This window comes from Bacillus sp. WC2507, assembly GCF_052656125.1.
On the sequence record NZ_JBQXPN010000001.1, the window covers coordinates 2,399,620 to 2,512,056 of the forward strand.

At 33.0% G+C, this 112,437-nt stretch carries 144 protein-coding genes, 10 pseudogenes and 2 riboswitches (1 of these 156 only partly in view); of the genes and pseudogenes, 131 read left to right on the forward strand and 23 right to left on the reverse strand.

Annotation, left to right across the window (positions count from 1 at the left end):
• Positions 1-321: 321 nt before the first annotated feature.
• The 3 genes from ybaK (at position 322) to ACUN28_RS12745 (ending at position 2,048) form a co-directional block, all read left to right on the forward strand.
• Positions 322-798, forward strand: coding sequence for a Cys-tRNA(Pro) deacylase (gene ybaK, locus ACUN28_RS12735; RefSeq protein WP_016087045.1), 477 nt, complete (start codon positions 322-324; stop codon positions 796-798).
• 594 nt (positions 799-1,392) lie between these two features.
• Positions 1,393-1,590 carry a hypothetical protein gene (locus ACUN28_RS12740; protein ID WP_002096482.1) on the forward strand — a complete coding sequence of 66 codons (198 nt, stop codon included), beginning with the start codon at positions 1,393-1,395 and terminating at the stop codon, positions 1,588-1,590.
• 155 nt (positions 1,591-1,745) lie between these two features.
• Positions 1,746-2,048, forward strand: a complete 303-nt coding sequence (locus ACUN28_RS12745) for a hypothetical protein (protein ID WP_016087046.1) — start codon at positions 1,746-1,748, stop codon at positions 2,046-2,048.
• A gap of 334 nt (positions 2,049-2,382) precedes the next feature.
• Here ACUN28_RS12745 and ACUN28_RS12750 read toward each other — a convergent pair.
• A pseudogene (locus tag ACUN28_RS12750) lies at positions 2,383-2,763 on the reverse strand (RidA family protein); the annotation flags it as partial.
• Between the two features lie 666 nt (positions 2,764-3,429).
• Between ACUN28_RS12750 and ACUN28_RS12755 the strand changes: the two are divergent.
• From ACUN28_RS12755 to ACUN28_RS12765, 3 genes and pseudogenes are all read left to right on the forward strand, one after another.
• Positions 3,430-3,680, forward strand: a pseudogene (locus ACUN28_RS12755) (Tn3 family transposase); the annotation flags it as partial.
• Between the two features lie 428 nt (positions 3,681-4,108).
• The gene (locus ACUN28_RS12760) at positions 4,109-4,387 is read left to right on the forward strand and encodes an AbrB/MazE/SpoVT family DNA-binding domain-containing protein (protein WP_016087048.1); all 279 of its coding nucleotides are present in this window, start codon (positions 4,109-4,111) and stop codon (positions 4,385-4,387) included.
• Positions 4,388-4,736: 349 nt separating this feature from the next.
• Positions 4,737-4,841, forward strand: a pseudogene (locus tag ACUN28_RS12765) (recombinase family protein); the annotation flags it as partial.
• A gap of 299 nt (positions 4,842-5,140) precedes the next feature.
• Here ACUN28_RS12765 and ACUN28_RS12770 read toward each other — a convergent pair.
• The gene (locus ACUN28_RS12770; protein ID WP_016087049.1) at positions 5,141-5,440 is read right to left on the reverse strand and encodes a hypothetical protein; all 300 of its coding nucleotides are present in this window, start codon (positions 5,438-5,440) and stop codon (positions 5,141-5,143) included.
• A 550-nt stretch (positions 5,441-5,990) separates the two neighbouring features.
• On the opposite strand from ACUN28_RS12770, the gene ACUN28_RS12775 reads away from it, so the two are divergent.
• The 5 genes from ACUN28_RS12775 (at position 5,991) to ACUN28_RS12795 (ending at position 9,265) form a co-directional block, all read left to right on the forward strand.
• Positions 5,991-6,899, forward strand: a complete 909-nt coding sequence (locus ACUN28_RS12775; RefSeq protein ID WP_016087050.1) for an acyl-ACP desaturase — start codon at positions 5,991-5,993, stop codon at positions 6,897-6,899.
• 216 nt (positions 6,900-7,115) lie between these two features.
• A complete protein-coding gene (locus ACUN28_RS12780; RefSeq protein ID WP_016087051.1) occupies positions 7,116-7,577 on the forward strand; it encodes a CarD family transcriptional regulator in 462 nt (153 codons plus the stop codon).
• Positions 7,578-8,125: 548 nt separating this feature from the next.
• On the forward strand, positions 8,126-8,272 hold the full coding sequence (locus tag ACUN28_RS12785) for a BC1881 family protein (protein WP_000738554.1): 147 nt from the start codon (positions 8,126-8,128) through the stop codon (positions 8,270-8,272).
• A 287-nt stretch (positions 8,273-8,559) separates the two neighbouring features.
• Positions 8,560-8,793 carry a hypothetical protein gene (locus ACUN28_RS12790; RefSeq protein ID WP_000340028.1) on the forward strand — a complete coding sequence of 78 codons (234 nt, stop codon included), beginning with the start codon at positions 8,560-8,562 and terminating at the stop codon, positions 8,791-8,793.
• Positions 8,794-9,031: 238 nt separating this feature from the next.
• Positions 9,032-9,265 carry a YuzF family protein gene (locus tag ACUN28_RS12795; protein ID WP_000122224.1) on the forward strand — a complete coding sequence of 78 codons (234 nt, stop codon included), beginning with the start codon at positions 9,032-9,034 and terminating at the stop codon, positions 9,263-9,265.
• A gap of 67 nt (positions 9,266-9,332) precedes the next feature.
• Here the strand turns inward: ACUN28_RS12795 and ACUN28_RS12800 are convergent, their stop codons facing one another.
• A complete protein-coding gene (locus tag ACUN28_RS12800) occupies positions 9,333-9,608 on the reverse strand; it encodes a hypothetical protein (RefSeq protein ID WP_001087721.1) in 276 nt (91 codons plus the stop codon).
• A gap of 719 nt (positions 9,609-10,327) precedes the next feature.
• Between ACUN28_RS12800 and ACUN28_RS12805 the strand changes: the two genes are divergently transcribed.
• Together ACUN28_RS12805 and ACUN28_RS12810 are read left to right on the forward strand one after the other, a co-directional pair.
• Positions 10,328-11,452: a helix-turn-helix domain-containing protein gene (locus tag ACUN28_RS12805; protein ID WP_016087052.1), complete on the forward strand. Its 1,125-nt coding sequence runs from the start codon at positions 10,328-10,330 to the stop codon at positions 11,450-11,452.
• A 15-nt stretch (positions 11,453-11,467) separates the two neighbouring features.
• The gene (locus tag ACUN28_RS12810) at positions 11,468-12,427 is read left to right on the forward strand and encodes an alpha/beta hydrolase family protein (protein ID WP_016087053.1); all 960 of its coding nucleotides are present in this window, start codon (positions 11,468-11,470) and stop codon (positions 12,425-12,427) included.
• Between the two features lie 200 nt (positions 12,428-12,627).
• Here ACUN28_RS12810 and ACUN28_RS12815 read toward each other — a convergent pair whose 3' ends face one another.
• The 3 genes from ACUN28_RS12815 to ACUN28_RS12825 all read right to left on the reverse strand — a co-directional run bounded on the left by ACUN28_RS12815 (position 12,628) and on the right by ACUN28_RS12825 (position 14,265).
• Positions 12,628-13,284, reverse strand: a complete 657-nt coding sequence (locus ACUN28_RS12815; protein ID WP_016087054.1) for a GAP family protein — start codon at positions 13,282-13,284, stop codon at positions 12,628-12,630.
• Between the two features lie 13 nt (positions 13,285-13,297).
• A complete protein-coding gene (locus ACUN28_RS12820; protein ID WP_016087055.1) occupies positions 13,298-14,056 on the reverse strand; it encodes a MerR family transcriptional regulator in 759 nt (252 codons plus the stop codon).
• Positions 14,057-14,121: 65 nt separating this feature from the next.
• On the reverse strand, positions 14,122-14,265 hold the full coding sequence (locus ACUN28_RS12825) for a hypothetical protein (RefSeq protein WP_016087056.1): 144 nt from the start codon (positions 14,263-14,265) through the stop codon (positions 14,122-14,124).
• 353 nt (positions 14,266-14,618) lie between these two features.
• Between ACUN28_RS12825 and ACUN28_RS12830 the strand changes: the two genes are divergently transcribed.
• The 6 genes and pseudogenes from ACUN28_RS12830 to ACUN28_RS12855 all read left to right on the forward strand — a co-directional run bounded on the left by ACUN28_RS12830 (position 14,619) and on the right by ACUN28_RS12855 (position 19,217).
• Positions 14,619-14,789, forward strand: a complete 171-nt coding sequence (locus ACUN28_RS12830; protein ID WP_016087057.1) for a DUF4083 family protein — start codon at positions 14,619-14,621, stop codon at positions 14,787-14,789.
• A 186-nt stretch (positions 14,790-14,975) separates the two neighbouring features.
• Positions 14,976-15,434 carry a DUF2262 domain-containing protein gene (locus tag ACUN28_RS12835; protein WP_016087058.1) on the forward strand — a complete coding sequence of 153 codons (459 nt, stop codon included), beginning with the start codon at positions 14,976-14,978 and terminating at the stop codon, positions 15,432-15,434.
• A gap of 332 nt (positions 15,435-15,766) precedes the next feature.
• Positions 15,767-15,997: pseudogene (locus ACUN28_RS12840) on the forward strand (hypothetical protein); the annotation flags it as partial.
• A gap of 216 nt (positions 15,998-16,213) precedes the next feature.
• Positions 16,214-16,317: riboswitch (purine riboswitch) on the forward strand.
• A 175-nt stretch (positions 16,318-16,492) separates the two neighbouring features.
• Positions 16,493-17,374, forward strand: coding sequence for a 5'-methylthioadenosine/S-adenosylhomocysteine nucleosidase (locus ACUN28_RS12845; RefSeq protein ID WP_016087060.1), 882 nt, complete (start codon positions 16,493-16,495; stop codon positions 17,372-17,374).
• Positions 17,375-17,586: 212 nt separating this feature from the next.
• Positions 17,587-17,943, forward strand: a complete 357-nt coding sequence (locus ACUN28_RS12850; protein WP_001229419.1) for a hypothetical protein — start codon at positions 17,587-17,589, stop codon at positions 17,941-17,943.
• A gap of 446 nt (positions 17,944-18,389) precedes the next feature.
• A complete protein-coding gene (locus tag ACUN28_RS12855) occupies positions 18,390-19,217 on the forward strand; it encodes an endonuclease I family protein (RefSeq protein WP_016087061.1) in 828 nt (275 codons plus the stop codon).
• 147 nt (positions 19,218-19,364) lie between these two features.
• On the opposite strand, the gene ACUN28_RS12860 is transcribed toward ACUN28_RS12855, so the two are convergent.
• Positions 19,365-20,795 (reverse strand): YfcC family protein, encoded by a 1,431-nt coding sequence (locus ACUN28_RS12860; RefSeq protein WP_016087062.1) that lies wholly within the window; start codon positions 20,793-20,795, stop codon positions 19,365-19,367.
• Between the two features lie 200 nt (positions 20,796-20,995).
• On the opposite strand from ACUN28_RS12860, the gene rraA reads away from it, so the two are divergent.
• The 7 genes from rraA (at position 20,996) to ACUN28_RS12895 (ending at position 28,518) form a co-directional block, all read left to right on the forward strand.
• Positions 20,996-21,475 carry a ribonuclease E activity regulator RraA gene (gene rraA / locus ACUN28_RS12865; protein ID WP_016087063.1) on the forward strand — a complete coding sequence of 160 codons (480 nt, stop codon included), beginning with the start codon at positions 20,996-20,998 and terminating at the stop codon, positions 21,473-21,475.
• A gap of 338 nt (positions 21,476-21,813) precedes the next feature.
• Positions 21,814-23,538: a DUF4430 domain-containing protein gene (locus ACUN28_RS12870; RefSeq protein WP_016087064.1), complete on the forward strand. Its 1,725-nt coding sequence runs from the start codon at positions 21,814-21,816 to the stop codon at positions 23,536-23,538.
• Positions 23,539-23,595: 57 nt separating this feature from the next.
• The gene (locus ACUN28_RS12875) at positions 23,596-24,402 is read left to right on the forward strand and encodes a DUF4430 domain-containing protein (protein WP_016087065.1); all 807 of its coding nucleotides are present in this window, start codon (positions 23,596-23,598) and stop codon (positions 24,400-24,402) included.
• 22 nt (positions 24,403-24,424) lie between these two features.
• Positions 24,425-25,303 carry an energy-coupling factor transporter transmembrane component T gene (locus ACUN28_RS12880; RefSeq protein WP_002108021.1) on the forward strand — a complete coding sequence of 293 codons (879 nt, stop codon included), beginning with the start codon at positions 24,425-24,427 and terminating at the stop codon, positions 25,301-25,303.
• Positions 25,276-26,937, forward strand: coding sequence for an ABC transporter ATP-binding protein (locus ACUN28_RS12885; RefSeq protein ID WP_016087066.1), 1,662 nt, complete (start codon positions 25,276-25,278; stop codon positions 26,935-26,937). The genes ACUN28_RS12880 and ACUN28_RS12885 overlap by 28 nt, the downstream gene beginning before the upstream one ends.
• A complete protein-coding gene (locus tag ACUN28_RS12890; protein WP_445423391.1) occupies positions 26,910-27,611 on the forward strand; it encodes an ECF transporter S component in 702 nt (233 codons plus the stop codon). The genes ACUN28_RS12885 and ACUN28_RS12890 overlap by 28 nt, the downstream gene beginning before the upstream one ends.
• Positions 27,612-27,795: 184 nt before the next feature.
• A complete protein-coding gene (locus tag ACUN28_RS12895; RefSeq protein WP_016087067.1) occupies positions 27,796-28,518 on the forward strand; it encodes a YwiC-like family protein in 723 nt (240 codons plus the stop codon).
• A gap of 32 nt (positions 28,519-28,550) precedes the next feature.
• On the opposite strand, the gene ACUN28_RS12900 is transcribed toward ACUN28_RS12895, so the two are convergent.
• Positions 28,551-28,742, reverse strand: coding sequence for a hypothetical protein (locus ACUN28_RS12900; RefSeq protein ID WP_000544998.1), 192 nt, complete (start codon positions 28,740-28,742; stop codon positions 28,551-28,553).
• A gap of 122 nt (positions 28,743-28,864) precedes the next feature.
• A riboswitch (SAM riboswitch) is annotated at positions 28,865-28,963 on the forward strand.
• 101 nt (positions 28,964-29,064) lie between these two features.
• Between ACUN28_RS12900 and ACUN28_RS12905 the strand changes: the two genes are divergently transcribed.
• The 4 genes from ACUN28_RS12905 to ACUN28_RS12920 all read left to right on the forward strand — a co-directional run bounded on the left by ACUN28_RS12905 (position 29,065) and on the right by ACUN28_RS12920 (position 30,913).
• Complete coding sequence (locus ACUN28_RS12905) at positions 29,065-29,322, forward strand: hypothetical protein (protein WP_000171478.1); 258 nt, start codon at positions 29,065-29,067, stop codon at positions 29,320-29,322.
• Between the two features lie 204 nt (positions 29,323-29,526).
• Entirely contained in the window at positions 29,527-29,964 is a 438-nt protein-coding gene (locus ACUN28_RS12910; RefSeq protein WP_116329297.1) for an SWIM zinc finger family protein, read from the forward strand.
• Positions 29,965-29,987: 23 nt separating this feature from the next.
• On the forward strand, positions 29,988-30,563 hold the full coding sequence (locus ACUN28_RS12915) for an NAD(P)H-dependent oxidoreductase (protein ID WP_016087070.1): 576 nt from the start codon (positions 29,988-29,990) through the stop codon (positions 30,561-30,563).
• Complete coding sequence (locus tag ACUN28_RS12920; RefSeq protein WP_016087071.1) at positions 30,560-30,913, forward strand: hypothetical protein; 354 nt, start codon at positions 30,560-30,562, stop codon at positions 30,911-30,913. Before ACUN28_RS12915 ends, ACUN28_RS12920 begins: the two co-directional genes overlap by 4 nt.
• 40 nt (positions 30,914-30,953) lie before the next feature.
• On the opposite strand, the gene ACUN28_RS12925 is transcribed toward ACUN28_RS12920, so the two are convergent.
• Positions 30,954-32,300, reverse strand: a complete 1,347-nt coding sequence (locus tag ACUN28_RS12925; RefSeq protein ID WP_016087072.1) for a short-chain fatty acid transporter — start codon at positions 32,298-32,300, stop codon at positions 30,954-30,956.
• A gap of 554 nt (positions 32,301-32,854) precedes the next feature.
• Between ACUN28_RS12925 and ACUN28_RS12930 the strand changes: the two genes are divergently transcribed.
• Positions 32,855-33,514 (forward strand): serine/threonine protein kinase, encoded by a 660-nt coding sequence (locus ACUN28_RS12930; protein WP_033660097.1) that lies wholly within the window; start codon positions 32,855-32,857, stop codon positions 33,512-33,514.
• Between the two features lie 175 nt (positions 33,515-33,689).
• On the opposite strand, the gene ACUN28_RS12935 is transcribed toward ACUN28_RS12930, so the two are convergent.
• The 3 genes from ACUN28_RS12935 to ACUN28_RS12945 all read right to left on the reverse strand — a co-directional run bounded on the left by ACUN28_RS12935 (position 33,690) and on the right by ACUN28_RS12945 (position 36,681).
• Positions 33,690-34,949 (reverse strand): serine hydrolase domain-containing protein, encoded by a 1,260-nt coding sequence (locus ACUN28_RS12935; protein ID WP_016087074.1) that lies wholly within the window; start codon positions 34,947-34,949, stop codon positions 33,690-33,692.
• 100 nt (positions 34,950-35,049) lie between these two features.
• Positions 35,050-36,249, reverse strand: a complete 1,200-nt coding sequence (locus tag ACUN28_RS12940; protein WP_016087075.1) for an MFS transporter — start codon at positions 36,247-36,249, stop codon at positions 35,050-35,052.
• A 15-nt stretch (positions 36,250-36,264) separates the two neighbouring features.
• On the reverse strand, positions 36,265-36,681 hold the full coding sequence (locus tag ACUN28_RS12945; protein ID WP_016087076.1) for a MarR family winged helix-turn-helix transcriptional regulator: 417 nt from the start codon (positions 36,679-36,681) through the stop codon (positions 36,265-36,267).
• A gap of 174 nt (positions 36,682-36,855) precedes the next feature.
• Here ACUN28_RS12945 and phaZ point away from each other — a divergent pair, with 174 nt between their 5' ends.
• The 4 genes from phaZ to ACUN28_RS12965 all read left to right on the forward strand — a co-directional run bounded on the left by phaZ (position 36,856) and on the right by ACUN28_RS12965 (position 39,567).
• A complete protein-coding gene (gene phaZ, locus ACUN28_RS12950) occupies positions 36,856-37,773 on the forward strand; it encodes an intracellular short-chain-length polyhydroxyalkanoate depolymerase (RefSeq protein WP_116329296.1) in 918 nt (305 codons plus the stop codon).
• A gap of 60 nt (positions 37,774-37,833) precedes the next feature.
• The gene (locus tag ACUN28_RS12955) at positions 37,834-38,067 is read left to right on the forward strand and encodes a hypothetical protein (protein WP_016087078.1); all 234 of its coding nucleotides are present in this window, start codon (positions 37,834-37,836) and stop codon (positions 38,065-38,067) included.
• A gap of 119 nt (positions 38,068-38,186) precedes the next feature.
• Positions 38,187-39,383, forward strand: coding sequence for an MFS transporter (locus ACUN28_RS12960; protein ID WP_016087079.1), 1,197 nt, complete (start codon positions 38,187-38,189; stop codon positions 39,381-39,383).
• Complete coding sequence (locus ACUN28_RS12965) at positions 39,367-39,567, forward strand: NETI motif-containing protein (RefSeq protein WP_000166302.1); 201 nt, start codon at positions 39,367-39,369, stop codon at positions 39,565-39,567. Before ACUN28_RS12960 ends, ACUN28_RS12965 begins: the two co-directional genes overlap by 17 nt.
• Positions 39,568-39,668: 101 nt before the next feature.
• Here ACUN28_RS12965 and ACUN28_RS12970 read toward each other — a convergent pair whose 3' ends face one another.
• Complete coding sequence (locus ACUN28_RS12970; RefSeq protein WP_016087080.1) at positions 39,669-40,079, reverse strand: DUF4279 domain-containing protein; 411 nt, start codon at positions 40,077-40,079, stop codon at positions 39,669-39,671.
• A gap of 364 nt (positions 40,080-40,443) precedes the next feature.
• On the opposite strand from ACUN28_RS12970, the gene ACUN28_RS12975 reads away from it, so the two are divergent.
• Positions 40,444-40,902 (forward strand): VOC family protein, encoded by a 459-nt coding sequence (locus ACUN28_RS12975; protein WP_016087081.1) that lies wholly within the window; start codon positions 40,444-40,446, stop codon positions 40,900-40,902.
• Positions 40,903-41,033: 131 nt separating this feature from the next.
• Here the strand turns inward: ACUN28_RS12975 and ACUN28_RS12980 are convergent, their stop codons facing one another.
• Positions 41,034-42,116: an S-layer homology domain-containing protein gene (locus ACUN28_RS12980; RefSeq protein WP_016087082.1), complete on the reverse strand. Its 1,083-nt coding sequence runs from the start codon at positions 42,114-42,116 to the stop codon at positions 41,034-41,036.
• Positions 42,117-42,482: 366 nt separating this feature from the next.
• Between ACUN28_RS12980 and ACUN28_RS12985 the strand changes: the two genes are divergently transcribed.
• From ACUN28_RS12985 to ACUN28_RS13305, 65 genes and pseudogenes are all read left to right on the forward strand, one after another.
• A complete protein-coding gene (locus ACUN28_RS12985; protein WP_016087083.1) occupies positions 42,483-42,905 on the forward strand; it encodes a hypothetical protein in 423 nt (140 codons plus the stop codon).
• A 26-nt stretch (positions 42,906-42,931) separates the two neighbouring features.
• The gene (locus ACUN28_RS12990; protein WP_016087084.1) at positions 42,932-43,237 is read left to right on the forward strand and encodes a WXG100 family type VII secretion target; all 306 of its coding nucleotides are present in this window, start codon (positions 42,932-42,934) and stop codon (positions 43,235-43,237) included.
• A 22-nt stretch (positions 43,238-43,259) separates the two neighbouring features.
• Positions 43,260-43,979, forward strand: coding sequence for a DUF5081 family protein (locus ACUN28_RS12995; protein WP_016087085.1), 720 nt, complete (start codon positions 43,260-43,262; stop codon positions 43,977-43,979).
• Positions 43,979-44,305: a hypothetical protein gene (locus ACUN28_RS13000; protein WP_016087086.1), complete on the forward strand. Its 327-nt coding sequence runs from the start codon at positions 43,979-43,981 to the stop codon at positions 44,303-44,305. The genes ACUN28_RS12995 and ACUN28_RS13000 overlap by 1 nt, the downstream gene beginning before the upstream one ends.
• A 32-nt stretch (positions 44,306-44,337) precedes the next feature.
• Positions 44,338-46,206 (forward strand): hypothetical protein, encoded by a 1,869-nt coding sequence (locus ACUN28_RS13005; RefSeq protein ID WP_016087087.1) that lies wholly within the window; start codon positions 44,338-44,340, stop codon positions 46,204-46,206.
• 17 nt (positions 46,207-46,223) lie between these two features.
• The gene (locus ACUN28_RS13010) at positions 46,224-47,198 is read left to right on the forward strand and encodes a hypothetical protein (protein WP_016087088.1); all 975 of its coding nucleotides are present in this window, start codon (positions 46,224-46,226) and stop codon (positions 47,196-47,198) included.
• Between the two features lie 16 nt (positions 47,199-47,214).
• Positions 47,215-47,670: a hypothetical protein gene (locus tag ACUN28_RS13015; RefSeq protein WP_001113307.1), complete on the forward strand. Its 456-nt coding sequence runs from the start codon at positions 47,215-47,217 to the stop codon at positions 47,668-47,670.
• A 634-nt stretch (positions 47,671-48,304) separates the two neighbouring features.
• Positions 48,305-49,030 carry an AHH domain-containing protein gene (locus ACUN28_RS13020; RefSeq protein WP_080117916.1) on the forward strand — a complete coding sequence of 242 codons (726 nt, stop codon included), beginning with the start codon at positions 48,305-48,307 and terminating at the stop codon, positions 49,028-49,030.
• Positions 49,030-49,515 carry a hypothetical protein gene (locus ACUN28_RS13025; RefSeq protein ID WP_016087090.1) on the forward strand — a complete coding sequence of 162 codons (486 nt, stop codon included), beginning with the start codon at positions 49,030-49,032 and terminating at the stop codon, positions 49,513-49,515. Before ACUN28_RS13020 ends, ACUN28_RS13025 begins: the two co-directional genes overlap by 1 nt.
• A 218-nt stretch (positions 49,516-49,733) precedes the next feature.
• Positions 49,734-49,956: pseudogene (locus ACUN28_RS13030) on the forward strand (DNA/RNA non-specific endonuclease); the annotation flags it as partial.
• A gap of 39 nt (positions 49,957-49,995) precedes the next feature.
• Positions 49,996-50,499, forward strand: a complete 504-nt coding sequence (locus ACUN28_RS13035; RefSeq protein ID WP_229195334.1) for a hypothetical protein — start codon at positions 49,996-49,998, stop codon at positions 50,497-50,499.
• Positions 50,500-50,515: 16 nt separating this feature from the next.
• Positions 50,516-51,028, forward strand: coding sequence for an Imm6 family immunity protein (locus ACUN28_RS13040; protein ID WP_016087092.1), 513 nt, complete (start codon positions 50,516-50,518; stop codon positions 51,026-51,028).
• 248 nt (positions 51,029-51,276) lie between these two features.
• Complete coding sequence (locus tag ACUN28_RS13045; RefSeq protein WP_016087093.1) at positions 51,277-51,666, forward strand: hypothetical protein; 390 nt, start codon at positions 51,277-51,279, stop codon at positions 51,664-51,666.
• 446 nt (positions 51,667-52,112) lie between these two features.
• Positions 52,113-52,583: pseudogene (locus tag ACUN28_RS13050) on the forward strand (Imm30 family immunity protein).
• Positions 52,584-52,605: 22 nt separating this feature from the next.
• Positions 52,606-53,340, forward strand: a complete 735-nt coding sequence (locus ACUN28_RS13055; protein ID WP_016087095.1) for a DUF4261 domain-containing protein — start codon at positions 52,606-52,608, stop codon at positions 53,338-53,340.
• 192 nt (positions 53,341-53,532) lie between these two features.
• Entirely contained in the window at positions 53,533-53,769 is a 237-nt protein-coding gene (locus tag ACUN28_RS13060; RefSeq protein WP_016087096.1) for a hypothetical protein, read from the forward strand.
• A gap of 306 nt (positions 53,770-54,075) precedes the next feature.
• On the forward strand, positions 54,076-54,456 hold the full coding sequence (locus ACUN28_RS13065) for a polymorphic toxin type 15 domain-containing protein (protein ID WP_016087097.1): 381 nt from the start codon (positions 54,076-54,078) through the stop codon (positions 54,454-54,456).
• A 64-nt stretch (positions 54,457-54,520) separates the two neighbouring features.
• A complete protein-coding gene (locus ACUN28_RS13070; RefSeq protein WP_016087098.1) occupies positions 54,521-55,075 on the forward strand; it encodes a T6SS immunity protein Tdi1 domain-containing protein in 555 nt (184 codons plus the stop codon).
• Positions 55,076-55,474: 399 nt separating this feature from the next.
• Entirely contained in the window at positions 55,475-56,254 is a 780-nt protein-coding gene (locus ACUN28_RS13075; protein WP_016087099.1) for a hypothetical protein, read from the forward strand.
• A 19-nt stretch (positions 56,255-56,273) separates the two neighbouring features.
• Positions 56,274-56,670: pseudogene (locus ACUN28_RS13080) on the forward strand (pentapeptide repeat-containing protein); the annotation flags it as partial.
• A gap of 54 nt (positions 56,671-56,724) precedes the next feature.
• On the forward strand, positions 56,725-57,381 hold the full coding sequence (locus ACUN28_RS13085) for a hypothetical protein (RefSeq protein WP_445423392.1): 657 nt from the start codon (positions 56,725-56,727) through the stop codon (positions 57,379-57,381).
• 63 nt (positions 57,382-57,444) lie between these two features.
• A pseudogene (locus ACUN28_RS13090) lies at positions 57,445-57,967 on the forward strand (DNA/RNA non-specific endonuclease); the annotation flags it as partial.
• A gap of 7 nt (positions 57,968-57,974) precedes the next feature.
• Positions 57,975-58,466: an immunity protein YezG family protein gene (locus ACUN28_RS13095; RefSeq protein WP_445423393.1), complete on the forward strand. Its 492-nt coding sequence runs from the start codon at positions 57,975-57,977 to the stop codon at positions 58,464-58,466.
• A 338-nt stretch (positions 58,467-58,804) separates the two neighbouring features.
• A complete protein-coding gene (locus tag ACUN28_RS13100; RefSeq protein ID WP_016087104.1) occupies positions 58,805-59,149 on the forward strand; it encodes a DUF2185 domain-containing protein in 345 nt (114 codons plus the stop codon).
• A gap of 730 nt (positions 59,150-59,879) precedes the next feature.
• Positions 59,880-60,371, forward strand: a complete 492-nt coding sequence (locus ACUN28_RS13105) for an SMI1/KNR4 family protein (protein ID WP_033660170.1) — start codon at positions 59,880-59,882, stop codon at positions 60,369-60,371.
• 268 nt (positions 60,372-60,639) lie between these two features.
• Complete coding sequence (locus ACUN28_RS13110) at positions 60,640-61,371, forward strand: PoNi-like cognate immunity protein (protein WP_016087106.1); 732 nt, start codon at positions 60,640-60,642, stop codon at positions 61,369-61,371.
• A 118-nt stretch (positions 61,372-61,489) separates the two neighbouring features.
• The gene (locus ACUN28_RS13115) at positions 61,490-61,702 is read left to right on the forward strand and encodes a polymorphic toxin type 15 domain-containing protein (RefSeq protein ID WP_223261053.1); all 213 of its coding nucleotides are present in this window, start codon (positions 61,490-61,492) and stop codon (positions 61,700-61,702) included.
• Between the two features lie 226 nt (positions 61,703-61,928).
• Entirely contained in the window at positions 61,929-62,471 is a 543-nt protein-coding gene (locus tag ACUN28_RS13120) for a T6SS immunity protein Tdi1 domain-containing protein (RefSeq protein WP_033660169.1), read from the forward strand.
• A gap of 334 nt (positions 62,472-62,805) precedes the next feature.
• Positions 62,806-63,225: a toxin-antitoxin system YwqK family antitoxin gene (locus ACUN28_RS13125; RefSeq protein ID WP_016087109.1), complete on the forward strand. Its 420-nt coding sequence runs from the start codon at positions 62,806-62,808 to the stop codon at positions 63,223-63,225.
• Positions 63,219-63,607 (forward strand): annotated as a pseudogene (locus ACUN28_RS13130) (hypothetical protein); the annotation flags it as partial. The gene ACUN28_RS13125 and the pseudogene ACUN28_RS13130, both read left to right, overlap by 7 nt.
• Positions 63,608-63,925: 318 nt before the next feature.
• On the forward strand, positions 63,926-64,930 hold the full coding sequence (locus tag ACUN28_RS13135) for a DUF7018 domain-containing (lipo)protein (RefSeq protein WP_016087111.1): 1,005 nt from the start codon (positions 63,926-63,928) through the stop codon (positions 64,928-64,930).
• 16 nt (positions 64,931-64,946) lie between these two features.
• Positions 64,947-65,090, forward strand: coding sequence for a hypothetical protein (locus ACUN28_RS13140; RefSeq protein ID WP_016087112.1), 144 nt, complete (start codon positions 64,947-64,949; stop codon positions 65,088-65,090).
• 474 nt (positions 65,091-65,564) lie between these two features.
• Positions 65,565-66,080 (forward strand): SecY-interacting protein Syd, encoded by a 516-nt coding sequence (locus tag ACUN28_RS13145; protein WP_016087113.1) that lies wholly within the window; start codon positions 65,565-65,567, stop codon positions 66,078-66,080.
• A 400-nt stretch (positions 66,081-66,480) separates the two neighbouring features.
• Complete coding sequence (locus ACUN28_RS13150; protein WP_016087114.1) at positions 66,481-66,951, forward strand: DUF6985 domain-containing protein; 471 nt, start codon at positions 66,481-66,483, stop codon at positions 66,949-66,951.
• A gap of 226 nt (positions 66,952-67,177) precedes the next feature.
• The gene (locus ACUN28_RS13155) at positions 67,178-67,327 is read left to right on the forward strand and encodes a hypothetical protein (RefSeq protein ID WP_002096454.1); all 150 of its coding nucleotides are present in this window, start codon (positions 67,178-67,180) and stop codon (positions 67,325-67,327) included.
• A gap of 157 nt (positions 67,328-67,484) precedes the next feature.
• Entirely contained in the window at positions 67,485-67,877 is a 393-nt protein-coding gene (locus ACUN28_RS13160) for an immunity 22 family protein (protein ID WP_000660887.1), read from the forward strand.
• Positions 67,878-68,162: 285 nt separating this feature from the next.
• Complete coding sequence (locus ACUN28_RS13165; protein ID WP_016087115.1) at positions 68,163-68,612, forward strand: hypothetical protein; 450 nt, start codon at positions 68,163-68,165, stop codon at positions 68,610-68,612.
• 125 nt (positions 68,613-68,737) lie between these two features.
• Positions 68,738-69,883: a suppressor of fused domain protein gene (locus ACUN28_RS13170; protein WP_016087116.1), complete on the forward strand. Its 1,146-nt coding sequence runs from the start codon at positions 68,738-68,740 to the stop codon at positions 69,881-69,883.
• Positions 69,884-70,072: 189 nt separating this feature from the next.
• On the forward strand, positions 70,073-70,180 hold the full coding sequence (locus tag ACUN28_RS13175) for a deaminase domain-containing protein (protein WP_223261054.1): 108 nt from the start codon (positions 70,073-70,075) through the stop codon (positions 70,178-70,180).
• Positions 70,181-70,195: 15 nt separating this feature from the next.
• Positions 70,196-70,552: an Imm3 family immunity protein gene (locus ACUN28_RS13180; RefSeq protein WP_016087117.1), complete on the forward strand. Its 357-nt coding sequence runs from the start codon at positions 70,196-70,198 to the stop codon at positions 70,550-70,552.
• 505 nt (positions 70,553-71,057) lie between these two features.
• On the forward strand, positions 71,058-71,216 hold the full coding sequence (locus ACUN28_RS13185; protein WP_016087118.1) for a hypothetical protein: 159 nt from the start codon (positions 71,058-71,060) through the stop codon (positions 71,214-71,216).
• Between the two features lie 151 nt (positions 71,217-71,367).
• Positions 71,368-71,784, forward strand: coding sequence for a tetratricopeptide repeat protein (locus ACUN28_RS13190; RefSeq protein ID WP_000422370.1), 417 nt, complete (start codon positions 71,368-71,370; stop codon positions 71,782-71,784).
• An 11-nt stretch (positions 71,785-71,795) separates the two neighbouring features.
• Positions 71,796-72,218: a hypothetical protein gene (locus ACUN28_RS13195; protein ID WP_016087119.1), complete on the forward strand. Its 423-nt coding sequence runs from the start codon at positions 71,796-71,798 to the stop codon at positions 72,216-72,218.
• Between the two features lie 307 nt (positions 72,219-72,525).
• Positions 72,526-72,981: an immunity protein YezG family protein gene (locus ACUN28_RS13200; protein ID WP_016087120.1), complete on the forward strand. Its 456-nt coding sequence runs from the start codon at positions 72,526-72,528 to the stop codon at positions 72,979-72,981.
• Between the two features lie 153 nt (positions 72,982-73,134).
• Entirely contained in the window at positions 73,135-73,623 is a 489-nt protein-coding gene (locus ACUN28_RS13205; RefSeq protein ID WP_445423394.1) for an SMI1/KNR4 family protein, read from the forward strand.
• A gap of 147 nt (positions 73,624-73,770) precedes the next feature.
• Positions 73,771-73,998 (forward strand): immunity protein Imm33 domain-containing protein, encoded by a 228-nt coding sequence (locus ACUN28_RS13210; protein ID WP_016087122.1) that lies wholly within the window; start codon positions 73,771-73,773, stop codon positions 73,996-73,998.
• 105 nt (positions 73,999-74,103) lie between these two features.
• Positions 74,104-74,499, forward strand: a complete 396-nt coding sequence (locus ACUN28_RS13215) for an immunity 22 family protein (protein WP_000445625.1) — start codon at positions 74,104-74,106, stop codon at positions 74,497-74,499.
• Positions 74,500-74,636: 137 nt separating this feature from the next.
• Positions 74,637-75,053, forward strand: a complete 417-nt coding sequence (locus ACUN28_RS13220; protein ID WP_016087123.1) for a hypothetical protein — start codon at positions 74,637-74,639, stop codon at positions 75,051-75,053.
• 307 nt (positions 75,054-75,360) lie between these two features.
• Positions 75,361-76,017: an SMI1/KNR4 family protein gene (locus tag ACUN28_RS13225; protein WP_000177836.1), complete on the forward strand. Its 657-nt coding sequence runs from the start codon at positions 75,361-75,363 to the stop codon at positions 76,015-76,017.
• 335 nt (positions 76,018-76,352) lie between these two features.
• Positions 76,353-76,856, forward strand: coding sequence for a hypothetical protein (locus ACUN28_RS13230; RefSeq protein WP_016087124.1), 504 nt, complete (start codon positions 76,353-76,355; stop codon positions 76,854-76,856).
• Positions 76,857-76,975: 119 nt separating this feature from the next.
• Positions 76,976-77,629: an SMI1/KNR4 family protein gene (locus ACUN28_RS13235; RefSeq protein WP_016087125.1), complete on the forward strand. Its 654-nt coding sequence runs from the start codon at positions 76,976-76,978 to the stop codon at positions 77,627-77,629.
• Between the two features lie 72 nt (positions 77,630-77,701).
• Positions 77,702-78,169, forward strand: coding sequence for a DUF2004 domain-containing protein (locus tag ACUN28_RS13240; protein WP_016087126.1), 468 nt, complete (start codon positions 77,702-77,704; stop codon positions 78,167-78,169).
• Between the two features lie 28 nt (positions 78,170-78,197).
• Positions 78,198-78,653, forward strand: coding sequence for an immunity protein YezG family protein (locus tag ACUN28_RS13245; protein WP_016087127.1), 456 nt, complete (start codon positions 78,198-78,200; stop codon positions 78,651-78,653).
• A 56-nt stretch (positions 78,654-78,709) separates the two neighbouring features.
• Complete coding sequence (locus tag ACUN28_RS13250) at positions 78,710-79,234, forward strand: hypothetical protein (RefSeq protein WP_016087128.1); 525 nt, start codon at positions 78,710-78,712, stop codon at positions 79,232-79,234.
• Positions 79,235-79,321: 87 nt separating this feature from the next.
• The gene (locus ACUN28_RS13255; RefSeq protein ID WP_016087129.1) at positions 79,322-79,789 is read left to right on the forward strand and encodes an Imm30 family immunity protein; all 468 of its coding nucleotides are present in this window, start codon (positions 79,322-79,324) and stop codon (positions 79,787-79,789) included.
• A 12-nt stretch (positions 79,790-79,801) separates the two neighbouring features.
• Positions 79,802-80,341 (forward strand): T6SS immunity protein Tdi1 domain-containing protein, encoded by a 540-nt coding sequence (locus tag ACUN28_RS13260; RefSeq protein ID WP_000411576.1) that lies wholly within the window; start codon positions 79,802-79,804, stop codon positions 80,339-80,341.
• Positions 80,342-80,426: 85 nt separating this feature from the next.
• The gene (locus tag ACUN28_RS13265) at positions 80,427-80,786 is read left to right on the forward strand and encodes an immunity protein YezG family protein (protein WP_016087130.1); all 360 of its coding nucleotides are present in this window, start codon (positions 80,427-80,429) and stop codon (positions 80,784-80,786) included.
• Between the two features lie 423 nt (positions 80,787-81,209).
• Positions 81,210-82,973, forward strand: coding sequence for a VaFE repeat-containing surface-anchored protein (locus ACUN28_RS13270; RefSeq protein ID WP_016087131.1), 1,764 nt, complete (start codon positions 81,210-81,212; stop codon positions 82,971-82,973).
• 238 nt (positions 82,974-83,211) lie between these two features.
• Positions 83,212-83,487 carry a hypothetical protein gene (locus ACUN28_RS13275; protein ID WP_016087132.1) on the forward strand — a complete coding sequence of 92 codons (276 nt, stop codon included), beginning with the start codon at positions 83,212-83,214 and terminating at the stop codon, positions 83,485-83,487.
• Between the two features lie 72 nt (positions 83,488-83,559).
• Positions 83,560-84,129 (forward strand): imm11 family protein, encoded by a 570-nt coding sequence (locus tag ACUN28_RS13280; protein WP_016087133.1) that lies wholly within the window; start codon positions 83,560-83,562, stop codon positions 84,127-84,129.
• Between the two features lie 143 nt (positions 84,130-84,272).
• Entirely contained in the window at positions 84,273-84,707 is a 435-nt protein-coding gene (locus ACUN28_RS13285) for an SMI1/KNR4 family protein (protein ID WP_016087134.1), read from the forward strand.
• Between the two features lie 102 nt (positions 84,708-84,809).
• Positions 84,810-85,280 (forward strand): Imm30 family immunity protein, encoded by a 471-nt coding sequence (locus tag ACUN28_RS13290; RefSeq protein ID WP_016087135.1) that lies wholly within the window; start codon positions 84,810-84,812, stop codon positions 85,278-85,280.
• Positions 85,281-85,534: 254 nt separating this feature from the next.
• On the forward strand, positions 85,535-85,990 hold the full coding sequence (locus tag ACUN28_RS13295) for a YrhA family protein (RefSeq protein WP_016087136.1): 456 nt from the start codon (positions 85,535-85,537) through the stop codon (positions 85,988-85,990).
• Between the two features lie 59 nt (positions 85,991-86,049).
• Positions 86,050-86,547, forward strand: a complete 498-nt coding sequence (locus ACUN28_RS13300) for an ankyrin repeat domain-containing protein (protein WP_016087137.1) — start codon at positions 86,050-86,052, stop codon at positions 86,545-86,547.
• A gap of 91 nt (positions 86,548-86,638) precedes the next feature.
• Positions 86,639-87,112, forward strand: coding sequence for an Imm30 family immunity protein (locus ACUN28_RS13305; protein WP_016087138.1), 474 nt, complete (start codon positions 86,639-86,641; stop codon positions 87,110-87,112).
• 184 nt (positions 87,113-87,296) lie between these two features.
• Here the strand turns inward: ACUN28_RS13305 and ACUN28_RS13310 are convergent, their stop codons facing one another.
• Positions 87,297-87,551 carry a SunI/YnzG family protein gene (locus ACUN28_RS13310; protein ID WP_000900622.1) on the reverse strand — a complete coding sequence of 85 codons (255 nt, stop codon included), beginning with the start codon at positions 87,549-87,551 and terminating at the stop codon, positions 87,297-87,299.
• Between the two features lie 312 nt (positions 87,552-87,863).
• On the opposite strand from ACUN28_RS13310, the gene ACUN28_RS13315 reads away from it, so the two are divergent.
• Positions 87,864-88,196: a DUF3895 domain-containing protein gene (locus ACUN28_RS13315; protein ID WP_016087139.1), complete on the forward strand. Its 333-nt coding sequence runs from the start codon at positions 87,864-87,866 to the stop codon at positions 88,194-88,196.
• Between the two features lie 96 nt (positions 88,197-88,292).
• A complete protein-coding gene (locus ACUN28_RS13320) occupies positions 88,293-88,649 on the forward strand; it encodes an Imm3 family immunity protein (protein WP_016087140.1) in 357 nt (118 codons plus the stop codon).
• A gap of 251 nt (positions 88,650-88,900) precedes the next feature.
• Here the strand turns inward: ACUN28_RS13320 and ACUN28_RS13325 are convergent, their stop codons facing one another.
• The 6 genes from ACUN28_RS13325 to ACUN28_RS13350 form a co-directional block, all read right to left on the reverse strand.
• On the reverse strand, positions 88,901-89,287 hold the full coding sequence (locus ACUN28_RS13325) for a DUF1433 domain-containing protein (RefSeq protein WP_016087141.1): 387 nt from the start codon (positions 89,285-89,287) through the stop codon (positions 88,901-88,903).
• A gap of 83 nt (positions 89,288-89,370) precedes the next feature.
• A complete protein-coding gene (locus tag ACUN28_RS13330) occupies positions 89,371-89,613 on the reverse strand; it encodes a DUF1433 domain-containing protein (RefSeq protein ID WP_048894624.1) in 243 nt (80 codons plus the stop codon).
• 8 nt (positions 89,614-89,621) lie between these two features.
• Positions 89,622-90,008, reverse strand: coding sequence for a DUF1433 domain-containing protein (locus ACUN28_RS13335; RefSeq protein WP_016087143.1), 387 nt, complete (start codon positions 90,006-90,008; stop codon positions 89,622-89,624).
• An 83-nt stretch (positions 90,009-90,091) separates the two neighbouring features.
• Positions 90,092-90,469, reverse strand: a complete 378-nt coding sequence (locus ACUN28_RS13340; RefSeq protein WP_033660096.1) for a DUF1433 domain-containing protein — start codon at positions 90,467-90,469, stop codon at positions 90,092-90,094.
• Positions 90,470-90,545: 76 nt separating this feature from the next.
• Positions 90,546-90,923 (reverse strand): DUF1433 domain-containing protein, encoded by a 378-nt coding sequence (locus ACUN28_RS13345; protein WP_016087145.1) that lies wholly within the window; start codon positions 90,921-90,923, stop codon positions 90,546-90,548.
• A gap of 76 nt (positions 90,924-90,999) precedes the next feature.
• The gene (locus ACUN28_RS13350; protein ID WP_016087146.1) at positions 91,000-91,383 is read right to left on the reverse strand and encodes a DUF1433 domain-containing protein; all 384 of its coding nucleotides are present in this window, start codon (positions 91,381-91,383) and stop codon (positions 91,000-91,002) included.
• A gap of 58 nt (positions 91,384-91,441) precedes the next feature.
• Here ACUN28_RS13350 and ACUN28_RS13355 point away from each other — a divergent pair, with 58 nt between their 5' ends.
• The 17 genes and pseudogenes from ACUN28_RS13355 to ACUN28_RS13435 all read left to right on the forward strand — a co-directional run bounded on the left by ACUN28_RS13355 (position 91,442) and on the right by ACUN28_RS13435 (position 102,763).
• Positions 91,442-92,623, forward strand: a complete 1,182-nt coding sequence (locus tag ACUN28_RS13355) for a hypothetical protein (RefSeq protein WP_016087147.1) — start codon at positions 91,442-91,444, stop codon at positions 92,621-92,623.
• Between the two features lie 12 nt (positions 92,624-92,635).
• Positions 92,636-93,019: a hypothetical protein gene (locus tag ACUN28_RS13360; RefSeq protein ID WP_016087148.1), complete on the forward strand. Its 384-nt coding sequence runs from the start codon at positions 92,636-92,638 to the stop codon at positions 93,017-93,019.
• A gap of 195 nt (positions 93,020-93,214) precedes the next feature.
• Positions 93,215-93,385: pseudogene (locus tag ACUN28_RS13365) on the forward strand (pentapeptide repeat-containing protein); the annotation flags it as partial.
• Between the two features lie 190 nt (positions 93,386-93,575).
• Positions 93,576-94,034: a toxin-antitoxin system YwqK family antitoxin gene (locus tag ACUN28_RS13370; RefSeq protein WP_016087150.1), complete on the forward strand. Its 459-nt coding sequence runs from the start codon at positions 93,576-93,578 to the stop codon at positions 94,032-94,034.
• A gap of 180 nt (positions 94,035-94,214) precedes the next feature.
• On the forward strand, positions 94,215-94,703 hold the full coding sequence (locus ACUN28_RS13375) for an SMI1/KNR4 family protein (protein WP_016087151.1): 489 nt from the start codon (positions 94,215-94,217) through the stop codon (positions 94,701-94,703).
• Positions 94,704-94,764: 61 nt separating this feature from the next.
• A complete protein-coding gene (gene imm47, locus ACUN28_RS13380) occupies positions 94,765-95,553 on the forward strand; it encodes an Imm47 family immunity protein (protein ID WP_016087152.1) in 789 nt (262 codons plus the stop codon).
• Positions 95,554-95,670: 117 nt separating this feature from the next.
• On the forward strand, positions 95,671-96,129 hold the full coding sequence (locus tag ACUN28_RS13385; protein ID WP_016087153.1) for a toxin-antitoxin system YwqK family antitoxin: 459 nt from the start codon (positions 95,671-95,673) through the stop codon (positions 96,127-96,129).
• 82 nt (positions 96,130-96,211) lie between these two features.
• Positions 96,212-96,700, forward strand: coding sequence for an SMI1/KNR4 family protein (locus ACUN28_RS13390; RefSeq protein ID WP_016087154.1), 489 nt, complete (start codon positions 96,212-96,214; stop codon positions 96,698-96,700).
• 158 nt (positions 96,701-96,858) lie between these two features.
• Entirely contained in the window at positions 96,859-98,097 is a 1,239-nt protein-coding gene (locus tag ACUN28_RS13395; protein WP_016087155.1) for a suppressor of fused domain protein, read from the forward strand.
• A gap of 161 nt (positions 98,098-98,258) precedes the next feature.
• Positions 98,259-98,801: a SecY-interacting protein Syd gene (locus tag ACUN28_RS13400; RefSeq protein ID WP_016087157.1), complete on the forward strand. Its 543-nt coding sequence runs from the start codon at positions 98,259-98,261 to the stop codon at positions 98,799-98,801.
• Positions 98,802-98,825: 24 nt separating this feature from the next.
• Complete coding sequence (locus ACUN28_RS13405) at positions 98,826-99,380, forward strand: SUKH-4 family immunity protein (protein ID WP_016087158.1); 555 nt, start codon at positions 98,826-98,828, stop codon at positions 99,378-99,380.
• A 105-nt stretch (positions 99,381-99,485) separates the two neighbouring features.
• Complete coding sequence (locus ACUN28_RS13410; protein ID WP_016087159.1) at positions 99,486-100,037, forward strand: SUKH-4 family immunity protein; 552 nt, start codon at positions 99,486-99,488, stop codon at positions 100,035-100,037.
• A 72-nt stretch (positions 100,038-100,109) separates the two neighbouring features.
• Positions 100,110-100,373, forward strand: coding sequence for a hypothetical protein (locus ACUN28_RS13415; protein WP_016087160.1), 264 nt, complete (start codon positions 100,110-100,112; stop codon positions 100,371-100,373).
• 12 nt (positions 100,374-100,385) lie between these two features.
• On the forward strand, positions 100,386-101,024 hold the full coding sequence (locus ACUN28_RS13420) for a hypothetical protein (RefSeq protein ID WP_016087161.1): 639 nt from the start codon (positions 100,386-100,388) through the stop codon (positions 101,022-101,024).
• Positions 101,025-101,346: 322 nt separating this feature from the next.
• Positions 101,347-101,736 (forward strand): immunity 22 family protein, encoded by a 390-nt coding sequence (locus tag ACUN28_RS13425; RefSeq protein WP_033659722.1) that lies wholly within the window; start codon positions 101,347-101,349, stop codon positions 101,734-101,736.
• A 64-nt stretch (positions 101,737-101,800) separates the two neighbouring features.
• Positions 101,801-102,229, forward strand: coding sequence for an SMI1/KNR4 family protein (locus ACUN28_RS13430; RefSeq protein ID WP_016087163.1), 429 nt, complete (start codon positions 101,801-101,803; stop codon positions 102,227-102,229).
• Between the two features lie 66 nt (positions 102,230-102,295).
• Positions 102,296-102,763, forward strand: coding sequence for a DUF6985 domain-containing protein (locus ACUN28_RS13435; protein WP_016087164.1), 468 nt, complete (start codon positions 102,296-102,298; stop codon positions 102,761-102,763).
• A gap of 80 nt (positions 102,764-102,843) precedes the next feature.
• Here the strand turns inward: ACUN28_RS13435 and ACUN28_RS13440 are convergent, their stop codons facing one another.
• Complete coding sequence (locus tag ACUN28_RS13440; protein WP_016087165.1) at positions 102,844-103,551, reverse strand: DNA alkylation repair protein; 708 nt, start codon at positions 103,549-103,551, stop codon at positions 102,844-102,846.
• A 224-nt stretch (positions 103,552-103,775) separates the two neighbouring features.
• Between ACUN28_RS13440 and ACUN28_RS13445 the strand changes: the two genes are divergently transcribed.
• The 7 genes from ACUN28_RS13445 to ACUN28_RS13475 all read left to right on the forward strand — a co-directional run bounded on the left by ACUN28_RS13445 (position 103,776) and on the right by ACUN28_RS13475 (position 107,790).
• Positions 103,776-104,264 carry an antitoxin YezG family protein gene (locus ACUN28_RS13445; protein ID WP_016087166.1) on the forward strand — a complete coding sequence of 163 codons (489 nt, stop codon included), beginning with the start codon at positions 103,776-103,778 and terminating at the stop codon, positions 104,262-104,264.
• 103 nt (positions 104,265-104,367) lie between these two features.
• Positions 104,368-104,883, forward strand: a complete 516-nt coding sequence (locus tag ACUN28_RS13450) for an ankyrin repeat domain-containing protein (RefSeq protein ID WP_016087167.1) — start codon at positions 104,368-104,370, stop codon at positions 104,881-104,883.
• Positions 104,884-104,898: 15 nt separating this feature from the next.
• The gene (locus ACUN28_RS13455) at positions 104,899-105,273 is read left to right on the forward strand and encodes an immunity 22 family protein (RefSeq protein ID WP_016087168.1); all 375 of its coding nucleotides are present in this window, start codon (positions 104,899-104,901) and stop codon (positions 105,271-105,273) included.
• A gap of 121 nt (positions 105,274-105,394) precedes the next feature.
• A complete protein-coding gene (locus ACUN28_RS13460) occupies positions 105,395-105,733 on the forward strand; it encodes a DUF4064 domain-containing protein (protein WP_016087169.1) in 339 nt (112 codons plus the stop codon).
• Between the two features lie 101 nt (positions 105,734-105,834).
• Positions 105,835-106,164, forward strand: coding sequence for a hypothetical protein (locus ACUN28_RS13465; RefSeq protein ID WP_016087170.1), 330 nt, complete (start codon positions 105,835-105,837; stop codon positions 106,162-106,164).
• 55 nt (positions 106,165-106,219) lie between these two features.
• Positions 106,220-107,176: a DUF3994 domain-containing protein gene (locus ACUN28_RS13470; protein ID WP_016087171.1), complete on the forward strand. Its 957-nt coding sequence runs from the start codon at positions 106,220-106,222 to the stop codon at positions 107,174-107,176.
• Between the two features lie 155 nt (positions 107,177-107,331).
• On the forward strand, positions 107,332-107,790 hold the full coding sequence (locus ACUN28_RS13475; protein WP_016087172.1) for a hypothetical protein: 459 nt from the start codon (positions 107,332-107,334) through the stop codon (positions 107,788-107,790).
• Between the two features lie 82 nt (positions 107,791-107,872).
• Here the strand turns inward: ACUN28_RS13475 and ACUN28_RS13480 are convergent, their stop codons facing one another.
• A complete protein-coding gene (locus tag ACUN28_RS13480) occupies positions 107,873-108,319 on the reverse strand; it encodes a DUF7832 domain-containing protein (protein WP_016087173.1) in 447 nt (148 codons plus the stop codon).
• A 639-nt stretch (positions 108,320-108,958) separates the two neighbouring features.
• On the opposite strand from ACUN28_RS13480, the gene ACUN28_RS13485 reads away from it, so the two are divergent.
• From ACUN28_RS13485 to ACUN28_RS13500, 4 genes are all read left to right on the forward strand, one after another.
• Entirely contained in the window at positions 108,959-110,731 is a 1,773-nt protein-coding gene (locus ACUN28_RS13485) for an S-layer homology domain-containing protein (protein ID WP_016087174.1), read from the forward strand.
• Positions 110,732-110,799: 68 nt separating this feature from the next.
• A complete protein-coding gene (locus ACUN28_RS13490; protein WP_016087175.1) occupies positions 110,800-111,024 on the forward strand; it encodes a hypothetical protein in 225 nt (74 codons plus the stop codon).
• Between the two features lie 197 nt (positions 111,025-111,221).
• Positions 111,222-111,974, forward strand: coding sequence for a DnaD domain-containing protein (locus tag ACUN28_RS13495; RefSeq protein ID WP_016087176.1), 753 nt, complete (start codon positions 111,222-111,224; stop codon positions 111,972-111,974).
• A gap of 82 nt (positions 111,975-112,056) precedes the next feature.
• Positions 112,057-112,437, forward strand: the start of a protein-coding gene (locus ACUN28_RS13500; RefSeq protein WP_016087177.1) for a penicillin acylase family protein. It continues 2,010 nt past the right edge of the window; only the first 381 of its 2,391 coding nucleotides appear in the window; it begins with the start codon at positions 112,057-112,059; the stop codon falls past the right edge of the window.

A 112,437-nucleotide genomic window follows, 5' to 3' on the forward strand; every position in this document is an offset into this window, starting at 1 on the left:
AAAAAAGCTATGCAGGTATAAAAATACCCACATAGCTTTATGAACGCTTCGTGGGTCAACAGGAAAAGCCCTGTACCCACGAAGAAAAATTTTTCTCCGGATACACGGCGTTACGTATGATGATGAAGTTGGAAAGAAGCATTAAAATTTCGCATTACAAATCTCTCCTTAACATAAGTTTTTCCAAATTATATCAGATGATTTTTGAATTATCAATATTTTTAGTTTTGAAATATAAGTGAAGTTATGTAGGAGAAATGGAAAAGGGTGTATAATAAAAGAAAACTTAATAATATGAAATAACCTTTTAAGGAGATCATTATGAAAAAAGATAAAACAAATGCGATGCGAATACTAGATAAAGAAAAAATTGAATATTCGATGATGTCATATGATTCAAACGATGGGAAAATCGATGGCGTATCAGTAGCCGAGAAAATTGGGCGAGAAGTGAGAGAAGTATATAAAACGTTAATCGCTCAAGGAAATAGTAAAAATTATCATGTGTTTATCATCCCGGTAGATGAGGAACTGAATTTAAAAGCTGCCGCAAAAGCGGTCAGTGAAAAGAAGATTGAAATGATTCCTGTAAAAGATATTACGAAAGTATCAGGATATATTCGAGGTGGTTGTTCACCAGTCGGAATGAAGAAGTTATTTTCTACATGTATTGACGAGAGTGCTCAAAATCTTGAAATGATCATAGTGAGCGGCGGGAGAATTGGTATACAAATTGAGCTGAAAGTGGATGACTTGGCGAAAGTGACGAGAGCGCAGTTTGGTGAAATAACGAAATAACGAAATAATGATACATAGGAAAAGAAGTTCTAGTTTTATTGAATTTAGATAATAATTTATAGGATAGTTAGTCCATTATGGGGCTGATTGTCCTTTTTATTTACAAACTGAATAAAGATTGAATGTTCAGTTTGAGATAAGCATGTAACCTGAATCGTTTGTTTGGCTTTGGGAGGGGGGACAAAGCCTCGGTGCGATGACTTTAAATAAACAAGCAGAGTTACTCTTAAAGATAGACAAGTGACGGGAGAGTGTTTAATGGGGGTTCAAGAAATACCCATAAGAAAGCACGTATGGGGGACCAGTATTTTGGGGAAATCCTACGCTAAGAGTATGCAAGATTTTATACAGTTTTTTAGCTAATCCAGTAACAAACAAGAACACTAAAACCGCGTTAGGATAGGAATGTATAAAAAATGTATAGATTCATAGAACTAAGAAAGAAGATGCCCTTGTGAGAGCAGGGTTCTCCTTTTTCCTTGCTACTGATAATGAGACGTTATGTTAACCTCACATGTATAGAATATACAAGAAAAACACGATACATCACTTTTTATAAATGGTATAATAAGGAAAAAGAGAGGTGAAAAACTAATGGACGACTCTATGTTTGCGTTTCGAGTTGTTTTCAATGCACTAACATCATTCTTTTCCAACGGGGTCTGGGTCGTTTTGTTCTTCTTCTTGTTAAATAAAACGTATGAAAACAAAACTTTCAAAACAGCATCGAGTATTATTACTGTTGTTGTCTTAGTATTTTATTTGTTTTATTGCATTCGGAATAGCATGTAATGCCTTTCTTTGAATAAGGTAGGGAAATCTCCCAGTATCCAAGACTAAATTTTACCCATACATCATTTTTTGGATCTAGCTCTTGAAGATAAAAACTATTTAATTTTCAAGGAACAGTTATTAACTTAAAACTTATTATACGAGGAGGGTGTATCATGAAAAAAATATGCTTTGTATTAATTGTCGACGCTGGTATAAATTATGGTTCAATATTTTCTCTACCATTTTTAAGGAATCAGGATGATTTGAAGGAATGTTTTTCTAAGTATTATGATGTTTCAATTAATTATATTAGGGATAAAAACTCAGTTGACTATTTGGTAGTTCCCAAACCGTGTCCACCTTTTGATAATGAAAATAATCTTCCAATAATTGAAGTACCAGCAATCTTATTTATGGAAAAGGATTTTGAAAAAATAAAGACTTATATAGACAATTATTTTTCTAATAACTCATAAAGAAAATAAAAGTACAGTAAAAAGAAGTCCAATAAAAAACGAGTGGCGTAGAATATTTCTATTAATCATTCGTTTTTTATTATATTTACATATATTTTTTAAAAGAGGATTATAGACGTTCTGAAAAAAATTAATTATAACAAGAACAGTGTTGGTGCTACTAGGGGTAGCACCAACATTTCGCGAATTTCGTACGCTAAGCAAAATTTCATAAAGAAAAAGCCGATTTCCTGTACGCTAGGGACTCGACTTTTTTAGATTGATATATTTGACTAAAACTCCCGATAATACAATAAGATTCATCATATAATTAATTATTGTTTATCAAGAGAAATTAAATAATTTCCTTACATGCCCAAGCGTCTACCTCTACTTTAAATACAGGAGCTGCTAATGCCACCACATAAATCATAGTAGTACAAGGGAGATGTTCACCTAGAAAATCTCCAATAATTTTTCTTCTCTTATCTGCATTAAAATCACCTACTAAATAAAATACCATCTTAGTTAAATCTTCTACGTTCATATTAGCAGCCACAAGATTTCTTCTAATATTAACTAGAGCTAATTGTAACTGTTCCAATGGATCCTCTGGAACCATTCCATCTATTTCCATGCCTAATTGACCTGATAATGTGAGCCATTTATTAGGACCCGTTACTTCTATTTGATGGACATATGGTGCTACTGGTTTATGTACTGTTTCGGGATTTCTTCAACTAGAATCATTCCTTTACTGAAATTTTATAATAATCTAAATTATTATATCAGTTTTCTGAGTAGGGTGTTAACCCGCCTTGTTAGTTGAATTATATTTCTTCATAATCTTTTTTTATAATATATTTATCCAATTAAGTTTCTCTAAAAGTACCGAAAACGAACGTTTAAGGAACACTATTTAGTTCTAATAAAACTGAAAGAAATACGGTCAAAAACCAGTTCCAAAACTCATTATCAAAAACAAAGTACCATAACAAACATTAAATGTCGTTTATGGTACTTTGTTAACGTACGGTAAAACCAAGTTTTTCAACTTAGAAATTCCTTAGCGTACGAAATTCGCGTTTTGTTATGGCAACCAAGTTTATTTTTATCGTTGTGGGGGGGCATCAAAATCTTAGGTTGATGGCTATATGGCGGTACCCTATGTACAGAACATCAAATAGATTTCGGCGATTCAGTGTGAAATGTTTAAAACGACAAAAAACTTGGAAGTAAGCAAATTATCGATTGGTATTCCACAGATTTCTTTTGGAGTGGTTTCAGCTGAAGTAGAGGTACATATGAATGAGCACGGTATCGCAGGGTGGATTTTCAAATATTTTGCGAATCCACCCTGTGATAATTTTTTGAGCATTTCATGTTCTGTTTTTACTTTGTAATTTCTGATATGAAATTACGTGAACAAATTATAGCTAGTACAAATAAAGTAGAAGCCTATAATGTTTTTTCAAAATGTTGTAGATATCACTATGATTTTATGGCAACTAAAAAATGAAGGTTATCGCTTTTCACGCCAAGATTTTGGAAACGCTAAATCCTTATATAACAAGACATATAAAACGCTTTGGGGATTATGTGATTGATTTACAGAAGATCACTCAACCAATAGAAAAAACAATCCCTCTATAAGCCTAATGGGGCATGGTTTGGAAATAAAAGTGAGTATATGAATTATTTTTGTACGTATCTAGGCTGTGCCCCTAATTGAATCACGGGCTGTGATTATGAATAATTCTCAAACGTTGAAGAGTGCTTAAGAGACATTTGAATCATTGGAATAATGAATCCTTTTATAAAATTTTGTAGTATAGAATAACTAATTCCAATTATTTTGATGAAATCAAATTTTTTTACTAGGTTCTAATTAAACTTTCTTTTAAATCTACAGCATGTAGAACGGGAGAAGGACGTATTTCCTTTCAGCAAAGTTTTAAAGAATTTTTTGTTATAATCATTAGTTTTTGGATCGTTATGTTTCTCATGTATGGCGAAATCTTGTTACAATAGTCAAGAATAGCTTGGGTACAAATTGATAATGAAATGGGGAAAGATGCTAGATGAAAGCAACCGGAGTAACTAGAAAAGTAGATGAATTAGGGCGTGTAGTAATTCCAAAGGAACTTAGAAATACGCTTGGTATTAAAGAAAAATCACCATTAGAGATTTTTGTAGAAGGGGAAGACATTGTTTTACAGAAGTATCAGCCTGGTGGTGTTTGTGCATTAACAGGAGAAGTGTCAAATCATAACATAGCATTAGCAAATGGTAAGATAGCATTAAGTCCAGAAGGTGCAGAATTATTAATAAAAGAAATAGAACAATACCTTGTAAAATAAGAGGCTCCTTTCAAGGGGCTTTTTTAATATAGGAAATATAAAACTTAATGTACCTTGATATTCAATAAAAAATGATATATATATAATCAATAGTCTGAATTTAATCTTATGTTGAGTTAATCCGTTAAATAGATACTGTATTGTTTGTTTTGAAAAGATTAGCAAATAAGTTAGTGCCAGATGCTGAATTATAGGAAAAAAAGAAAAAGGACGCTTAGCTTTAAGAGACTAAACGCCAAAATGAATAGATAAAATATAAGTACATAGAGGGGAGAGTGATTCCCCGACTCATTATAAGTATATCATAGAATCAGGTTATAAAGAAAAATAAATGACAATTAGGCTTGTTAAATGGAAAAGCGGAGAAATAACAGCTACTATGTTTATGCAAATGTTAGAGCTAAAGAAAAACACGTTTTACAAAATAATGAAGGAATATGAGGAAATAAAGTAGCATCTCTCCTATGAGAAATCCTACTTTTTCTCTGGTTGTAAGAATCTTGAAGTTTTTGTATCAGAATAGTATTGTGTATATCGAAAAAAATAAAAGACAACTCTAATTAAGAGTTGTCTTTTTGTGTAATAAAATCCCCAAAATATGAAGATATACAAACGAATATAATACGTTATGGTTGATATTATAACAAAACCGAAGAGTATTGAGAATAAAAAGAATGGTGTAATGAGTTTTTAAGGTTTTAGTTAAAAAAGTCTCGAAAATAAACCTTTTATAAAGGTTTCCTTTAAATATGATTATTGTATTTCGAGGGGGTCATTATAAATCTTAGCTATATATTTTACAAAATCAATGACGGGATAGTGTATGAGTGAACGATGCTGCGTAAAACGAACTCCTGCTTTTTCCATTTTCGAAATGAGTTGTTCAACTTCCAACTCTTTTTGTTGTATTCTATTATAATTTTGATATACAATGTTTTTCCATTGATAGGAAGAGCCGTGAAAATAACTCTCTCCTTTTACCATGTGACTAAATATAATTTCTATTTTTTCTCTGCGTTGTTTTTCCTTCATATGCGCTTCCGTTGACTGCATGTTTATCGCCTCTTCCCTTTGTGTTGTATACCGTTTCACAAAATTTGGTCTAATTCATCCATAGCCAATGTACATTGATCTTGTTGGGAATTGTCTTTTAAGGCTATCTAATCAACTATATTTGTTTTTCAAGCGCTTAATCTAATATATTGGATTTTACATCTAAATAAGCTGATAGTGTGTATAAAACACTATCAAACTTTATTATAAAACGATTCTTTATAGGCGTGCACCTTTTTACACTCACCAAGATTTACAACATGACGAGAATCTTCATCCATGAATGTTATTCTGTATTTACTGAGGTTAGTTTTTTAAGGCTAACTAACATATTGTATGCCTCAGTATCTATTTTATAAAAAAGAAAATATATGTAACGGTCCCCCTTTTGATATAAAAAAATCCTATAAAAATATAGCGCTCTTAAAGAATTTTGTTACAAATTTATTATGTTTGACTTTAAAAAAGGAACGTAATATTTATTTGTAGAAAATTTTAAGAGTAAAAATAGAATGAATATTTATATGATAAGAAAAGGGGGCACTTATAGATGCTAACAAATGATTTAGATTTCCGATTAGAACCACGTTTAAAAGAACTGTATGAACAGCATAAAATAAGAGCGCAGAAGATAGACTGGGGTTATCATGAGTTTTTACCATGGGATAAGGGAATGGACTTTAAAAGAGTTCCTTGGGATGAAAGTCAAGTTACTCTTCCTTCTGGTGTAATTACGGCCATTGAAACAGCTTTATTAACAGAAGTGAATTTACCATGGTTTACAACGTATTTATCTGCGACTTTTAAAGGTTCCCTTTCTGTTATTACAGACTTTATTCATACTTGGACCTCAGAAGAGGATCAACATTCAAATTTATTGGAGACATATTTACTACTCACTCGAAGTGTGAACCCTAAACGGATACATGAATTAAGAAAATCAGTCGTTGAGGGTGGATTTGAGCCTGATTTTCATACACCAATCGAAGCCATGACATATACGACACTACAAGAACTTGCAACGATGGTGTTTTACAATAATGTTGCTAAGGTTGCAAGTAAGCATGATCCAGATCTTGCTACATTATTACGCCGTCTTGCAAAAGATGAAACTCTTCATTATGCGTTTTATCGAGACGTGATTCGAACACATTTAGAATTGGAACCTAATTATTGCTATCATATTGCCAATGTGATTAAGAATTTTAAAATGCCAGGTGCCGTCATGCCTGATTTTGAAAATAGAATGGCTGTGATTGCAAAAGAAGCGAATTATGGACCACTACAATATTTTGATCAAGTACTTGATGTAGTGGTTGATTATTGGGGGTTAAAAGACTTACGACCAATTGCACCTTTAGCTGAAAAAGCAAGAATTGAGATTTTGGAATACCACAAAAGATTGAAAAAAATACGTGATCGATTTGGTCGTTTTCAAGGGAAAACTGATCTACGTTAATGAGTAGAGATTTCACAATATAAGCGGGGTAATTCTCTTCCCTTTATGGGAAATCTGACACACTCCCTATTGTTTTTGGGATGTTTTTTACTTAATTTAATTTTTTGTTAAAAAGTTGTTGACGATAAAAATAATTTTATGATATTATAAAATATTTGATAAAAAATAACGTATGTGTTAAGGTTAAGAAGGTTACCATATATGGAGGTGAATTATATGTTTCAAATTGGCGATAACATTGTTTATCCAATGCACGGAGCAGGTATAATTGAAGCCATAGAAGAAAAAGAATTCTCAGGAAAAAAACAACAGTATTATGTTATAAAAATGTCAATCAGTAATATGCAAGTCATGATTCCTATGGGTAAAATACTAAGTTCGAGTATACGCCCAGTTACTGATATACTTGCATTAAAACACATTATACACATTTTTCAGCATGGAAAATCAGATAAATTATTGCCGTGGAAACAAAGGTATAAAGTGAACACGGACAAAATAAAAACGGGTGAAATACAAGATGGTGCTGAAGTTGTACGTGATTTAATGCGTATGAAGAAAGAAAAGGCACTGAATACAAGCGAAAAAAAAATGTTGGATAACGCACATGAATTTTTGATTAGTGAACTAGGATTAATTAAAGGGATCACTGAAAATCAAATAAAAAGTTTCTGTTAAGATTCATTATATATAATGTATTACATCCCCCGAAAATATCCTGAATTTTTCGGGAATATGATGATTATTAAAAGTAAATCATTTCAAAGACATTCAACTTCTTCAACTCACTTTTAGAGTAGGAACCTCTTTTGTTATTACTTCAATCTTATCCATTTTTATTTTTAAATTTCTTTTACGAACGTTCAAAGTTTCATCAAATAACTCGATTAAATAGTCACTTGATTTTTGCAATCCTGATTCACACTGGCACGGACAAGGATCCGTAAGGATGAGAGAGAGGTAGGGCTTTCATTGTTTTAGGTAATATATTATCTAAGTCATTATTTCTAGAAGAAAAAACAATTAATCTCACCGCTATCTCTTTAAGAGTTCCTTACATCTACTGAGACAGTGAATAGCAATTGTTTATCTTCTTTACGTAAAATTGATAAACGAACTGGTAACACCATATGGTCAACTACAAAAAATGGTTTCCAGACCAGGAAACCATTTTTAATCTTATTTACATAACAATAGTAAATGAAGCAGTAAGAAGGGGTGCACACATGAAAAAAATGTTAACAAAAGAATTAAGTAATGAATTAAGGAAGCGAGAAGGGATTATTTCTATTACAGTTGAGCCTTATGAAAAAATCGAAGTTGGTGGAATTCGTGTAGATGGACCAGCTGTGATTCTAATTAATCAAGAATAGCTAAAAATAGCTGAATGAACGAAGAAAAGGATCAGCCTTTACGAGAAGGGCAGATCCTTTTTGTTTGCTACAGCTAATATGGGATATACGTAACTTTTATCTGATGTGTTGGAAGGAGAGGGTCGGGATTATCATGGTGGAAAGCTTAATATTGGTAGGATTTCTTTTTACGTTATATAAATTAGTTGATAAAAAAATAAACTAATTATTTAAAACGATATATTGTTTCCTTTTTAAGAGCAAGATTTATTTGAGAGTGAAACGGATAATTTAAAGGAGGAATTTAGATGGATGCAAGGAAAGAGCGCATAAAATACGAGAAGATATCAAAGAATTATGATCGTATTTATTCAGTTTCGTTTATCCTATTAATTATACTTGTTTGTAGTAGTGTGATTATCATAGGAGCTACAGGAGGAAAATATGGAGTGTATTTATTGTTAGCAATTTTACTTAATGCACGTATTACGAAAGAATCTCAAAAAAAGTATGAGCACTATTCTAATAAAGGGCGTATTTAAAATCATACATATCCTAAAAGGAACAACCTAGATGTACATTCAAAATATCCGCATATCATCATCTATTAACTAGTAAAAGTAACTTTATATAAATAATTTTTAGCAATTTAGAAATAGAAACCGTACCTTAATTAAAATGTTATTTCCGTTCCTATAATGAATTATCCTTCTAGCATATTTATAAGATTTATATCATATATTAGGAGAAAGAATGCAAATTAGAAAGGAGTCTTATAGAATGAGTTATTCGGAAGGAAATGACTTGAGTGAACAACATATGGTAAGTACACCTAATCCCTACGTATATCAGACATTACAATCAGTAATTGGTAAATATGTGGTTATTGAAACTGTAAGAGGTAATGTAAGAGGAAAGTTAAAGGATGTGAAACCAGATCATTTGCTTATTGAAGATACGGTACCGTATATTGTACGAATTCAACAAATTGTATGGATTATGCCAAAACAATGATTAAATTACATCTAATTTGATTTATAACAAATTGGTTTCATAGACGTCCAAATAAAAACACAGGATTTTATCTCTGTGTTTCTTCAAATTTTCTTTTTTGAATATATGCTTGAGCATGGATAATTTCTTGCTGAAGTTCTTTTAATTCTTCCGTAGATCCTGATTCAATCCCCATGTACGTAGTAACTAGACTAATCATCATATCCATCTTCTCTACTATATTTTGAATGACCTGTTCAGATTGCTCTTTTTTAGGGTGTTGTATTGCTATTAATACATTTTCTATATAATTGTTCTTTCTTTGCTGGATATCATAAATAAACTGTTTTGTGTTTGAGTTCATTTGTTTTCCCTCCGTTTTGGATATATTTTCATTCTATCATATTTGAATAGAAGATATTGAATGGGCCGTTCTTACTTGCAACATTCATCGGTCAAAGGGATTGTCACAAGTGATTTTGGTGAAGAAATCAATTATAAATGGTATGAAGTTAAGAGGTAGGTGAAAAGAGTGATTCTAAACCGAGTCACTCTTTTGTTGTATAATTTTTAAATCTTAATAGATTAAATGTATTGTAAAGAAGAACAAAGCGATAGTGAACGCAATAAATTTTTACCATTTTGTTTAGGAGATGTTACTGTGAAAACTATAGAAATTGAAATCCACCCCTAACGAAAAAAATGAGCTTTTTATTACAAATTAGCACAAAATTTCGTTCTGGGGGTAGTTGTCTTTTGTTAGCTTGATAGCGATGTGGTGGGCCCCCTACTATGGGGTTTACTTTACTTCCAATAACGATAATTATGTAAATAAGCTGATCACTGGATTCTCATAAAAAACGGTGGTGAGATAAAATTTTTGATTTTGCAGCACTTCTAAATCTTAGCTAGATGGCTATATATCGGTACCCTACAATAAAAAGGCAGGAACATATCAAATATGTTCCTGCCTTTAATTTTAGACAGATGTTTCCCAACAGTTGATTTTGTTAACGAAAGTCGACTTTAAATCCATATTTTGTATAGAATATAGTACATATAATAAAAGTATGAGGTGATACAGTGAGAGAGATTCAGATTCATAAAATCATTGCGGATAAGAGAAAAGAAAAGGGAATTACACAGGAAGAGTTAGCGGCGTATATCGGTATTACGAAGGCATCTGTTTCCAAATGGGAGACAGGGCAGAGTTATCCGGATATTACATTTTTACCACTGTTAGCATCGTACTTTAACATAAGTATTGATGAACTAATTAGTTATACACCACAAATGGAGCAGGAAGATATTAAAAATTTATATCATCGACTAGCGGAAGCTTTTAGTGAAGAACCGTTTGATGAAGTAATGATAGAATGCAGAGAAATAATTAAAAAATATTATTCTTGTTTTCCATTATTACTTCAAATGGGACTACTTTTTATTAACCACCATATGTTAACTGAGGATACGGATAAAAGAATTGAAATTTTAGAAGAAGCAATGTATCTCTTTAGCAGGGTGCAAGAAGAAAGTGATGATGTATCTCTTGTGAAAGAGGCGGTATCGTTTCAAGCAACTTGCTATCTTATACTCAATAGACCAAATGAGGTGCTTCAATTACTTGGCGAAACGATACGTCCTAACTTTCCAGAGGAAGATCTAATCGCACAGGCGTATCAAATGCTTGGAAATGCTGAAAAGGCGAATGAAATGATGCAAATTAGTATGTACCAACATTTAATACAACTCGTTGCGACAATACCGAATTATGTAATATTAAATGCCTCAAGCGCTGAAAAGGTAGAGGTAATTTTAAATAGAGCTTTTATGTTAATAGACGTGTATGAAATAGAAAAACTACATCCTAATATGACTTTAAAAGTATACTATGCTGCTGCACAAGTATATTGCATGCAAGGGAATTTTGAAAGAGCATTAGAAATGTTGCAGAAATACGCAACAGTTTGTGCAGCTAGTTTCACAGTAAATAGTCTGCATTTACACGGCGATTCCTATTTTGATGCGATTGATGAATGGTTTGCAGAATTTCCGCTCGGCGCTAAAACGGTTAGAAATGAAGAAATTATAAAAAAGAGCATGTTACAAAGTATTGCAGAGAATCCAGTTTTCACTCCGATGAAAGATATAAGAGAGTATAAAAATATAATAGTGAGTTTGAAATTTAAATTAGATATAAAAGAATAGAGGGAGGAAAAAATTATGGCTTTTGACGAATGTGAAGTAGCGATAAATAGTGAATTTACCTTGCTCGGTACGATTACTAAACCGAAAGCTGACGGGAAGTATGCTGCGGTTGTCATTATTGCTGGATCTGGAGAGATTGATCGTGATGGAACGATATTACCGCTAAAGCTTGCGGCGAATATATATAAAGATTTAGCACATATAATGGCGAGGCTTGGAGTAGTGACGCTCCGTTTTGATAAGCGCGGAGTAGGAAAGAGTGAGGGAGAATTTCTGAAGACTGGAATGTGGGATTTAGTTAGTGATATAGAGGCTACGATTATGTATTTAAAAGAACAACCATTTGTTGATCCGGAAAATATCATTTTAGCTGGTCATAGTGAAGGATGTATGTTAGCGACGGTAGTAAACGCAAGAACACCAGTTAAGGGGCTCTTATTACTTACGGGAGCTGCGGAATCATTAGAAGAAGCTACGAAAAGACAAAGGGAGATTATTTATAAGGAGTTAAAAGAGCAAAAAGGAATAAAAGGAAAGTTAATGCGTCTTCTCAATATTGAGAAACGAGGAGAAAAGCAGGCACAAAAGGCAACAGAGAAAATGATAAACTCCAAAAAAGATATTGTGAAAATTGGTTTTAAGCCAATGAATGCAAAGTGGTTTAGAGAGCATTTTCAGCATGATATTTATAAAGATTTACAACAAGTAACATGTCCAGTACTAGCAATTGCTGGTGATAAAGACTTTCAGGCAAATCCTGAAAAAGCGAAGAGAATTGGTGATTATGTGAAAGGTGATTCTGAAGTACATGTAATAAAAAATATGGATCATACCTTGAAATATTTCGAAGGTGATTTTAAAGCGTTGGAATTTAAAAAGATTTATGTGGAAGGAGCAGATAAGCCACTTCATCCGCAGCTGGAAGAAATAATTAAGAATTGGATGAATACGAATTTTATCCTGCATCAAAATTAGATGAATATGAGGAAGAGGGAAGGGAGAGTAACTGCCTGTAAAAGAAGGATTGGTGTGGCCTGAGCTTGTAGGTGTAAGTGTAAGTTCTTCTACATTAGTAATTTCAAGCATAATAATCCCTTCCTTATTGTAAATACTCTAATTCGTTTAACATTACTTTTGAGCTAATAAGATCTTTTCTAATACTTTGGTAAAACACCCTATAAATAATCCAGGCTATTTAATATTAGGAGGAGGCCAACTATACACATAATCCATGACAGAGCTGATCCTGTACTATTAGCGATTTTCATTCGAAGTCTCTCGAGGAGTTTTTGCATCCATCGACCAAATAGGAGATAGAAGAGAAACAGCACGAGAGAGGGCAGTACCATAATAAAGTTGTATCCTGCTAAAATAGAAGACCATTCTATCCATGATAGATTAGAAGTAGTAAGTATGCCAATTGCTGCAAAATAAGGAAATGCAGTCCCCGCTTCAATTAATGTAGTAGTGAATCCTAGCGCAATCATTGAAAAAATACTTTTTGATTTTGGTGAAGGGATCTCTAAAGTTTTCTTAGGTGGAATATAAAAGCTTGCGATGAATAATATGACTCCAATAATAAAGAACGACCAGCTTACGATTCGGTTTTGAAATACGCCAGAAATAAACTTAAACAAAAAATCTAATCCTAACATGAGTGAAACTCCAACAGCAAAATAACATCCTGCTACCGTGAATAAATAAACGAATAAACGTTTCGTAAGATTCTCTTTATCTGTTAAAAGTAGATATATTGTTACTCCTATTGTAGTAGGGCTTAGCGTGTCCAATATGGCCAATCCGCCTATTAGGAGAAGTTGTTCTGTACCCATCGCTCGTGCCCCCTTATTTCGGCTTAGGATTATTCTTTTCAATCATGAAAATGGCATATGCTTCGTTCATAAACTGAAGCACATCTTGATCAATTGGATATAAATTCAGCTTCTCTGATTGTTTTGGAGACATCCGTATCTCCCAAAGTTTATCTATAAATTCATCCTCACCTTCAAATTCTTCTAAGCGTTTTTCCTCCATTCTTCTTATGATATTTTGGACTTTCGTTGCTTTTGGTCCGTCCTTCATATAACGCTTTAACTGACCTATGAGAGCAATCCATTCAAGTGAATTAGAACAGTCACTTGCCATTTTAGGAACCTTTGACAATAGTTGTATCTCTTTTTCTTTAAATACAGATTCGCGATAATACTGTTGTATCTCTTTATCTTTGCTGGATAATTGCATGATCTTCTGAATCGCGATCCAGCTTTCTTCTCCTTCTATCGCAATTCCATTTATCATTTCCCGTAAGGATAATTCTATTTTCTTTAAATTTTCCTGCTCATTTATTACATAAGATAATTGACTCTTTAAACTATCCGACCAATCCCACTTATTGAAGTCGAGCATATGTTTAATCTCTTGTAACGGAAATCCAACCTTTTTTAAAAATTGAACCTGCTGAAGTTTTTTTATTTCTTCATTTGTATATAAACGATGGCCACCCTCTGTTTTGGATGCTGGTTTTAATAATCCGATTTTATCGTAATAACGCAGTGTCCTTACTGTAACGCCTGTTAGTTCTCCCACTTTATTAATGTGTATCAACTGATAAACCTACCTTTCTGTACGTTGAGATTCTATCGTTAACGATTATTTTCTTCATTCCACATCTATTCTTCTTTACTAAAAAAAATTTTAAGTAAGTAGCCTGCTCCTAATCCAATCAGTGCACCAGGAAATGCATGATCCAGTGATAGTCCAATACCTGCACCTATAATGACACATCCATAAATAATAATATCGCCCTGTTTCATCTGAAAACCTCCTATTTTTCTAATTTCTTTTATGAAATTGCTAAATAGTAGCTACTTAACAGTATATAAAATGACCCAACGTCAACTTCAAGTGTTTTTGATTTTTTATTAATAAATGTCTCTCGCTATTTGCCGGGCAGTAAGATTTACGCATCAAAATTAGGCAGATTTGAGGAGAGTGGAAGGGAGAGCGATGACCTGTAGAAGACCTGTGTGTTAATAATAAGAGGTGTGGAAATGTATTAGCATCAATGAGACATTATGTTAACGTATCATGAATAACTGATACAATCGAAATTACGCAACAAATCACATCTTCCGGATAGTATAATAAGGAAAAAGGGGTTTGGATAATGTTTTTAGGAACTAGTATTTATTACGCCATCACCGCATTGATTATCGGTGTATTGTTGGGAGGAATTATACGTATAATTTTGCATACTAGTAATCGCAAAAAGCAAAGTCCAGTTGAGCAAAAGTTAGATAGGATTATTCAATTGTTAGAAAAACAAAATAAGGATTGACCCTCTCCCAAAACGGGAGGGGGTTGCTGTTTTATCGGCAGAGGGGTGAAGTATAGGATACTTCACTGCAATTCAATTAAAGTTTTACTTTCTCCATAATGCAGGTTTTATATAATATGAAAGTCAACGCTATAACTACTTAAAATATAACAGTATCTCTTTCACATATAGAAAGGAAATGAAATCATGGAAAAATCAATAAAAAGTGAATTGATTGGAATGTTTATCTTTAATGAAACTTTTCATACATATGAACAAAACGAAGGAGAAGTACATTGGGAATTGGATATTAGAAATGAACGTGTACATGTACATGAAATGATGAAAAGAGCAGAAAAGCTTTATGTATGTTTAGAGGAATTTGATAAAAAAGCTAAGGTCGCTATAGCGGAAGAATTAATAGAGTATAAAAATGATTTTTGGCCTGAATATGATGAGAATGATGAACATTTAGATTGGGATGCTGTAGATGCAGGAGAATATGATATGACGAAAGAAACATTTGAGCGGTCTATTACTCTGATGGACATTGTAATGAGAGAAAATGATATATATTGCGAATATAATGATGGAGATTTATTTGGTGGACATAGAATCCATGCTTCTTTTGACAATGAGTACAATTTATTAGCTGCAGAGATTTAGTTTTGAGCGATGAAAATGAAAAGGATTGATTACTATAATCAATCCTTTTTGTCATTATTATAAGATAACGGTGAAATACTAGGTAGAGAGTTGCATAGTGTTAACGTATTATCCGAAAGGAGTCTCCTTCCTGGGGCGTGTGAAAGGCGATAGTCTAGCGGTAGGTGGGAGATGAATTTCGGTTTGGTTTAGCCAAACATTTGGTGTTCCTATTTATTTCGCCCCTCATATAATCCGTCTTATAAGAGGTAACGTTTGGTATAACAATGAAAGTAGATAATAATCTTGTAGTGTTCAGGTTTTGTAATTACCGTCATAGCTTATGGGAAATGAAGCGAATTGGTCATTATGTGAAGGGTGATTCAGCAGTACATGTAATAAAAAATATGGATCATAGTTTAAAAAGTTTTGAAAGAGATTTTAAAGTATTAGAGCTTCAAAAGAACTATAAAGAGGGAGCGGGAAAGCCACTTCACCCGATGCTAGAAGAAATAATTGTGAATTGGATAGAGGCGCATTTTATCTCGCAATACGAGAGGAATAAGACTTCCAACTCAATATAAGGTGGAAGTGAGGAAAATCAATTGTTGATATACGATCGGTTGTTGTAGGTGAATCTAGTTTAGTATTTGTGTTGTAAGTTTTTTTGTGTTTTTATCCCCTATATAATGAAAAACCTATTGGTTTTAGTTTTAAAAACGAACGTTTTAGACGTTTTTGATAAAAATGTTCACATTTAGATTGCGTGTACACTAAAAGTTTGATATATTACCAATATAATAATTTTACACATCATCACTCGTATATACTCGGTAATATGGTCCGAGCGTTTCTACCTAGTTCCCAATGAAAGAACTGGACTACGGGTTAAAGTATTCGGCCGTGCTGTTCAATGAGCGCTACCGATCTATAATTTGGCAATTGTTTTATCTTTTGCTTAATTAACTTTGACTACCGTAGTTCTAGAAAGTAGAGATTTTTCTACAATTTCTAGAACTTTTTTGTTTGGACCAAAAGCATCGAGTATAGAAAACAACAAGAGAAAGAGGAGATTATTTATGAAGAACAATATGCTGAAAAAGTGTGCGGCGCTAGTAACTACTACGGTATTGTCATTCTCAATACTTGCGGGGTGTAATGCAAGTCCAAAACAAGTAGTAGAGGCAAAAAATAATCAACAACCTATCTTAATTCAAGGGCCAATGCCGATAGAGGCTGAGAAGTTTGCCAAAAGGTTAAAAAATGTGAAGGAAGAAAAGTCTGGAACTTTTACATTTTATAAAGGCACTGTCGACAATTATCCTGTAATTGTTGCGAAAACAGGTAAAGGAATGGAAAATACAGCAGCCGCTACAGCAGTGGCTATTGAAAAATATAAGCCTATAGCGATTATTAACCAAGGAACATCAGGTGGACATGATCCTAATTTACATGTATTTGATATTGTTTTAGGAAAAAAAGTCGCGAATATAGGTTCATTAAAAACAACAAATATGGATGAGAATCAAGGGATTGAACCGACAAAATGGATTTCAATGGACTTAATGGCTTCGGAAGGAAGTGCAGGAGAAGATCCAAATGCTGAGAAAATCCGATACTACGAAGGAGATAAGGATTTACTTGCAGCAGCTAATGCGGTAAAAGATAAATATACAAAAGGTAAAGTGGTTGAAGGGACTATAGGTTCAGCAGATCTTTGGAATAATGAAGTGGATAGAATTAAGTGGTTCCATACAAAATACGGTACATCTGTAGAAGAAATGGAAGGCGCTGCAGCGGCGCAAATTGCAAAAGCTTATGATGTACCATTTTTAGGAATTCGAGTATTATCCAACAATAAAACAAACGGCGGAAAATACAACCCAAATACAGCGGCGGCAAATCAAGAATATGTATATGAAGTAGTTAAAAAGTATATAGATTCGATACCAAATAAATAGTAGTAGTTCTGTCCCAACATAAACGTCAAGTAACTTTAAAAGTTTCCGAGATTAATGAACTTATCTTAGGAATGGTAGTTGAAAAAGAAAAGCTTGTTTCTTATAAAAAATATAAGAAACAAGCTTTTTTATTTAAAATAAATTGGGTAATTAAACTATAACATCAATGTGTATCATTGAATATCATAATAATATAATGGGGGTGATGTTATATGGCTCTTACTACAGGACCAATTGAAAACGTAGGAAATCAACCTGCTAATGCAAATAGAGTTAGGGTGAAGATCCTTAACCGTACTGCGGGCCCACTTACTGGAGTAGCTAGAGTTTTTAGACTTGACGGTTCATTAGCATTAATTGAACAGGTAAACTTCAATGTGAATTCTAATGCTTCTACTTTTGCAACTCTAAGTTTAGTTCATCCTGCTTTTGGACAAGCATTTGAATATGAAGTTCAAATTGTTCCTAATCAACCTGGTGGACTATATAGTGTTTATGGACTAACAGCTGAAAGTGTTATCATTACTGCACAACGTGTTGTGAACTCAGAATTGACACAGTTTCTCTAATTAAAATAGATTGGTGCCTACATGGTATCCAATCTATTTTTGTACTTATTCTTCAGAGGAAGAAGGGTTTTACACCAAAAAATAAAGACAATTATAGAAAAAGGAAAAGTCGAACTATCATCTTAATTTTTATTCAAAATGTTTTTTGAACGATTTATCAAATATGCATAATTGCATAAAAAAATTGAAATATATAAGTTAACATTAAACTACTTTTTAATTGTAAGGAATATTTTAATAATCTTTACTAGAGAAGGATATTCCTTGTGAAAAGTGAAATTGCTTGAAAAGTAGATAAACCAAAGTGGGGAAATGATACAGACTCAATAGAGTTTTTGTATTAAATAAAAAGAAAAGGGTGGGTATGGCTTTCTAAAAGTTTTGAGGGATAGAAAGTTCTTTTTAGTTAATAGCTTCAAATTATATTTTAAAGGGGAAATGGGTATATGAAGTTTCGGAATACAAAGCTTGCTATGGTTACACTATCTTCATTTTTTATTTTAGGTACTGCATCTCTATCATTCACAGATATCATACACGGTGAAGTAGCTTCTGCATCACCACAAGAGATTACTGTAAAAAGCTATGACGATACATATTATAATAATGCAATAGGAAAAACGGGTTTAGAATTAAAGAAGGAACTGCATAATATTATTGATGATCATACAAAGTTATCATACAGTGCGGTTTGGGAAGCGCTAAGAGATACTGATGAAGATCCAAATAATAAAAACAATGTGATACTCTTATATACTGGGCGTTCGCAAGGGAAACTTACGAATGGTTCAGGAGTGGATAATTGGAATCGAGAGCATGTTTGGGCAAAATCACACGGTGATTTTGGCACGACTGCAGGACCTGGAACAGATTTGCATCATTTAAGAGCGACGGATGTATCTGTAAATAGTTCACGTGGAAATCTGGATTTTGATAATGGTGGCGTAAATCATTCGGAAGCGACAGAATGTAAATATGATAGTGATTCTTGGGAGCCTCGTGATAGTGTAAAAGGAGATATCGCTAGAATGCTATTTTACATGGCTGTTCGTTATGAAGGAGACAATGGGGAAATAGACTTAGAATTAAATGAAAAGGTGAATAACAATAAAGATCCATACATGGGCAAACTATCTGTTTTACTAAAATGGAATGAACAAGACCCGGTAGATGATTTAGAGCGAAAGCGTAATGAAGTGATTTTTACGAAATATCAACATAATCGTAATCCTTTTATTGATCATCCGGAATGGGTAAATAAAATTTGGAACTAAAATACTTAAAGGTATTTTACTTTGAGAGAAGGGATTGATCACTATGATCAATCCCTATTTATATCTATACTAGAATAAGTGATTTTTATAGGATTGGAGAGGGGAATAGGATAGATATTTTATCAAGTTAAGTATAATATGAGTCTTTTAATAAGGTCCCCACTCAATATTCACGCCAACAATAAGAAAAATAAGTCCGATGATAAACCAGATGAATGCAAGAGGAGCCATAAACCGAATCCATTTTCCGTAAGAAATGCCGCTCGCTGCGAGTACGCCCATTAAAACACCGGAAGTTGGATTGAGGCAGTTTACCACACCTTCGCCGAGCATAACAGCTTGTACTGTAACTTGGCGTGTAATGTGCATGAAATCAGCTAATGGAGCTAATATCGGAATGAAAATAACAGATTCTCCTGTCCCGGATGAAATGAGGAAATGTAATGCGGCACTACTTACATACATACCGATAACGCCAAATACAGGGCTTTGTCCTTCGAGAGACTGTGCTAGCTGATTCACAATTGTATCAAGCAATTTGCCTTGTTCTAAAATGACTGAAATACAACGAGCCATTCCGACGATCAAAGCACCGTATATGAGATTTTGGCAGCCTGCTAGAAAAGTAGAAGCGATATCGTTTGCTTTCATGCCGCCTATTATTCCCGCTGTAATTGCTATGAAAATAAAAGTAGCGGTCATTTCTGCGTCTGTCCAATGTAGACGAAAAGCGCCTATTAAAAATGCAATTAACGATAAAGCTGAAACGAGTAAAATTAATTTGTGGCGTATTGTCCAAGGAACTTCTGTTTTCTCTATTTCTCTCTCACTTGAAAGAGCATTACTTGGAAACCAGTTGTCACCGAGAATGCTTCCTTTATTCGATTTCTTTAAACGTTTTACGTACCAATTAATATATAAAATGGTAGCAATTAAAAAAGAGATATAAATTGCCGTGCGTAAACCAATCCCCGAAAACATCGGAAGTTCTGCAATTTTTTGTGAAATGCCTAAAGGTGAGGGAGATAGAATAGTAGCATTAAAACCGGCATAAGTGCCTAAATAAATAATTGCTACGCCGACGATAGCGTCCCATTTTAATGTACGTGCAACGATGATGCCGATGGGGATAAAGCCAATAACTGAGTTAACGATAATACCAGTCGTTCCGAGAATAGAAAAGAGTGCGGCGACAATGCAAATGAAAAGTAATTGCTGATTACGAAATTTGTTAATCACATGATAGATTAAACCGTCAAGAGCACCTGTTTTTTCAAGAATGGCAATAGCCCCGCCCGTAAATAAAATTAAAAAGATGATAGGAGCAGCAAGTGTCATTCCTTTTTCAATAGCGGTAAAAAAAGAAACAAATCCTACCGGCGATTGTGGAACAGAATGATAACTTCCTGGTATTGTCGTTGTAACAGTCCCGTTTGTAACTCTTTTAAACTCTCCAGCAGGAACGAAATATGTAGCTATTGCACAAAGTAAGGCAATAAAAAATAGTAGTACGTACGCGTCAGGCATTTTAAATTTTCGTTTACGCGGCTGTTTTTTTGCCTCAGTCTGTAATTGCATAAAACTCCTCCTTTTTCACTTGGTTAATTTTTAATATTCTGAAACTTATCTGTGAAATCGATTATAATAAAGGTTGCTTCCTAAGGCAATAGTTTTTCTGTCCTTTTTCTGCACATACAAATTCTTGCAACATTAGACAGGGAAACGAAAATAATCCAAGAATATGTTATATAGAAAGAATAAGGAAAAGAGGGAAAAAGATGTGGAAAACTACGGATCTATGTGATGAGTTTGAAAATGAATTGCAAATATGTCGCCAGTCTTTTCGGTCTTTTGGGAAGAAAGAACAATTCCACGGGAAAATTGCAACGGTAAAAGTGAAGGATGATAATGTACTAGTGAAGGAAGGATTGCAAACACTACCAGAAGGAACGGTATTAGTTGTTGATGGCGGAGCATCTACGAATTGTGCGTTACTTGGTGATAATTTGGCAGCTATTGCGGAGGAAAGAAAGCTAGCAGGAATTATTGTATATGGTTATGTTCGTGATTCTAGTGAACTAAAGAATATGAATATAGGTATTTTAGCGTTAGGGACATTACCAAATAGAAGTGTAAAAGAAGGGAAAGGAGAACGAAATATTTCATTGCAATTTGGACAAGTAGAATGGAAGCCGAATGAATATGTGTATGCGGATGAAGATGGCGTCATTATTAGTGAAAAGAGTTTGCATCGTTAAAGGCTAGTAAGTTACTATTCTTAGAAAATAAATCCGATAAAGCATGGACAAAATTCTTTGTCAATAGTAAAATAATACAGAAATTTATAATTTACAGAATGTATAGGTTTATCGTTTTACGATAACTGAAATGGAAGTAAGAAGTGCCTAGAAAAGTGAATGTTATCGCAATGATACGTTCATAAACAAAATTATTTTTCCTATACAAATATAGCCGCGCATGATGCGGGTAGGAGGTGTTGCACAGTTTGTTCGACACTTACAAAAAAAGAGTGTCAATTGCACGCCCTTGAAGGGCCTTTTTTTGTGTGAATAGTAGTAAGGGAGGAAATTTTGGGATGGCAATGTTAAAAAAATGGCTGCTTACGTCGTTAATGGCAGTTACACTTGTATTTGTTTCTTTTGCGAATACAGTACATATTACGTTTGCTGAAGGAAATACAGCAAAACTTGCAATTATTGGTGAATCACAAAAGGGCATTATGTTATGTCCGAAAGAAGAGCAAATTACAGATGGGGAAACAGCTTTAAGTTTGCTGCAAAAAGTCATGGGGGACAAAGTAACAGCAGAGACGATGTCGTTTGGAACGTATGTTAAAGGCATTGACGGCTTAATGGCTGGGGACACAAGCGGCTGGTTGTATGATGTAAATGATAAATCTGCAGAAGTTGGAGCAGATAGTTATAAATTAAAGTCTGGAGATGTTGTTGTCTTTCGTTTTGTTGCAGACTGGAGCAATATGAGCCAGGAAACATTACAGCAAACATTAGATAAATTTGGTACTTGTAAAACTGTAGAAGAACCAAAGACAGATGACCCAAAACCAGAAGACCCAAAAACAGATGATCCAAAAACGGATGATCCAAAACAAGAAAAACCAGAAGAACCAAAAACAAATGATGAAAAGATAGAACAACCAAAGCAAGAGAACATTCAAGTTCCAGCAGCGAAAGTAAATGACGCGATCTCTAAGACATCTGAAAAGATGTTACAAGATGGAATTGAAAGTGATTGGGTAGCTTTAGGCCTTTCTCTTTCTGGAAAGAATGTTCCAATTGAGGCGAAATTAAATTATGTTAAGTCAGTAACTGAAAAAGTAGAAAAGCGCATTAACCGTTTTTCAGCGACAGATTTAGCTAGAACGATTATTATGATGAATGCAATGCAAGCAGACCCTACAAAGGTTGGCGAACATAATTTAGTTCAAAAATTGTATGAATCAGATAAAGTAAATTCTGTTACAGGTTATACATTTGCTTTACTTGCATTTGATACGAAGAAATATGAAGTGCCAGTGAATTCAAAATGGAATCGAGTTGCTTTAGTAGATGCGCTTTTAAACTCACAGCATACAGATGGCGGCTGGACTTACGATAGCGCAAGCAGTAAAGACAGTGCTAGTAGCGTTGATGTAACAGGTATGGTTTTATCAGCATTAGCTCCATATCAAGATCGACCAGATGTGAAGACAGCTGTAGAAAAAGCTGTTGCCTATTTATATAAAGAGCAACTAGAAAATGGTGGTTTTTCTGCTGATGGACAAGAAAACTCTAATAGTGTTGCGCAAGCAATTATTGGACTATCACTTGTGAAAGATGTAGATCAAAACCGTCTACATAAGGCAGTGCAAAATCTACTGTCATATCAACTTCCAAATGGTGAATTCAAATGGTTACCAAGTGATCAAAACGGTAGCGGAATGGCTACAGAGCAAGCGTTATTAGCACTACTTCAGTTTAAAGATCTTGAAAAATCGATTTATGACTGGTCAAATGTATCTGTTCCTGAAATCGATACGAAACCAAATGTGGATTCAGAAAATGTTGTAGTAGAAAAAGAAGTTACTGAACAACCAGAAGAACAAAAGCAAGTACAACAAGAAACGAGAGATGACACTCTAAAAGTTGTTGTCGATAACGAACCGGTTAAAAATAAAAAATCCGGAAATGGTAGCACGTTACCAAAAACAGGAGCATCTTCTCATAGTGCAGCTACAGAAGTAGGTATGGGTGTATTATGTATAGCTTCTGCATATGTATTATGGAGACGTAAAGCAGCTTAACAAAAATTAGGAGCAATCATTTGCTCCTAATTTTTAATATGAAAGGTGAGAGACAACATGAGTAAGATAAAATGGATCATTTCTTTAATGCTTTCACTTGGGTTACTTGCCGGATGTGAAGAAGCAGCTGTAAAGCCTGAGAAGAAAGTAGAACCAAAGCAAGAAGAGGTAGCAAAACAAGAAGAGAAAAAAGATGAAGCGAAACCGGAAGAAAAACCGGAGGAGAAACAAGCTGAACAAGAGCAAAATAAGCAAGACGACCAGAAAGAGAAACAAGAACAAAAAGTAGAAGAGAAGCCGAAAGAAGAAAAAACACAGGCACAACCGGAAGTAAAGAAAGAAGAAAAACCTCAGGAACAGCCTGCCGCTAAGCAACCAGAACAACAAAAAGCACAAGAAGAGAAACAACAACAACCGAAAACACCAGAAGTAAAAGAAGAAGCGAAGGTTGTGAATCAGCCGAAAGAAACACCGAAGCAGGAGCAAAAGAAAAATCCAGAAGAGAACAATAGTGTACCAACTCCGCCAACACCGGTACCACCACCAGAACCACCTAAACCACAAGCAAAACAAGTTACGATCTCAGTAAAAGGTAATGAAGGATACTTATTAGGTGCGAAAAAGATGGATGTACAAGAAGGCGATACAGTGTATAAAGTATTGCAACGTACAGGTTTAGATGTGGATGCGAGTGGATCTAAAGGCGATGTTTATGTAAAAGGGATTAATGATTTATATGAAAAAGATATTACAGCTACTAGTGGATGGAAATATCGTGTGAACGGTGCGTTTCCAAACCATAGTGCAGGTGTAGTAACAGTTAAACCAGGAGATACAATCGAGTGGGTGTATGTATTAAAATAAGAAAGGCATTCGGTAAAGGACTATGAAAATAAGTTTTTCTTCTTTACATCCTTTTGTGAATTTTTTCTATTATATCGGGGTGATGATACTATGTATGATGTGTCTTCATCCTCTTTTTTTAATTGGGGCAATTCTATTAATCGTTATAATCAATGTGATGCAAGGGAATAGCGAAAAGATAAGAAAGATGTTACCGAGCACAATCGTTTTCTTTTTTATGGTCATTTTATTTAATTCGTTATTAACGCATAGAGGCCGAACTACATTATTTTGGTTAGGTGATAGCCGTATTAAGCTTGAGGCGATTATGTTCGGACTAGTAATGGGGTTATTATTAGTTGCGATTATGTTTACGTTTGCTTCGTATAATGATATTATTTCAAGTCATAAATTTTTATATTTGTTTTCTAGAATTTCACCGAAAGTAGCATTGTTAACGATGATTACGGTGAGGTTTGTTCCATTGTTTATGAGGCGATTACAGAAAATAACACTCGTCCAAAAGACAAAAGGTATACAAGTAGATGCAGGTTCCATTGTGGAACGGGTGAAAAACGGTATGCAATTGCTACAAGTATTATTAATTTGTTCATTAGAAGATGCGCTGCAAACAGCAGATTCTATGCAAGCCCGTGGATTTGGTGTAACGAAGCGTACGACATATATTCGGTATAGAATGGAAAGACGAGATTGGTGTACGCTCAGTTATTTAAGTATTCTACTTATCATTGCTATTATATGTAATACGTATGGCGGGGGAAAGCTAATCATTTATCCGAAAGTCGAATCTATTCTATTTCAGCAATACGATGGAGTGATGTTCGGAGTATTTATGATGTTTATTAGTCTACCAATTATAATGGAAGGAAAGGAATGGATATGGTGGCGCATGCAGAAATAAACAATTTATCATTTGTATATGCTGATGAGAACGAATATGCGTTACAGCATATTTCTCTTTCTATTCAAAAAGGAGAGTTTATTGCACTTGCTGGAGGGTCAGGCTCTGGAAAGACGACTTTATTGAAACATTTTAAAAAGGAATTACTTCCAATCGGTACACGTTCAGGAGAAATTTTTTATGAGGACGTTTTATTAGAGGAAGTACCTGATTTATTATCTGCACAAGAAATTGGTATGGTATTTCAAAATCCAGAAAATCAGCTCGTAATGGATACGGTCATTCAAGAATTAGCATTTTCTTTAGAAAATATCGGGTTACCATCACAGATTATTCAAAAACGAATAGCAGAGCTTATTAGCTTCTTAGGATTTCAAGATTTATTGCACCAATCTGTTCATACGTTATCTGGCGGGCAAAAGCAGCTCGTCAATTTAGCTGCGGTATTAGTTATGCAGCCAAAACTATTATTATTAGATGAACCGACGGCGCAGTTAGATCCAATTGCAGCGAAAGAGTTTTTAGGATTGTTAAAACGTATTAACGAAGAACTTGGCATTACGATTGTTTTAAGTGAACATCGTTTAGATGAAGTGATACCACTTGCAACACGCGTTATTTGTATGAATAATGGTCAAATCGTGTATGATGGCAGCCCTAAAACGGTTATAGCGAACATGTGGGAAGTTGAAAAGTTCCGTCCATTTATTCCGCAAATTCCAAGATTGTTTTTAGAATGGAATGTAGAAGATATTCCGTTTACAGTGCGAGAAGCGCAAATGAAACTGAATAACTTTTCAGAGATATCATATGTGAATGAGCCAGTAGCAAAAAGTGAAAAACACGAAGTTATTTTAAGTGCAGAGCATATTTCGTTTCAATATGAAAAAAATAGTCCACTTATTTTACGAGACTTAACCGTATCGATTGAAAAAGGAAAATGGGTAGCTCTCGTTGGAAAAAACGGTACCGGGAAGTCCACGCTTTTGACGATTTTAGCGGGATTGCAAAAAGCGAGAAGAGGGAAAGTAAAGTGGAATGGGAAAGTGATACATAAAATTGATTCGAAAGAACGATTTAAAAGTATCGGGTATGTATCACAGCATCCGTATTATCATTTTACATTTGATACAGTGTGGGAAGAAGTGTATGAACGTGCACGCGAGTTATACGGAGAACAAGGAAAAGAAATAGCAGAAGATATGTTGAAGAAGTTTTGGTTGTGCTCGCTTAAAGAACGCCATCCGCATGATTGTAGCGGGGGAGAGCAACAACTACTTGCGTTATGTACAACGTTATTATCAAAGCCGACTTTATTATTACTTGATGAACCGACAAAGGGATTAGATCCGTGGAAAAAAGAAAGAGTAGGAGAGGTATTTAGAAAGCTACAAAAAGAAGGTACAACAATTGTAATGGCAACGCATGATATTGAGTTTGCAGCGAAATACGTTGATCAATGTATGATGTTATTTGACGGAGCAGTCATTATGAATGATACACCGAAAGAATTTTTTAGTGGCAACTTCTTTTATACAACCTCTATTAATCGATTTATTCGAAAAGAGTTACCATATGCATTAACGTGGGAGGATGTGTACGAAGCGTGTCCAAACGATATGTTGCATTCATAATATGTATTTTTGCAGTAATAATAGGCACATTACTCTTTACTACACTTATCATGGACGGTTATTACATGTTAAGTAGTTTGTTTTTATTAGTTGTTATTATGTTACCGTTTTATATCCGCTTTGAAAGAAAGGCTTTTGTTTCACGTGAAATTGTACTCGTTGCTGTGTTAGCGGCAATTGCAGCAGTTAGCCGCGTACCATTTTCGATATTGCCAAGTGTACAACCGACTTCATTTGTCATTATCGTTTCTGCAATTGTGTTTGGGAGTGAAACTGGTTTTATGATTGGTGCAACAGCGGCTATCGTATCTAACATTTTTTTAGGACAAGGTCCGTGGACGCCGTGGCAAATGTTTTCGTGGGGTATGATTGGTTTTATAGCTGGATTATTACGTAATACATTTTTAATGCGAAAGCTATGGGGAAGACTTCTATACGGATTGTTTGTTGGATTTTTATTTGGCTGGATTATGAACTTCTGGGGGCTTCTCGGTTTCATACGTGAGGCAACGTGGGAAGCTGTCATTTCGTATTATATCGCAAGTTTTTATTTCGATTTGAGCCATGCGATTTCGAATGTTGTTTTCTTACTATTATTTAGTACGTCTTGGATTACGATTCTTACAAGATTTAGAAAGAAATATGGCATATTAGAAAAGCATAACATGGCATAGAAAAGCATACTCATATAAGGTAGGGTCGCGACTTACATATTCGTTTGCCTCTTTCATGCTTCTTACATATTGTAAGGAGCATTTTTTATTGTCAAAAAATCGATTCAATATATATCCGTTATTATATAAAATTATTTGTATAATAGTAGGTGAGAGTTATTTTCAAAAGGGAGGTGTATAGTTAATGAAGTTAGTTATTCCGAAGCAACACGGTGCATGGGCTATGCTCGTTATACCATTTCTATTAAGTGTTATTCTTGGGAAACCTACTATGTATCATATTCCATTGTTTTTAGCTTGGTTCTTTATCTATTTAGCTACGTATCCATTTCTTATGTACATAAAGCAAAGACGAAAAAAAGAGTTGTTACATGCTGCAATTGTATATTTTATCATCGCGTTCGTATTTGGAATGATTTCTCTATTATATGAATGGCGCATCCTTTTATTCGTAGCAGTAATGATTCCATTATTTATTGTAAATATGTATTACGCTCGTCAAAAGAATGAAAGAGCGTTACTAAATGACATTAGTGCGATTATTGTTTTCTGTATTGGCGGTTTAGTTAGTTATTATTTTTCAATGAAACTTATAGATAAAACAGCACTATTTATTGCACTTATATCATTTTTATATTTTTTAGGAAGTACGTTTTATGTGAAAACGATGATACGTGAGAAAAATAACCCGAAGTATCGTTTTATATCTTGGGGTTATCATATTGTATTAACAATCATTGTATTTGCTATGAATCCGTGGTGTTCTCTTATTTTTATACCAAGTGTCATGCGAGCAATTATGTTGTACGGTAAAAAAATTTCTATTATAAAAGTAGGTATTTTAGAAATTGCTAATTCTGTATATTTTTTAATCATAACGGTAATAATTATGAAGTATGCCATTTGAAAAAGCTTCCCATCTTATGATGGGAAGTTTTTTCAATCTTGTTCTAAAATGTGAACCGTGTAATCACAACGTTGAATAGCTTGTTCGATCGCATAAAGGGATTGTTCAATACGTGCGCGATTAAAATCTTTTTCAACGGTCTGTAGCGCTGCTTCTAAACAATGTTTTGCTTCTTGTAATGATTGAAAAGAATCTTGTACATATCCGCGAGCATTTTCGTGCATTTCATACTCCTCCTTGCATATTCATATATGTATAGTATGAACAGGAAGAAAGAAAATATAATTTGTTGTATTTGTTTGACAATTGAAATGAAATTACGTATAGTAAGATTTAAGTGAATATTTTCTTATCCAGAGAGGTGGAGGGACTGGCCCGATGAAACCCAGCAACCGCGATGCAGGTGCTAATTCCAGCAGAACATATTTGTTCTGGGAGATAAGACGAAGATATATACGTAACTTCTTCTTATCGGAGAGGTTTTTTTGTTGTCAAAAAAACCGATTACGAAAATTTATATTAAGAAGAAAGGGGTTGCGAAGTACTGTGACACTCGAAAAATACGTAAAACTGCGTAGTACAGTTTATGAATATATGATAGAGCAAGATAAGCCAATATCATTGTTAGATATTCAAGAACATATCGTTTCGCATCATGAAGGAAAATTCACGAAAAAGATGTTACATCAATTTTATTTATCAAGACTATTAGATGAACTGAAACTGGATGGGAAAATTACATTAGCTGATGAATATCTCTATACTGAAAAAGGGGTATTTTATAAGGCGAGAAAAGGGAGCTAAGCTCTCTTTTTTTGAAGTATGTAGAGTAAAAGACTGCTGAAGCAGCCTGATACAAGGGAATGGTGTTGAGTGTGTAGTGTCAAAGATTGAATGTGCCTGAAAGAGGCACTTCATATCGGCTGCAAATGAAAAGAGACACCTCCGCCGAATAGGTGTCAGTCGTTTTGTCATATAGACTTACTATTTGACAGTTATTAGAATAACATGCAGGGTTTTGGAAGTCAAAAGGGAATTAAAGGAAGAGGTGTTGTTATGTACGCTTACTTATTACATGATATAACGAAATGGATTCCGAAATACATTGTAGATAGAGGATACGAATATTATGAAGATGGACATGTAGAAGATGTTGAAATACACGATAAGAAAGTTTTTGCTTTCGTTACTGGAAATGCAGGAAACTATGAAGTGATTATTGATCTTGAAGATTTTACAGAAAGTAGCTGCGAGTGTCCTTATGAGAATCTTTGCAAGCATATGGCGGCAGTTGTTTATGATATTCAAGGTGCTGGTGAAAGTACGGTAAAAGAGAAACTGAAAGATTTAGAAAAGGAAGAGTTACTTACAGTATTAAATCGTTTATTACAAAGTTCGAAAAACGTACAAATTGTAGAGAAGATGTTAAAGAAGGGGAAACTTTAACTTATAGAGGGAGTTGTTTTGTAGTGAATGTACTAATTGTATACGCTCATCCTAGTCCTTCCAGTTTTAACGCGGCGATTTTAAAGCATGTGCAAAAAGGATTACAAGAAACAAATCATTCGGTTACGGTACTTGATTTATATAAGGAACAATTTGATCCAGTCCTTGTATTTAATGAAGAGAAGAAAAGACGTGATTTAGTAAATGAGGAAGAGACAGCGCGATATAGAAAATTAGTGGAAGAGGCAGATACGCTTCTCTTCATCTATCCGATATGGTGGTGGGGGATGCCTGCTATTTTAAAAGGATTTATTGATCGCATTTTCGTAGCTGGATTTGCTTATAAATATGAAGGTGCCCTGCCGAAAGGATTATTGAACGGAAAGAAAGCGTGGGTTATTAATACGTTGGACTCGCCTTTATGGTACGTCGCATTATTATACCGATCAGCAGATTGGATTATGATGAAGAGAGGCGTTTTACGTTTTTGCGGTATTCGCGATATAAAACGGTCAGTGTTCCAATCAGTGAAAACGAGTAAACTAGAGAAGCGGGAAAAATGGTTAGTACAAATAGAAGAAAAGGCTCGTACATTATGAATGAAATCGATCGTATTCTAAACTGTTGTGGGTATGATAACGAACTTTTGCGAACGTATATTACATGTTTACTTCAATTGAAAAAATGTAGCGAAACATTTCAACAAATGACGATTCAATTAAGAAATGATTATCTAATAAGAGGGATTTGTGAAAGAGAAGTTGATGAGGTGGTAAGAGGAAGTAAAGAATATGAAACATATTTTCTTCCTAAAGCATTACAGTGGAATTTCCTTAAGAACAATCCAGATTTAATTGAAAAAATATGTGAAGACTTTTTTGCATTTGAGGCGTTACATCTTACGGAGATAGAGTGGGAAAGGATTATAAATTGCGTGGGAAATAAATAATTTATTATGTAAAAAAGCTAGTATAAAACTAGCTTTTCATTTAGATAAATAAGAAACATAGACTAATGATAAATCCTGCATATAGTAAGTTCACAACGCAAAATCCCATAATATCACGAGCACCTAAACCAGCTATCGCTAATGCCGGTAATGCCCAGAAAGGTTGAATTAAATTTGTCCAAGCATCACCCCACGCAATTGCCATTGCTGTTTTTGCAGCAGGGACACCAAGTTCAGCACCAGCTGGAATCATAATGGGTGCTTGCACAGCCCATTGACCGCCGCCAGACGGAACGAAAATATTAACGATGCCAGCACTTAAAAAAGTAAAGAGCGGGAAAGTCGTTTCGTTTGAAATGCTAATAAAGAAATTCGAAATAGCTCCTCCAAGTGAAAGTCCTTCACTATTTGCTCCAATCATCATTCCCATAATTCCTGCGTAAAACGGAAATTGAAGTAAAATACCAGAAGCACTTTTCGTAGAGTCCGAAAAAGCGCGAATATATTGAATCGGAGTACGGTGGAAAATAAGTCCAGCAATTAATAACATAAAAATCACGATATCGAGAGTAAGGTTAAAGCCTTTCGTATAAAAGTAATTGAAAATATAAATGAGACCTAACAATCCAACACAAAGTGTAATAATGATGCTATTTTCCATTTTTTCAGCGAACGTATTGTTCCCTACTTCTTGAGCGGCAGCTTCTTCATGAAATACGCTAGGATCTACCGTTATCGTATGTTTTTCATCTGGATGCATCGCTTTATTAATGAGAGGCATCGTAACGAGAAAAATAATAACTGGAACGAGTGTGTATGGTGAAAATAATGTTTCTGTTATTGGAATCGCTTCTTTTATACTTCCCGCTGTCGTTTTAATTAACGTTTCGCCGCCAGTTGCTAACGTAAGAGGAATAGAAGCAGAAAGCCCCGCATGCCAAATGAGAAATCCAGAGTAAGAAGAAGCAATTGCTAGTCTATAATCTAATCCTTCAAGCTGCCTGGCCACTTCTTTTGCATATAAAACAGATACAACAATACCAAATCCCCAGTTTATGTATGCTCCTAGTAAACTTACGATTGAAATGGCAATAATACCTTGTCCATTCGTTTTCGGTAGTCTTGCAGCTTTCGTTAATCCTTTTTTAATAAGAGGAGCATTTGCTAAAGCAGATCCTGTTACGAGTACAAGTGCCATTTGCATAGAAAAGGCGAGTAGTCCCCAAATGCCATTACCCCAGTGATTAATCATTTCCACAGGTGTTTGGTGCGTTGCAAACATGCCGAAGAAGATAACAAAAACAGTTAATAAACATGATAAAATAAACGGTTCTGGCAAGAAACGTTGCACTAAGGCGACGCAACCATTAGTAAAAGAACGAAACAAAATAGATCAACCTCCTTATGTATGTTTATTACAATTATTCGAGGTTATTTGAGTAATACCCTTTAATATATATAAAATTCAGAAATTTAAGGGTATTGTCATAATGTCTAGGTAGATTGATAGTTTATATTGAAATGTTATTTCATTTTGAACTGAAATTGAAAATGATGCTCTATATATAAGGGGAAGAGATGGGAATAGACGAATATGTTTAGGCGTGTTTTAAAATGACTGACCTCCTTTTCTTCATTGAACAACCTGTATAAGTTGTATATTATTAATAAATGTAATTTGTACACTTTTCGTAACGGTATTTGCTAAGTTTTTGTATTATATAATTATGTGAAGTTAACATAACTTATTGTATCAATAGTATATATTTGCCTAGAATATCCATTTTAAGATTTTGAAGTACGCTCCTAAATGAAAATGTATTTCTCTAAAGTTAGTTACTTAGTGAAGTCTGCTCGTTTTTTTCGTATTAGGGAAGAATGTACTTTTTAACTTGATGGGCATGGGGTGGGACCCCTTGTAGCAAAACCGGAGTGGAAATGATGAGTATAAATATTTTTGTGAGATTGATAAAAGATGAATTATTAAAAGAGGTAAGCATAAGAAGTGAGGATGAATTTGAGCCTGTAGTAGTTAAAGATATTCCTAGACTTTGGAAGTGTTTAGGTACAGGTAATTACGCCGCAGTATTTATGCACAAAGAATACAAAGATTGGGTAGTGAAAGTCTACGCGCGAGAAGGAGAAGGAATTGAAAAAGAGTCAGAAGTATACCGAAGAATCGGAAATCATCCTTCTTATTCGAAGCTTATATATAAAGGAGAAAATTTCATAGTATTAAAACGTTTAAAAGAAATTACCTTATACGATGCTATTCATAAGGGGATTAAAATTCCTAAGCAGGTAATCCTTGATATCAATGGAGCTATAGAGTATGCAAGGAAGCAAGGACTAACTCCTTGTGATGTTCACGGGAAAAATGTGATGATGGAAAACGGAAGGGGATATGTAGTCGATGTATCTGATTTCCTAAAAACAAAAGAAGATAGTAAGTGGAGAGACCTGGAAAAGGCATATTTTGCCTTTTACTTGCCTTTCATTTATAAATTTCCTTTTCCTGTTAAAATACCGTATTTTATGTTAAACATTGTTAGACGTTCGTATAGAACATATAAGAAGCTTAAAAAGAAATTCAAATTGTAAAAGGATCACATACTTATCTTTAGGTTAGATAAGTGAACCACTAGTGTTTTCAAATGTATAAAATATTATCACGATAATTAGGGTTTAGGCGTGGCTCAAATAGTAATTCTTTCGGCAACTCCTACTAACCAAGTGCTAATTGGAATGGAATTTGTGTAAATAAAAAAAGCTTCCACTACTGTGGAAGCTTCTCTAAATGATGTGCAATATCGATATACATATTTGAGTAAACTGAATGTATTTCATTACTTGGCGTAGCGTTAGAAGAGAAGTGAACAATGACCATATTTGCTTTCGGATCGATGTAAAGTGTCTGTCCATAACTACCTAACACTTCGAAAGCACCTTGTTCATTGTGCGGAATCCACCATTGATTATGATAAGAAATGGAAGCTCCAGGGCCAACTGCAAGTTCACCTTCTTGGACATTTTTTATATCTTCAGTAATAGAAGAAGGGAGAATTTGTTTTCCGTTATATTCCCCGTTGTTTAATAGTAATTGCCCGAATCTAGCCATATCTCTAGCAGTTGCATTTAAGCCAGCGCTTGCTTGCTCTATCTTCGTTTCATCTGTAACATAATACGCGTTTTCTTCCATACCAATTTGAGACCATATTTGTTCGCTAACATTTTCAGCTAATGATTTACCAGTGATCGTTCGAATCACCCAAGCGAGTGTTTCCGCTGATCCGTTATCGTAAGAAAAATCGGAACCAGGCGGTGCAGTTTCTTCTGCTTCTCGTAACATATCATAAATTTTCATCGGACCGTCGTAGTTTTTACCGCGTGATAAAATATTGCTAGCTAAATATAGTTGTGCATCTTGATTTTCTAACGCTGGATGTTCATATCCATGAGTAGGGTATTCTACAGAAACTTGCATATCCATTAATTGCTGAAGTGTGGCATTACCGAACGGTGTATTTTTTAATTCTTTTATATATGTGTTAGCTGTTTTTTCTAAGTCAATACGGTTTTCTTCAGCGAGAGATTGTATCATTGCTCCGGTAAAGACCTTTGCTAATGACGCCATGCCATGAGGTTCACTCTCGTTATATCCATTGAAATATCGTTCATAAACAAGTTGTCCATTATGTACAACAACAAAAGCATCCGTTTTGTTATCGTCCAAAAGTTTTTTTAGAGGAGTTGTATTTCCAAACATACGCTCCACGGCAAAATCATCTAAGTTTTGCAACGCGGTAGAGAAGTGGGAAACTTGATCCGGGTTATGATTTACCTCGTTAATTAAAGTGAATTCTTTCATATGTGTATACGACCAACGTAAGTATGGATCATCTAACCAATTTTTCTTCGTCACGTTATGTTTTGATGGGGTTGTTTTATTATGTTTGAAGTATGTAAAACCGAGCCCTGTAATTACAAAAATGAATGTGATTATGAGTAAGAGTAGGGGAGATTTTTTAAATTTCATAGAGGTCCCTCCTTTTTATTTCTATTATAAGTATACGCTTCTATTAAAAGAAATACAAAATAAGGAAAGTAAACGGGGAAGTTTACTTTCCTTATTCCTGTTAAGCGGAAACTTTTCCGTCTGTATGTTGTTTCTTGAATTTTTGTTTTCGTCCATGTAATCCATAATAGAGAAGTAAAGTGAACGCAACGATAATAGCTGCGATGAAATACATATTATGGTAACTTGATTTCGCTGCGACGATACCTAAAATGAAAGAACCAAATCCAATACCACTATCAAAGAATGAGAAGTACGTAGCTGTTGCAGAACCACGTCGATGATTTGGAGCGGCAGAAATTGCAATCGTTTGGAAGCTAGGAATTAATGTCCCGTAGCCTAAACCGATTAGCATACCTGCGCCAAGGAACCAAAATGAAGTTTGTGCTTGGCTTAAAATAAACATCCCAATGGTGAAAATAATGATAGCAGGGTAAACAAGTACATTTTCACCAAAGCGATCAAAAATCTTTCCTGTAAATGGACGAGAAATTACAACAACAAGTGCGTATACAATAAAGAAGTAACTAGCAACTTCTCCTAAACCGATCTCTTTCGCATAAATAGGAATAAAGGATAAAATGCCACTATAAGAAAAGGCTAAAACAAATCCTGTCAGAGCGATCGGAATAGAGGATGGTTCAATTAAGTCCTTCCATTTCATTTTTTCTCGTTTTTGTTTCTTCACTGGTGCTTCATGCGGAATATTTACAAGTAGTCCTAATAAAAATGCAAGCAATGAAAATACGGAACAAACGATAAATAGTACAGTAAATGAAAAATGAGAGATAATTGTTAAACCTAAAAAAGGACCGATTACCATCGGCAGACTCATGAATACGCCGAAATAGGCAAGTGCTTCGCCGCGTCTATGAGCTGGCGCAACATCTGTGACAATCGTACCAGTTGCTGTCGTTGCCATACCGAACCCAATACCATGTAAGAAGCGAAGGGCAAGTAATAAAAATAAACTTTGCGCACCGAAATACATAACAGTAGCAGCTAAAAATAATGAAAGTGAAATAAATAATATTTTCTTTCTTCCTAAATCATCGAGCCATTTACCTGTAAATGGTCTACATAAAACAGATGAAATAAGAAAAACAGTTGCAACTAAACCAATTTCCTCAGGTTTTCCTTTTAGGTTGTCTATAACGTAGACGGGCAGAGTAGTCATAAGCATGTAAAATGTTAAGAAGAGAAATAGACTACTAAAACAAGTTCCGAGGAAATCCTTCGTCCAAAGTTTTTCACTTTGCATCGTCATCCCTCCAATTTAATCTAAATTTTTAATGATTTGTTGTAACACTTGAAATGCTTGATGTAACTCATCTTCGTTAATACCATCTAGCGTTTTTTCTTCGAAAGTATCAACTTCTTCTTGCCATACAGGTATCATCTTTAATGCTGTATCAGACAATGAAATAAGCTTTTCACGGCGATCTTTTCCTTCTGTACGAATAATCCAGCCCATCGTTTCCATACGTGTTAACGTGCGAGTCATCGTTGGTGATTCAACATTTAAATACTGGCATAATTCTGTTTGCGTACAAGAACCGGTTTGATTAATGCGGAAAATAACAGCCCATTGCGCACTAAATAACCCAGTTGGAGATACGCGTTCATTAAATTTCTTTGTGAATTTTCGAGAAGTTTGGCTGACAATGTGAAAAAAATGTTGTTTTTCGTCCATGTATTTTGATCCTTTCAAATTAGTTACCTAGCTAACTATATACTTTTTTATTATAATTGTCTAGTAATAGACATGTTGATTCATGTAAAAATTTTGTATAGGTTTTATATTGAGAACATACATTCTGTATGTTATTCTTTAAGTAAGTAAAGAATTTTCTTTCTATTAAAAAGAATGGGGGAACTTGTGATGATTAAGCCTGCAACAATGGAGTTTGTTTCACTATCGAACGGAGAAACGATTGCGTATCAGGAAGTTGGAAGGCAAAATACAGAAATTCTTGTACTCATTCACGGGAACATGACATCGTCACAACACTGGGATTTAGTTATTGAAAAGCTACAAGATCAATACCATATTTACGCTCTTGATTTAAGAGGGTTTGGACAATCAACATATAATAAGTCGATAGATTCAATACAAGACTTTGCAGAAGATCTAAAACTAGTTATTGATCAATTAAAATTAGAGAAATTTTCATTAATGGGCTGGTCAATGGGCGGTGGTGTTGCGATGCAATTTACAGCGAATCATCCAACGTTTGTTGAAAAGTTAATTTTAGTAGAATCAGTGGGCATGAAAGGATATCCGATTTTTAAAAAGGATATAAACGGGCAACCAATCGTATCAAGCTTAGTAAAGACGAAAGAAGAAATCGCGCAAGACCCCGTACAAATTGCTCCAGTACTAGATGCGATAAAAAACATGAATAAATTATATTACCGTACAGTATGGAATTTATTAATATATACACATAATCAACCTGAACCGGATCGTTATGAAAAGTATTTAGACGATATGTTAACGCAGCGTAATTTCGTAGATGTGAATTATGCGCTCATTACATTTAATATTTCGGATGAACATAACGGGGTTGTAGAGGGAAATAAACAAATTCATCGTATTAAAGCTCCGACACTCGTCATACAAGGTGACAGAGATTATGTCGTACCGCAAGTAGTCGGTGAGGAATTAGCAAAATATTTGCCAAATGCAGAGTTAAAAGTGTTAGAAGATTGCGGTCATTCGCCGTTTATTGATTGTTTAGATGTGTTTATAAAGCATGTAGAGGATTGGTTAGAACAGAAATAATCCCCGAAATGAAACGTATTGCATATACTATAACATTGTAGGTAAAAGGGGAGATTATCAATGCATCATCCGTTCTTAATTGCGCATTCGCCATATAATCATCACTTATATACAAAAATAATGATAGCTCCGCTGTATATGCAAGTTTCACCAGCTGTAGTTCCTTTACAACTGCAATATCCGCAGCCACCAATCGCTAGTGCACAGCAATACGCGTATGAAACTGCTTTTTATAAACATCCGTATTTCAAGCAATTCCATAACAATGTGAAAGCACAAGTTTGGGAAGGTTAAGAAGCTGAAAGGTTCATTCTTTTGGCTTCTTTTTTATTATGAATATTCGTACACGCATTTGAAGAAACAGTTTATAATGAAAAGTGGAAAGCGTGAGAAGGAGGGGGAGAGGGAAAGGAATGTCGATGCGTTTTACTTTTTGGATTATGGTTGGAATTGTAGCAATCTCGGGTTTGTCACAAGGGATGCTCTTACCTGCCATTGCAATGATTTTTGAACAAGAAGGGGTTAGTTCAAGTATTAACGGTATTCATGCGACGGCATTATATATTGGGATATTAGTTATTTCACCGTTTCTTGAAAAACCGATGCAAAAGTTTGGAATGAAGCCAATTATCGTCATTGGTGGGTTTCTCGTTATTATTTCATTATTCTTTTTTACACAAACATTTTCGTTTTTGGTATGGTTTATCCTTAGATTTCTAGTTGGAGTCGGAGATCATATGCTTCATGTCGGAACACAAACGTGGATCACGACAACATCGGACCCAAGTAAAATAGGTAGACAAGTATCGATATACGGTGTATTCTTCGGAATCGGTTTTGCTGTTGGTCCGTATTTAGCGAGCACTGTTCAATACGGCCTTGCGACGCCGTTTATGATATCTACGATACTTTGTTTAATAGGATGGCTTTTACTATTACCAACGAAAAATGCATTCCCAGCACAAGATGAAAGAGAAGTGAAAAGTGAATCATCATTTTCTCGTTATAAACAAGTTGTTGGATTAGGATGGATTGCACTGCTGGGACCACTTGCATATGGCGTACTGGAAGCAATGTTAAACAGTAACTTACCAGTATACGCGCTTCGAAAAGGATGGTCTGTTTCAGAAGTATCCTTCTTATTACCAGCGTTTGCAGTTGGGGGCATCATTACACAAATTCCGCTCGGTATATTAAGTGATAAATACGGAAGAGACCGTATATTAACATGGACGTTTAGCATAAGTACGGGTATTTTCTTGCTTGCAGCCGTATTTGATCAATATTACTGGATCGTCTTTGCTTGCATGTTGTTAGCTGGTATGGTCATTGGATCGTGCTTCTCTTTAGGGCTTGGATTTATGACTGATTTATTACCGAGACACTTACTACCAGCGGGTAATATATTATCTGGAATCGCCTTTAGTTTAGGAAGTATTATGGGGCCTGTATTAGGAGGCTTATTTATAGAAAAAATACAGTATACAAGCTTTTTCATTGCGGTTATGATTATAATAGGAACTCTCGCAATGGTATATATGATCTACATGAAGAATCAATTCGCATCAAGAAAAATAGAAAGTAGGTTAGGGCATGACAAAACAACCTAATAAAAAGAAATTTGAAGTACTTGAAAATGAAACAATTACAGACTGCTTAGCACGTATGGAACAAGAAGGATACGCACCGTCTCGTCGTATGGAAGAGCCAATCTTTCATGAAGTGAAGAAAGATGGCAAAACAGAAGTTGAACCGTGCGGTAGAAAAATTGTCTTTGAGGGGAAATTGAAGTAATACGCTATATAAAAAGAATTTGCTTTTGGGTACAAGCAAGATAAAACATATAGTCACATAAAAAAACGCTGTTGATTTCAATATCAATAGCGTTTTTGTTTTTAGTGAATATATAGATCAAAATGAATTTCTGCTTGAATAAAACTAGCAAAATCAATAATCTCTTTTTGTAAATACATTGCAGGTGATTCGTTATTCTCCACTTGAATTACTACCATAAAAAGAAACTGTAAACCATACTTCTTCTTGAGATGTTTTAATTGCTCTGTTTTTCCTTCAAGAGATTGTAGAATAACATGTAACTGATTATTTATATCGTATGATTCTTGATAGCCAGTGCTTAAAGTCCAATCCGTCTCTTTTCTATATAGGGTTTTGGTGGATACAAGATTCGGATTATCACGTCTTGCAACAACATCATCTTTTTTATAAGTTCTTGTAGGCTCGATACGTAGGGCATTGGTAATTGCTTCAACAGGAAATACATCACCCGTTGCACTAAAATAAGCCATAACTTTGGTTTTATCCAGAATGGTTCCTCCTCTTATTAGTAAGATGTTAATCTTATTACATTATAAAAATTTATGAATGTAAATAGAATTTTTACCCTGCTATTTGTGGGCAGTAAAGCTTCTAATGGGAGGAAAGAAGGTGAGAGTCAATTTTCCATAAAAGCATGGTTAGTGTGGGGGAATAAAACCTCACTAGTTTCATTGTATTGAACTCCAGCGTTGGGGTATTCGTTAAAGCTGGATACCTATACATTTGAAGGAAAGAACAATGATACAAAAGTAGGATGCTTAAAAATATAAATATTTGTATGATAAAAACAAAATATATTTTAAAAATCAGAATGTAGAGGAGGGAAAATATAATATGATACAAAGCATATACGAAACCCATTTATATGTAAGAAATTTAGAAAAGGCAATAGATTTCTATCAAAATAAGTTAGGCTTAACATTAGCAAAAAGACTATCGAAAAGACGAGTTGCATTCTTTTGGGTAGGAGAAAATAAAGAGCAAATGCTCGGATTATGGGAAGTACATACGAATGAAGAATTTGAGACGAAACACTTCGCTTTTCGTGTAGATTTAGCGTTTTTAAAGATTTCTAAATTATGGTTAGAGAAACGTGGAATAGAGGTAGTAGGGAGTCAGGGGAAAGGGAATGAAGAGCCGATTGTTCAAAGGTGGATGCCAGCTGCAAGCGTATATTTTCTAGACTGTGATGGGAATAAATTAGAGTTTATTTCTATGTTATATGATGATCCAGATGAATTAGAGTGTGCAACGTATTTAAGTGAATGGGAAGCGGAGTACCAAGAAAAATAAATTTTAATCAGTAGGAGTTTTATAGCTTTGGATTTTGTTAAATAGATAGGGAAAAATAAAATCCCTCAAGAAAAGACATGTTCTTGAAGGATTTTTTTATGCTTTATATATTTTGTATTGCTTGTAACGTATTAATGGTGTTCACTTTTAGATATTTCAGCGCGTTGAATATAACCATCAGAGAAGCTGAAATAAAGAGAATAGCTTCCTCGATTATATATGAAGCCTTCACTAGTCATATCCTCTCCGATTCCATCTGGTTCACCAAACCACTCTTTTAATTCGTTTATAGAGATATCCATTTTCACCCATATATATCTAGCGTCCGAAGGGTACATGTCAATATTATAATCTCCGTATACCGCTGTATTAGGTGCATCACATTCTGTACATGGTGCTTTTTTCAAAACATCAGGCACTCCATATTCTTTTTTTACGTCAGATAGATCTTTACCCAATGAATTTAATTTAAATGGACCAAACGTCCCATTCTCTAAAGCTGTTGTTAACATTTGTTTCATTTCTTCTTTTGTATTGATGTTGAAATTATAATCTCTGTTTTTTGCTATTGCATTATAGAAGAATTGTGCATACTCCTCACGTTTTACAAGCGTGTTGCCATTGTAATTACCTGCCTCATCACCGTAGGATATTCGGTTACTACGTAGCGTATTTACAAATTTATAAGCCCAATGATCTTGAGGTACATCTTTAAAGTTATTTTGTCCTTTTGATTGTAATTGAAATGCTTTTTGTAATACTACTGCCATTTCATACCGAGTTAATGCATCATCTGGACGAAAAGCACCTGTTCCATCACCTGTCATAATTCCGGCCTGTACAATCGCTTTAATATCCTTTTCAAACATATGATTTTTAATATCGTTAAACATATTGCTCTGTTCATTGTTTGCTGTTAAACCTAAATGACGAGCGATTAAAGAAGTTACCTGGCCTCTAGTAATATGATCCCCAAAACCAAATTTTCCGTTTCCATATCCGTTAAAAAGTCCTGCTGACGCTAAGTAATCAATAGCATCTTTTGACCAGTGATCCTTTGGTACATCTGTAAATACAGTGTTCGCATTGCCAGCTACTTTATAGTTATTCGTAGTTGTTTGTGCGTTTGCTGTGCCTACCATCATTGTAGTTGTTAGTGCTGTGGTGATTAAGAATCCCACAATTTTTTTAGCTTTGCTTGTTTTCTTGCCCATTTGCGAAAGCCTCCCCAGTTTAATTTAACTTTATTAAATATACGTATTACACATATACATTTAATACAATTAAATGTATACATCGCAATTATAACATGTTAATGATGATCATTTGTCATTGATTTCCTTAATGTGGATAAAATTTCAATAATCTATATGAAACTATAATTTTTAGATGACAAATATTCATTGCTGTTTAATTGAAGAAAAATGCGAAAGCTTTTTATAAAATATGGAAATGTTAAAATCCCTTTGATAAAATAGCAATATGCAAAAATAATTATTTATAAATTCTTAATGTAATGAATATTCATGTTTAAATATACGAATTTAACTACATAGTTATTGTGCTAAAGGGGGAGAAAGATGTTAGATGAATTGTACAATGCCTTTTTGAATGCGTCTGGTTTTACAGAAAGTGCGAGGAAACGAGATCGATATGATGATTTACATGATTATTTAAAAGATCAAGAAAGAGAGTTGAAGCAATTCATTCAAGAGGCTGAATCAGCGAAGAGAGATTATGAGAGTAAAAGTAATGGCTTAGAAGCTAATAAAATTCCGGCAGTTGAATTTGAACAAAAACGTCATGAAAAGGATGAAGAATTAAATACATTAGTATCCTATTTTAAAAGTGCATTAAGCGATGTTGGATCTGCAAAAAGTACAGCTTATGCAAAGTATTTGGAATATAAAGCGAAAGCAGAAGCGGAGAAAGCGTCAGCATACGCTGCAGCGACCAAGGCTTTTGAAGAAAAGAAAAAGGAAATTGAAAAACTTATCCATTAAGTATAGAAAGAATGGAGGGAATCCACATGAGTGGCAAAGAGGTTGAAATTATAGGAAGTAACACAGCAAGTGCCATTTCTTACGCGCAAAATATTGAAAATGGTATGAAGGATTCTTTAAATCAAGCGAAAAACTTAAAAGCATACGTTACATGTGCGAACTGGAATGGAAAAACGAGAGATGCCTTTTTAAGTTATCTAGATTTAATTATTCAATATAATTCAGAAATGGTAGAGGCATTTGAAGGACATACGAAAGCTTTGAAAGAGTTAGAGAAAAGTATTCAAACGTACGGCGATATATCGGAAGTAAGGGCGATAAAACAATTGTGATGGAGAAATGAGGGATAAAAGAATGGGGAAAGAAATGAACTTTGCACCTGCTGAATTATATGTTCTCGCAGGTGCAGCTGGGGTTACCGATATATTTGGATTGCCAAACCGTGACGCAATTATTTTACTTGATGAAGAATGTGTCACGAAAGCAACTACGAGTTTAAAAGAAAAAGGCTTACTTACAAGTGAAAATGGAATTACCCCTGCAGCTTTTCAAATAATTGAGCTATTAAAGGAATATGAAAATTGTCATGAATACACGAGAATGAATAATGTATTAATTGGCTTTTTAAAAGAGGATAAAGACCGAGTGGCTGTATTAACAGAAATAGAACCAAATAAAAAATACGAAATCGACTACATACCAAAGCCAGACGTATATTTTTCCTTATTAACACGCATCCCTTTCTTATTGAGAGAACCGAGGGAAATAGAAGATACATTTTTCTCAAAGAGAATGACAGAAGAAGAACAACAAACATTTGAGGAAAAAGATTTATCAAATAAAGATGTTATAGCGATAGAAACGTATAAGAGGCCTCGTAGTAATAGAGGAGGAAAATGGGAATGTTTCTTATATTTCACTGAAGGAGAAGATTACGTTCAAATAGATGTAGAACGTAATCGATATGACTGGGTGAGCCTCTATGCGGTGAATAAGAAATTGTATGACGTGTTAAAAATGCCGTATAAAAAATTAATTGACCCGAGACAATTTTCGTTAGGAGGTATTGAATAATGCAAGTATCAATGGGAGACGGTGGTTCTGGTGGTGGAGAAGAAGTATTAGTTAATTTTCAAGAACTACTTGATATAGTAATGAAATTAGAAGATATATATAAAATCCATGTAGACGTCATTGGAACGAATATTGAGAGTTTATTAAGCAGTGATTTTTATCAAAAAGGTGAAGCGATGAGAGTAATTGAAAAATATCCTGATATATTACACAAAACACTTGAATTTGCTGAACACTATTCTAGGTCGGCGAGACTTGTAAGGGTCGCATGTGTAGAAATGCTTGAAAAGGACGAACAATTACGTGAAAGATTAAGTAAGTTGTAGAAATCACCATACGGCTGGGGGATGAAAACGAAATGGATGTGAAATATAGACCTGAACCATGGCAAAACATGGGGGATGGTATGAATCGAATTACAAAAGATGCACTCATAAAATTACAGCGCGCAAATGAATTATTGAAAAAAATTGATGGAAGAATACGAGATTTAGACTCAGATGGCAGTATACATTTTAACCCAAAAGATCAATCGCAAAAAATCGGGGAATTACTTGATAGCTATTCGACATTACAAAGGTATTGCGGAGAAGCAGGGCGATTGGTCTCTGAACATATAGATAAACCTTTTTTAGTAGAAATGGATAAATTCGCTCAAAAAATGAGAGATACATCTATTCTTAGCTTCGAAACAAATAACCGAATTGGCTCTACAACAACGACAGTATTACCAGATGCGCACGCAGGGTACGGAAGTGTACCACAAACAATAAAAACAAAAAAAGATAAAATAACAATAGAAGATATTTTTAGAGATTCACCTGCATTTGATAACGTACTGAGAGCGGAGTACAAAGAACTAAAAAAACAAAACCCAGATGCAAAACTAAATTATGAAGAATATAAGAAAGTAGTCCCATCCACACGAGGATTTGAATACAAATCGATAGAAGATGAACAGAAAAAACTAGAAATGGTGCGAGACATAGGAATAGGCGTAGGGATCATCATCACAACAATCCTTTGCCCACCACTTGGGACTGCTGCCGCAGTTGTATATGGCGCTGTACAAATAAAAAGTGGTATTGACGGAGAAGACTGGGGAACACACAGGAAATTGAGCCAAGAAGAACGGACAGGAAACTTCATTTTTGGCGGATTAGATGCAATCCCAGTTGTAGGGCTATTAGGAAAAGGAGTAAAAGCATTCAAAGGCACGAGTGAATTAGCAGATTTAGCGAAATTATTAAAATTCAAAGAAGGAATGCCTGGTTTTAATCCAAATTTGGGTGGAAATGTGGTACAATCGCTTAAGGAAAATAATCTATTAAAAAATTTAAAAATACAAGGCTGGAAAACCGTAGATAAGATTAATGATGCGGACTACTTCATTAAAGGTCTAGTAGCAAAAGGTGTGGACTCCGTATCCCCATTCGTTAAAGGTGTAGAAATACTGCCAGATGGAAGTGTCGTTAGATCTGGAACGAACTATAGCGGGAAATTCCAAGAAGCCCATGATGCCTCAAAGGCGAGTATTCAGAGTAGGATCTCGAATTTGGAGAGTGGTGGGGTTAAGGGTACGGGTAAAGTTGGTTATGGCAGTAACATTTCAGACAATATCTCAAAAGAAATTAAAGAGTTAGATAAAGAAATAAATAGATTGAAAATAGAGGGAAATGACAAAGAAGTCAAAAGATTAACGCGAGAAAAAAATAAATTGGCCAACAAGTTGGATACGAAAGATGTTATTAGTGATCATTATGACTTGAAGGTTGCAAAGGAGTATGAAAGAAAAATCGATAATTCTAAATATTTTTCTCATGATAAAGGTGATTTTGGGGAAGAAGTGACAAAAATCGTAGCTAGAGACAGTGATTTAGGTAAAGATGTTTCCGATCTGTTCCAAGTGGGGAGAAATGGTATAGATGCAGCATTCCTATCGAAAGGGCCGCCGCCAAAGTTAACTATTATTGAATCAAAGGCATCAGATTCCGCTAGTTTTAGTTACTCGAATAAACAGAAAAAGGGCGGAGATAAGTATTTCCAAGGCATGGTTAACAGCAAAGATCCTAGGTATGACAGTTTTAAAGGTAACTTAGAGGAACTGATGGAGGAGAATCCTGGTCTAAAATTCGATTTTATTAGAGTTGAAACAGATATCAAGATCACTGATATTGGATTCGGCGTTGATGAGTTACAGGTAAAGGAATGGAAGGAAATAGATTAATTCATAGGGAGGATACAATGATAAACGAAAAAAAGTTAGAAATGGCTTTTAAAAAATATAGCAAAAATTTTGTGGATGGAATCAAATTTGAAGATGTGAAAGATAAATATAATGTCAGTAGAAGAAAGATTGAGAAAATCGTTGAGCAAAATGAAACAGAGAAAGATCACATACTATTAATAAATCTAAGCAAAATTTCCTCATATCACTTGTCATTATGGAAAAACGATGTATTGATCAGCGGTGGAAACAATGCAGAAGGATTAAAGAACATGCAGAAGGTTTTATTTTACCAGTGCATGGGACAGGATCTCTATACAAGCAGGTATCCAGGAATGATCTTGGGATATACGTTTAGAGAAGTCGTCCTCACATTAGTTCATTTTGCAATGTATGGATGGGAGAAAGAAGAAAATATATTATATGATTTTATGACTCATCACTTCGGTGAACATTTAATAGATGCCAATGAAGAGGATAGACATATTTGGTTTTTGCTAGAGCTGTACTTGCAGTATAGAAATAAAACCATCATGGGAACGAATAAAAAATTGCATCTAGCTGTGAAAAATAAGTTTAAGGAAGCTGAACTGCGATGCGGCTCAATCCCTGAAGACCTGAATATTTATGATGAAGTGCTGGAACGTTGGTCGACTGGTGATTTAGAAGAAATAGAACATCTAATTTCGATAATGTCACAGTATCATTCTGCATTAGCTTCTGAAATCGGACAGCTAGGTGAATTTGGCGATTTCGGATACGGATTTTATCCTTTTGAAATCTTATTCTTGATCCATGTAAGGAAACAACTAGGGTTGCCAGTACCTACTCAATTCGATAATTTTCTGATGAATACTCCAGAAGCAAAAATGGTATTTAGAGAACGTGAGCCATACCCTGAGTGGGATCCCGTGCTTCAGATGATCGATCAATTTTATCGTAAAAACTACCCAGAATATATTCCTAACAAGCATGGAGAATTATTTCAATAAAAGGGAGGAAGCTAAGATGCCTGATCAAGGGATAGCGCAGATTATATTTCCTGATAGCAAGGATTTGGAAACATTTTTGAAGGAACAAGGAGGTTATGACTTACATGAAGACCTATTAAAATATGGATTGACAACGAAACAGTTTTTATACGTTGACTATAAAGGTGAGCAATACCAAGAAATTGTCAATTTTATTCTTGATTACGAATTTGCCCACCAAATTGAATTAGCAACACAAGAAGAACTTGAGAGATTAGAAGCATTTAATTATGAATTTTTACCCGATAAGATCAAGATGGCCAACAAAATACTGTCACCAAAGGGATATGGTCTGTTTTTATATCCAAATTCGGGCGACTTTTACGCATTATTCATTGGGAAAATAGAGAATATAACAAAAATCCTGCAAGAAGAGGTGTTGCTTGATGATAGAATTCCTTTTCAAGAAAGGTGTATCAAATATTATAGATAGACCTAAGGATTGTATGCCTTCACCCTTGAATCCGATCAAGATTTTCTTATAAGTTAATATCAAGATTGCATAACCATCTAGAATGTGCTATTTTTGGCCACGTACAATTTTAATAACACCATGTGTTACTACAAATGCATTTAAACTTTTCACCTCCTGAATTCGAAATAATAAAAATGTTTTGGATTTGGGAGGGTTGATAATAGAAAAATAAATTGAGAAATGTGCCTATTTTATTGGTTACTTGGACGCTGACAAAGGTACATGCTTAGTAAAGGAATTCAATGGCAACGTTAGGAGAACGTAGTGGCTATTGAATTTTTTATTTTTACAACTGTATTAGAAAGAAAAGCGTGAGAATTAGGCGAGATGATATTTTATTGAAAAGACATGGAAAGGACACAATAATAATGAACTCGTAAGTATTAATGTATTACTTGTTACCATATAAAAAGGTGTCATAATACTGTTACTACAAAATTTACAAATTTAATGCTACTTAAAACAGATGAATTTAAAGCACTTGATTGTCTACGAAAGGCAACGAGTGCCTTTTTAATAGATAGACATGCTATAGATTTTTAGAAATTATTTTTTATGAATTCAGGCTAACAAAAATTACTAGTATTATATAATTGAAAGTACATTAGCAAAAGGTGTAGAAATACTGCCAGATGGAAGTGTCGTTAGATCTGGAACGAACTATAGCGGGAAATTCCAAGAAGCCCATGATGCCTCAAAGGCGAGTATTCAGAGTAGGATCTCGAATTTGGAGAGTGGTGGGGTTAAGGGTACGGGTGAAGTTAATAGGCTTATTCCCGGTACTCCCGGAAAGGTGACAGGAGGAAGTTCTACAAAACTGGGGGAAAATATGTTTGAAGAAATGGGTTTGCCTAAAACTACAAAACGAACTCCTTATGAAGCGCAACATATTACTCCTAAGGAATTTAGACGTCATCCTGTATTACAAAAAATAGGCATGGACATGGACGATGCCTCAAATGGATTTTTTCTTCGAGTTCCAGATGCTGATGTTAGTGTAACTTCTAGACATAAAGGATATCACGCAGTTTATAGTAATTTTGTGAGGGGAAAATTGGATGAAATAGATATTAGGCAAGATATATCTATAATAGAAAAACAAGTTTTTGAATTGCAACAAAAGTTAAGACTACTTCAAGAAAAGGGATTACCACTATACATGAAGGGTAATTATCTTGAAAAAGAACTTAAAAGGATTAAAGAAATTGGATTGGAACAATACAAAATAGAAAGAATGGACAAAGAGGTTGCGCCCCCTGTATGGAAAAGAGGAGGAGGGGCAACAGTTGACCTTTGGGAAAGGTGGTATAATAAGTAATGAACTATGGTGAATTTAATAATTTAGTTGAAGAGGTAATTCAGTTCTCGAAAAAATTCCAGAGCGAACTTACTAATAATATTTCCAATGAGATTGTTATTATTAATGATATAAAAAAAGCAGAGCATTTAGCTTATGATGAGATTTTTGGCGAGGATGAGTATAATTGGAAAGATATCAGAGAATTGGAAATGAGTGAAGTTTGGGGTATTTATTACGCAATGCCAGAAAATGAAAAGCCTAAAGGATTGGAAGAATTATTAGAAATTATTGATGATAATGTGAGAAAAAGCTCATTTAAATATAGTATATTTTATAACGATGTTGTAGCTGACCTTACTAATTGTGCCATCAATAGAGCGATAAACGGAAAGAGTAGTTCCTTTGTTGAAGAATTGTTTGAGATATATCAACTCGGTGCTTTTCCTTGCGGTTGGGATGGGGATTATCCAGAAGGAAAAATTGTTGCGTTTAAATTGGATTAATGAAATTTGTCAAGACATACAGGGTACCATACTGTAATTATCAAATGATTGTACGTATAAGCCTAAAGTGACTAACGACTTATAAACTTAGAAAACACTTGAACTTAAAGCACTTGATTGTCTATTTGAGGCAACAAGTGCTTTTTTAATTGAAAGGTATTATAAATTTATAGAAATTATTTTTATGAATTAAAGCTAACAGAAATTACTAGTATTATATAATTGAAAATACATTAGCAAAAGGTGTAGACTCCGTATCCCCATTCGTTAAAGGTGTAGAAATACTGCCAGATGGAAGTGTTGCTAAATCTGGAACGAACTTATAGCGGGAAATTCCAAGAAGCCCATGATGCCTCAAAGGCGAGTATTCAGAGTAGGATCTCGAATTTGGAGAGTGGTGGGGTTAAGGATACGGGTGAAAGCTTACATAAAATAGAGCTGGGAAATAAAGATTTAGAAAACTTACGTAAGAAGTGGAATGTGCCAGGAACACATACTATCGCAGTAGGAGAAACAGATGTAAAAGGAATGGAAGGTATTAGATTTGAAGGTGGATCACCAAAGGTCAGAAAAGAAGCTGGCCTACCAAGTTTGGATGAAATGTATCCAAATCGTGAAATTAAAGCGCCTTATAGTAGGGAAAGAAGAGGTCATGCCCAGTTCATGGATTATGCAGAAGAAGGTGTAATAGCTGAATTTGAAGATGCTGTAAAAAAAGCAGGTCTTAAACCAGAAGGTGTGAAGGGGACACTATACATGCATCAATCTAATCCAAATGGAATTTGTAATAAATGTACAAAGGGTTTGTTTGACTCTGTTCCAGATGATAAAAGAGGAATATTTAAGAAATTGACGGAAATGTATCCAAATTTAAAAATTAAAGTATCAACTGAAATAGATCCAAGCTTACAATACCCAAGAGATACATTATCTTTTGAGGTAATAAATGGATTGATAGAAAGTGTGGTTAAAATAAGAAAATAAGTGGGGAATGATGGTCATGGATTTTATTAATAAGCTCAATATAGAGGCCAAAGTTGCATTAGGATTGATAATAGCAGAAAATATGTTTAATATGATAAATATGGATGAAGATGGATATAAAACTGGTAGAGAAGCGCTAAATTCCTGCTGGAAGTGGCTTGAAGGTGAAAAAATTGATGCTGATGATTTGTGTAACTATATAGACAGCGAAGATTATATAGATGTAGCTGAATTTGCGAACGAAGAAAAAGATGCACAAAAACAGTATGCATGGTATTCAGTATTAGATGCTGTGTCTTATACAATTTATCAAGCGTATAAAAAGGAAAAAAGAAAATTCGTTCCTCAAGTGGTTGAAATAATTGATGATGAAACATTAAGAATATTAAGTGAAAACGCGATAGAATCTGGTTATTTTAAGGTTGAAAGTTTAAATAATATAAAAAAATACCTATTAGAAAATTACTCATTAAGCGGTAGTGTCGAAACCGGTAATTATATAAAAAGGGATAGCTTGCCATTAATTTAAAAACATAAAAAGTAATCTTATCCATTTCAAGTAGATAATATTAAAAAAACTAAGCAGCTACGATAGTTTGGAAGAGTCAATAAAAAAGAATTTAAAGATAACTATGAAAGTAGGGTGTATGGTAATGAAGCTGTTAGTGCATATGGTAATAACATGATGAGACATTACACCAACTTGAAAACTATCATAGATGATAAAATAATTGTTACTTTATAATGCACCAAATGGTGTGACTTAATAAGCGGTAATTGGTAACCCAGTTATCGCTTTTTGTTTTAACTAAGGGAACAGGTAATACTGTAAAAGATGTAGATTCAAAAGAACTTTTACCAAATGAAGGGGACATAGGAACGTATAAAGATCTAATTAAAGCAGGATCACCTGGTGATGACATTACACCTCATCACATGCCTTCAAAAGAATTCTTAGTAAGAAAACTGGAATGGGATTCTAAAAAAGCTAAAAATGACGGTATGGCAATGAATGTAGAACAACCGAAAACAGGTGGAAGACATAGAAGGGCTGAGACATACGGTCGAAATATGACTAATGAGGAGAAAGCGTACTACTATTCTTTAGAGTCGCGTGATGCTCTTGCTTTTGATTTGTTGAATTTGAGAAAAATATACATAGAATAAAATGTATATAAAGAGATCCTCCCAAATTTGAGAGAGTATGCTAGACAAGCAAGAGAGGATTATTATAAAAAAGAATTAAAGAAAGAATGATGATTTACTTTACTAGTCTATAATAGTAGGAACATTTTAGTTTTCAATTTTATTTGTCTTATGTATTTCAATAATATTTAATTTTATGTAACTACTCAGCCACTCTATAAAAAATCGACTGAAAAGCATTTTTTTAAATGGTCGAGAGGGACTGGCCATACATAGAAGCGGTTAGGGCCTATTTCTGCCACGCGTAAAGTTTTAAAACATAGAAAGAAAGCGAAGTGTATGTCCATTTTTATCTTCATGGCAGAAATCTATATGATGAAAAATGAGTACCTTTTACCAAACTTGTAAATGAAATATATGGCTGAGCAGTTACAATTTTATTAATTTTTTTAAAAGGAGAAGTTTATATGGACAGCAAATCTGAGATCAAGAGATTATATAGTTGTAGATTTTAAAAAAATCAATCGGAATGTGAAGAGTTTGACAGTGTATTAGAAAGCTTAGCAGATTGTGATGATGAGAAGCTTATTAAAGAGTTGTGTATAGTATTTGAGGATGAAACACAAGAGGAAGAAGTTATGTTTGGTCTAGTTCATTTTATTGAAGATTTTGAAATGGGAAAATATCTAACAGAGATGCCTAAAGCTTTACCAAAAATGGTTGAGAGTGCAAAAGAGTGGGCAATGCTACTAAACATAAGAATTTTAAATAATGATTTATATAGAAGTGAGTATGCTAAAATTCTTGTAGGAATGAATCATGATATAAAACTAACAGTAATCAATTTGCTTAATGAAATTATTTCTGACGATCCTAAAAGATTCGAGGGCGTTGCTAATGAAATTCTTAGCGAGCTAAAAGAAGTTGATAGAAAATAACTAATGGTGAGGAAGGGTTATTATGGAAAGCTCAAAAATAATTTTATGTATACCAGGGTTATGGAAAAACAGAAGTGAAATTGTTGAATTAGTGGCAAGACAAAGTGAAGGATATATTTTTGCAGGAAATAGTATTGGTAAGCTTGGTGAACCAATAGGATTTTTTGAAGCCGAGATTTATGGGTATGATGAACATTTGGCGGAAGCTTTCGAGATTGCAGGGAATGGTAAATTTACAGAAGAGCAACTTGATTGTATTAAAAACCATTTTTTAACTGTATATTTAGTTGGAGAAGGCGGATCTATTGATAAAATAGTAAAGATACTTGAAGTTGGGAATGTACTTTTAAAGGCTGGTGGACTTGGGGTTAAAGTTGAATCATCAGGTACTGCAAATACAATTGAAGAGTGGGCTAATATATATAATACAAATGATACAGTGGATTTATTTCAGGCATTTGTAACAGTAGTAGAAGAAACAGATTTTTACTACACATGTGGAATGCATTGTTTTGGATTACCAGATGTTATTGCTTTTAAAAATCAAATAATAACACAATATGCTCAAGATTTGATGCGGATTTTTTGCTTATACAATCTTATTGAGCAGCCTAAATTAGAAAATGGTTCTACGTTTAGTATAGATGAGAACAGTCCGAGTTTTATTTTAAGGTATGCTGAGTGTAGGCATTTTCCAGAAGATAATATATTTTATAATAAATATGGTATATGGGCATTAGTTAAAAAAAATACTTAAGTTTATTATGAATTGTACTCTATAAAATGGCCAGTTTAATAAAAAAAAATTTGAGAATATGAACTAAAAATGACTTTGGGATGTTAATCCAAAGTCATTTTTTATATTTATGCTATTGAGGAGTGCAAGCCAAAGGTTATTAGATTATAATTTCAATTTGAGGCGTATAAGAAAGAGAATCGGGAAAGTAACATGTCTTATGAGACCTATCAAAAGAGAAGATTAGACAGCCGTGCATTTAACTATGACTCAATCAAAGATCAACATGAACATAAGGAAGTTTGGCGTGATGAGGGGATACTGGGCACGACGCTATTGTTAGCTGGGTCTACAGTGTTCTTTCCACTAGCTGGTGCAGCATTATTTGCCTTTACAGCGAGTGTTGGTGTAATGGAAGTTTCCGGTGCAGTAATGGGAAAAGATTGTTGACACAACGGAAACTTGACACAAATGAACGTTGGTTACGCGATGTGTTGGGGGCGTAGATGTAGCACCTGTATCTAAAGGATTGCATGCATTTGGAAATGTCACAATTATGAAGGAAAATATAGATATGATTTAGTTTATTCAAATGATGAAGAACTATTACCGGATGATATTTTTGATTTATGGTTTGAGGAAGTGGAGAAAAGTAATTGCTAAAGTGAACCTTGATGGGCTGTATGCCTCTCAAGGTTTTTATAATTTTATACTGAAATTAAAAGCTTATAGTAAAAAGCGAAGCGTACGGGTGAAGTGAGGAACCTAGATAACGTTCCGCGAATTGATGAAATTGAAGTAAACTGTAATTATAAAACTAAATTCGATTCAGAAGAATTTGCAAGACAGTTAAAGGATCAAGAAAAAGGTATGAATGCATTAACTGTATATGAGTACCAGCAAAATCGGAAGCGATTTATTGATGAAGGTAGAGCAATAGAAGGAGATGCAGCACAACAAGCAGCTAGTTGGTTGAAAACACAGGTAGCACTTCATAATCCGGATCAAATAGCAGGGGGGAATCCGTTGCATATTGGTGGGCTGGGAGATAAAAGGATAAATTCTTCACTAGGTAGTCAATGGCGGTATAGAATTGATATTGTTGATGAACAAATCAAGGAATTGAAAACAGTTTAACCTTAGAACAACGGAAAAGTACGTATTTAAATGTTAAATTTACATAGTAAAGGAGGAATGTCAATTGAGTATTTATAGTGATTTTAAAAAAAATAGTAAAGTAGAAGAGTATACAATAAATAAGTATAAAGAATACCTTCCTAAAGAATTGATTGAAGCATGGAGAATTTATGGCTATGGGACTTTTATGGATGGCTATTTAAAAGTAATAAATCCGGATGATTTTAGTTCTTTAGTAAGCGACACATACTTAGGGAGTAAAGGAACAATTCCTATTTTTACTACATCCCTAGGTGATATTATAATTTTTGAGAAAGATGAAAATCAAGAGTCGTATATAGTGATGATTAACTATCGGAAAGGTAAAACAAAAGTTTTAGCCTCAAAATTCTCTTTGTTTATTAGATTTTTAGAGGAAGAAGCATTTAAACAAAGGGCATTAGGTTGGTTACCTTATCCAGAGGCAATAAAACAATATAATGAACCAGAGTATGAAGAATGTTTTGGTTATACACCTTTACTAGGGCTTGGTGGAGAAGAAAAAGTAGAGAATTTAAAAAAGGTGAAATTGAAGGAACATATTCTAATTATTACTGAGTTTATGGGCCCTGTCCAATAATAGAAAAAGCAGCATGTGTTTTGATCCTATGCGAATGGATATATAGGATTAGTTTTAATAACTTATACTTACTAATTCATTTGCACATATGTCAATGTCCGTATTGCTAAAATTAAATATACAATAACTCATAAGAAGGTTAATGAAAATAAAGTATATGTTGTGTGGAAAGAAAAAGAATAGGTTGTTAGAAAGTACGTACTTCATGATGGTTGGACCAAATGATAGTAAAGAAAAAGGAGTACGAGTTTTGGTGAGATGACATTTACTATTTGGATGATCTAAATACCGATAAAGTCACTCATAAGTGGGAAACTGATTCAGATTTACCTGGTGAAGATAAATGGGGAAATATAAAATAGTTACATGGCTTTATTTTTAGTATTAAGGAGGATATAAATGAAACCTAATTATTTTTCAATTTCAATGTACCCCACAGTATCTTTTAACGAGGAAGAGATACTGGGGCTTCTTCTGGATGTGTTTGAGTCAAATGAGAAATTTGCTCCTACTCATTGGGGCAACTGTGAAACAATACGGGTAGAATATAACCGTCAGGAAATTATTAGAAAAGTGAATTCGGAGCGTAGGGTATCTGAAGTTCACTTGTATCGTGATAAATCTGTTAATTATAGAGGGAGTTTTGAAGTTAATTTAAGCCATGGCTCATTTTTAGAGTTTGAGTTTCATAAATCTATACCAAAAAAATTCTGGCCGGATTTTTTTGAGTTATCCGACCAAATCGCAGAAATCGTGAAACCATCTTTTAGAGTGGCTCATATGTTTTGGCCAGTATCCTATCCGTGGAATACGGAACGTGAACGCTTACATAAGTGGATGAATATGTGTTCTCAACCTATACCAGTTAGGTTTCTTCCTAGCGGTCCTTTGGGGATAGGAACTAGAACATATTTTAGTAGTCATGTTTTGGATATGTTTGATAAGGAGTTAGTACTAAACAGTCCAGCCGTGGTATCAGAACTGAATTGGGGTGGGGTGTGCATAGATCTTTTACAAAATTCATTGGAAGTTGATATTGATACATTGCTTGATAGTTGGTTACATGTAATGAAATATTTGGAACCAGCTCAAGTAATGGCAATACCAAGTTTTGGTGATAATGGAAGAGGGGTATTCTTCTCACCTAATGTTGCTTGGAAGGACCATCTGAAAAGCTAAGTGAAAGGAGGTAGTAATAATGAAGGAGAATAGCAACAATAGAATAAAAGTCATGGAAATATTAAATATTAAATCGATCTCAATACAATGATGAGGTTATAGATGGACTAGATATGAGTGATTTAGATCTTACTTTTTCAGATTTTTCAGAGATGAGGGCAGAGTGTATCATGGCAAAACGAGTTCTGTTAAGGGCGTCTTCATTAATGAGAGCATCTTTTTTTGATTGTGATTTTGAGTTGGCTGATTTCAGGAGCTGTAATTTAGAGGAAATGCATATTGCAGATTGTAGATTTGGTGAAGCTAATTTCTCTAAGGCCAATATGAAATATGCAAAGGTAAATATAACTAGTTGTTTTGAAACATGTTTTGATGAAGTTGATTTTTCATATGGAGAATTAGTTGGAACTATATTATATGATGTAAATGTAAATTAATTGAAAATTGCAAGGGGTTATTGGAGGTGTAATGTGAAAGCTAATAAAGCATTTGAATGCGTATGTAATCTAATATCTGAAAAGTATTTAGATAATGGTCGGAAGTATTCTAAGTCTGGTCATTGGATGAGTAAAAAAGATAAAAATTTCATTTATAAGGTACTCTTTTATACAAGTTGGAATAATATATCTGATAAAAATGTAGTATTTTATGGTGAATGCGCAATTCTTCCTTTAAAATCTAAAGATAAAATATTTCATATTAATACACGTCAGTGCAATGTACCAAGCGGTCAGTTATATTGGAACATTGCAAATGAGGAAGAGTGGGAGCGGACAGTTAACGAATTCACTAATTGGTTAAATAGTGTATTTATGCCAATTGTAGAAAGGTGCAAGAATGATTTGAACAACTTTGTAAAAGAGGTTGTTGAAAGGGGTTTTTATCCTCAAAAGGGTTATATGGTAGATATAAATTTTATATTAACACACGGGTCGCGCGAATTAGCAGAGGAAGCTATCAAAAGATACTATAATAGTTTGGAAGATTCGATAAAAAAAGAATTTAAAGACAACTATGAAAATATGGTGTGTGGTAATGAAGCAGTTAGTACATATGGTAATAACATGATGAGAAATTACACCAATTTTAGAACTATCATAGAAAATAAAATAATTGTTACTTTATAGTATATAAAATAGTTTGACTTAGTAAGTGATAATTGGTACTCCAGTTATCGCTTTTTGTTTTAACTAAAGGGTACGGGTGAAACTCCTAAGATAGCTGAAATAAAAGAGAAAGATCTTAGGAAGCACATTATTAAAGGGAAAATGGAAGGAAAGAACTTGCGCCAAACGTCGCTATATTATTGAGGACGGTTATAAATATACAACAGATGAACTTGGTAGAATAGTAGATGTCGAGGCGGAAGGATTAATACTTCAAAAAGGAAAACGAAACACAGGAATGCAAGTGGCTGCAGGAAGAGAAGATAGATTGCCTGATGATGATTATGATGATGGTGGGCACTTGATAGGAACGCAATTCCATGGATCCGGTCATATTGATAATTTAGTCGCTCAAAATAAACAAATTAATCGTTCGGGTGTAGAATGGGCTAATGCATTAGGTGGAAAGCCTCCTAAAAAAGTATCAGTAAAGATTGAACCAGTATACTTAGGTTCATCGCTAAGACCAAACTTATTTAAAATAAAATACCAAATTGAAGGTCAACGTAAGGTAATACGTGAAATACTTAATAAAACAGGAGGTTGATGTAAAAGTGTTCGAATTAGAATTAAATAAAATCTATCAAAATATAGCTCAAAAAATAAATGATACAATTCCCGTAGAATGGGATATCTTTTATTTTAATGCAGAGATTCATAACCAAGAGGGTGGGGTATTATTCTTTTTCAATACCCCAGATAGATTAGATGAATATATATATTCCCATGATATACCAGATGTATTTAATGTAAGTGAAAAAGAATATGATAAGAAATATGATGAATTATTTCATTTAAGTATAGAGTTACAGGAAATATTTATAAAAAATAATCAGGCACTTTGGTATTCTTTTGACATGATTGTGACATCTGAGGGTAAAGTAAAAATTCATTATGGGTATACTAAATGGTATCAATCTACTTTTGGACCGAGTGACCGAGTGAATTATTTTGAATATAAATATTTAGGGAAGAAACCTAGTAATGAAAATGAGCGAAGAAAATTCGAAGAGATGAAAGAATATGAAGAGCAAAATAAATCTTAAAATATTTTTTGTTAAATTAAGGAATGCATTATTAGCGAGTAAATATGTAAAATATCCAAATTAACTAGCTTTAGTTGGGCTATTGAAAAAAAAGAATAGTGACGGATTAATGTTACTTATAAAACATATGAAATTAAAGAACTTGATTGTTATTTTGGACAACAAGTGCTTTTTTCATAGATGTATTTAAACTTAATGAATAATGCGCGGTATATATTAATAAAAGAAAATAAATTGTTAATATTGTATAATTGAAATTAGAAGAGCAAAAGGTGTGGGTTATACCAAAGAGTATTCTTTGAGAAATGATTTATTAACTCTTATTGAGGAGTGTGAATATGAAAGTTAATCATTCTGACTATGGAGGTTTTATTGTTTCTAAGAATGTTGTAGCCGGAAAACCAATACGTTATACATTTAGAGAAAAATCAGAAGTTCCTCAATTAAATGGGTGGACTATTTACTCTTCAGAAGATAATGATGAATATGTAAATGATTCTAGTAATTTTCAAGTTTTAGGAGCAAACTCTGTATTAGAAATAGCCCCAGTTATGTTAGGAATTTTTGATGCTCCCTATGGAACAGACCTATGTTGGTTGTATAAAGAAGGTGTTCATGTAGGATTTTATGATTTGATAAGTGAAGATGAGAAAGATATTGTTCAAATTGTAAAAGGAAATTGATGCTATTTTGTGAGTTCCTTGATCACTAACAAAAATACATTTCCAATAAGAAAAGTCAACAGCGACGTTAGGAGAACGTAATGGTCTGTTGACTTTTTTTATAGTGTCATTTCATGACAAGATTTATTTATCATCTTCGTTTAAGTTAATGGTTTCTTTGTTTTTACCAGCAATTCGTAGATTATTCAATTTGTTTTTACGAACTTCAAGGATAGCTTTTCTCATGTCTCGTTCGATTCGTTGCTTGTAAAGAAGTTCTGTAAATGCTCTAAAGCATTCATTGCCACTTCCAACATGCACTCGAATCAATCAATCTAAATAAAAAAGCTCGCCTTTTTCATTCTTATTTTTTCAACAAAAACCGACATTCGCTCGCAAATCCTCAATAATATTAATTTCATCGGCAATACCATTGATATTATAGTTTGTCGGCTTGATATTTTAAGATTCCCAATATTTTAAAGGGAATGATGTTAAGATTACAATGAAACTAGATAAAAGTTTATATATTAAGCTAGATGATATACAGTTTAAAAATTGAAAAAGGTGAAGTGCCAAGAGAACTTTTTACTCCACAATAGCTTGATCAGATTGAAAAGGGAAGAGCTAGAATAAAGGAGGTTACTTGGCACCATCATCAGGTTCCTGGAAAGATGTAATTAGTATTAGAAGATATTCATGGGGCAGTTAACCATATTGGTGGAAATAAATGATGGGGAGAGGGTATGAGATGAGAAAAGATTTAGAGTGGGAATATGCTGATGCAGAAGTATCAGAAACTAAGATTAAAGAAATTGGATTACAATTAGGCTTCCAGTTACCTCAAGATTATATTGAGTGTGTAAAAATAAATGGAGGTGCGAGTGTATTACCAGAAGAATTTAATGTAGGCAATGTAGAGCGTTGCTTTGGCAGTTTATTTAGTTTTGATGAGGAAAGTAGTGAGTACATTGTTAAAAAGTATGAAATATACAAACCTACGCTTCCGCAAAAGATTTTCCCTATTGCAATTGATCCAGCAGGAAATTTAATATGTTTTGACTATAAAAATGCCAAAAGTAACCCTGTTGTGGTATTTTGGGAACATGAGAATGCTGGCGAAAAAGAAATGTTAATGCGTCAAGAAGGGTTAACAGAAGCACAAGTAGAAGAACTGGCAAGAGAAAATGTATTTTACATTGCAGATACATTTACTGATTTTTTAAGTAAATTACACGATTAAAAAATATAATGATGAATGAAAAATAAAGTTTATGTGAAGTGGATAAAAAAATAATAGGATATTTGAACTATATACTCCATGATGGTGTTGTACCATCATGGAGTATTATGTGTAATGATAGAATAGAAAAAGAGGTACGAGCTTTGGCGAGATGACATTTTACTGGGGGCTGAATATAAATTATGGAATGTATATTAAACGAACTCGTACAAACTCGTAAGTTTTAACGTAATAGTTGTTACCACATATAAAAGGTGGAAGAGAAATTATGCTAAGGGATAAAATCAAAAATGATATATATTTTAACGAATTTATCGATTATGAGGAAAAGAGAATAGAAAAGTTTTTAATATTGGTTGAAAAGGTTATTGGGGAAAGAGGCAAAGGTGATAAAGGTGTAAGGAATGGATATATAGCGTTACAAGGATATCATTTTAATAAATTAAGGGCAATGTACTCTGCGGGTTGTTCTATTCAAACTATTCGTGATTTTTTACCTGAAGTAATAAATATAATGGAAAAAGCGTGGAATAAAGAAAGTGGATATATACGTATGTTATGGATGATATCTATAGCAGTAATGCTAAATGTTGAAGATAAAGAATTTAATAGACTAATAGCGATGGTCAGGAAAGAAGGATTAAATGATTATTTGATTAATTATTTTATTGCTTTTAGAAATGGTGAGCCATCAGATTTTTATGAGCAAAGTGAGTTTTATGTAAAAGATCCATATTTAAAATTAAAAGAAGTAATTGAGAGTAATAAAATTTCACAAGAGAATGCTATAAAAAATTTAGAGAAATATATAAAGGAATATTGGTATAAGGGACATTCAGAAGAAGCATGGTATGATGCACATGAAAATAAACATGACATTTATAGTGGTTACTGGAGTTTTGAAAGTGGAGCAATCGCTAAAATTTTAAAATTAGATGACTCAACCTTGAAAGATAGTTCATATTACCCTTATGATATGGTGCATTGCCAAGAAAAATAAATGTTAGAATCCACAGTGATAAAATTTTATACTGTGGATTTTTTAAATTTGTGTTTAAGTACCTACTAAGGATACGTGTGAAGGAAAGGACCTAGATAACGTTCCGCGAATTGATGAAATTGAAGTAGACTTTAATTACGTAACTAAATTCGATTCAGAAGAATTTGCAAGACAGTTAAAGGATCAAGAAAAAGGTATGAATGCATTAACCGTATATGAGTATCAGCAAAATCGGAAGCGATTTATTGATGAATGTAGAGCAATAGAAGGAAATGCAGCACAAAAAGCAGCAGGAGAAAGAGCATTAAGAGATAAATTGAATAAGGATTAACACTTAAAGAAGTGAATGAATGAAAACTCAAGCGGTCTTATATAATCCAGGTCAAGTCGCTGAGGAGATTCAGTATTTATGTTCTCAATGGAGGATTGAATAAATGTACTAGATGAACAAATTTGAAAAATATCTTCGAACGTGAATGAAGAGCAATTGAAAAATATCTATTTGAATGTCAAATTAACAAATTGAAGGAGGAAAAATTTTGCATACCTTAAAAATAATGAGTGAATTTAAACTGGAACAAAAAGTCCCTGAAAGTATAATTGAAAAATATTCTAATACACTTCCTGAATCATTAACTGGTATTTGGAAAGAGTATGGATTTGGAACGACCTTGAATGGATTTCTTAGGTTAATTAATCCTGAAGATTATTTTGAAATTGTGAAAGAAACATATATTAGACATCAAAATACAATACCATTATTTACAACAAGTATGGGGGATATCCTTTTGCTTGAGAAATATGGTGATAAATCATATATTATTCAATTAAATTATCGTAAAGGAAAATCAAAAGTCATTGCTTCTAAATTTGAGCTATTTTTAAGATTTCTTGAGGAAGAAGAATATTTAGAAGAAGACATAGAATGGAATCCTTATTTAGTAGCCATCCAAAATTACGGAATACCAGCTTATAATGAGTGTTTTGGTTATATTCCTCTTCTTGGATTAGGAGGGACAGAAAAAGTAGAGAATCTGCAAAAAGTTAAATTGATTGAACATATTTATTTAATTACGCAGTTTATGGGGCCGATTGAATAAATGATTGTAGACCAAGAGATTATTTAATGGTAGTCACCTTTATTTTAAATAATACTTATTTCCCGTAGCAAAAGGCTTGGATAATACCCCATTCTTCATAAAAAATCAAGAGGTATTACTTAATGGAAGTGTACGTAGATACGGTGAACGAACTTCAGTGAAAGCGTAAAAGAAGCACTAAAGAGGAATCCTAATGTTCGAGTAAAAGATTTAACTGTAAATGTTATAAGAACAGGAATTAATAAGAATAAGCCTGGTGAAATTACGTTCAAGTGTTGTCCACATTGTTCATATTTATTGAAGGAATTTGAAATGATATCGGAGGTTTCTAAATTTGGAAGATAAAATATTAAATGGAGAATACGTTATGAATAATGGCAAAAAGTTTGGAGAGGATTTTGGATATGGAGGAGATGAATACGATTCTTTTATAGTAGAATATGATCAAGACAATAATGAGCATATTTTTACTGGAATCATTTATGACTGTTATGAGAATGGTAATTTAGCAAATTACTATATGGTTAAGGATGGAATTAAAAATGGAGAAATGGTTAATTTTTATCCAAATGGACAAATTAAAGAAATTAAACATATAGAGAATAATACTTTAGAAGGTATACAAAAAGAATTTTATGAAAATGGTGTTATAAGATTAATGGAACATAGAGCTTTAGGGAGATTAGTGAGTTTTAAAAAATATGATGAAAAAGGAAAAATAGTAGAAGAAATGAAGGAAACAAACAAACAATGAAATCTACGATGTCAGATACCATAAATATTGGGGAAATTGGATTAGAACGCATACCAAAGTAGAAGAAAGATTACATGAAATGCAAAACGATCGATTTGCAATTAAAGATATTACTTATATAAATTCGGATCATGAGGGACTTCGAAAATATATAGTAATTTTAGCACTTAATAGCGACGGTATATTTGAAAATAATCCCCCTTTCATTGAGGATTTGCTCAAAGTAACCATCATGCTTAAAGAAGAACTAGATAATAAAAATTTTGTCATAGATTTAACCAATAAGACTGGAACATTATACACAACTTGGTTATCATCAAAAGAAATTAAAGAAGCAAATAATATCGAAGATCTTGTAAAAGAGAGATTTCCTGTGAATTAAATGTAAAATCCTTTTATGTTTGGTATTTGATGAGAACGCACAATATTTGAAAGTCTCAGTCCAAACCCATCAACTTAATATTTTTATAACAACCCATTCTAAAAATCACATGTATTTTTGTTTCGGGATGAATAAGGATAAATTTGGAATAAAGGTATACAAAGGGGGATTCTCTACAACCATAATACATGTTATCATATTATTAAAATCCCTGAAATTTCCTTTAAGAGCAAAAATGAGCTTATATTTGTTTATTTATTTTATGTTACAGTTCCATATGGTAGTCAATTAAAAAACTTTTAAATAGGAGTATACATAATGAAAGCAAAGAAACTCGTAATGTTAGCAATTCCAGTTATGTTATTAGTAGGTTGTGGGACAGATAAAGTAGACTCAAAAGCGAAGGATAAAGTAGAGTCTAAAGCAGAAACAAAAGAGAATTTATCGAAAGACATTTATCCAGTACGTATGACTAGCTTATCATCTGAGTTAATGGGAAAAATCACGAATATAGTAGAAGTAGCAATGAATAAAGAAAAGGATGAGAAAACTTTAAAGAAAGAAGTCCTAAAACAAGAATCTGAGTTACAAACAATCATTGCTAAGTTTGATAAGATTGAACCACCAAAAGAGTATGCAAAATCACATAAAGATTTACTAAAAGCAGTTGATTGTTATAGTAAAGCTTACTCAAAACAAGCTAAGTATTTTAAAGCAAATGAGAAGGATATAGACCCTGATAAGAAACAGGAAATCACAGAGTTAATCGAACGAGGTAATAAGTATTGGATATCAGGATTCCAACCTGTCCAAGACGAAACATCTAGAGTAGGCGCTGTGAATGCAAATAAATCTGTAAAGGATAAGCAGAGTGCATTGGGGGATACAGACTCTGACACGATAAAAAGAACAGATGATGCCCCTAAGTCAAACGATGTATCTAATTTAGAAGAAGTTACGAAGTATAAGCAAGACATTATAGACAGTTCGAATGCAATTGCAGATACAATGCACTTAATTGAAGGAATAGCAGGTTCAGACATCAAGGCTTATGTACAGAAGAAAAGTGAAATCCAACTAAGTGTAGGTGGAGCAAAAGCAAATGCTAAGAAACTAAAGGAATTAAAAGCACCTTCAGGATTTGAGGGAGAACAAAACGAGATAAAACAATCCATGCAATATTATGAAGATGCTTTCCAACTTCTATTTGATGCAATAGAGCAAGAAGATCAAGCTAAACTTCATGAGTCAATGGGTAAGACACGTATAGGTGCAAAGATATTTGATGAAGCAACAAAGGGTATTGCAGATAAATCAAAATAATAAAGGGAATATGTAAATGAAACGTAAATTGTTATCTTTAGTTGTTCCAATCATGTCATTGTCAGGAATAGCTTGTTCTAGCAAAGACGTTGCAGAAGAAAAGAAGACTGATAGTTTGCAAGTAGCTGTAGATTATCAACTCAAGCCCCCACTGAGATGAAACATTTCAGTGGGGGCTTGAGTTAGAACGATAGGTCTTTTCGTCTATCGCTAGGAAGTTTGACGCTCTAGCATTCATGCCACCTTATGGTAATGCCCCAAGTATGTTTTTTGTTGGTACTAGAAACGAACAATCGTTTCCCCACTTGCACTATCCTTTCGAAAAACGGTAGTCCTGTTGTGATAATATCAAGTGATAAACCCGATTTAAATGGGATTCCTCCTCAACCAAGACTTTGGGGAAGAATAGTGAAATTTATTATACTGATCCAAGTAGTGGTAAAGTGACTCACATATGGAACTATAATCCGATTCTACCTGGTGGAGGTCAGGTTATGCCTGTACCCTCAAAGCCATACCCAGGGTTAGAGTGGATTCATCATCCTGAGAAAAGCGCAGGAGTTTGGGGAAATGACCAAAAATATGCTGAACGATTAGAAAAGTAAGGGTGATTATTTTGGTAATGAAGGATGCTATGAGCAAATATTTTAATTTAAGAAAAGAATATTTTGATAAAGGGTTAGATTTTTTATTTAAAACGCCATACAGCGAAGAAGTGGCTTCATTTATATATAAGGGTGAAATGGATGATGAAAAAGAAATTTCATGGAAACCTATTGAAAAAAATAATAAGAATGATTTAACGATGATTGAGGAAAGGTTTGAAATTAAACTGCACACTTCAATTGATGATTATTTTAATTCTTATTGGTTTGCTGATTTAGATGGATTTATTGGTAATCATTATATTAGGCTAGAACCTGTATTACCAAATATTGAATTGGATTCCTTCGAAAGTAATTTAGAAGGGTATAAAAACAATCATAATAAGGTTGATAAGACTCCGATAGGTGTAGAGGGGAACGGTTTGATAGTTGTGTTACATAATGTAAGTGGTAAGGTTGAATTGGAGAATTTTGAACGAGGTTCGTTTAAAGCGATTTCGGATAGTCTAGATGAGTTGATTTCTAATTTAAAGTTACAAAAATAATATACTAAGAACATTTATATGAAAAAATGTCTGATATGAAGTGTAGCCTAAGTGTTAGATACAATTGGACTGCAGTTTTTTATAGAAAGATGTAATAAAAGATCAGGCTAAGACCTACAAAATTTATGCTATTTAAAAAACATATGAACTTAAAGTGCTTGATTGTCTACGAAGGCAACAAGTGCTTTTTTTATTAGTGCATGCAATGCTATAAAATTATTTTATATGAATTCAAGTTAACAAAATTTGCTAATATTATATAATTGAAAATATATTAGCAAAAGACATGGACAATACCCCATTCTTCATAAAAGATCAAGAAACATTACTTAATGGAAGTACACGTAAATAGGGTGGAACGAACTTCGGGAGAAAGAGTAAACAATAAAGGAGATATGTAATGAAAATAAATGATGCCGATTTTGGCGAACTTGAGTTTAATAATTATGATTGGATTGGATATAAAAACATTGATTTTTTTGGGAACGAAGTTAAGGTGACGTTAATAGTTAGGGGAGAAGATGATGGTCATTTTGAGAAAGAACAATATACGGCATATAACTTTTTAATAGAAAGATGGCTACAATTACAACAAAGTATTTTAGAGTCTATATTAGATTATTATAAACAAAAAAGAGATGAACTTGGTTACGATGTTGAGCCTAACGAAAGTTATCCTTTAATAGAAACAGCTACTCAAGTTCTTGAAAAAATAACCTTAGTTGGAATTTTTATTCCGGATAATGATCTTATCGATTTTCTTGATATTGGACTTACATTTGACTGTACGTGGGATATGGAAAATGGATTAGGTCTTTGTCTTATGAAAGGTGAAGTAACAGAGGTAGGTTATCAGGATGTTGTATTTTAAATTTTGAAGCCTATTTTTATAGAGACAATAATATTGTTTAATTATTCATTCGTAATATATGAGCTGCAGCTTTAAAAGAAAAATCACCAAAAGAAGTAACAGTTAAGGTTGATGTAATATACTTTGGGAATGATATGAGTCTATACAAATTTATAGTTACTTACAATATAGATGGTAAGCCAGGTAATGCAAAATTAAAAATTTTATAAAAGGAGGGAAATGTAGTATGAAAGAGTTTGAAGATAGATTTAGTGAATTGCAAGCTGATATGGTATCCATATGTATGGAATATGTTGAAGATAGAGCGGATAAAGTATATATTTACGCTTCATGTGAAGTTACCAACATAGGAGCTAGTAATATTAATACAAAATAACTAGGAGGATTCAAATGATAGAACTGAATTTTTAACTATAGGCAAAAAGTATGTATTAAATGACGATCCTATTACTAATAATGATGAGAAGAAAGTTTAATAAATAGTTTGTAGGTTTATGTATAAAAGAATGTGTGAATAGAAAGGTAGTAAAATTATGAAAGAGAAAGTATCCATATGGGTTGGAAATTTTGAGAGTAAGGATGAATTTTTGAATTATACAAATAATGAATATACAGAAGATGGAGATAGTATATCTTCTAATTTCGAAAAGGACTTTAATTTGATTTATTATGATCGTGATTTAGTTGAAAAGGAATGGGTTAGTCAATCAAAAAATAATATAAAGGATTTATTGAAAGGTTTTTCTTACGTTGATCAATTTATTCAACGATTTAAGTATACAAACTGTGAAAAGAAATTTAACGCAGCCATTTTAATTTACAATATGGAATACAATGCTAAGCAAAGAAAGGTTAAATATAAAAGTAACGAATTAGAATTTGTTGGAATTTATCAATATAGTATACCTATTGATGATAGATGGTAAATTTAAAGTTGGCTATAATTATGAGTATCTTCCAGAGGTAAATTCGTATGAATGACAATATGGGAATATACAATTTAACCTCATACCTAAATCTAATTTCAAAAAGAAATATTTGGACATTCATGAAGGGAAGAAAGTTTGAGTACAGTGGATTGTACTAGTACTGGATTGAGCATATTAAAACTTATAGTAGATTAATACAAATTCATATTAGTTTAATAATCAATGTAAAAAGATGATGTAATACATATACTATTAGAATGAAAGCATTAGGAGAGGCAATTTATGATAATAATGAATAATTACTCCAAGGTAGGAACATATATCATGTTAGAAAGTAGCGGATATTCAATAGTCGAAAAGAACAAGGTAGAGTTGGTTAGACAAGGTGTTGGAGGATTTAGTGAAGATGGGCAGGTAGTTGGTATATATATTAAAAATAACAAATTATATTTTTTCTATAATGGACTTTCATTTGAAACATCGATAGGCAATTTCATTTGTGTAAATAGGTATATTTCCAAATATGAAAGATGTTTTAGTGTAACAATAGCAGGCCGAAATATCTGCCATATAGTTTACGAGCCTTTTATTGATCCGGGAATGATCTATTATGATGCAGATCCTGAAGAGTTTGATGTGTTACTATACTTAAGTAAATTATTGAAGAACGAGGATTCTATTAAGAGATTTTTGTACGGAATGGAAATGCTAAAAGAGCAGCATAAAGAATAGTGTTTTGGGTGTGGATACAATGAACTTTAAAATGTAGTACCATTACGAGTTAATTTGAATAACGCTATAAGAAAATTATCGGCATTTTTACGGAGAAAAAAAGAAGTTGAGATAAGGGGATTAATATGCAAAATATTCAACTAGCTAAAGGAATTCGTACAGCCATTAAGCAAAATAATGTTAAAGGTGTAGTTGAGTTAATTGGTTCAGATACTGAGCTCTTGAATATGTCGATGAGACCGTTTGGAACTTTTCTTCATGTTGCAGCCACACATGGAAAGCTTGAAATAGTCAAGCGACTTATAGAATTAGGTGCTGATATAAATAAGCGCGGTGATGTATATGGTGGTGGGGCACTTAACCAAGCGGCTTCAAAAGGACAGTTTGAAATTGTTAGGTATCTATTGACTTGTGGAGCTGAAATGGATACGAGTGAACCGGAAAGGAATCCTTTGTTTGGTGCTATTCAGGGTGGATATATAGATATTGTAAAACTTCTGATTGAAAATGGAATTGACATTCACGTTAAGTACACGGGAGAATATATGAAAAATATGAATGCGTTAGCATTTGCACATGAACAAGGGCAAATAGAAATAGCGAATTTATTGGATGCTACTAAAAGAGGGGCATATAAAGATACTGGGGAAAATGAAAAAACTGAGATTTTAGATTATATAACAGAACAATTCGGCCCCATTGAGGATACTATCAGTGAAATCATACCCGGTAGTAAGGTATCAATTGATATTCAAATTATATTGCCATCAAAAAAACATGATTTTATAACTCTTGTGACTACTGGGATGAGTGATTTTGCAATGGATGATTCGGAAGACAGTAAGGGATTTAAGTATGCTGAATTAGTATTAAAGTTGCCTGCAAATTGGCCAATAAACAAAACAGAATTGACGAACAAAGATAATTATTGGCCTTTGAAGTGGGTGAGAATGGCTGCTCACATACCTCATAAATATGATGGTTGGTTAGAGGAAGGGGTCATTCTTCCAAATGGAGAACCTCCAATGCCATTTGCTTCTAATACAGAATTATCATGTATTTTAATCGGTAGATCTAAAGAGGTAAGAAGTTTTGTAGATTCAGAAAATAGAATGATTAATTTTTATACTTTAATACCTATTTATACAGAAGAAAGAATCAAAGCTTTACAAAAAGGACATGAATATTTAATAGGAAAATTTGATGAATGTGGTGTTTCAGATGTACTTGATATTAAAAGAGAAAACATTGGATTAAAAGAACAAGACTAGAGGTATTACATTTACTTGTTATAATATGTTTGATACGTAAGAATATTATGCCAGTATCCATTGACCATGGATGCTGGTTTTTTAACAGATATAAAAAATTGTAAGATTGAGTATAAGTTTTTGAATGAAATTGCTTTAAAACTGGGGTATGCTGTAAATATTACTGGTAAAATTATATCATTTAGATAAATGGATACGTGTGATAGTTGTAGCAAAGTAATAGCTGAATTTGCTAATAAATATAAGAATATTGAATTGGAAGTTATTCGCAATAACGATGAAAGACTTAAACTATAAAAGAGGAGTGATATCATGGAAGACTGGGAATATAATGAAATATTTGAGGTGATTAACGAAGACTATAATGATTATTTAAAATTAAATAGGGGACATGATTATGCAATAGCGAGAACTGTTAATGAATATATAAATGTTGGAAAGGTAGAAGACTTTATTGTTGATACTGCTGTAGGTGAAATATTGTTATCCAAAAATGAGGTCTTTATTGGATATGTTGAAGGGATAACAAAGAGATTAAGTATGTTTAAAGATTTAGATGTTACAAACGAACTGACACATGAAGAAATAGTAGACTTGACTAATAGGGTAGAGAAAGTACTAGATGGTCTTAGTAAGGTTGAGATAGATTATAACCTTTATTTCGAGTAGTTATTTGCGAAATTGAACAAGAATATTTTTAAATTATGAATTAATGATGTGCTTTTTATGGATATTTACTTTGGACAACATGAAAGATGATATGCTGAAATTCAGAGCCCATGAAGGTAGTACCATCATGGAGTACAATGTACGATGATAGAATAGAAAACAAAGTACGAGCTTAGGCAAAATGAAATTTTACATAGTGGTGAATATAAACACATGGAATGGGCATGAAACCAATAAACCCATAAGTTTTTACGTAGTAGTTGTCAATACATATAAAAGGTGCCATAGTACTCTAAAACTTACAAAATTAATGCTATTTAAAAGAGATGAACTTTGAGTACTTGATTGTCAGCTAAAGACAACAAGTGCTTTTTATTTTAAGATTACAACATAGGGTACGAGTAATGTACCTAAAGGCTATTATCAATCAAGATGCAAATGGAAAATGGCATCGACCTGGTGGGGAATACGCCTGGGAAAGGCTCCAATACGGGGAGAGAAGTAAATGGAAATAATAAGAAATTCAATTTCATCGAAAATCCGTACAAAACGTGATGGTGAAATAGAATTTATGGCAAGTGATAATAAATGGTATCCTCTAGATCAAGCAGATATGACTCATTTAACTGATGTAGTTTTATGGTGGAATAGTACATACAGGTAGACATTATGGAGCGAAGTCCCCAGCGGTTAGAGAATGGATGTTAGACTCCAATAATTATGTATTAGATCATGATAGTTTAAATCGATTCGCAGGTACAAAGTTAAATGAAAACTACTTGCCAACAAATAAATAATTATTGGGAGGATTTATATTGGAACTCAACGATCAAGTGTATGACCGAATTGTGAGATTATGTAACAAAGGAGATGCTTTTGTTGAAAAAGGAAAAGATGATAAAGCAATTGAGAGCTATATAGCTGCTCTGGATTTGGTTCCGTTACCGAAGACCGATTGGGAAACAAGTACATGGATTTATACAGCATTAGGAGATACTTATTTTTTAAATTGTGAGTATGAGAAAGCAAAAAGTAATTTATATAATGCACGAAACTGTCCGGATGGTATTTCAAATCCATTTATTTTACTGAGGCTTGGAGAGAGTTTATTCGAGTGTGGGGAGCTTGATAAAGCTAAGGAGTATCTGTTAAGAGCTTACATTTTAGAAGGCTATAAACTCTTTTTTAATGAGGATGATAAGTATTTTGAATTGATTAAGGATATGATTTGAGGAGGATAAATATGGCCATTTTACAATCACCTATAAAAGAAGGATTCGAAAGTCTTTTGGAAAAAAGCAATGAACAATTTAATAATGGTAACTATAATCATTCTATTGTGTTATTAGAAGAGGCATGGGATATAATACCTGACCCTAAAGGTATTTATTGTGAAGAGAGTTACCATTTAGTTAAGGATATTATCTCCACTTGTTTTATGCTAAATGATTTAAAAAAAGCAAAAGAGTGGGCAGATAAAATATTTTTAACTGGATTTGCACGTATAGATTCCGGTGATAAGGAATTTATTGCAGGAAAAGTTTCTTTTGAATTAGGTGATTTAGAAACCGCAAAAGAATTTTTTAGTATTGCCAATAAAAAATCAGAAGGTAGATGTTTTGGGAATCCGAAGAATACTAAGTATCTTAAATTATTAAAAAGTTAAATGTTTAGCTGCGTAAAAGGGCAAGATTATGCAGGACATTTGGCAGGTGATAGATTTGAAGGTTCACCTGAAATTGAAAGTTTAGTTTCGCAATTAACTGATGTGAATTTGAAGAAATATAAATAAGTTGAAAATAAATGAGCTGCAGCTTTAAAAGAAAAACCACCAAAAGAAGTAACAGTTAAGATGGATATTATATACTTTGGAAATGATAAGAATCCAGACAAATTTATAGTTACTTACACTATAAAAAAGGTAAGCCAGGTAATGCAAAATTTAAAATTTTATAAAAGGAGTGTAATGTAGTATGAAAGAGTTTGAAGATAAATTTAGTGAATTGCAAGCTGATATGATATCCATATGTATGGAATATGTTGAAGATAGAGCTGATAAAGTATATGTGTACGCTTCATGTGAAGAAGATATGATTTCTAGTAGTTTCTTTTATTTCATTAACAATAAGTATGTAGAGTGTCACAAGGTTAATGATGCATTGGAAAATGGAGAAAAAAGATATGATGTATCTCCAGAACAAATGTTTCAGGTTCTACAAATTATAAGTGAAGATATCGAAGGAATTGAAATGTTATGCAAAGTATACGAAAAAGATATGCCAACTGAGATGAAATTAATATACGATGCTAAGAGTGGTAAGTTTAAAGCTGAATATGAGTATGATTTAATCCATACAAATGATGATATAAAAACGGCGGATGATTTTGCTGATGAGTGGTTTGAGGAAGTGAAAAATAATAACCTTTAAAAAATCAAAATTAATAGATATATTTAAATTGAATTAATAACTCATGAAAGTTTGAGCATTCATTTGTAGAATAGCGATAATACCAAATTCCAGATAAAGTGCAATTGGTATCAACCACTTAGATGAAAATAAATTATGGGGAGATGGTATTAGATGAGTCATATAGAATGGGATAACCCAGATAAACTTGTTAGTCGGCATTATGTGCTAGAGGTAGCCCGAAAAATGGGCGTTCATTTTCCACAAGATTATATTGAATGTGTACTTGAAAATAATGGTGCAAGTGCAGAACCCGAAGCTTTTGATGTAAACGAAGTAGAGCGGGTATTTGGCTCGTTACTTTCTTATGATGAAAAACGCATAGAGAATATATTAAAGATTTATGAAAATTATAAAGGAACAATTCCTAATCAGGTTATTCCTTTTGCAATTGATCCTTCAGGAAATTTGATCTGTTTTGATTATAAAAATCATGAAGAAAATCCAATTGTCATCTATTGGGAGCATGAAGGCGCATGGGAGAAAAAAGTGTTAATAAAAAGTGAAGGGATTACAACAGAAGAAGCAGAGAAAGTTGCAAGGGAAAATGTATTTTTTGTTGCTAATACGTTCACAGAGTCCTTAAGTAAATTACATGATTAATAGAAAGTTAAAATGAAAGGGTTATTTCATAATTAATTAGAGGAATGGGGAAAAATGAATCAAAAAAACCTATTAAATTATTAAAAAACTGGTGCCTGTATTGTTTCAAAAAATATAATTAATAAAACAGGAAAATTGAAACGGATATTGAGAGAAAATTTAATAGAAGCAGCAGATGATGGTTGGAAATTATTTTCGAAAATTGATGATGATTATATTAATAATTCTGAAAATTTAGCGTTGTGTGATTTTAATGCCGTAGCAAATATTGAACTGGCCATTCTGGGAATATACGAGCTACCAATAGGTAGTGATTTACAATTAGTTTCTGAAAATGGAAAAATAAGATTTATTAATAATTTAACTGGTGAATAATTGAAATATTTAAAAAGAATTTAAGAAGCTGATTACACTATATCTAAAACAGTGTGCCTAATTTATTACTATTAGAACATAGAAAAATTGGAAAGGAGGATTAATATGGAAAGTCCAGGAGTTGTTTCTCTTTGGTTTGGAAATTGTACTAGCAAAATGGTGTTAAGAAAGTATGTAGAAATAAAATATGATAATGAGGGGAACAGAATTCCTTCGTGTTTTATGACTGATTTTCAAATAGATTTCATTGAGTATAACCAAGACTTATTAGAATGTACATATAATGAACATGTTACATCGTCTTTGTCTGAATTACTACAGAATGCTTCGTATTCTGAATTAATTATAAGTGAACTTATAGACTTTTATGGTGAAAATTTAGAAGAACAATACAATACTGTCATTAGGTTATATGATTTTGAGTATGAAGAACTTGTTGAAGAAGCAAAACTGGATAGTAGGAACTTTAAGTATATAGGGTCGGTAATTTATGAAGATTAGAAATTTAATGTAATGACCACGTATATATATTACACCGGATTAAATGTATTAAAGTATTTTTTGAAGTAAAGAAAAGCCTTTCTTTTCAAAAGACAAAAGGTGCTTTTTTACATAGGTAATTTTGGAGGTAGATAGGAATGGCTTATGTAACAGGTGAAAAAGGTATCTTTATACAAAAATTAATGGATAAGAGTAATGAAGAGTTTGATAAAGGGAATTTAGAAGAGTCTGTTTTTTTATTGGAGCAAGCATGGGGAGAGCTTCCAAATGATAAAATAACTTATGATGAAAGTTTTTTAATAATATGGGGTATTTTAGATATCTCGATTTTATTAAGTGATGTTGAACGGATGAAAAAATGGGTTGATAAAATATTTGTCGCAGATCCTGAAAGAGGAGATACAGGCGAACGAGAATTTTGGGCTGGCAAGGTGGCTTATGAAGTAGGAGATTTCTCTAAAGCTAGAGGGTATTTAGAGATAGCTAATAAGAAATCTAGAGGTAGATGTTTTAGTATAGAGGATGGAGAGTATTTGATTTTTTTAAAGAGTTAATGAAATAATCTCCAATCGACTAAATTGAAGGATTTTAAAATGATATCGGGAGTTTCTAAGTTAGGAAGATGAAATATTAAAGGAGGTTTCACAGATCTTATAAACAATTTATTTATACCCTCGGCATAGTAGTCCTGCAAATACATATTCGGATATAAATTACTTTATTTTGATTGTATATACAGAATCTTCATATGAGGTAAAGAAAAAATAACAATATCTATTATTAATATTCTTGGCTTAGTTTGTTAGTAAACAACCAGATACAAAAGAATACATATAAAGTATAAATAGGGATGTAGTAAAAATGACAATGATACAATTTAATTCTTATCATCAAAAAGTAGAGATAAAGAGAAATTTAGAACTTATTAACTTAGAACATAAAAAAATTAGAGAGTATGTAAATTTTGATGTATGTTCTTTTGAGCAATTAGATGAATTTCAAGTAGGATACAGTATTGACACCGATGGAAACTCCCTTGTAACCGATGAGGAAGATACTTGGGACGCAAATTGGATTGTTATTGCATATGAAACTATGTGTGGAGATCCAATTATTATTGATTTAAGTGAGGAAAGATACCCTATATCTTCCATCATGCACGGAATGGACAGTTGGAGTGGTGGCGATTTTCTTGCAGATTCGATGGACTCATTTATTAATTTTATGAAAGATATAGGTGATTTTCTTACTGAGAAACAAGTGTTAGAAGGTAAAAGAATGATACAAACTAAAGAATTGGAAATATTGCTAAATGAGTTTTTGGAAAGAAATAAATTTACTGATTTTGAAATATGGCACTCTTTATTAAGTCCATTATTTGATATTGCAGAAGAATATGAGCAAACAATGGAGATAAAAGTAAAAAAGATGAAGGAAGAAGGAAAGAAAATAACGGAGATTGCTCACATGCTTAATATAAAACCTAAAGAAGTGTATGAGTATATTAAAAAAGTTTAATAGAAACTCTTCACTTTTAAGAGAATAATCAAGCACGATGAATGGAGTAATACAGGCAGAAAATGCTCGAATTTTTATAAAGCCGAAACAAAAAATCTGCTGAAGAAGAATCCATTTTGATCAATCTTTTTTTCAAAATGGATTCTTTTTATTTATTGTAAAACCTAGGATTAAGAGTTGTTTTTGATTAGACTTTAGGGCATTGGGTTTCGAGGCAGCTCTGCATGAGCAAAGATACTTACAAAAAATCAATGAAATTCAAATGAATATCCATAAGTGAATACAGTATGGAGAATGGGACTGAAGGACGAAGGACGCGGAAGGTGGATACAGGGATGAAGTATGGTGAAAATACTAAGTTAGTTGAGGAAGTTATCGAGTATATACAAAAAAGAAGCTTATTTGATAGGAATGATATAAAGTTACATGAATTATTACATGACATTGAAATGATTCATGATTTTGATAAAGCACAGGAATTGGCTTGGTCTCAAGATTTGGATGTTACCCAAATCGTTTGGGATGATATGAAATCGGATGAAAGTGCAAAATTATTAGAAGGAACTTATAACCCTAATATGGAATCAAAAAAAGAGATGTTATATGAAGTTTTTTCTGATAACTATAATTATTATCAGGCGTTTATTTCTATTGATCATATAAATATTCTTGAAGAAGTAGAAAGAGATCTTGAGATGTGTGCACTAAATCGTTTAGTAAATGGAAAAGTGGATAATTTTTATGAAAAGGTATTTAAGGTGTATAAAATGGGAGGATGGCCTTGTGGATGGAAAGGTGAGTACATGAAAGGGAAAATGATTGTCTACTTACCAAATTAAAAATGAAGGCTTACATACCGACATACTTTATGAATTTCATGAACTCTATTGCGAAACGATTATAGAGAGAGGACAGGCGATACGTTTAAATATCTTGATAGTTTAGGAGGGATTATTAAATGATTAATTTATTTAATATTCCAGATTTGATAGAAAAGTCAGCAGCGAGTGATATTGAAATTCAAGCAGTAGAAAATCGCATGAATGTTATATTACCTAATGTATATAAGGAATTATTCAGATGTACAAATGGCTTTTCAATAGGTGGTGGGTTACTTATTTATGGTACGGAGCATATTGCAGAAAGGAACGAGGTTTGGGAAGTAGATGAGTATGCGAGGGGGTATGTCTCAATTGGTGATGACGGTGGGGGTAATGTATTTTTAATGGCTCAACATGCAGAGGAAAAAGAGGTGGTAGTAATTGATTCTGGGGACATGAATCCAAGCCATGCTACTGTAATTACCACTGATTTTAAAAAATGGGTAAATAGTGGTTGTGTAAGTGAAATAGAACAGAAAACGATACATAAGTCGTCTGATATTTGTAATATAGTGTTAGTGAAAACTCCTAGTGAAGGTTTGAAAGATGTAATAAGAATAAAGAACGTATTAGGGCTTGAGATTTCCGCAATTGATTTGCTAAAGGGTTCAAAAAATCTGCCTTATATATTAGTAGAGAGATTTCCATACGGGAAGGCGAAAAAACTCATTGAAAAATTAGCAATTGATAGTACTATACTGAGTATAGAAACTACTGGAAAAAACAGTTAATATCAGAGGGTAACTTTCATACGAATAGAGAAATCGATATGGATCCAAGGGAGTAAATAGGGAGAGTTAAAAATGATTATAAATGATGCAGTTTTTGGTGAGATTGAGTATACATATGGATGGGTTAAGGACATTAACGTTGAATTTTGTGGAAAAGAAGTTGAAATAGCATTGATAGTAAAAGGTGAAGAAGACGGTAAGTTTGATGAAGGACAATATACTGCTTATAATTCATTATTGCAAAATTGGGAACAATTGCAGCAAGTTTTTTTACAAGCAATTTTAGACTATTACAAGCAAGAGCGTCAACAATTAGGGTATGATATTGGATTTAATGAAAATTATCCGTATATCGAAACTATTGACCAATTACTTAGGAGAATCACTTTAGTTGGAATTGTAGTCCCAAATGGAGATATTCATGAAGAGCGAGATATTGGGATAACTTTCGATTGTACGTGGGATACAGAGAATGGACTAGGAATACGTCTACTAAATGAAAAAGTAGCTGAAGTGGGGTATCAAGACGTTGCCATTTGAATTTTAATCTAAGGAGTGAAAAAGTAGTATGAAAGAATTTGAGGAAAAGTTTAGTGAATTGCAAGCTGATATGATATCTATATGCATGGAATATGTTGAAGATAGAGCGGATAAAGTGTACGTTTATGCTTCGCGTGAGGAAGGAATTATTTCGGGAAGTTTCTTTTATTGCATTAACAATAAGTATGTAGAACGTCATAAAGTAAATGATGCATTGGAAGATGAAGGCGGCAGATATGATGTGTCTATCAAAAGACAGTCTATGGCATTGCGCATTATATGTGAAGATATTGAGAAAATTGAAGAATTATGCAGAGGGTATGAGCGTGACATGCCAACTGAGATGAAATTGATATATGATGTTCAAAGTGGCAAGTTTAAAGCTCAATATAAGTATGATTTAGTATATACGAATGATGAAGTTAAAACAGCTAGCCATATTGCTGATGAGTGGTTTGATGAAGTGAAAAATAATAACCTTTAAAAGGGGTACAGTAATAGTTATATTTTAGTTAAATAGATAATGAGTGGGAGGAGAAAATGGAGAAATCAGTATTAGAAAAAATAGAATTAATTAAGGATATTTTAGGTAATAATCCATTTTGTTTGCTTATTGGTGAAATTATAGAGGTAGAAAAAATTTTTGATGAAAAATTAGAAGAAGGCCCATTGAAAGATTATAATTTTATTATAAAAAAATATGAAAGGTTGAACGGTGGAGTAATTACTATATATGGTCATCTAAAACGCGAAAGTATTCAATTTTATACGGAGGACATGCCAGGTGGTGCTGATAAGTGGATTTGTATAGGGAAAATTGAAAGGTATCCATTGTTTATTAATAAGATGAATGGAGAAGTTTCTTGTTTGTATGGAGATTTAAGTAATCAAAATTTTATTATTGAATCATATGGTGATTTTAATAATTTCTTACAACATTTTTATGTAGGAAAAAAATATTGTGAATTAGGTAATAAGTTTGTTCAATTTAGAGGGATTAGCGAAACTGTTGGTAGTAAAGAGGATGATTGGTATCAGTTATTAGAAAGTAATAATTTATTATAATAGATTAATTGAACGTATTATGAACACAATGATGTGGAAATATGTGGAAAATTATAATAATGATGTTGTAAAAAGGAGGAGAAGTAAATGGATTTTAATGAGAAAATCTCCATTTTATATAAAATGCGTTTTCTAGAGAATGAAGGGGATGATATTGAAGTTTTTGAGAGTATTCTCAATGAATTAGCGAATGAAGGGACAAATGATATAATTTCTGATCTTTGTATAATTTTTGAGGATGATATTGCTGAGCCATCAGCGGGTGACTACCTTATTGAAACGATTTTTTATATTGCTGAACATTCCGGGGTAGAGGAAGGGCTATACAAATTAGCTATTAGTATTCCTAAAATGTTACCTCATGCAGAATTCTGGGCGGAAAGAATTCATCGGACACTTTTACATTCAAAAGGTTTAGTCGTATCGTATATGAATGTTTTAGAAAATATAAATAGTTCAACAAAGCAAATAATTAAAGGGATTCTTCTTGAGATAAGAGAGGACGACCCAGATTTATATTTAGAACAAGTAAATTCAATCTTAGGGAAATTGTGATAAGGAGATATTATGGAAAAGATAAGTGATTTTATATGTTTCGAAAAGTCGTCACAAGAGATTGTTGAAAAGTATACAGGTAAAGTTCCTGAACAAATAATAGCTTTATGGAAACAATATGGATTTGGAAGTATGTTAAACGGATATTTAAGGTTGATAAATCCAGAAGAATACTTAGATATATTAAAGGAAAGTTATATCCGTTATGAAGAGGCTATCCCGGTTTTTACAACAGGTATGGGAGATATTCTTGTGTGGGAAAATAACTATTTATTATTACTTAAGTATCGAAAAGGTACGGTAGATGTAGCAGGTGGAAAATTTAAGTTTTTCTTTAAAAATACGAAAGATGACTATTTTTTAGAGAAAGTATTGGATTGGATGCCTTACAAACAGGCAATACACAGGTACGGAAGCCTTGAAATTGATGAATGTTTTGGGTACACACCGTTACTTCCATTAGGTGGATCAGAAAAAGTAGAAAACTTACAAAAGGTTAAACTTATCGAGCATGTTTATTTCATTACTCAATTTATAGGTCCAATAGAATAATGAACGAAGAAACTGGAGGCAAGATAAAGAGGCTTTCAGATTTATTATTTTGACAAAAGGATATTACTGTAAGGGAGTAAAGTAAATGAATGTAGAGAACGTGGAAAGTATTTATCAAAAAGTAGTTATGCAGTTAAACAGTATTATTCCAGAACCGTGGGAAAAAGTAATGGTATATTCAGAAGTTGATGAATATAGTGATTCGACGGTATTTTTCTACTATCCAAAAAATAAGCAGGAACCATGGACTAATGTAACATTTGAGTTATACTCTACTGGTAAGTTTGATGTTGAATTTGATTATACTTTATTAGAGGAAGAAAATAATTATAATCATTATGAGAGATTACTTATATGGAAGTATAAAAAGTTAAGAGTTTCTCCTGATGAAAAGAGAGAAAGTGATGTGAAACTAATTAGAGAATATATTCATACACAAAAATGATCTTTACTAGGGTTATAGATATAAGGTGTTTGAAAATAGATATCCTATGATAGCTGTCCTATCATAGGGTAGGTGTCTCATTTTTTACTGTATCGAATATCTCATCTCATACGTTTTTATACTTATTATCTATGGTTACACACAACTCATCGTTTACTCTTGCCAACAACCTATTTTCCTCAATGATTCTCACCGAATCATCTTTCATGTATAAATTAAATCGAGCACGTAATTCCTAGTTTGTTTCAGGAAATACGCTTCATTTCATAACAAGTCATTGGCAAATCCCAATAATCAAAATTTGGAAAATTAAACAAAATGTTAAAGTATGTAATTATTTGTTTTATAATGGAATTGTAGTTTGGTGAGAATATTGTAAATATTGAATTTTTTGTAATCTAAATCAAACAGGAGGGTGTAAATATGGGGAGGAAATATGTAATTAGGATTCTAGCTTTACTCTCTGTCATATCTCTTTTCTTTAACTTAATGTTACCAAAGGCTAGCGCAGAAATTGAAAAGATTCCATCATTGAAAACAACAGCTACAAACAAAGCTGATGGCGGAAAAGAGATGCATGCAAAGGAGTCTATCACGATCCAAGACAAAGTAGAGTACACTAACTTAGTTGTTGGTAAAGAGTATACTGTAAAAGGTAAACTAATGAATAAAGTTATTAACAAGCCATTATTAATTGAAGGAAAAGAAGTAACAGCTGAGACTAAGTTTACAGCAAAAGAAACGAATGGTTTTGTAACATTAGACTTTCCTTTCGTTGGTGCAGAACAACAAGGAAGAGAAGTGGTAGTGTTTGAAGAACTATATGAAAATGGTGTTTTAGTGGCAACTCATGCTGACATTAATGATGTAGGGCAAACGGTTCGATTCGTAGAACCAACAATAAAGACAACAGCAACAAACAAAGCGGATGGTGGAAAAGAGATGCATGCAAAAGATTCCATCACGATTCAAGATAAAGTGGAATACAAAGATTTAATCGTAGGGAAAGAATATGTTGTAAAAGGTAAACTAATGAACAAAGTTACGAACAAACCATTATTAATAGATGGAAAGGAATTAACAGCTGAGACTAAGTTTACAGCAAAAGAAAAGAACGGTTTTGTAACATTAGACTTTCCTTTCGTTGGTGCAGAGCAGCAAGGAAGAGAAGTGGTAGTGTTTGAAGAGGTATATCAAGACGGTGTATTAGTGGCGATTCAATCTGACATTAACGATGTGGGGCAAACGGTTCGATTTGTAGAACCAACAATCAAGACAACAGCGACAAACAAAGCAGACGGTGGAAAAGAGATGCATGCAAAAGATTCCGTCACGATCCAAAATAAAGTGGAATATAAGGACTTGATCGTAGGAAAAGAATATGTTGTAAAAGGTAAATTAATGAACAAGGTTATGAACAAACCATTATTAATAGATGGAAAGGAAGTAACAGCTGAGACTAAGTTTACAGCAAAAGAAAAGAATGGTTTTGTAACACTAGACTTTCCTTTCGTTGGTGCAGAGCAGCAAGGAAGAGAAGTAGTAGTGTTTGAAGAGGTATATCAAGACGGTGTTTTAGTGGCAGTTCAATCTGACATTAACGATGTAGGGCAAACAGTTCGATTCGTAGAACCAACAATCAAAACAACAGCAACAAACAAAGCAGATGGTGGAAAAGAGATACATGCAAACGAATCTGTCACGATCCAAGATAAAGTGGAATACAAAGACTTAATCGTAGGAAAAGAATATGTAGCAAAAGGTAAACTAATGGATAAAGCAACAAAGAAACCTTTACTAGTTGACGGTAAAGAAGTAGCAGTAGAATCTAAATTTACTGCAAAAGAGAAGAATGGTTCTATCACACTTGATTTCACATTTAATGCTTCTAAACTACAAGGTAAAGAAGTAGTAGTATTTGAAAAACTATATCAAGATGATATCTTAGTAGCAATCAACGTTGACATTGAAGATGCGGACCATACAGTGAAGTTCAAAATGGAAAAATTAGGAAAAACACAGCAGGAAAAGCCGCAATTAGAGCAACCTAAAACAGGAAAAACATCAAAAGCTGGAACATTACCAGCTACAGGTGGAAATATGTACTTTACGTGGTTCTCAGTCGGAGCCGGTCTTTTGTTATTAACTCTTGGAGCAATATTATTTATGAAACGTAGAAATGCATAATAATTAATTAGTCTTTTAGACAGAAGGTATGGATAGGAAATATAGTTATAAAGAAAGGCTCTCTTTTGATTCGTTTTTTCAAAAGAGGGTCTTTTCCTAGTAACATACTGGTTGGTAAACGAAATGTTACTAAGGAATAGATGTATAGAACTAGATACAAGTAATAGTTGAGGAAAGGCAATTGTTGGAGTGGTGAAAAATAGAAATAAAATTTATGATAATTAAATAGGAGGACATAGTGAACAAGAAAAGGCAGTTAATTCAACAAGTAAAAGTCGTGATACATAAGTTGGAGAAAGACTATGTGAAAGATATTAATAGTGGTATTTTACAATTAATATATAAAAGATATAAGAAAGCGTTAGAAATATTAGAGAATAACGAGGATATTAAGGGAATAACCATTGTGGGTGGCGTACGTGCATATATGGACAGTCACAATGATTATCCACATACATTATTAGAAGAATTACATAAAGCTGAAACAATCGCCAAAGAATTAACTAATAGATAGTGATAGAGGAAAAACAAGAAGTGGTCAAATAAGGGAGAAGTTTTGCAATGTTTAAGAATAAGGAGAGCTATTATGAAGATATGGCAACTAACAAATTTATTAGGCAATGATGAATTAACTACGTGTAATAAAAATGGACAAGAAGTATTTGAAGATGGATTTAATGGTATACCTATGCTTAGTACATGGAAACCTATTCAAATGAAAACATATAAACATATGGAAAAAGCTGATTTGTTAAGTTTTGAAGGAGAGTCATTTCCTACCCCACCTATTTTTACAAAAAAAGCTATACATATTTTAAATGATTTAATAGAGGATCAAGTAGAGTGTTTGCCACTATTGCATGAGACATATAGTTGTTATGCTGTAAATGTAACGAATATTTTTGAGTGTGTGGATCATAAAAAATCAGTTTCTACTAAATACGGTGGTTATGATGAGTTTATCTTTATCCCAGAAAAAGTAGAAAATCAGCATATATTTCGTAATGGTAACACGCAACATTCATTAGGAGATCTCCCTATTACATCTGTAGAAATATTTGTATCAGATGCTTTTAAAGAAAGAGTTACAAATAGTGGATTGAAAGGATTTCGTTTTAAATTAGTATGGGAATCTGATGAGAAAAATGATGAATAAGAAATAGAAAATAATCCAATGATACGCCCAACGTCAATAGAAGATTTTAAAACACATATTCAGTAGCATTTGACTTTAATCGAGAGAATACTTGTAAATAAAATAGAATTCAGCCTTTTTTCTAGTATAAGGGGGGATAGTTTGTGGGAAAAGATGAAATTGCAAACTTATTAGACAGTATGTTAGATAAAGAATTAGAGGATTTAGATTCCCCTTCAGATAATGATTGGAGGGAACTGGAGAAAAAATTTGGATGTCAATTTCCTAAAGAATTTAAATGCTTTATTGAACTAATGTCTGAATATGTATTTCCAGGGGATATTTTAAATGTTTCTAGTGGTAAGACGAACGGAAATGATACTATTGAATTTATTTATGATTATGAAATGAAAGAAGGTTTTTGGAAAAACGAACTAATCCCTTTTTATAGTATAGGTAATGGAGATTACTTTTGTCTTCATTCAAAAGAGAGCCAGCAAACGGGAGTTTACTTTTATTTTCATGAAGAACATGGTGTAACTAAGGAAGCCGATAATTTTGAAGAATGGTTAAATCAATTACCAATCTATTTGAATTAATAACTAAAGATAGATTTGTATTCTAGAAGTTAATTCTTTTATTAAACTATGAATTTTTTGAAACTCTTCAATAAACTCTACTCAAAGTATGGAGGGAAATAAATGTCATTAGAAAAAAAGATATCTATTTTAAAAAGAATACGTTTTCTGGAGCATGAAGATGATAGCATTGAGCTATTTGAAGAAATCTTAAATGAAATATTGCAAAAGGCAGATAATAAAGTAATTATTGATCTATGCAGTGCATTTCATGATGAAATAGATGAACCTTCGATTGTTGGTGATTTAATTGAATCGATTTTTTATATAATCGAAAAAAATGGAGTTGAAGATGGTTTAAGTAAAGTTATTGAAGGGATAAGTATTGTTTTGCCACAAGCTAAATATTGTGCTAAAAGGTTCTATAGAAGTCTTCTAGCTTCAGATGATTTTATTATTCCATTTATTAATGTATTGAAGAAGGCTAAAACTACAAATAAAGAAGGCGTTATTAAAATTTTGAAAGAAATAAGTGAGAAACAACCACAACAATATTTTGAAAAAGTTGATTTGATTTGTAAAGAGGTTATTTAATACTTTAATTATAAAATAACTCTAAAGTTTGCGTGTAGGATCATGAAAATAGCTTTAATATATTTCATTAAAATATCAATCTAGATAAATCATATGGTTAATACTAGCTAGAGTGGCTTCCAAAAATATTTGAATAGCACGCCAAAAGCAATGGGCAATTTGAAACCAATCCTTGTAATGGGGCGTACTATTGAGGATAACTTTGTGTAATTCTAGCCTAAAAAAGGATTGAATATTTATTAGAAGGTGAAGTTATGTGGAGAGAGAAGATTAATCATATATCCAAAATAGGAAAGAAACGAAATCGAAAACTCAATTTACCTATCAACGAAAAGGAGTTATCAAAATTTCGTAAATCTGTAGTAGAAAAATTTGGTGAAGATGTCCTGCCACAGCAGTACTATGAATTTTTACAAACAGTTAATGGAATTGAATTTAATGGATTAATAATATATGGGATTGACCAAAGTTTTTTAGATTTTAAGCCAATAAATCAGGTAGATAGTTTTTTTGATGCTAATGAAATATGGGAATCAATTAAAGACGAAGATGAACTGATTTTTTTCGGAGATTCAGATATAGCTTGGTATTGTTATAATGTTTCCAAAAAGAAATTTGTTGAACTAGACAAGCCTTCAGGCGAGCATATGGAAACTTTTTGCGATTTTGATACTATGCTTAAATCTGCTCTCTCAGCAGCACTTAGCTAAATGTATCGTAGTCAATGTCTAACTGTTTAATCTAGATGAAAATAGTGCAGGGGGATTCTATGGAAAGTAAGGGAAAAGCGATAAAAATCTATGATTTCATTAAAAAAGGGGCTATAGAACAAGCGAAAGAGATCATTATTACTGATAAAAGGTTGCTTGATTTTGTAACGCCTTATGGAACGTGGCTACATGCTGCAGCTAGAGCTGGTGAACTGGATATGATAAAATTTCTTGTTGAATCTGGTATGGATATTAACCTTAATGAAGGTGTACCAAAGTCAGCGCCTATTGCACATGCAGCTAGTGAAGGTGAAATTGGTATTGTAGAGTACTTATTTGATAATGGTGCAATATTAGATGTTAGTGACCCAAATAGAAATCCTCTATTCTCAGCGATTTATGGTGGGCATCTTAATATTGTAAAGTATCTTGTTCAGAATGGTATTGATAGTACTGTAAAGTATACAGGGGATACTATGAAAGAGATGGGAGCTTACGAATTTGCTATTGAAAGAGGAGAAGTAGAAATTGCTGAATATTTAAAAATGTACACTTGAGATGGAAGCCATATATTGATGTAATAGAAAAGTTGAAAACTAATGATCATATTAATTTAATTATCTAATTCATTTAAAAGGAGAAATTTATATGGACTATCAATCTGAGGTTAAGAGATTATATAGTTGTAGATTTTTAAAAAATCAATCGGAATGTGAAGAGTTTGACAGTGTATTAGAAAACTTAGCAGATTGTGATGATGAGAAGCTTATTAAAGAGTTGTGTATAGTATTTGAGGATGAAACACAAGAGGAAGAAGTTATGTTTGGTCTAGTTCATTTTATTGAAGATTTTGAAATGGGAAAATATCTAACAGAGATGCCTAAAGCTTTACCAAAAATGGTTGAGAGTGCAAAAGAGTGGGCAATGCTACTAAACATAAGAATTTTAAATAATGATTTATATAGAAGTGAGTATGCTAAAATTCTTGTAGGAATGAATAATGATATAAAACTAACAGTAATCAATTTGCTTAATGAAATTATTTCTGACGATCCTAAAAGATTCGAGGGCACTGCCAATGAGGTTCTTAGTCAATTACAAGGAGTTCATAAAAATAAATAAGAATTGTAGAACTACTGTATTATAGATAAAACTAAGAACACCCTAGCGAAAAGCTAGGGTGTTTGTGTTATATAGTTTCACCATATGCTTCCGAATTAGGAGCAGGAGTAATCAACGAATCTTTTGTAGCGTTTCCTATAATAGAATGTAGGCGTTTAACATTTAAATATAGGAAGAAAAACAATTAAGCTTTTATTTTATTTAAAATGGATACTCTATTAGTAGTGAATAGTAAATAATTTTGCTTTACTGTCTTAATTAAAATACGATCAGTTGTACCATATGCTGTTCCAATTCGGATTACGCTTTTTTCTTCAACACCAGCATATGTATTATCTTCCGTTACCTCAGTGATTTCACATAATGGAATATGAATTTTAGAGAATTGCCATGAAATAATTAGTTCATCTTTTGTTTTTTCAACATGAATACCTAACATATTACCAGAACCTTTCTATAATAAAATTTCACTCGTGCTATTTTATTATACAAATTTATAGATTGTATTTCTATTTTTTTACAGGGGTTATACGACTAACAACGAGAAAAATGTTCATAATTACTTTCATTCCTATTATAACGAATTCTACAATAGAAAACAGAACGTATATTTGGTATAATCAAAATATACTATATGAAACGATGTACATGAGTTTGAGATTTATGAAAAAGGTAAGTAATACATAATAATACATACGCTATAGGATTCAGTTCATGTTATACAAATCAATCGTTAGAAAGGAAAAGAAGTATGAATCAAATTTCATTCGAAGATTTGTTTGAAGAAGAAAACAAACGAGAAAAGGTGGAGGTAGCTGAGATTCCCGTACCTTTATCGCCCTTACAAAAGGACATTTTAGAATTAATTAATTCTGAAGAAATAAGTGCACTTGAGTTATGCGAACAATTAATACGAGCTGGTAAAATATCAGATGAAAGATTCACAACGAATAAGCCTAAAGCATATGGGCAAGTATGCTTACTATTAGAAGGGTTTGTTAAAGAAGAAAAGCTTATTTTTGTCAAAAGTGATGAGAAAAGAGATAGAGTATATAAATTGAAAGACGAAGATTCTAACGAATAAAATGTATAAAGTATGGTAATGAAATAAGGAAGTCCTCATATTTGTGTTGAAAGATTATTTTCACATAAGCGTGGGGATTTTTTTGAGGGAGGATGTATGAAAGATTGGGAGTATAATGAATTATTTCATGCAATTCGGGGGGCGTACGAAGAGTTATTAGATGAAGAGAGAGGGTATCGATATGCTATAGCAAAACTAGCGGATGAATTTGATAATGTAGGAAAGATTGAAGATGTTATCGTTGATACTGCCATAGGAGAAATAGCAGTCAATCATCATATGGTTTTTGTTGGGCGTGTTAAAGGTATAACAAAGAGGCTAAGTATGTTTAATCTTCAAGAGGCAGAAGGTGAATTGACAGTAGAGGAAATAAAAGATTTATCGATAAGAATAAATAATGTAATAGAAGAATTAAAAAATGTAAAGAGTGATTATAAATCTTTGGTTGAATAATTCATGTTTCTGCAAATGTAAGAGACATAGCTAAACAAGAGAATAGAAATCGCTGCATACATAAAACGTAAGATGGATGAGAGATAATAAAGGTTGGAAAAGGAATAAGACTAAAATAAAGAGATTGATAGGCATATGGTTATCAAATATAAAAAAATTATCTTATAGATAGTTAAATGGCTATTACTATATTACAAATAACCAACTTTTGGTTTATTTTTTATAGGAAAACAAAAGAGTAATCGTAAAGACTACTCTTGGATTTTTTTCTTTTCTTCCTTTTCAATTTCGGAAACGGATTTTTTTGGTTTTTTTACATAGTTATCGTATAGTTCCCCAGAACATCCAAAATCATCTTCAAAATCCTCTGTAGTACTAATATGAGCTATAAACCATAAATTTTCATCTTTATTGATATACCCTTTCAATTTAGGAACACCCATTGGACTTACATCCTGTTTTGTAAATGTAATCGATTTTACATCTTTAATATTATAATGAATATACTTCGTTACTCTTGCTTCTTGTATTTTCCAAAACTTTTCTTCTTGTTCTTTATGTTTTAAGTATTCCATTGTAAAAAAAACTCCTGCTATGAGTAACAAAGCAGATACAATCAAAATAACTACTTTCTTCATTAGAAATTCCCCTTATAAAAAACTTACCATTACATTCTTCTTAAAATGAGATAGGGAAGACAAGAGTAGTGCAGAGACTATTCTTATTTCTTTTCTTTCTCTTCCTTTTCAATTTTGGAAACGGATTTTTCCGGTTGTTTTATAAGTTTTCCTAGCTCACCAGAACGATCAAATTGATCTTCGAAATTTTCAGTAGTACTAATACGAGCTACAAAATCTAATTGTTGGTCATTATTTATATACCCTTTTAGTCTAGGAACGCCCATAGGACTAGTTTCGTGTTCTGTAAATGTAATCGATTTTACATCTTTAACATTATAATGAATATATTTTGCTACTCTTTTTTCTTTTCCTTCTCTTCTTTTTCAATTTCAGATACCGATTTTTCCGGTTTTTTCACATATTTATCATATAGTTCTCCAGAACAAGTGAATTGGTCTTCAAAGTTTTCAGTTGTACTTACACGAGCTATGAAATCTAATTCTTTATTATTATTTATATATCCTTTTAATCTAGGAACACCCATAGGACTTACACTCTTTTCTGTAAACGTAATAGATTTTACGTCCTGAATATTATAACAAATATACTTTTCTACACGTGCTTCTTGTACTTTCCAAAACTTTTCTTCTTGTTCTTTATGTTTTAAGTATTCCATTGTAAAATACCCACCTGCTATGAGTAACAAAGCAGATACAATCAAAATAAATACTTTCTTCATTAGAAAATCCCCTTATAAAAAACTTACCATTACATTCTTCTTAAAATGGGATAGGGAAGACAAGAGTAGTGCAGAGACTATTCTTACTTCTTTTCTTTCTCTTCCTTTTCAATTTCGGATACGGATTTTTCAGGATCTTTTATAAGTTTTCCTAATTCTCCAGAACGTCCAAAATGATCTTCAAAATTCTCTGTGGTACTAATACTTGCTACAAACCATAATTCTTGATCACCATTTATATATCCTTTTATAGTAGGGATTCCCATCGGGTTCACCTCATGTTTTGTAAACGTAGTAGATTTCACATCTTTAATATTATAATGAATATATTTTTCTACCCTTGTTTCTTGTGTTTTCCAAAATTTTTCTTCTTGTTCTTTATGTTTTAAGTATTCCATTGTAAAAAAAACTCCTGCTATGAGCACTATAGCAGATACAATCAAAATGACTATTTTCTTCATGGAAAATCCCCTTATAAAAAACTTACCAATGCATTCTTCATAAAATGAGACGGAGAAGAAAAGAGTAGTACAAAGACTACTCTTTTCTTTTTTCTTTCTCTTCTTTTTCAATTTCAGATACCGATTTTTCAGGGGCTTTTATAAGTTTCCCCAGTTCTCCAGAACGTCCAAAATCATCTTCAAAGTCTTTCGTTGTACTGATACTAGCACCGAACCATAATTCTTGATCACCATTTATATATCCTTTTATAGTAGGGATTCCCATCGGATTCACCTCATGTTTTGTAAACGTAATAGATTTCACATCTTTAATATTGTAATGAATATATTTTTCTACCCTTGTTTCTTGTGTTTTCCAAAACTTTTCCTCTTTTTCTTTTTGTTTTAAGTATTCCATTGTAAAATACCCTCCTGCTATAATACAAATAATGGATAAAATCATTACTTTCTTCATAAAAAATCCCCTTATAAAAAACTTACCATTGCACTCTTCTTAAAATAGGATACAGAAAATAAGAGTAGTGCAAAGACTACTCTTGATGTTTTTCTTTCTCCTCCTTTTCAATTTCGGATACCGATTTTTCAGGGTCTTTTATCAGTTTTCCTAATTTCCCAGAACGCGTAAATTGGCCTTCAAAGTTTTCAGTTGTACTTATACGAGCTATGAAATCTAATTCTTTATTATTATTTATATAGCCTTTTAATCTAGGGACTCCCATAGGACTTACACTCTTTTCTGTAAACGTAATCGATTTTACATCCTGAATATTATAACGAATATACTTTTCTACCCTTGCTTCTTGTACTTTCCAAAACTTTTCCTCTTCTTCTTTTTGTTTTAAGTATTCCATTGTAAAATACCCTCCTGCTATAATACAAATAATGGATAAAATAATTACCGTTTTTTTCTTCATAGAAAATCCCCTTGTATTTAAATATAGTTAAAATATACCATGAAACGAGTTGAAACATATGGGTGAATTTAAAAAGAATCCAATTGCGACAGATGAAAATTATTTCGAACTAGCAGATCAAGTTTATGATGACCAAGTTTTAGAAAAAGGTAAAGAAATAAAAATGGCAGATGGTAAAAAGTGGGTAGTTATAGAATCAATTGATGCAGATTGTCAAAAAGTAAAAAATGGATTAGAAGCTATCGCAGTAGTACCAGCAGACAAATATGATGAAAATGCAACACATTATGATGATATAATCCTAGCATTTCGTGGAACAGAGCCTACGCAATTAGCAGATTTCGAAACAGATATCGATCAGATTACGTTTGGAATTAAAACACATTCTAAAGTAATTACTCCAAGTAACAGTCAAACTATAAAACCTGATTCTGCAACATCATTTGATACTGGATTAAAATGGGCAAAAAATGACATCGTAGCAAAATATAACCCTTCTTCTCTTCATACTACTGGACATAGTAAAGGTGGTGCAGAAGCGGACCTTATCGCTGCAGAATTAGATTGTTATGCAACTACATGGGCTGCACCGAATCCCTATGGTGTACTAAGTCCTGAAGCAAAAAAACGAGTAAATGAAGGAAAAATGGAAAATAAAGCAACTGATTATACACATGAAAATGACCCGATTGGTAACCACACTCAATTCGGTGCACCTCTAATTGGTAAGCAATACACAGTGAGACAGAACGATACAAAACAAGGACTTTTTACACGTTTAACTATGGACGGACACGGCAGAGATACATTTATGGGATCCTTTCATTCAAATGGAAGCCCCATATTAAAATTAGAACCTGAAGATATTATAAAACAAGCAAAAAAAATTCAAACACTCAGCAATCGATTATCAGATATAGCAAAAAATATAGAAGAGTTTCAAAGAAGAGAAGCTGAAGCGGTTCAAAAGTTGAAAAGTCAATTAAAATATGAAACAGGGCCAGGTGGGAAATATCATCTATTAGAAGCATACGAAATAGATGAAGCCATCTCACGAATTGCTAAAACGAAAGAAGGTGGAAATGACTATTTTCACGATGTACACATGGCAGAAGAATTAATTCATCTTTTAAGAAAAGAACAAAAAAGTTTAAGTAGATTTGGGGACGAAATTAGTGATGCAGCAAATTCACTTAGGGATAAAGACAATCAATTAGCAGGGAATTTTCAGTTTAGATAAGGAGATAATTATATGATGGATTTTATGGGGGAAATTAAAAAGATAGAAAAGCAAATCGAAAGTGTTACAGGAGATTTAGCAGATCAGGTTGTTGAGGAGTTACAAGCTGCTAAAAAACAGATTGAAAGAGAAATGCAGCGTATGATGTTAAAAACAGAAGTAGGGTTTAAATCAATAGACATTATAAAAGAAGATACATATGCTCTTCAAAAAAACATAGGGGCATTTCATGATTTACAAACAAGTCTAAGAGATATAGCAGCAGAATTAGAGAAAAGTTTTGAAAGTAAAACTGGCAGTAAAATCAATGAAGAATTAAAAAAATATGAAAAACAAATTAACAACAACATTTTTAATGAACATGTTCACTTAGCAAACAGTTGTGGGAAAAAATAAGAGAAGAGGAAAAACTAAAGATAGTTTCTATTGCTTTAATTTACTGAAAGAGATGCACTGTGTAAATGAGAGGTTTGGATTGAACAGAAAAGTGTGTCTGGTGATAAGTTATATGAATGAATAGATAATACAAATTGTATAGAAATATATGAGTTCGTTGAAGGTGAGAGTGAATTAAGGGGAAAGGCTAGAGTAGGAAATTTTGAAAAAGCATATTTGGGAAATGTAAATTTAACAGGAGCGATCCTTTTAAATGGGGATTTTACGGATGCGAATTTCACTGGTGCTAAACTTGACGGTACAGTTTGGAAGGGAGCAAAGATAGAAGGAGCCAAGTTTAAAGGAAGTATGAAAAAGCAAATATGAAATATGGTGAGAAATAAATGAATTTTGAACATTTAAAGGCCTATGATGGATAGCATACGTTATAAACAAATATTAGAAAATACCTCTCATTGTATATAGAAATTACATAATAAAAATAGAAGTATATTACGATAAAAACTTACTTTTACATAACATAACCATTAGCTAATATTGTAAAGGAGGATTGAAGATGTTAAATGATGTGTTAACGAAGGAGTATATAATACAGAATGGCCTTGAGTTTGAAGAGTGTTTAGAATATGGGGGACCTTATGGGCTAGGAATAGTAGAGTGTGCAGATGATGATAAAGAAAAATTATTTACTGGCTTAGCTTATGATGTTTATGAGAATGGAAATATAGAATGTTATTTCTATGTAGAAAATGGTGTTAAACAAGGAGAGTATGTGGAGTTTTACATAGATGGAAATCTAAAAAGAATCAGCAATATGAATAGAAGCGCGGTTGAAGGCTACTATGTTGAATTTTTTCAAAACGGAATGAAGAAGCATGAGTCTGAATATATTGCGGGACGTGAAATGACTTTTAAAAAGTATGATGAACAAGGGAATGTTGTAAAACAAAAAATAGAACCAACTGAATTCGATATATTATATGCGGAAAAATTCAGTAGCGGTTTAAACACGTAAGGAACACTACATTAAAAATATTGAATATTAATAAAATAACGAATTATAATTCGACTGAGAGATAGTCATAGAAAGATATATAGGAAATGTGAAGAGGTATCGAAATATAGAAGTATGTTTATGGCGCGAACAAATATAAATGAAAAAAAGACTTGAGGAGATTCAGTGGGGTGGTAGGAGATGAATAAAGTAGAATGGAGATCACCAGATAAGCCTTTATTGCGAGAAAATGTAAAGAATGTTGAAAAAGAGTTGGGCATTCATTTTCCTTTAGATTATATAGAATGTGTAATGAAGAATAACGGAGCACATGTTAGCCCAGAAGTATTTGAAGTTGAGGGGAAGAGAAAAGTTTTTGGTACATTACTAACTTATGATATGGATGATGATGAAAATATTATTGAGGTATTCAATGACTACAATGACACATTACCGATTGCATTGGTGCCATTTGCATTTGACCCAGCAGGAAATTTAATTTGCTTTGATTATAAAAATCATGAGGAAGATCCAATTGTCGTCTTTTGGGAACATGAGGGGGCATGGGAAAAGAAAACATTGATGGAAAGCGAAGGGATTACGGCTAAGGAAGCAGAGGAAGTAGCGAGAGAAAATGTATTCTATATTGCTAATAATTTTACGGAGTTTTTAAATAAGTTACATGATTAATAATATTATTCATATGAAATGGTTCGTATAAATGTAAGCAGCAATAAAAGGCGGGAGAATGATGGATTTAGAACATTTAAAAAAAGATATTTGGTATGGAGAAGTTTCTAATCATACAATTAAAACTCTTAAGTCTAACTTAAGGGATAGTGTAACAGAGACAGAATGCTTTATTTTAATTAACGAATTATTAAAGTTAGGTGATTTCTCCGTTAAGGGATTACTAATTGAACTTATGAATAGTACTCGAAATGGGCTTGTTTTACATTTATGCACTAGACTATTTTGTTCAGTAGCTACTCACGATGATTTATTAGAAACGAATAATTTGAAATTCCTTTCAAGTGCTTCAGAGGATGGAGTTCATAATTTTGTAGTAAGTGCTGGTGAAACTCTTTCATATCATGTAGTACCATATCTTTTAGCGTTACTAGAAGAGTGGGAAGATACCTTTGTTGAAAAAGCTATAAGAAATGAACTTTCATGGATGCTTGGAATGGAGGACGAGTATTATGAAGTACCGTTAGAAGAATTTAATGAAGCTTATTTTGGTTTTATCGAAAATAACGATACGCAAGAATATTATTATCGTAATAGACTATCTTTTCCTGGAGATTTGGCAAAGGAGTTAGTTTCGGAAGTTATGAGTTCTTTAAGAGATAGAACTACTTATAATGTTGTTACTATACCTTCCGTTTTATCAATTTGGAGTGGAATCAAATGTCCAATTCAATACGATACGATAATAACAGATGAAAAAAATAGAGAGTTGATTTCATATATCGATGTTCTAACAGAGAAAGAATGGAAGATTGGTAAAAAGTATTTTTATGGACATGTAGTCGTATAAGAAAACGATATATGTGATGAATATAAAACCATTCTATGGCACTCTGTTAAGGAGTGATTTTTACTATAACGGAAAGCTTTGATTGTTGTTTAGAGGTGAATAAAATTGGAGAATAAGATGGATGTACTAAGTAAAAAATACGTATTAGAGCATGGAATAAATTTTGATGAGGAACTATGGTTTACCTCATCCAGTGATGAAGTGCTAGATAAGCCAGAAGAAAAGAATGGGAAACCTTTTACTGGTTTAGCATATGAGTTATATGACAATGGCACCCTAGCGTATTATTGTTACTATAGGGATGGTTTTAAAGAAGGGAATTATGTTAAGTTTTATCAGAGCGGAAAAGTGAAAACTACGGATTACATGATAAAAGGACAGACAAGAGGGATACGGAAAAAATGGTATGAATGCGAAGTACTCAAATATGAAGGGGAATTTAAGTTTGGCATTTGCTTACATTATACAGAATGGGATAAACATGGGGATGTAATTAGCAAAAAAGTTGCACCGACAAAAGAGGAATTAGCATTCATCAACCGATGCTCTAAACGAGAAGATAATCCGTTGATATAAAAATTACAATATATTATTGGTAACATATAGGACAGTTTGTAAAATTACTTAAGAGTAAATAACCATGGGGTGATGGAACTTGGTGAGAAAAGTAGAATGGCAATTTGCTGATGAAGCTGTAAATGAAGATCTTGTGAGAGAGATTAGTAATAAAATAGGTTTTAAATTTCCAATTGATTATATAAAATGTGTAGCTGTAAATAATGGTGCCAATGTAGAACCAGAATTATTTAATGTGAATAATCACGAAAGAATTTTCGGTACTTTATTATCTTTTAATGAAAATAGTGATGAATATATAGTTGATGTATATAGTGACTTTATCGATACATTACCTAAAGAATTATTTCCTTTCGCATTTGACCCAGCAGGAAATTTAATTTGCTTTGATTATAAAAATCATGAAGAAGATCCAATTGTCGTCTTTTGGGAACATGAGGGAGCATGGGAAAAGGAAACATTGATGGAAAGTGAAGGGATTACGGCTGAGGAAGCAGAGGAAGTAGCGAGAGAAAATGTATTCTATATTGCTAATAATTTTACGGAGTTTTTGAATAAGTTACATGATTAGAAGAAGTTAAATTGTAAAAAAGAAATAGTAAAGAAGATAGTGAGATAAAAAATACATATAAGCAGTGGGCGATAAAAAGCATTAAAGGATAAAATAGATGAGAAATGGTTGTTGACAGGGAAAATGTGTATTTTATATAGAGTAAAAGGCGGAGTATAATGAAAATATGGAAAATTATTAGCAATTCTAATTTTGATCAATTAGAGTGTGAGAATGAGGAAGGACAAGAAATCGTTGATAATGCTTGTCAAGGTCAATCAGTAATTGATAAATGGGATCCACTGCAAATGAAACTTTTAAATGAGGGGGAACCATCAGATTTATTAAGTGAAATACCACTTGTTTTTACAAAAAAAGCGATAGAAGTAGTACTTGATTTAATTAAAAGGAAAGTTGAAATTCTTCCACTTGTTCATGAACGATATGAATGTTATGCAATACATGTATTAAATGTATTAGATTGTATTGATTATGAGAATGCGGACCCTGATGATTTCGGTGGATTTGATAAATTCGCTTTTATTACAGAGAAAATTAGGGGGGAGCATATTTTTTGTGCATTGAATACAAAGCATAAATATGGGGATTTTCCGATTGTATCTGTACAAACTTTCGTATCAAACGAATTTAAAGAGAGAGTTGCAAAAAGTGAACTAAAAGGATTTGAGTTTGAATTAGTATGGGAATCTGATGAGAAAAATGATGAACAAAAAATAGAAAATAATCCAATGATACGCCCAACGTCAATAGAAGATTTTAAGTCACATATTCAGCTGCATTATGGACTGATTACGAATCATATAGAAGCAAATACAAAAAGGATTACCGATGTAGAATTATATGATGTTGGACCAAATAAAATAGTTGATTACCATACAGTAGTAACATATCGGAATAGCTATTTCCGTATGCCAGCTCCATCAAGTGTAGATAGTGGTTATGCAGAACTTGTCATGCATCTGCCAAAGGATTGGGATGTTTCAGTAACCGCTTTGGCGAGTTCGAAATACAGTTGGCCTTTGCGTCTTTTACAAGAATTTGGAGAAATGGCAAGGGAATATGGATTAGGGCAATGGCTTATATTTCCGAATCAATTAGATGAAGGTAAGGGAGATTACAATGCGTCAATTCATCCATATAGTAAAGAGACGGAATTTTCTGGTGTTATGATTGTGCCACCAATTCCACAGTGTTCAGGGGCATTCAAAATGGAATTTCGTGAAGATGGTAAAAGAATAGAGGGTGACTGGCCGGTTTATTTTCATACCTTATTACCGTTATATAAAGAAGAAATCCAATGTTATTTCGAAGCAGGATTAGATACGTTATTACAAAAATTACTAAAAAATGGTGTTGAAGCAGCATTTGACTTTAATCGAGAGAATACGTGTAAATAAGGCAGGATCAATTGAAGAGGTTTGTAGTGAAAAAGTAATAAGAATCGCTATATAACTTTATTATTAGTATGAAGGTGGGATATGAAATCCAATTATTTTTCATTTATTAATAATTCAGTAGGAAATGAAATCTTATTAGGTGTTAGTGGGAAGGGGAAAACATGGAAATAAAAAAAGCGTTAGATCGGTATTTTAAAGCACTTATGAATGTATGGGAGAAAAAATATGGAACGTATCCTAAAGTACCGTGGGATGCAGAAGTGGATCCTTTATTATATTTAAGTAATCCAGATGAAGAAGGATATGTATATTGGAAACCTCTTGAGAAAAATAAGATAGATAATTTTATAGAAATTGAGAAAGAACTGAGTGTAAATATTCACGATGCGATAAAAGAATACTTTAATTCTTATTGGTTCTTAGACATACAAGGCTTTTACGGTACAAAATTAGTTGTCCTTGAACCTGTGGAACCGAATAAATCTATAGTAGAATTTATTCAAATAATGAAACGGTATGAGGAGAGTGAAGGGAGAGAATTTAGGTATATACAGATAGGATTTGTCTCTCCGGAAGATAGGGCTATCATTTTTGACAATGAAACAGGAGAAGTATTAATAGAAAACTTTGAAACAGAAGAAAAAGAGTTTCTTTCTAATTCCCTAGTTGAGTTGATAAGTAATTTAAAAATGGAGCAGAGATAATAATATGATATGCAGGAGGATAAAATGATCTCACCACAAGATTTTTTAGTGAATTGGAATGAAGAAATATACGGTTTAATTCATTATAATGAAAAAATCATTCACTCGTTTTCCTTCTCGAAAGAAACGAAATACTTTTTAATTAAAGCAGGTTTTCCGGAGTCTGCTCCTCCATTTCTTACATTTGAATCTGCAGATAACGGTGGTGGGATAAAGTTGAGCGAGATACATAATGAATTAGGTACGATGTATGATAAGTTTATATACTTTGGATTTACTGGTAGTGGAAATCCAATCTGTATTGATGAATCTAAATCTCAACTCGTATATATAGATTATGACAATGAAAATAAAGTCGTTCTTATAAATAGTACGATAGAGAAGTTTGCAGAATCTTTACTTGTCTATGTGGAATTTATAAAAGAAGTAAAGGCTGCCAATGGAAGAAAGGCTTATATTGAAAAAAATATACCTAAAGGTTTGGTGGAGTGGATTTCTAGTGCACTTCGAAAAATTGATGCAGCTGCTTTAACGGAAGGATGTTTTTGGACAGAGGAACTAGGGAGTTTTAGTGAATAAGTGTAGATAATACTAGATGGTATTTTTAGTGTGGAAAAAAATAAAAATACATCTAGTAGCCCAATTAAATATTAAAAGATATAAACACATCAAGAAGGTGAAAAAATGATACTACCAGAGGATTTTCGAGAGAAATGGGATGTTAATAAAGATGGGCCACTCATTACATTTACTGAAAAAGAATTAATAAACAAAAACTTTTCAGATGAAGTGAAACGATTTTTGTCTATAGGAGGCTTACCAGAAACACCGTCACCATATTTAGAGTTTACTTCATCTCAGTCTTTCGTAAGGTCTGTTACAAATGTATTTCATATGCCAGAAGAGTTTCGAAAATATTGGTATTTAGGAACAATTAGTTCTGGAGATCCAATTTGTATAATTGAAAAACAAGAAAAAATAGTATTTCTAAATAATAGTGATGCGTATAAAGAAGTGTTTATGAATTCTTCTATACAACAATTTGCAGCATGTTTATTAGTATATTCAAAAATGATTGATAAGGCAGTAGAAATAAATGGTGAGGATGCCTTTATCGATAATAATATACCAGAGTGTACAATAAGTTGGTTGAAGGAAGAATTGAAAAAAATTGATGATAAGTGTATGGAAAAGGGTTCTTTTTGGTGTATTGAAATTGAGAGCTTATATGAATAATTGGAAGTGAAAAGGGGGATATTCCGGTATTTTTATAGGTAGTAAAAAGTTATTCTAAAAGGAGTATATCGGGTGAATCATAGACGCAAGAAAAAGAAACCGAAACAAATAAGAAAAGAAGCTGTTCAGTTAAAACCGATAGTAGAAGAAGCAAAAACACTAAAGAAGAGTAGCAACAAGTTGGTTGATATTCTCCTAGGTATTCTTCTTTTCCCAATTCTTATATGGGCTGTCTTGGAAGGTTCTACAACACAAGTAAGCAAAGGGAAGACTTTCCTTATTATCGTTTTCTTTCTCTTAATTGCAGTAGGGTTATCTATGATAGGAAACAAATAAGGGGGAGTTCAGATGTTTAAGAAGAAGGAGAAAAAAAACATTTACGTTAGACTTGTAAACACACAAGGGGAAATCATTCGAGAGTTTGATTGTACAGAAAAAGACTTGCGGAAAGTAAAAGAAAATGGTGCTGAAATTCGTGTGGTTGGAGATAACTCATATGAGATGGTAGCAACCGATGAACAACTAGAAAAACTAGCAAGAGCTGAAGCAGAAATCGAAGCGGAAATTAAGGCATGGGAAGATGCTTTAAATGAGAGTTTGGATGAACGCGAAGAAAGAGAAGCGAGACAGAAGGAATTGAAAGAAAAGAATAAATGGAGTACAAAGAAGAAAGTAATCGTATTTGGACTGATATTCTTTGTATTTATTGGATTACCTATTATCGAAGGGTATCAAAATAGTAAATTAGTTGAAGAAGGTACATCATTACATGCAGAAATTGTAGGTAGGCATGTAGAGAAGGAATTCATGTTTACACACCCCACATTAGTAGTTGAGGTAGATGGTAAAAAGCATAATGTATGGGTAAGTGAAGAGACATATAACGGAGCAGAGTGGCTAGGTAGACTAAAAGTCATCAAAACAAAAGATGGTAAAGTTGAGAAAGACCCTAGATATGAGGGCGAAGACTTAATCACGAGTTATTAAGGGACTATATACGATTCCTATAGGAGTAGAAGGAAATGGTTCACTAGTTGTTATAAATAATGTAAGTGGAAGGCTCAATTGGAGGAATTCAAACGTGGGTTGTTTATCCCGCATTAACGGGCAGTAAGATCCCCACCTCAAAATTCAGCGGAAGAAAAGAAGTTAGGTGGGGGTCGGGCTGCCCGTAAAAGTCCGATTGGTGAGGGCTGATTAAAGTTTCACTTTATAGAGGTTTCGAATAGTTTAAATGAGCTGATTTCTAGTTTGAGATTACAAAAATAATGTTTATATGAATTATAGAACGGCTAGATGGGGTGGGGAAATGGAATATAGTGGAATGGTTTCAGTTTGGTTTGGAATTTCTAAATCACTCCAAAATCTTGAAGAGTATGTCGATATAGATTACACGATAGATGGTGATTCAATTCATTCAAAGTTTGGGACGAGCTTTGAATTCGGTTATTATGATGAAGATAATATTGAAATTTGTTTTTATGAGAATAATAAAAGGGACGTTGAACATATTTTAAGTGATTTTTCTTATAGTGAACGAATTATTCCTAAAATAAAAAAGCTAATAAATGGAGATAGTTTAGCGAGCGATATTAACTTTGCTATTGTTCTTTATGATTTTAAATATAATGAAGCGAAAAGCGAAGATATGTTTGATGGTTTAGAGGTTACATTTATTGGTTCTATGCCATACAGGTAGTTTGTACGGAGCTGCTAATTTATTTCATAAATACATGGATAAACCTTATAAAGGAGGGATACGAATGCAAGCTTTGCCAAATTGTTTAGAAGAAGTTTCGGAAGAAGATATATATAAACGGGAAGATAAAGATCAGGTGAATGAAGTAATAAATAGGTTAGGTGTAGAAGTGTCTAATACATTTAGAGAGTTTTATCATCGATTTGCAGGACCATTTTGGGACGAGCACGTTCCTTATGAATTACTTGATATTATAGATGAAGAGAATAATATTGAATACTACACAATTATTGCTCGACAGGAACTAGGATTTCCTAATAAGTATTTAGTTTTAACGGAAATGACAGCGAATGCTGCATTGGTACTTGATAGTGTAACTGATAAAGTTTACTCAGTAAATTTTGAAGGTGGAGATGAATTACTTTTAAATGGAGAATTAAAGGAGAGTTGGCCAACGTTTTATGTGTTTTTGAAAGAGTATTTCAAGTGTTAAGTGTTGATGGAAGTTAACAATAGGTAGGGATACCTTAGTAATAAGTGTGAGAGGAATGATGGATAAATGAGAGTGAACGATTCAGTTTTTGGAGAGATTGAATATAATTATGCTTGGGCTAAGTGTATGCCTATAACTTTTATAGGCAATGTAACTGAGATTGATTTGATGATAGATGGTGAAGAAGATGGGATGTTTGATGAAGAGCAGTATGTAGCGTATCAATCATTAATAAAAAATTGGGAAGAGGTACAAATAAGTTTATTACAGTCTATATTAGACTATTACAAACAAAGGCGATGTGAATTAGGATATGATATTAGAGTGCAAGAAAATTATCCATTAGTTGAAACAACTGATCAAATACTAGAGATGATCAGTTTAGATGGTATTGTTGTTCCGTATGCAGATATTACGGAAGGACGAGAGGTTGGAATTACATTTAATTGTACGTGGGATATAGAAAATGGTGTAGGAGTTCGTTTATTAAATGAAAAGGTAATGAAAGTAGGTTATCAGGATATTATTTTTTAATATAAGTTAGGGGATATATATATAACCTGAATGAAAAAGGTGTCAATCTTTCTCGAATTGACACCCAGGTACGAATCTGTTTAACATCTTACATACTTACGTTTGAAACCAAGTCTGCCTCTATCAAGTTCTTTCTGAATACTTTCGGAAGCATGTAACAAACTGCTTTTTTTATTAGCACGTTTGACTTCAACTATACCAACTTCTTTTGCAGTCTCGACTGCTTTTTCGTGTAGTGGTACATATGAAATTGCCACGGTGTTTAGGAAATTATTCATAGCAGATTTTGTTCGTTCTGGCGAATCATGGATCGTATTTTTCACCATTTCAAGCATATCGGAAATTTTACTTTCGGAAAATTCATTGTCTTTACGATTTCCTAAAAGCCAGCAGTAGCAACTCCAGCCCGCAGACATTCTAAGCTCGTCCCCACTTGCAATCCATTGATCAGCAACATCTTGTGCAATATTTGACTCCGATAAAGTTACTGCTACTACATAATCAGATAGCATATAAAAATACGCCCCATCCATCCAACGATTAAAATCAGATTCACTCATAGCTTTTGGATCTGCGATAATACCTGCAAAGTACATAGCATCGTAGTTGCCTGTGGCATAAAGCTCTTCAGCTAGCTCTTGATTTAATTTTATTTTTTTAGCGATTGGTTTCATAGCACCTGTAGCTACGCCAAAAACTGGATCGTGCGCACCGTTAGATATGTATATTTTTTTCGTTCGTTCCTTACCTAAAGATTCAAGTTCTTGCATAACTGTTTTAAAATCCATAGTTGTGCACTTCCTTCCTTCATATAAAAGCCTTTTTAAGTCTTTCATATTTCTCATGTTAATACTAATTGTATTCAAGAGGTATGTCTACTTTCTAAAGCTATCGAAACTTGATTTGATTTTTGGATGAACTACATTACGCTTTATTGTAAATAAAGAGCTAATTAAAAGGATGGTATAATATAGAAAAAGTGGACGATGAAAATCAAATAGGGGGAATTCAATTGGAAAAAAAACTGAATCGATTATATAGAGAGATAGCGGAAACAGTTCATGCCATGATTCCAGAGGAATGGGAGAAATTTTATTTTTATGCACAAATATCAGAAGCTGGAGGGGGAACTTACTTTTTCTATAACAACTTCAGAAATAAAGAAAATTATAATTATAGTGTGGAAATTCCTTTTAAATACGAAGTTAATGAAGAGGAATTTGAAAGGAAAGAAGATTCTTTATACACATTGAGTAAGGAATTAAGAAATGTTTTTAAAGATAATCAGCAAGAACTTTGGCACTCTTTTACAATGTCTCTGGAACATAGTGGGGAATTTAACATGCATTTCGATTATACAAATTGGTTCGATACAGAATATAGTTTTAGTGATCAAATGATTATTTGGAAACATAAATACTTAGGTGAAGTACCAATTAATGAAAATGATAAAGCGCTAATTAATAAGTATGATAATGAATTTCTGAATAATCCCATTTAACTGAATGGAAAGAAGAAATGATATTTATAAAAATCACGAGTCTTAAAGTAGTCGGTAAGTTATAAAATTGGTTCTGCAAGATAAGAAATAAAGGAGAACTATAATGGATAAGATTCAATTTGCGAAAAGGATTAGAGAGTCTGTAAAAAGTGGTCAATTGGACACGTTAAGAGATTTGCTTGGCAAAAATCCAGAAATGTTATCGTATGTCACACCATTTGGTACGTGGTTACATGTAGCGACGACCTATGGAAATTTAGAAATAATAGAGTATTTAATCCATTCAGGGATAGATATTCATGCAAAGTGTGGGACTTTTTCTACAAATGCACTTGAAAGAGCAGCTACAAAAGGGCATTTACATATTGCAGAGTACTTTATTAAACATCAAGTTGAAATGGATACTAGTGAGCCGGATCGAAATCCTCTGTTTGCTGCCATATATAGTGGGCATTTTGAAATTGTTAAATTGCTAGTTATGAATGGGATAGATATAACGATAAAATATTCTGGTAATAATATGAAAGAAATGGATGCTTATACGTTTGCTGTTGAAAGAGGAGAGATGGAAATTGCAGAGTATGTAAAGCGTAAGTTGAATGAGAATATATATTCATAATGGAGGACGCTATGAATGGAAGTACATGGAATGGTTTCAATATGGTTAGGTAATATGAAAACGCAAGATCAGTTGGATACATATATGGATGTTACGTATGATGAAGAAGGAGACGCTATACCAGCAAGGTTTTTTGTTGATTTTAATATAGAGATGATTGATGTAGATGAGGATTTTATTGAAAAGGAAGTGTTAGAAGAAGCAAGTGATGACATTTCTATGTTATTAACGGGATGTTCATATGATGATAAAATACTATCTCGAATTAAGGAAGTAGTTAAAGTAAAGAAATCCTATAATTCTATTGTTTTAATTTATAATTTTCAGTATGACAATTCGGTTAGTGATTTTGAAGGATTTGATTTTGTAACTGTTATAAGTTATCTATAGTTACGAGCAAATTACAGTAGAATAAAAAATACATTTGTATAGTTTTTCCAATGAATATTTGGTATGATGGTGAATGGGAAAAATATACAAGTTGTTAGTAGCTCATAAAAGGAGGATTGTATTGAAAAGAACGCCTGAATTCGTACTAGGTTTAATTGGTGGCATTTTGGGAATGATTATTTCCATACTATTAATAGTTGTAGCGTTCAATATTATGGAAGGTTTTGATTACGAACTTTTAGCTTATTACTCTATTATTTTAACGGTTCAAATAGGGTTGCTTATTTTATCGTGTTTAGTAAACAAGGTTAATAATAAAGTTTATGGAGTTTGTATGATTGTGATTCCTATAGTTATGTTATTTATGTCATTATTCTTTTTACTTATTCCAACAATATTACAAATTATGTCTGGTTCATTTGCATTTAGAACATTAAAGTTAGAATCGAATGTAGGCTAAATATAATTGTTTACGTCTGAATATTCGGTTTTTTGAACGTTTTCGTTTGCAGTTCAAATTAAAATAAAGTACAAAGTTGTATGTTCTAGGAGGAGAAATAGATGATTATTTGGTCTGGTTGGGGTTTTTTAGTCGCAATTATTGTAATTATTAATGCTCTTTTAGGTAAGGTTATCTTTGGATCTATAACGGGAGACGCTACATATTTTCAAGACCATAGTTGGCCAATGGCGGTAATGTTTATTATATCAGGGGTTATGTCTTGGTATTTGGGTAAATATATTAATAAACCAGATGGGAAAGTTTATATAGATGCTGAAACTGGTGAAAAAGTTATGTTTAACAAAAAACACTCACTATTTTTTATAAAAATGGAATATTGGGGACCGATTCTAGGAGTTATTGCGATTGTAACTTTAATTACAAGATAAAAAAGAGGATGGCTATAGTAAGAGTAATTTATTCAAGTAAAAGGGGAAATCAGTCATGAATGCAAAGAAACTACTAGGGGTAGCAGTTCCGGTCATGTTGTTATTTGGTTGTGGAGTGTCTGAGAAAACGAACACTTCTAAACAGGAGAAAACGGAAGAGTCTAAAGTAAAAGAATCGAAGTCTAATAGTAAGAAAGAAAAGGTTTCAAAGGAAGACTATCCTAATAAAGTGTATACATTAGGGGTAGAGTTTGATAAGTTGTTTGCGGAGCATAACAATATTACAAGAGAGGTTTTTGACGGTAAGAAAAAGAAATCAGATGTAGTAGATAGTGTGAAAGAATTAAATAAAATGTTAGATAAATTCGAGTCGATAGATCCCCCTGCAGAGTATGTAAATCAACAAAAGGATTTTGAAAAAGCAATTGGTTATTTTAGAGAGTCTTTTTCTTTAATAAATGAAGTATTCACCCGAAAAGAAAAAAGAGAAAAAGGCGATAAGACTGATAAAGAGTTAATCGAGAAATCCGAAAAGTTAGTGAAAGAAGGAGATATTTACTGGCTTAAGGCATTCAAAGATCTTGAAAGGGATATTAAAATCGGTGACGGTACAGTATCTATGAAAGATTTGAAAGAGTTAGATAAGAATGCTGGAATTAATACGGATAACGTTATGAAGAATGTGAAAGATGGTACGGAATTAATCGGTAATTGGGGATTCAAAGGAACAGACGGTTTCATTATGTCACTTATTCTAAAAGGTGATAAGACATTTGAAACGTATGGTAAAGGTGAGTATCCAAATAAAAAGAATTATATTGAAGGAACTTGGGAATATGATAAGGAAGCTTTTACAATCTATTTACATCTCAATAAACGTTTAGTAGACGGTGTAGAAGATACAATTCAAAAAAAGAAAATAGCATATAAAGTTCAAGACTATGATGGGGAAAACTTACGATTATTTAATGAGGCTTCATTCAACACAATTAAGTATGTGAAGCAAAGATAAAGTTATGTAGGACTAGGTTTAAATGACCTGGTCCTTAATTAAAGTGTGAGTATGTAAATAATATGTTATCTTTGGTTTTGTCTACTTAGTATCATGCAATTCTTTAATAAAGTAATAAATGGAGTTTCACATTAAATATATGGGATTGGTTACAAATGATAAAGAAATTTACGAGACTAGTATTAACTGTAGTTATACCAATCGTTCTTATTACAGGTTGTGGAACTGCTGAAAAAACTAAAGCACAAGAGACGAAAGCGGTACAATCTGGGAAAAAGGACTATATGGACTATTCAAATGGTAGCAAAGGTATAGTAGTAAGTAGCAAAGCGAAAGAGCGTCAACAATACGAGGTTGGGTTTATAAATGAAAACAAATTAATAGGAATTGATGAAAATATTGCGGACTGTATTATTTTAGATAATAAAGATGAAGCAGGTCTCGTTTGGAAGCAAATAGAGCGTGGGTCTATTATAGAAGTGCAATATGGTAAGGATCGCAACGATATCGTAGGGGTGCAATTAGTAAGAGATCGTGATACATACGAAATTAGTGATAAGTTTGATCGAAATACAATAAATGAGATTGTCGAAAACGTTAAAGGGAATTTGTAATAGAGGCTAGAATGAAAAAATATTTAAGTTTACTATTAAGAAAGTCGATTCCTTATTAACATAAGAAATCGACTTTTTATACTTATTTATTTTGTAAGTTGTCTTTCCAAAAATTATAGCTATTATCAATAACTTCTTTTAATTTAAAATAGTTGTCCCAAGTATCTTGCACATGGTAGAGGGTTTCGCCTTCATCTATAAAAACATTACTGTAATCATTTATATATTTCCAGTCCTCGTCATGGTTAAAGTAGTACATTGTGAATTGATTGCCCTCATCATTTAACATGTCGTCTGCTAAAACGCCATCCCAGTTCATATAAATTTCTGTGCTAGTCATTTGTCTAAGTTTAAACTGGTTGATTTCGTCTTGAGACTCTTCTTCAAATTCTTGACTACATAAATTACGTTCAATTATCCATCCTAAAAACATGCCAGTATGTACAAAAGCTTGATCGATTGGTAAGTCCTCAGGAAAATCACCTTGATAATGGTACTTGGCTTTATCATAAACAATCGTATCTAACAATTCGTTCATCCCCTTTAACGTATTATCTCATAAACTCGTACTGTTTGTTTTAATATTTCAACAGCAGTGATTTTTATGTAGTGGTGCATGAGCAAAAGATTTTAACTTACTAGCTAGTTTCTTTACAATTTTTTGGTTTTCTTCATTTCATGTATCAATATTAGTGAGTAAAATATGAGCAATTTCTTCCATATAAAAACTCCTTTCAATGTAAAAAGATGATAACTATATTATAGTGGAAAATTGAAAAATGTAAGTATTTTCAAATAGAGAAATTACATTAAATCAGGATCTAATTAATAGATACATAGTAGTTATGAAAAAACGTAAAGGTCCTTCTAGTTGAAGAAAATGAGTAAAAGGTATCCTAATCTATTTTTTGAGAAGCAGTGGCGTGTAAGGGGGATAAGTGCTTTTGACGACAATTGCAATTGGTTATAAAATAATGTCTGTTAAGGAATTTTATAGAAACTATCATTCACCTGCTGGGGATAAAATGAAAGTATGTATAAAAGGTTGAATATACATAGGTGATGAAAGTTTTGTTAAAAGTACATAGTAGATTCATAGTTTTTCACTAATGAGAATATAAAGGGAGGTTGAGATACTGCACGAACAGTGTAGATATCGATTACAGCAATGAATACAATCATAAAAAAAAGAGTAATTGCACTATCAACAAGTTTAGTAATGTTAGGGAGCGCACCTATAGCGATATCAGCAGAAGAGAGTAAAACTGATCAACTTCGTATCGCACAAGGGGAACGTGGAACGAACGGATTAAGTTATTCTGATTTCAATCTAGAAACTCCAGATCACATGCAAATTAACGAAGCGGAAGTATCAGAAAACGAGGAAATACTTTTGGAAGAATATAAGCATAAACATTCTGAAACAGAAGAACTAAATAAAATGAAAGAAGCGAAAAAAGGTCAAGTAGCGGATGAAGAAGCGATTTCAAATATTGAAAAGGCATTTGAACATGTAGACGGTCGAAATGATGGTTCTACTCGCGAGATGAAGCCGGTTGAAAAGCCAAGAGCTATTCAGTATAGTGCATCGATGGCTACAAAGAAATATGGAACACTTGCAGGTGTACCGTTTGTAGAGTGGATTGTTCCAGCAGGAAACCCTGATATTCGCCCTGCTAATCCGATGAAAGCACGATATATTACAATTCACGAGACTGCAAACACAGCTCGCGGTGCGAATGCTGAAAATCATGCGAAATATTTGTATAAACAAGCAACGGAAGGTACGTTCCGAACAGCTTCATGGCATTTTACTGTAGACGATAAACAAATCTATCAGCACTTACCAACAAACGAAAACGGTTGGCATGCAGGAGATGGGGATGGCTCAGGAAATAGAGAGTCTATCGGTATCGAAATTTCAGTTAACCAAGATGGAGATTACAATAAAGCATTAGAGAATGCAAAGCGACTTGCAGGTTATTTAATGAACAAAGAAGGAATTAGTGCAGACCATATCTACAGGCACCAACAATGGAGCGGTAAAAACTGTCCTGATATTTTAATTTCTCGTGGAAATTGGACTGGCTTTGTACAAGGTGTTCAATGGTATGCAAATGTTAACGCACAAATTGATTCGCCTTTACAAGAAAGAAACGAGCTATTTGATTCAAATGAATATAATCCAGCTGAACCTAACATGGAACTTGTAGTGAATGGTGACGGTATAAACGTACGTAGTGGTGCAGGACTGGAACATCGTACCGTTCGTAAAGCTTCAAAAGGAGACCGTTACAAAGTGTTAGCGGTTAAAAACGGTTGGTATAAAGTAGGTAACGATGAGTGGATTTTCTATAACCCAAGCTGGATTAAGATAAACTACAATGTGCCAAATAAAGAAGTACAAAAACCAAAAGATGATATTACAGGTAAATGGTTTGAAGGGCATATTCGTAAGCTGAACAGCCTAGGAATTATGCATGGGGAAGGTAATGGTGTATTTGCGCCTTATCGAAATATAACAAGAGCTGAGTTTGCGACATTAATCTCAAATGCTCTAAAGCTACCAGAAGGAAATAAGTCATTTGTAGATATTAACAAAGCGCATCCGTCACTTCATAATGGTATGAAACGTAGTGCAAGTGCAGGAATTATTAGCGGTCGTGGTGGGGGTATTTTTGACCCGAATGCCCCAATCACTCGTGAAGAAGCATCGGTTATGATTGACAAGGCATTACAGTATAAAGGCGTTACAGGTGAATTAGTCGCATTACCATTTACAGATCAACATTTGATCACATACAAACAGCCTGTTCAACGATTATACAGTTTACAGGTAGTAACAGGTGTTGGAAATAATGAGTTTAACCCTAAAGGTACAACAACTCGTGGTGAAGCAGCTGCCTTTTTAGTGAAGATGTTAGACTCTATGCAGAAATAAATGAATTGTATGTAGTAGTTGGTACTGGTACAAGAAAAAGTAATAAGGATTTTAAAGGAGCTATTCAAATGGAACAGCTCCTTTTTATATTAGCCACTATTAAGCCACTATTAAGCCCCTTCCAAGCCCCTTATAAGCACCTACCAAGTAATAAATCACTAAGAAAAAACAATACAAAACAAAAACAACTACAAGAACAAAAGGCGCGAGAAAATAAAACCGTCGTTGTAGTAGTTAAAAAAATTTTGAATTCAAATGCAAAAACTAAGCCCTCAGTCTTATTTATATATTGAAGGATTAAAATCTTCCTTTTTATCCCGCATTAACGGGTAGTAAGATCCCCACCTCAAAATTCAGCAAAAGCAAAGAACTTAGGTGGGGGATCAACTGCCCGTAAAAGCCCGATTGGTTCAACTAATAATCAGTGGGGGAGGAACAAAACCCCACTGATTAAAGTTTCACTTTATGATTGCAAGGGGGAGGTAAACATATGGCCGTGTACCGTAATGTGCAGGTGAACTTTTGGCAAGATGAATTCATATTAGATTTAACGCCAGAGGAGCGTTATTTTTACATATATTTGTTAACTGGTACGAAAACGAAGCAATGTGGAATTTACATATTACCGAAACGTTTAGCAGAACTGGAAACAGGTTACAGTATGGAAACTGTTGAAAAGCTGTTAAATAGGTTTGTTGAATATGGAAAGATTTTATACGATGCAGAAACGAAAGAGTTATACATAATAAATTGGCTACATTATAACCCTATTTTAAATACGAATGTAGAGAAGTGTGTGTTACGTGAGCTAAAGACTGTAAAAAGTAAAGAATTCATACATATGTTTTTACGTACATGTCTTGAAGAAGAATGGAAGATTCCATTGTTATTGCAGCATTTTGGTATGCCGAAAGAAGAGGATAATAGTAGTTTACAAGAAGTTGCTGAGGAGAAGGAAGAAGAGATAGAAGAGGATACGTCGCATAGTGAAGTTTATAAGTTTTACGAACGACATATAAGTAATCTATCTCCATATATCGTGAAGGAATTGAAGGAATGGATACAAATAGTTTCAGGAGAGACAGTACTAGAGGCACTTAAAATTGCGTTTGAACAGAATAAGAGAACGCTGGCTTATGTGAAGGGGATTTTGAGGAATTGGTGTAAGAAAGGGCGAGTAGATTTCCTTGAGGGAAAGGAAGGTGTACAAAAGGGAGATGTATGTAGTTTGTATGATCCATAGTATGAGAAAGTATGGGTTTTTCAACTTTTCTAAAAGGTTCTTCCTTAAATAGAAGCGAATTGTTTGAGAAAGGAGGGGTTATATGGAAGTCGTCATAAAGAAGAAACGAAATAGAGGGAAGAAAATTTTTATTTGGTCTAGTAGCATCGTTCTTTTGTTAGTTATTTGTATAGCGATTTTTTTGAACATATATACGCTTAGATCTGTGCCAAAGATAGATGGAACGATTAAGCTAGAGGATTTACAACATGCTGTTCAGGTAAAGCGGGATAGTAAAGGGGTACCGCATATTAAAGCGGAAAATGCACATGATTTATATTTTTCGCAAGGGTATGTACAAGCGCAAGATCGTTTGTTTCAAATGGATTTAAGTAGGAGGCAAGCTTCTGGGATGTTGAGTGAAGTTGTAGGGGAAGCAGCAGTTGATCGAGATAAGTTGTTTCGAACGCTCGGTTTACGGCGC

Excerpts from the sequence above, each read along its gene's own strand:
- ybaK (WP_016087045.1), top strand. The coding sequence starts at position 322 with ATGAAAAAAGATAAAACAAATGCGATGCGAATACTAGATAAAGAAAAA.
- ACUN28_RS12740 (WP_002096482.1), top strand. The coding sequence starts at position 1,393 with ATGGACGACTCTATGTTTGCGTTTCGAGTTGTTTTCAATGCACTAACA.
- ACUN28_RS12745 (WP_016087046.1), top strand. The coding sequence starts at position 1,746 with ATGAAAAAAATATGCTTTGTATTAATTGTCGACGCTGGTATAAATTAT.
- ACUN28_RS12760 (WP_016087048.1), top strand. The coding sequence starts at position 4,109 with ATGAAAGCAACCGGAGTAACTAGAAAAGTAGATGAATTAGGGCGTGTA.
- ACUN28_RS12770 (WP_016087049.1), bottom strand. The coding sequence starts at position 5,440 with ATGCAGTCAACGGAAGCGCATATGAAGGAAAAACAACGCAGAGAAAAA.
- ACUN28_RS12775 (WP_016087050.1), top strand. The coding sequence starts at position 5,991 with ATGCTAACAAATGATTTAGATTTCCGATTAGAACCACGTTTAAAAGAA.
- ACUN28_RS12780 (WP_016087051.1), top strand. The coding sequence starts at position 7,116 with ATGTTTCAAATTGGCGATAACATTGTTTATCCAATGCACGGAGCAGGT.
- ACUN28_RS12785 (WP_000738554.1), top strand. The coding sequence starts at position 8,126 with ATGAAAAAAATGTTAACAAAAGAATTAAGTAATGAATTAAGGAAGCGA.
- ACUN28_RS12790 (WP_000340028.1), top strand. The coding sequence starts at position 8,560 with ATGGATGCAAGGAAAGAGCGCATAAAATACGAGAAGATATCAAAGAAT.
- ACUN28_RS12795 (WP_000122224.1), top strand. The coding sequence starts at position 9,032 with ATGAGTTATTCGGAAGGAAATGACTTGAGTGAACAACATATGGTAAGT.
- ACUN28_RS12800 (WP_001087721.1), bottom strand. The coding sequence starts at position 9,608 with ATGAACTCAAACACAAAACAGTTTATTTATGATATCCAGCAAAGAAAG.
- ACUN28_RS12810 (WP_016087053.1), top strand. The coding sequence starts at position 11,468 with ATGGCTTTTGACGAATGTGAAGTAGCGATAAATAGTGAATTTACCTTG.
- ACUN28_RS12815 (WP_016087054.1), bottom strand. The coding sequence starts at position 13,284 with ATGGGTACAGAACAACTTCTCCTAATAGGCGGATTGGCCATATTGGAC.
- ACUN28_RS12825 (WP_016087056.1), bottom strand. The coding sequence starts at position 14,265 with ATGAAACAGGGCGATATTATTATTTATGGATGTGTCATTATAGGTGCA.
- ACUN28_RS12830 (WP_016087057.1), top strand. The coding sequence starts at position 14,619 with ATGTTTTTAGGAACTAGTATTTATTACGCCATCACCGCATTGATTATC.
- ACUN28_RS12835 (WP_016087058.1), top strand. The coding sequence starts at position 14,976 with ATGGAAAAATCAATAAAAAGTGAATTGATTGGAATGTTTATCTTTAAT.
- ACUN28_RS12845 (WP_016087060.1), top strand. The coding sequence starts at position 16,493 with ATGAAGAACAATATGCTGAAAAAGTGTGCGGCGCTAGTAACTACTACG.
- ACUN28_RS12850 (WP_001229419.1), top strand. The coding sequence starts at position 17,587 with ATGGCTCTTACTACAGGACCAATTGAAAACGTAGGAAATCAACCTGCT.
- ACUN28_RS12855 (WP_016087061.1), top strand. The coding sequence starts at position 18,390 with ATGAAGTTTCGGAATACAAAGCTTGCTATGGTTACACTATCTTCATTT.
- ACUN28_RS12860 (WP_016087062.1), bottom strand. The coding sequence starts at position 20,795 with ATGCAATTACAGACTGAGGCAAAAAAACAGCCGCGTAAACGAAAATTT.
- rraA (WP_016087063.1), top strand. The coding sequence starts at position 20,996 with ATGTGGAAAACTACGGATCTATGTGATGAGTTTGAAAATGAATTGCAA.
- ACUN28_RS12870 (WP_016087064.1), top strand. The coding sequence starts at position 21,814 with ATGGCAATGTTAAAAAAATGGCTGCTTACGTCGTTAATGGCAGTTACA.
- ACUN28_RS12875 (WP_016087065.1), top strand. The coding sequence starts at position 23,596 with ATGAGTAAGATAAAATGGATCATTTCTTTAATGCTTTCACTTGGGTTA.
- ACUN28_RS12880 (WP_002108021.1), top strand. The coding sequence starts at position 24,425 with ATGAAAATAAGTTTTTCTTCTTTACATCCTTTTGTGAATTTTTTCTAT.
- ACUN28_RS12885 (WP_016087066.1), top strand. The coding sequence starts at position 25,276 with ATGGATATGGTGGCGCATGCAGAAATAAACAATTTATCATTTGTATAT.
- ACUN28_RS12895 (WP_016087067.1), top strand. The coding sequence starts at position 27,796 with ATGAAGTTAGTTATTCCGAAGCAACACGGTGCATGGGCTATGCTCGTT.
- ACUN28_RS12900 (WP_000544998.1), bottom strand. The coding sequence starts at position 28,742 with ATGCACGAAAATGCTCGCGGATATGTACAAGATTCTTTTCAATCATTA.
- ACUN28_RS12910 (WP_116329297.1), top strand. The coding sequence starts at position 29,527 with ATGCAGGGTTTTGGAAGTCAAAAGGGAATTAAAGGAAGAGGTGTTGTT.
- ACUN28_RS12920 (WP_016087071.1), top strand. The coding sequence starts at position 30,560 with ATGAATGAAATCGATCGTATTCTAAACTGTTGTGGGTATGATAACGAA.
- ACUN28_RS12930 (WP_033660097.1), top strand. The coding sequence starts at position 32,855 with ATGAGTATAAATATTTTTGTGAGATTGATAAAAGATGAATTATTAAAA.
- ACUN28_RS12935 (WP_016087074.1), bottom strand. The coding sequence starts at position 34,949 with ATGAAATTTAAAAAATCTCCCCTACTCTTACTCATAATCACATTCATT.
- ACUN28_RS12940 (WP_016087075.1), bottom strand. The coding sequence starts at position 36,249 with ATGCAAAGTGAAAAACTTTGGACGAAGGATTTCCTCGGAACTTGTTTT.
- ACUN28_RS12945 (WP_016087076.1), bottom strand. The coding sequence starts at position 36,681 with ATGGACGAAAAACAACATTTTTTTCACATTGTCAGCCAAACTTCTCGA.
- phaZ (WP_116329296.1), top strand. The coding sequence starts at position 36,856 with ATGGGGGAACTTGTGATGATTAAGCCTGCAACAATGGAGTTTGTTTCA.
- ACUN28_RS12955 (WP_016087078.1), top strand. The coding sequence starts at position 37,834 with ATGCATCATCCGTTCTTAATTGCGCATTCGCCATATAATCATCACTTA.
- ACUN28_RS12960 (WP_016087079.1), top strand. The coding sequence starts at position 38,187 with ATGTCGATGCGTTTTACTTTTTGGATTATGGTTGGAATTGTAGCAATC.
- ACUN28_RS12965 (WP_000166302.1), top strand. The coding sequence starts at position 39,367 with ATGACAAAACAACCTAATAAAAAGAAATTTGAAGTACTTGAAAATGAA.
- ACUN28_RS12970 (WP_016087080.1), bottom strand. The coding sequence starts at position 40,079 with ATGGCTTATTTTAGTGCAACGGGTGATGTATTTCCTGTTGAAGCAATT.
- ACUN28_RS12975 (WP_016087081.1), top strand. The coding sequence starts at position 40,444 with ATGATACAAAGCATATACGAAACCCATTTATATGTAAGAAATTTAGAA.
- ACUN28_RS12980 (WP_016087082.1), bottom strand. The coding sequence starts at position 42,116 with ATGGGCAAGAAAACAAGCAAAGCTAAAAAAATTGTGGGATTCTTAATC.
- ACUN28_RS12985 (WP_016087083.1), top strand. The coding sequence starts at position 42,483 with ATGTTAGATGAATTGTACAATGCCTTTTTGAATGCGTCTGGTTTTACA.
- ACUN28_RS12990 (WP_016087084.1), top strand. The coding sequence starts at position 42,932 with ATGAGTGGCAAAGAGGTTGAAATTATAGGAAGTAACACAGCAAGTGCC.
- ACUN28_RS12995 (WP_016087085.1), top strand. The coding sequence starts at position 43,260 with ATGGGGAAAGAAATGAACTTTGCACCTGCTGAATTATATGTTCTCGCA.
- ACUN28_RS13000 (WP_016087086.1), top strand. The coding sequence starts at position 43,979 with ATGCAAGTATCAATGGGAGACGGTGGTTCTGGTGGTGGAGAAGAAGTA.
- ACUN28_RS13005 (WP_016087087.1), top strand. The coding sequence starts at position 44,338 with ATGGATGTGAAATATAGACCTGAACCATGGCAAAACATGGGGGATGGT.
- ACUN28_RS13010 (WP_016087088.1), top strand. The coding sequence starts at position 46,224 with ATGATAAACGAAAAAAAGTTAGAAATGGCTTTTAAAAAATATAGCAAA.
- ACUN28_RS13015 (WP_001113307.1), top strand. The coding sequence starts at position 47,215 with ATGCCTGATCAAGGGATAGCGCAGATTATATTTCCTGATAGCAAGGAT.
- ACUN28_RS13025 (WP_016087090.1), top strand. The coding sequence starts at position 49,030 with ATGAACTATGGTGAATTTAATAATTTAGTTGAAGAGGTAATTCAGTTC.
- ACUN28_RS13040 (WP_016087092.1), top strand. The coding sequence starts at position 50,516 with ATGGATTTTATTAATAAGCTCAATATAGAGGCCAAAGTTGCATTAGGA.
- ACUN28_RS13055 (WP_016087095.1), top strand. The coding sequence starts at position 52,606 with ATGGAAAGCTCAAAAATAATTTTATGTATACCAGGGTTATGGAAAAAC.
- ACUN28_RS13060 (WP_016087096.1), top strand. The coding sequence starts at position 53,533 with ATGTCTTATGAGACCTATCAAAAGAGAAGATTAGACAGCCGTGCATTT.
- ACUN28_RS13075 (WP_016087099.1), top strand. The coding sequence starts at position 55,475 with ATGAAACCTAATTATTTTTCAATTTCAATGTACCCCACAGTATCTTTT.
- ACUN28_RS13100 (WP_016087104.1), top strand. The coding sequence starts at position 58,805 with ATGAAAGTTAATCATTCTGACTATGGAGGTTTTATTGTTTCTAAGAAT.
- ACUN28_RS13105 (WP_033660170.1), top strand. The coding sequence starts at position 59,880 with ATGAGAAAAGATTTAGAGTGGGAATATGCTGATGCAGAAGTATCAGAA.
- ACUN28_RS13110 (WP_016087106.1), top strand. The coding sequence starts at position 60,640 with ATGCTAAGGGATAAAATCAAAAATGATATATATTTTAACGAATTTATC.
- ACUN28_RS13120 (WP_033660169.1), top strand. The coding sequence starts at position 61,929 with ATGAGTGAATTTAAACTGGAACAAAAAGTCCCTGAAAGTATAATTGAA.
- ACUN28_RS13135 (WP_016087111.1), top strand. The coding sequence starts at position 63,926 with ATGAAAGCAAAGAAACTCGTAATGTTAGCAATTCCAGTTATGTTATTA.
- ACUN28_RS13140 (WP_016087112.1), top strand. The coding sequence starts at position 64,947 with ATGAAACGTAAATTGTTATCTTTAGTTGTTCCAATCATGTCATTGTCA.
- ACUN28_RS13145 (WP_016087113.1), top strand. The coding sequence starts at position 65,565 with ATGAGCAAATATTTTAATTTAAGAAAAGAATATTTTGATAAAGGGTTA.
- ACUN28_RS13150 (WP_016087114.1), top strand. The coding sequence starts at position 66,481 with ATGAAAATAAATGATGCCGATTTTGGCGAACTTGAGTTTAATAATTAT.
- ACUN28_RS13155 (WP_002096454.1), top strand. The coding sequence starts at position 67,178 with ATGAAAGAGTTTGAAGATAGATTTAGTGAATTGCAAGCTGATATGGTA.
- ACUN28_RS13160 (WP_000660887.1), top strand. The coding sequence starts at position 67,485 with ATGAAAGAGAAAGTATCCATATGGGTTGGAAATTTTGAGAGTAAGGAT.
- ACUN28_RS13165 (WP_016087115.1), top strand. The coding sequence starts at position 68,163 with ATGATAATAATGAATAATTACTCCAAGGTAGGAACATATATCATGTTA.
- ACUN28_RS13170 (WP_016087116.1), top strand. The coding sequence starts at position 68,738 with ATGCAAAATATTCAACTAGCTAAAGGAATTCGTACAGCCATTAAGCAA.
- ACUN28_RS13175 (WP_223261054.1), top strand. The coding sequence starts at position 70,073 with ATGGATACGTGTGATAGTTGTAGCAAAGTAATAGCTGAATTTGCTAAT.
- ACUN28_RS13180 (WP_016087117.1), top strand. The coding sequence starts at position 70,196 with ATGGAAGACTGGGAATATAATGAAATATTTGAGGTGATTAACGAAGAC.
- ACUN28_RS13185 (WP_016087118.1), top strand. The coding sequence starts at position 71,058 with ATGGAAATAATAAGAAATTCAATTTCATCGAAAATCCGTACAAAACGT.
- ACUN28_RS13195 (WP_016087119.1), top strand. The coding sequence starts at position 71,796 with ATGGCCATTTTACAATCACCTATAAAAGAAGGATTCGAAAGTCTTTTG.
- ACUN28_RS13200 (WP_016087120.1), top strand. The coding sequence starts at position 72,526 with ATGAAAGAGTTTGAAGATAAATTTAGTGAATTGCAAGCTGATATGATA.
- ACUN28_RS13205 (WP_445423394.1), top strand. The coding sequence starts at position 73,135 with ATGAGTCATATAGAATGGGATAACCCAGATAAACTTGTTAGTCGGCAT.
- ACUN28_RS13215 (WP_000445625.1), top strand. The coding sequence starts at position 74,104 with ATGGAAAGTCCAGGAGTTGTTTCTCTTTGGTTTGGAAATTGTACTAGC.
- ACUN28_RS13220 (WP_016087123.1), top strand. The coding sequence starts at position 74,637 with ATGGCTTATGTAACAGGTGAAAAAGGTATCTTTATACAAAAATTAATG.
- ACUN28_RS13225 (WP_000177836.1), top strand. The coding sequence starts at position 75,361 with ATGACAATGATACAATTTAATTCTTATCATCAAAAAGTAGAGATAAAG.
- ACUN28_RS13230 (WP_016087124.1), top strand. The coding sequence starts at position 76,353 with ATGAAGTATGGTGAAAATACTAAGTTAGTTGAGGAAGTTATCGAGTAT.
- ACUN28_RS13235 (WP_016087125.1), top strand. The coding sequence starts at position 76,976 with ATGATTAATTTATTTAATATTCCAGATTTGATAGAAAAGTCAGCAGCG.
- ACUN28_RS13240 (WP_016087126.1), top strand. The coding sequence starts at position 77,702 with ATGATTATAAATGATGCAGTTTTTGGTGAGATTGAGTATACATATGGA.
- ACUN28_RS13245 (WP_016087127.1), top strand. The coding sequence starts at position 78,198 with ATGAAAGAATTTGAGGAAAAGTTTAGTGAATTGCAAGCTGATATGATA.
- ACUN28_RS13250 (WP_016087128.1), top strand. The coding sequence starts at position 78,710 with ATGGAGAAATCAGTATTAGAAAAAATAGAATTAATTAAGGATATTTTA.
- ACUN28_RS13255 (WP_016087129.1), top strand. The coding sequence starts at position 79,322 with ATGGATTTTAATGAGAAAATCTCCATTTTATATAAAATGCGTTTTCTA.
- ACUN28_RS13260 (WP_000411576.1), top strand. The coding sequence starts at position 79,802 with ATGGAAAAGATAAGTGATTTTATATGTTTCGAAAAGTCGTCACAAGAG.
- ACUN28_RS13265 (WP_016087130.1), top strand. The coding sequence starts at position 80,427 with ATGAATGTAGAGAACGTGGAAAGTATTTATCAAAAAGTAGTTATGCAG.
- ACUN28_RS13270 (WP_016087131.1), top strand. The coding sequence starts at position 81,210 with ATGGGGAGGAAATATGTAATTAGGATTCTAGCTTTACTCTCTGTCATA.
- ACUN28_RS13280 (WP_016087133.1), top strand. The coding sequence starts at position 83,560 with ATGAAGATATGGCAACTAACAAATTTATTAGGCAATGATGAATTAACT.
- ACUN28_RS13290 (WP_016087135.1), top strand. The coding sequence starts at position 84,810 with ATGTCATTAGAAAAAAAGATATCTATTTTAAAAAGAATACGTTTTCTG.
- ACUN28_RS13295 (WP_016087136.1), top strand. The coding sequence starts at position 85,535 with ATGTGGAGAGAGAAGATTAATCATATATCCAAAATAGGAAAGAAACGA.
- ACUN28_RS13300 (WP_016087137.1), top strand. The coding sequence starts at position 86,050 with ATGGAAAGTAAGGGAAAAGCGATAAAAATCTATGATTTCATTAAAAAA.
- ACUN28_RS13305 (WP_016087138.1), top strand. The coding sequence starts at position 86,639 with ATGGACTATCAATCTGAGGTTAAGAGATTATATAGTTGTAGATTTTTA.
- ACUN28_RS13310 (WP_000900622.1), bottom strand. The coding sequence starts at position 87,551 with ATGTTAGGTATTCATGTTGAAAAAACAAAAGATGAACTAATTATTTCA.
- ACUN28_RS13315 (WP_016087139.1), top strand. The coding sequence starts at position 87,864 with ATGAATCAAATTTCATTCGAAGATTTGTTTGAAGAAGAAAACAAACGA.
- ACUN28_RS13320 (WP_016087140.1), top strand. The coding sequence starts at position 88,293 with ATGAAAGATTGGGAGTATAATGAATTATTTCATGCAATTCGGGGGGCG.
- ACUN28_RS13325 (WP_016087141.1), bottom strand. The coding sequence starts at position 89,287 with ATGAAGAAAGTAGTTATTTTGATTGTATCTGCTTTGTTACTCATAGCA.
- ACUN28_RS13335 (WP_016087143.1), bottom strand. The coding sequence starts at position 90,008 with ATGAAGAAAGTATTTATTTTGATTGTATCTGCTTTGTTACTCATAGCA.
- ACUN28_RS13340 (WP_033660096.1), bottom strand. The coding sequence starts at position 90,469 with ATGAAGAAAATAGTCATTTTGATTGTATCTGCTATAGTGCTCATAGCA.
- ACUN28_RS13345 (WP_016087145.1), bottom strand. The coding sequence starts at position 90,923 with ATGAAGAAAGTAATGATTTTATCCATTATTTGTATTATAGCAGGAGGG.
- ACUN28_RS13350 (WP_016087146.1), bottom strand. The coding sequence starts at position 91,383 with ATGAAGAAAAAAACGGTAATTATTTTATCCATTATTTGTATTATAGCA.
- ACUN28_RS13355 (WP_016087147.1), top strand. The coding sequence starts at position 91,442 with ATGGGTGAATTTAAAAAGAATCCAATTGCGACAGATGAAAATTATTTC.
- ACUN28_RS13360 (WP_016087148.1), top strand. The coding sequence starts at position 92,636 with ATGATGGATTTTATGGGGGAAATTAAAAAGATAGAAAAGCAAATCGAA.
- ACUN28_RS13370 (WP_016087150.1), top strand. The coding sequence starts at position 93,576 with ATGTTAAATGATGTGTTAACGAAGGAGTATATAATACAGAATGGCCTT.
- ACUN28_RS13375 (WP_016087151.1), top strand. The coding sequence starts at position 94,215 with ATGAATAAAGTAGAATGGAGATCACCAGATAAGCCTTTATTGCGAGAA.
- imm47 (WP_016087152.1), top strand. The coding sequence starts at position 94,765 with ATGGATTTAGAACATTTAAAAAAAGATATTTGGTATGGAGAAGTTTCT.
- ACUN28_RS13385 (WP_016087153.1), top strand. The coding sequence starts at position 95,671 with ATGGATGTACTAAGTAAAAAATACGTATTAGAGCATGGAATAAATTTT.
- ACUN28_RS13395 (WP_016087155.1), top strand. The coding sequence starts at position 96,859 with ATGAAAATATGGAAAATTATTAGCAATTCTAATTTTGATCAATTAGAG.
- ACUN28_RS13400 (WP_016087157.1), top strand. The coding sequence starts at position 98,259 with ATGGAAATAAAAAAAGCGTTAGATCGGTATTTTAAAGCACTTATGAAT.
- ACUN28_RS13405 (WP_016087158.1), top strand. The coding sequence starts at position 98,826 with ATGATCTCACCACAAGATTTTTTAGTGAATTGGAATGAAGAAATATAC.
- ACUN28_RS13410 (WP_016087159.1), top strand. The coding sequence starts at position 99,486 with ATGATACTACCAGAGGATTTTCGAGAGAAATGGGATGTTAATAAAGAT.
- ACUN28_RS13420 (WP_016087161.1), top strand. The coding sequence starts at position 100,386 with ATGTTTAAGAAGAAGGAGAAAAAAAACATTTACGTTAGACTTGTAAAC.
- ACUN28_RS13425 (WP_033659722.1), top strand. The coding sequence starts at position 101,347 with ATGGAATATAGTGGAATGGTTTCAGTTTGGTTTGGAATTTCTAAATCA.
- ACUN28_RS13430 (WP_016087163.1), top strand. The coding sequence starts at position 101,801 with ATGCAAGCTTTGCCAAATTGTTTAGAAGAAGTTTCGGAAGAAGATATA.
- ACUN28_RS13435 (WP_016087164.1), top strand. The coding sequence starts at position 102,296 with ATGAGAGTGAACGATTCAGTTTTTGGAGAGATTGAATATAATTATGCT.
- ACUN28_RS13440 (WP_016087165.1), bottom strand. The coding sequence starts at position 103,551 with ATGGATTTTAAAACAGTTATGCAAGAACTTGAATCTTTAGGTAAGGAA.
- ACUN28_RS13450 (WP_016087167.1), top strand. The coding sequence starts at position 104,368 with ATGGATAAGATTCAATTTGCGAAAAGGATTAGAGAGTCTGTAAAAAGT.
- ACUN28_RS13455 (WP_016087168.1), top strand. The coding sequence starts at position 104,899 with ATGGAAGTACATGGAATGGTTTCAATATGGTTAGGTAATATGAAAACG.
- ACUN28_RS13465 (WP_016087170.1), top strand. The coding sequence starts at position 105,835 with ATGATTATTTGGTCTGGTTGGGGTTTTTTAGTCGCAATTATTGTAATT.
- ACUN28_RS13470 (WP_016087171.1), top strand. The coding sequence starts at position 106,220 with ATGAATGCAAAGAAACTACTAGGGGTAGCAGTTCCGGTCATGTTGTTA.
- ACUN28_RS13475 (WP_016087172.1), top strand. The coding sequence starts at position 107,332 with ATGATAAAGAAATTTACGAGACTAGTATTAACTGTAGTTATACCAATC.
- ACUN28_RS13485 (WP_016087174.1), top strand. The coding sequence starts at position 108,959 with ATGAATACAATCATAAAAAAAAGAGTAATTGCACTATCAACAAGTTTA.
- ACUN28_RS13490 (WP_016087175.1), top strand. The coding sequence starts at position 110,800 with ATGGAACAGCTCCTTTTTATATTAGCCACTATTAAGCCACTATTAAGC.
- ACUN28_RS13495 (WP_016087176.1), top strand. The coding sequence starts at position 111,222 with ATGGCCGTGTACCGTAATGTGCAGGTGAACTTTTGGCAAGATGAATTC.